This window comes from Streptomyces sp. NPDC096012, from assembly GCF_040426375.1.
Taxonomy (GTDB): domain Bacteria; phylum Actinomycetota; class Actinomycetes; order Streptomycetales; family Streptomycetaceae; genus Streptomyces.
The window spans coordinates 1-115343 of sequence record NZ_JBEOTD010000007.1 but is presented as its reverse complement, the minus strand read 5'-3'; the positions used below and the strand labels follow the sequence as shown (position 1 = coordinate 115343).

Here is a 115343-nt window from a genome sequence, read left to right as displayed (position 1 = left end):
CGGTCGGGTTCGGCGGTCGTCGGTTGCACGGACACAGACATGGCTGAGGCCCCCTCCAGCTCGGCCGGTTCGGATCTGCCACCCACCGTGCACCACGCCACTGACAATCGCTCCGACCTGCACAGACTCGGTCACCGGGCCGATTGTCAGTGGCGGCCCCTACCGTCGTTGGCATGACTGAGCAGGGGGTGCGCTGGACTGCGGACCAGGTGCTGGCACTGGCGCCTGACGCCGCGTCACGCAAAGCGGGGAGCAAACTCGCCACGGCCGGGCCGTGGTCCGGGGTGGCGAGCGGGGAGGGGACGGTGTGGGGGCTGTGCAGGGGCAGTGGCGGCAGGCCGTACCGGACAGTGGTGGACCTCACCGGCCCGGCGTACAGGTGCAGTTGCCCGAGCCGTAAGTTCCCCTGCAAGCACGCGCTCGGCCTGCTCCTGCTGTGGGCGGGCGACGAGGGCTCCGTACCGGCGTCCGCGCCGCCGCCGGACTGGGCGGCACAGTGGCTGTCGGACCGCCGGGCACGTGCCGAGACCCGGCGGACACCGGCCGAGGGGGGCTCGACCACTGCCGGGCCCGCCGATCCCGAGGCGGCTCGGCGCCGCGCCGAGCGCCGAGCCGAGCGGGTCACGGCGGGTGCCACGGAGCTGGAGCAGCGCCTGGCGGACCTGCTGCGCGGCGGCCTGGTCTCGGCCGAACAGGCGGGGTACGGCAGGTGGGAGGAGACGGCGGCCCGCATGGTCGACGCCCAGGCACCCGGACTGGCCGCTCGGGTGCGGGAGTTGGGGGCGATCCCGGCGTCGGGCCCGGGCTGGCCGGCCCGGCTGCTGGAGGAGTGCGCCCTGCTGCACCTGCTCGGCGAGGGATGGCTGCGCCGTGACCGGCTGCCGAAGGCCCTCGTGGACACGGTCCGCTCCCGGCTCGGCCTGCCCGGCACCGCGGACGGCCCTCCGGTGCGCGACCGCTGGCTGGTCCTCGCCCAGCACGACACGGCGGACGCGAAACTGACGACGCGCCGGATATGGCTGCACGGCGCCGAGTCGGGCCACACTCGGCTGCTCCTCTCCTACGGTGCGGCGGGCAGGGCGCCCGAGCTGGCCCTGCCGGTCGGCCTGGCCCTCGACGCGGAGCTGTCCCCCCACCCGGGCGGCGGCCGGTCCCGGGCGGCTCTGGGCGAGCGGTTCGCCCCGCCCGCTCCGGCCGCGTTCCGGCCGCCGGGCGTGACCACGGCCGAGGCGGCGGCGGGGTACGGCGATGCCCTGCGCGACGATCCGTGGCTGGACTCGGTCCCGGTGACCCTGGATCGGGTGGTGCCGGTCCCGGACGGCGAACGATGGCAGCTGGCCGACGCCGACACGGACTCGGCCCTAACGCTGTCCCGGGCCACCCGTGACCGCCCCGGCCTGTGGCGCCTGGTCGCCCTGTCCGGCGGCGCCCCCGTCAAGGTCTTCGGCGAATGCGGGCACCGCGGCTTCACCCCGCTGACGGCGTGGCCGGAGAAGACGGGCGAGGCGGTGCCCCTGTGCTGACCCGACCGCCCTCGCCGAACGCCTCCCGCACCCGGCCCCACGACAGGCCCACCGGGCGGCCGACGACCTCCGCCGCCGGCGACACGGACACCGCAGCCGGCACGGACATCGGTGCCAGCACCATCAGCACCGGCACCGACCTCTCCGAATCCGCCGGCCACACCGCGCATGCCGCGCCCCACACCGAGGCGTACACCGCCCGGCCCACGCCGACATCTGCGCGCCCGCCCGGCGTCCAGCCAGTCGCGCATCCTTCGGAAGGGACGGTCATGAACGCGACCCCGGCGCCGACGCCACCCACACGCCTCACACCTGCCCGCCCGCCCGGCATCCGGCCAGGGCGCCTCCTCCAGAAGGGGCGGTCATGAACGCGATCCCGTCCGCGACGCCTCCCGCGGGCCCCTCCCGGGCCCCCGCCACGCCTCCCGCAGCGCCCTGGGAGGACCTGGTCACCCATGCCCTGCTGGGCACCGACCGGCGCTCTCCGGAGCCCGGTACGTCCGGTCGGGCGGCGCCGGTCGCCCTGCTGGACGCGGCCGCCGTGGCGACCGTACGGCGGCGTGCCGGGCTGCGGCCGGCCGCGGCGGCGCGACGGCCGGAGCCGGCCCCCGAGGACCCGCGCCCTCCGCTGCCCGCCGCGGCGGCGCGACGGCTCGCGACGCTGCTGGCCGACCGTTCCGGCGGCACGGCCGGCGCCCGGCGAGGCAGCTCCCCGGACCTCACGGAGCTGCTCCCGCAGTGGCTCGCGGTGGCCGGGGCACACGGGTACGCGGCTCCCCCTGAGGCGCTTCCGGCGCTCCTCGACGCGGCCCGGGGCCGTACGGACCTGCGCCCGGCGGCGCTGGCGTTCGCGGGTCCGCGGGCGCTGTGGCTGGCCCGGCTGAACCCCGACTGGCGGTTCGCCCTGCGCGCCGCCCCCGGTGGAGGCGCGGCGCTGCCCGGGCCGGAGGACGCCGAGGCGGTGCACCGGCTGTGGCGGGAGGGGTTGTTCGCCGAGCGGGTGGCCCTGCTGGGGATGCTGCGCGCCCGTACGCCGGCGCTCGCGCGCGACCTGCTGGCCTCGACCTGGCCGACGGAGCGGGCGGAGGACCGGCTGATGTTCCTGGACTCGCTGCGCACGGGCCTGTCCGGGCAGGACGAGCCGTTCCTGGAGCAGTCGTTGGCCGACCGCAGCCGCAACGTCCGGGCCACGGCGGCCGAACTGCTCTCCACGCTCCCGGATTCCGCCCTCGCCGCGCGCATGGCCGTACGGGCCGCCGCCTGTGTGGCCCTGGACCCCATGGGGGGCTCGCCGTCGATCGTGGTGGAGGCGCCGCTCGAGTGCGACTCCGGCATGGAGCGGGACGGCGTGGTGGCCAGACCGCCCGCCGGTCGGGGGGAACGGTCGTGGTGGCTCGGTCAGTTGGTGGAGGCGGCGCCGCTGGGCGTCTGGCCGGGGCGGCTCGGTGGCCGCGGCGCGCGGGAGATCGTGGCGCTGCCGGTGGCGGACGGCTGGCAGGACGAGCTGCACGCGGCCTGGTGCCGGGCGGCGGTGCGGCAGGGGGACGCCACCTGGTCGAGGGCGCTGCTCGGTTCACCGTCGGCGCCGGAGGCGGGCGGCCCGGGAGCGGTGTCCCTGTCGGAGCGGGCCAAGCTGCTCGCCGCTCTGGCACCGGCCGAACGCGCCGAGTGGGTGGCCGGGTTCATCGCGGCCCACGGCCTGTCGGAGGCCTTCCAGCTGCTCGGCGTCTGCGCGGTGCCCTGGGCTCCGCCCTTGGGCCGGGCGGTGGTGGACGCCCTGAACATCGCCCGGGACGCTGGCAGTTATCCCTGGAGCTTCAGTGGGGTGATGGGACTGGCGGAACGCTGTCTGGACCCGGCGGAGACCGCCCGGCTGGAGGCACTGCTGGCGATACCCGACGAGCGGGAGGACGCGGCGCCCGGCGCCGGCGGTTACTGGGCGGAGGCCTTCCAGCGACTGGTCACCACGCTGCGGTTGCGGGCGGAGATGGCGGCGGAACTCGCCCCCGCCCCACCCGCCCCACCGGCACGGACGCCCGCTCGAGCGGTGCCGACGCCGGGATGACAGCCGTACCCGGCCACGCCCTCACCGCGAACGCCCCTCGCCCGCCCCGGACACCCCAGCCCGGCAAGCCCCCGGACAGCCCCGGAACACCCGCCTGGCCGCCACACGCGGCCACCCGACCCACGTGGCCCACGCAACCGCTCGGCCGCGCCACCGCTCTGCCGCACAGCCACGCGACCGCTGTGCCGTACAGCGCGCCGCCACGCAACCGCTCAGGGCCTCAGCCGCTGAGCCATACAGCGCGCCGCCACGCAACCGCTCAGGGCCTCAGCCGCCCAGGCCCCCGAGCACGCAGCCGCTCAGGGCCTCAGCCGCCGGAGGCCGCCGGCTGGCGGACGTTCGCACGGACCCATTCCACGATCGACGTGGTCGTCGCCCCGGGCGTGAAGATCTCCGCGACGCCCTTCTCCTTCAGCGCCGGGATGTCCTCGTCCGGGATGATGCCGCCGCCGAAGACGAGGATGTCCTCGGCCTCCCGCTCCTTGAGCAGCTCGATCACCGCGGCGAACAGCGTGTTGTGAGCGCCGGAGAGGATGGACAGGCCGATCGCGTCGGCGTCCTCCTGGATGGCGGTGTCGACGACCTGCTCCGGCGTCTGGTGGAGGCCGGTGTAGATGACCTCCATACCGGCGTCGCGCAGAGCGCGTGCGATGACCTTGGCCCCGCGATCGTGGCCGTCGAGCCCCGGCTTGGCCACCACCACGCGGATCGGACCGGCTGCCACACCCATCACTGCCTCCATCAAACGATCACGGAAGCGATCGCTTCCGTCCGTAACGACAAGTACCGCACTTTTGGCGCGTCCCGCCACCCGTCGCGAAGTGAACGAACGTTATCCCCAGCATCCCGCAACCGGCAGTTTTACGGTGCGCGGCGAGGGGGAAATCACACAGTGGGACATCAGGGCACACGGGGGCCGAGCCGTCCTCCGTGTGCCGACGGGAGGTCGGCCGATGAAGGTCAGCGGGATAGTGCCACTCTTCCTCCCGATCTGCCGCCGTCTGTGGCCCGGCAGACTGGCCGGACTGTCCGTGACGCTGCTCAAGGCGACGGCCCTGGAGGCCGCGATCCTGGCCGGTCACCTCCTGCTGTACCCGACCGGCCTGACCCCGGAACGGCGCCCCGCGAACCTGCCCGTGGGGCCCACGTCGTCCGCCACCGGCGACGGCGCCGTCCCCCTGCCGGTGCGGGCCGGTCCGCCGGTGGTGCTGCTGCACGGCTTCATCGACAACCGTTCGGTGTTCGTGCTGTTGCGCCGCAACCTCGCCCAGCACGGCAGGCAGCGGGTGGAATCGCTCAACTACTCTCCGTTGACCTGCGACATCCGCACCGCCGCCGAACTGCTCGGCCGGCATGTCGAGGAGATCTGCGAGCGCACCGACAGCGCACGGGTGGACATCGTGGGGCACAGCCTCGGTGGTCTGATCGCCCGGTACTACGTGCAGTGTCTCGGCGGTGACCGGCGGGTGCGCACCCTCGTCACCCTCGGCACCCCGCATTCCGGGACGCGGGTGGCGCCGCTGGCCGACGCACACCCGATCGTGCGGCAGATGCGGCCCGGCTCGGCGGTGATCGAGGAGCTGTCCCGGCCCGCGCCCGGCTGCCGTACGCGGTTCGTCAGCTTCTGGAGCGACCTGGACTCACTGATGGTCCCGCTGGAGACGGCCTGCCTGGAGCACCCCGATCTCGACGCGGAGAACGTCCGGGTGAGCGGCATCGGACATCTCGCGCTCCCCCTGCATCCCGCCGTCGCGACCGGGATACGCGAGGTTCTCGACGCCCCACAGCCCGGGGACCGGCGCGCCGGCGGCGTGACAGTCGCCTGACGGCGGCCCGGCCGTCCCGCGATGACGTGCCACCGGCGTTGCGGGCGGCCCGGCAGGGCCCGACAACGCGAGGCACAGCGGGCCCACAGGTGACTCAGCGTCACCCCACATCGAACATTCATCGAACACAAAGCCAAACTCGCGACCGCCGCCCCCGAAACACGGCCGAATGCCCCTTTCCGGCCCGCTCGAAACCGGCGGAAGATTGTCGCGCCCACGTACCGCCGGGTACAGTCGCCGCACTGCTCTGGCAGCCCCTGTTGTCGAGGCGAAAGAGAAGTTGGTGAACGACCGTCACCCGCCGGGGAACTCGACCCCTCCGGCCCCGGCTTCCGACGCCTCTGCTCAGCACTACACGCCGTACGGCGCCACGGAAGTCACCTACGACGACCTCACCACGTACGGCGGCTACGACGCCACCGGTTTTGCGGGCGGTTCGACCGGTACCACGGCCTTCGACCACGACCCCCTCTTCGGCAGTCTCCCGGGCAGCGGACAGCCCACCGGCGCGTACGACACCACGCAGTGGCAGACCGGCACCGGCCAGATCCTGAACCACGATCCGTACGCGGCCCAGCACCACGCCGCCTACGACTCCGGCGGGTACGACACCACCGCCTGGACGGTCCCCGCGCAGGCCACCGGACACGATGTGAGCGGCCAGTGGGACGCGAGCGCCTGGCTCGAGCCCGACCGGACCGCCGGCGCCGACGCCACCCAGCAGTGGGGGTGGGGCACCCAGACCCTCGACACGGGCGCGTACGACGCCACGCAGTGGAACCCGGCCGGCCAGGCCGCGCCGACGGAGTCCGAGCAGGTCGGCGAACCGTTCGGCCGGCAGGCCACCGCCACGTTCGAGCAGGTCGGCGACGCGCACGCGACCGCCGGGTTCGAGCAGGTCGGCGACGCGCAGGCGACCGCCGCGTTCGAGCAGGTGTCATACGAGGACGCCGTCTTCGAGGAACCGCACGGTGGCGAGGACGCGGCGACCACCACCGGTGAACTGCCCGACGGGCACGTCCTGCTGGACGATCAGGAAGAGGTCACACCGCCTCCCGCGCCCCGGGCCGGCTCGCGCGGCGCCGGGCGTTCCCGGCGCCGTACGCCCGCCAAACGGTCGGCTCTGCTGACGGTCGCCGTGCCCTCGGCCTGTGTCATGGGAGTCGCCGGGATCGCGGCGGCCTCGGTGAGCGCCCTGACCGAGGACTCGGGCGAGGCCACCGCCGCCTCCCCGGACGAGGCGCACGTGGTGCAGCCGGCGATCGCCAACAGCAAACTGGATACCCAGCTCAAGACCCTCTCCGCCGGGGCCGACGACTTCGCCCACCGGGCGAGCCGTACGCAGGAGCGCATCGACCTCAGGGCGCAGCAGGCGCTGGAGCAGAAGAAGGCCGCCGCGGAGGCCGCGCTGAAGGAACGGCTGCGCCCCAAGTTCGCCCTGCCGGTCACGCAGCGGGGGCTCAGCGCCTACTTCGGGCAGGCGGGCGTGAACTGGATGTCGGTGCACACCGGCATCGACTTCCCCGTCTCCTACGGCACCACGGTGATGGCCGCCACCGACGGCACCGTCACGACCAAGTGGAACAGCGCCTACGGCAACATGATGATCGTGACGGCCAAGGACGGCACGGAGACCTGGTACTGCCACCTGTCCAGCTATCGCGTGGCCTCCGGTACGACCGTCAAGGCGGGCCAGCCGATCGCCTACTCCGGCAACTCCGGCAACTCCACCGGGCCGCACCTGCACTTCGAGGTCCGGCCGGCGGGCGGGGCGGCCATGGACCCCCTGCCGTGGCTGCGCAGCCACGGACTGGACCCGACCTGAGCCCCTGAGGGGCCGAGCCCCGCCGAACCGGCGGGGCTCACTTCGTCCATGGTTCTACCGGTTCCGCCGGCCACCACAGGGTTTTGTCCCTGGGCGTCCCCCGGGAATTGCCCCGGGGGTTCCCCTGGAAGTTCCCCTAGAGCTTCTCCACCGGCGCGTACCGCAGCAGCAACCGCTTCGGCTTGGCGTCACCGAAGTCGATCGTCGCCTCCCCGTTCGCACCCGTGCCCTTCACCGCGACGACCGTGCCGAGCCCGAACTGGTCGTGGGTGACCCGGTCACCGACGGCCAGCGCGACGACCGGCTTCTCCGCGGCGCGCCGCGTGGCGAACCCGGACGCGCCCGACGCCGAGGACCGCGAGCGGCTCGACGACAGCGAGGCCGCGATCCCCGAGACGGGTCCGGAGGACACCGGCGCCGTCGCTCCCGTCCGCTTCCACTCCACGTGGGTGCCCGGGATCTCCTCCAGGAAGCGGGAGGGCGGGTTGTACGAGGGCTGGCCCCAGGCGCTGCGCATCGCCGACCGCGTCAGATACAGCCGCTCCCGCGCGCGCGTGATGCCCACGTACGCCAGGCGCCTCTCCTCCTCCAGCTCCTTGTTCTCGCCGAGGGCGCGCATGTGCGGGAAGACGCCGTCCTCCATGCCGGTCAGGAACACGACCGGGAACTCCAGGCCCTTGGCGGTGTGCAGGGTCATCAGCGTGATGACGCCGTCGCCGTCCTCCTCGTCGGGGATCTGGTCGGAGTCGGCGACCAGGGCGACCTGCTCGAGGAAGTCGGCGAGCGTGGCCTGCTCCCCGTCTTCCCGCCCCTGCTCGAACTCCAGCGCCACGGCCGCGAGTTCCTGCAGGTTCTCGATGCGGGTCTCGTCCTGGGGGTCGGTGGAGTTCTGCAGTTCGGCCAGATATCCGGTGCGTTCGAGTATGGCCTCCAGCACCGTCGCCGGACCGGCACCGGACTCGACGACGGTGCGCAGGTCCTCCATCAGCGTGTTGAACCGCTTGACCGCGTTGGTGGAGCGCGCGGCCATGCCGTAGGCCTCGTCGACGCGCTTCAGGGCCTGCGGGAAGCTGATCTTCTCGCGCTGGGAGAGGGCGTCGATCATCGCCTCCGCGCGGTCGCCGATGCCCCGCTTGGGCACGTTGAGGATGCGGCGCAGCGGCACCGAGTCCTCGGGGTTGGCGAGGACGCGCAGGTAGGCGAGGACGTCCCGGACCTCCTTGCGCTCGTAGAAGCGGACACCGCCGACGACCTTGTAGGGCAGGCCGACGCGGATGAAGACCTCTTCGAAGACGCGGGACTGGGCGTTGGTGCGGTAGAAGACGGCGACGTCCCCGGCCTTGGCCTCGCGCGCGTCCGTGAGGCGGTCTATCTCCTCGGCGACGAACTGGGCCTCGTCGTGCTCGGTGTCGGCAACGTAGCCGGTGATCCGCGCGCCCTGGCCGGCGTTGGTCCACAGGTTCTTCGGGCGGCGGGACTCGTTGCGCTCGATGACCGCGTTGGCCGCGGACAGGATGGTCTGCGTGGAGCGGTAGTTCTGCTCCAGCAGGATCGTCTTCGCGTTCGGGTAGTCCTCCTCGAACTGGAGGATGTTGCGGATCGTCGCGCCCCGGAAGGCGTAGATCGACTGGTCCGCGTCACCGACCACGCAGAGTTCGGCCGGCGGCAGGTCGGACTCGCCCGGCGGCAGGCCGGCGTCCCCGGGGGCGCGCTCGCCCGTGCCGACCAGCTCGCGCACCAGGGCGTACTGGGCGTGGTTGGTGTCCTGGTACTCGTCGACCAGGACGTGGCGGAAGCGGCGGCGGTAGTGCTCGGCGACGTCCGGGAAGGCACGCAGCAGGTTCACCGTCGTCATGATCAGGTCGTCGAAGTCCAGGGCGTTCGCCTCGCGCAGCCGCGACTGGTACATCGCGTAGGCCTGGGCGAGGGTCTTCTCGAAACCGTCGGTGGCCTGGGCGGCGAAGTCCTCCTCGTCGATCAGCTCGTTCTTCAGATTGCTGATCTTGGCGCTGAAGGACTTGGGCGGGAAGCGCTTGGGGTCGAGCTCCAGGTCGCGGCAGACCAGGGCCATCAGGCGCTTGCTGTCGGCGGCGTCGTAGATCGAGAAGGAGGAGGTGAAGCCGAGCTTCTTCGACTCGCGCCGCAGGATCCGCACACACGCGCTGTGGAAGGTCATCACCCACATCGCGTTCGCGCGCGGGCCGACGAGCTGCTCGACGCGCTCCTTCATCTCGCCCGCGGCCTTGTTCGTGAAGGTGATCGCGAGGATCTGGCCCGGGTGCACGCCCCGGTCGGCGAGCAGGTGGGCGATGCGGTGGGTGAGCACGCGCGTCTTGCCGGAGCCGGCGCCGGCGACGATGAGCAGCGGGGAGCCGGCGTGCACGACCGCGGCGCGCTGGTTGTCGTTCAGCCCCTCCAGCAGGGCCGCCGCGTCGACGACGGGGCGCGGGGCGCCGTCGCGGTAGTAGGCGTCCCGGTCCGGGGGCACGTCGAACTTCCCGCCGAACAGATCGTCCGGAACCGGCTCCGGAGCGTGCTCGTCCTCGGGGGGCGGGGGTTCCTCCTCGCGCCCGCGTGGGGCTTGGAGGTCCGCCAGGAAGCTGTCGTCAAAGAGGCTGCTCATCGCTCTCCGAGTCTAGGGCGCCCCACCGACAACCGGTCCCGCTCCCCCGAACTCGGCCCGCGGGCGCAGTCCGCTGTCGGACAGGGTCCCGGAGCGCCGGCCGTCCGCCCCGCAGAAGGCCGATCATCCCCTCACGCTGCGGAAGCGCCTGGTCACACGCGTGTGAAACCTTCCCCAGGTCACAGAAATGTATCGGACATACCGCACACCAACCTTCACAGGAGTCACACGAGTTGGCTAGGTTTCCGTCAGGCCGTACGAACCCTCTCCGGCGAACCTCGCCGGGCCGAACGGCCTCCGCCGAGTCCGGCGCGCCCTGCACGGTGCCCGGAGCCGGGGACCCACCGTTCCTGGGGTGAATCGGCCGACTCCCGCACGGGACGACGCCGTAGGGCAACCCTTCCGAAGCACCCGCCCGAACCCGACAGCTAACCCGGTAGGCGGCATGCTGGAAGGAGTCGCCTCCCTTGGCGTCGCACCGCAAGTCGCGCCCCGGCGGCAGTGGACCGGGCCTGCGCGGACCCGTTCTCGCCACTGCCGCCCTCACCTCCGTGGCCGTCCTGTCCCAGACGGCCGAGGCCGCGCCCGCCGACGACGGCAGGCCGAGCCCGGAGGAGATCGAGAAGAAGATCGACGAGTTGTACCGCCGGGCCGAACCGACCCCGCAGGAGGAATCTGCGGCCAGGCAGCGGCCTCGTGCCGGGGAACCGCGGCAGGAGGGCGCCCGGCGCGCGGTCCGGACCCCCGCGATCGCCCGGGAGGGCCGGGTCCCGTTCGCGGCCGCCCCGGACACGGCCGCCTCCCTCCTCGCGGAGTATCCGCAGGACCACTTCGCCCAGAGCAGGGTGCTGAACCGGCTGGCCTCGCGCGTGAAGGACGCGGCCGGGCGGGGCCGGGCCCCCCGGGGGCCGGAGGCCTCGGCGGCATCGGCGGCACCGGCGGCCGCGTGGTACGACGTGACCGCGGCGGGGGCCGCGGCACCGGCCCCCGAAGCCGGGGCCACCGCGCCGGCCACCGGCGCGGACCGTGAAGCCCCGGGTCGCGCCGCGCCGGCCACCACGGACCGCGGGACGAGGGCCGCCACCGCGGGCCGCGCCGCGAAGGCCACCCCCCTGGACCAGGACGCCAAGGCCGACACCCCGGGGTACGACGTCAAGGCCGCGAAGGCCGCCGTGCAGCGCAAGCTCGCCGTCACGCGCGCGTTGCTGTCCCGGCACGCGGCCTCGGAGGACGGCGCAAGGGCAGAGCTCGGCCCGCACCTCGCGGCACCCACCGCGCTGCCGTACACGCCCACGCCCCCGTCCCTGTCCCCGTCCCCAGCGTCGTACGCGCTCCCGCCGACACCGCCGTACCCGCCTCTGGAGACGTCGTCGCACTCGCCTCTGGAGACGCCGTCGTACGCGCCCTCGGCCACGCCGCCGTACGCGCCCCCGGCGACGCTGCCGGTCACCAAGGCCGAGAAGGCGATCGCCTTCGCCCGCGCCCAGATCGGCAAGCCGTACGTGAGCGGCGCGAGCGGACCCGGCTCCTACGACTCCTCCGGCCTCACCCAGGCCGCCTGGCGGGCCGCCGGCGTCACCCTTCCGCGTACCGCCCGGGAGCAGGCCGCCGCGGGCACCCCCGTCCCGCTCATCGACGCACGCCCCGGTGACCTGGTCTTCTTCCGGGACGACAGCAGCCATGTCGGCCTCTGCACGGGTGACGGGATGATGATCCACGCCCCGGAGCCGGGCGCGTACGTCCGCGAGGAGTCCGTCGACCGCGGCGGCACATCCGTCGTCGAGGGCGTCGTACGGCCCGCTTGACCGTCTCCGTCGCCGTCGCCCGGTTCCCGCGCTTTCGGACCCCAGGAAGCCGAGCGCGTCGGGAACGGGCCGCGCGTCGGCGGCCTGCTCGCGCGTTCCGGCGTTTGCCGCCACCAGCGCGCACCGGCATTCCCCGCTCCACGGGCGTGTGCGGTGTTTTCGCGCTCCACGCGCGCGTGGACGGCGTTCTGTGCTCCACGCGCGTGTGCCGGCGCTCTGCGCCACACCCGCGTAGTGCGGCGTTCTTCGCGGTCCACGCGCGCGTGGACCGCGTTTTTCCGCTTCACGCGCGCGTGCCCTGCCCGTCCGATGCGCCCGGCTGCCTAGCATCGGGCGCATGCCCGGTATGTCGAGTGTGCGCGCGTGGTGGGCGGGGCGGCCCCCCTCGGCCGGGTCCGCCGTGATGGCGACCGGCATCGTGTCGGTGGGCCTGCATCTGGCCGGCGCGGAGACGGTCTCCCGGATCGCGCTGGCGATGGCCTGCATCGCCTGGCTCGCGCTGGCCGCCGACTTCGTCGTGCGGCTGGTGGGCGAACGGCGGCGCTGGGTGACCGAGGCGGGGAACCCGGAAGCCCTGACCGCCGTCGCGGCGACGGCCGTGCTGGGCACCGGGATCTCGGCGCTGGGCCGGCAGACCCTGGCCGAGGCTCTGCTGGCGCTCGCCGCGCTGCTGTGGCCGGTGCTGCTCGTCCTCGTCATGCGGCACTGGAAGCGACGCATGCCGGGATCGGTGTTCCTGTGTTGCGTGGCCACACAAGGGCTCGCGGTGCTGGCGGCCGCGCTGGCCGCCGCGGAGGACACGGCCTGGCTCGCGCGCACCGCTCTGGTGCTGTTCTGGCTGGGCCTGCTGCTCTACGGGGTCGCCCTGGCCCGCTTCGAACCCCGGGAGGTCCTCAAGGGCGCCGGGGACCACTGGATCGCGGACGGGGCACTCGCGATCTCGGCGCTGGCCGGGGCGAACCTGCTCGCCGCCGACAGTGGCCGCCTCTACCTGTGGAACGACGACGACCGCGACGTACTGCGCACCACGACGATCACGCTGCTCGCCCTGGACCTGGCCGGGTACCTCTTGCTGCTGGCGGCCGAGGCGGCCCGGCCGCGCCCCGGCTACGACATGCGGCGGTGGTCGACGGTCTTCCCGATGGGGATGACGGCGGCGGCGGTGCTGTCCGTCGCATCCGCCGTGCACGTCGGGTGGCTCAGGCTGCCGGGTCAGGTGCTGGTGTGGGTGGCGGTGGCGGCGTGGCTCGCGGCCGCCACCGGTGCGGTGCTCACGGCCCGCGCCCGCGCCCGCGCCGGCGCCCGCTGACCGCCGACCGTCAGGTCCAGAGCACGGCGATGAAGATGTTCGCCACGGTCAGCAGGCCGACCAGCGCGAAGGGCCCCTTGTCGACCCGCTCCTCGTCGCGCTTCACGTAGACCAGTCCGAGGATCACGATCAGCAGGGCGAGCTTCACGCCGATCTTGAAACTGTTGACATGGTGGTCGTCGGCCTGGTTGAGGCCGACCAGGGCGACACCCGTGACCAGCATGGTCAGGGCACCGTGCAGCATGCCGGGCACGAACCGGGCCCTGCCCTCGCCCATCGCCTTCATCTGGGTGAGGAAACCACCGAGCAGCGCGGCGATGCCGATGATGTGCAAGCCGACGAAAAGATGGATGAGTACGTCCATGGGGCCGGAGCCTAACGAGGGGCGTTCCGGCCTCCATCCACCGGGCCCCGCCCGTCGCGGTGGCACCCTCTGTCACCCAGGCGCGGTGGACCTTGCATATATGCGTCCCGTACCACCCCACGGATCCCGCCCGTCACGCTTTCGGCGCTTCGGTCACCACCCTGTGTGAAGGCGACGACACAGCCTGGGAGACGCGGTCACCTTGCACCACCGATCGGTCCATCGAGGTCAGTTGCGAACATTGTGTTACCGATTGGTCACGGACGGGCCTACCGTCCTCCCCCAGGTGACCGGCTTCCCACCGCCGCCCGGGCCAGGGGCGGCGGCCGGCCATCACCGCCGAGAAAGGCCCGGCGGAGGCCCACTCCCCCTGTGCGGGCCTCCGCCGGACATCCCCACGGCTCGGGCCCACGAGCCCACGAGTCCCGCGACTCCTGCGAGTTCCACGACTCGCACGAGTCCGGCGAAAGGACGTGACGGTTCAGGTGGCAGCGCACCGCAAGCCCCGGCAGAGCCCGCTCAGCGGACATACGGTCCGGACGGCCGCCACGCTCGCCCTGGCGGGCGCGGCCACGGCGGCGGGCTTCGACGGGACGGGGCACGCCGAGCCACAGCTGACGCCGGCACAGGTGAAGGCCAAGGTCGACAGGTTGTACCAGGACGCGGAGTCCGCCACCGAGAAGTACAACGGGGCGAAGGAGAAGGCCGACACGGCCCAACGACGGCTGAACGCCCTGCGCGACCAGGCCGCCCGCGAACAGGAGAAGCTCAACTCCACCCGGGACGCCCTGGGTTCGATCGCGGCAGCGCAGTACCGCGACGGCACCATCGCTCCGGCCTGGCAGCTGGCCCTGTCCGGCGACCCCGACCGGTACCTGGAGGGCGCCGCGCTGGCGGAGCGGGCCGGCGACCGGCAGGCGGTGGCCGTGTCACAGGTGCGCGAACAGCTGCGGGAGATCGAGCGGCTACGCGGCGCCGCACGCGTGGAGCTGTCCTCCCTGCGCTCGCGGCAGGCCGAACTGAAGCGGCAGAAGAAGACCATCACCGGCAAGCTCGACGAGGCCCGGCGGCTGCTGGCGCGGCTCACCCCACGACAGCGGGCCGAGGCCACCGGTGACGGCGCGCCGGCCGGACACGCCTCGCGCTCGGCCTCCGGCACCCGTGAGGCACTGGAACGGACCGCGTCCACCACGGCCCCGAACGCGCGCGCCGCGGCCGCCGTGTCCTACGCCTACGCCAAGCTCGGCAGCCCCTACGTGTGGGGCGCGACCGGGCCGAACGCCTTCGACTGCTCGGGCCTCGTCCAGGCCGCCTACCGCTCCGCCGGCCTCTCCCTGCCCCGCACCACCTACGCCCAGATCAACGCGGGCCGACGCGTCTCCCGCTCCGAACTGCAGCCGGGCGACCTGGTGTTCTTCTACTCCGGCATCAGCCACGTAGGGCTCTACGTCGGACACGGACAGATGATCCACGCCCCGAACCCGTCGGCCCCGGTCCGGCTGGCGCCCGTCGACCAGATGCCGTTCGCCGGGGCGACGCGGGTGGCATGAGGCGTCCGGCGGCCCCGGCCGGGGTCAGACCAGCCGGCGCGCCGTCGCCCAGCGGGTCAGCTCGTGGCGGTTGGACAGCTGGAGCTTGCGCAGCACCGCCGAGACGTGGGACTCGACCGTCTTCACCGAGATGAACAACTGCTTGGCGATCTCCTTGTAGGCGTACCCCCGGGCGATCAGGCGCAGCACCTCGCGCTCGCGCTGGGTGAGGCGGTCCAGGTCCTCGTCCACCGGCGGGGCGTCGGTGGAGGCGAAGGCGTCCAGGACGAAGCCGGCCAGCCGCGGGGAGAAGACGGCGTCGCCCTCCTGCACCCGGAAGATCGAGTCGACCAGGTCGGTGCCGGTGATGGTCTTGGTGACATAGCCGCGGGCGCCGCCGCGGATCACGCCGATGACGTCCTCCGCCGCGTCCGACACGGACAGCGCGAGAAAGCGCACCGGCCGCTCGGCGTCCGCCATCAACGGCGCGCACCGGCGCAGCACTTCGACACCGCCGCCGCCCGGCAGATGGACGTCGAGGAGGACCACCTCGGGGCGGGTCGCGGTGATGACCGTGACCGCCTGGTCGACGTCCGCGGCCTCGCCGACCACCTCGACGCCGGTCTCGGCGGTCTGGCCGATCTCGGCCTGGACGCCGGTGCGGAACATCCGGTGGTCGTCCACGAGCACCACCCGGACATGCCTGCCGCCCTTGCCGCCGTCGGCCGGCCTGCCGGATCCGGCCGCCCCCGCCGCCGCTTCCTCGGTGCCGTTCGCCTCGGTCGCGTCGCTCATGCCGTCTTCTCCGCCCTCTCCATCTCCAGCTCGACCTCCGTGCCGCCGCCCGGCACCGCCCGCAGCCGGGCCGTGCCGCCGTTGCGCTCCATGCGGCCGATGATCGATTCTCTGACGCCCATCCGGTCGGCGGGTATCGAGTCGAGGTCGAAACCCGGGCCGCGGTCGCGCACCGACACGAAGACCGTCTTTCCCTCGACTTCGGCGTACACCTGTACGGCGCCGCCGTCGCCACCGTACTTGGCGGCGTTCACCATCGCCTCACGTGCGGCCTGCATCTGCGCACTCGTCCTGTCGTCCAGCGGGCAGTCGCCCACGACGACCACCTCTATGGGCACGCCGTGCTTGTCCTCCACCTCGGCGGCGCTGCGCCGCACCGCCTCGGCGACGGTGTCCGGCTCATCGGCCTCGTCCCTGCCGGTGCCCTCCGGCTTGTACAGCCAGGTGCGCAGGTCGCGCTCCTGGGCGCGGGCGAGGCGGCGCACCTCGCCGGCGTTGTCGGCGTTGCGCTGGATCAGCGTGAGGGTGTGCAGCACGGAGTCGTGGACGTGGGCGGCGACCTCTGCGCGCTCCTGGGCGCGGATGCGCATCAGGCGTTCCTCGGACAGGTCCTGCGTCATGCGGACCAGATAGGGGCCGGCGAGCAGCGTGATCCCGACGAGCACGGCGAGCGCGGCCTGCAGGACGGCACCGAGGTGGGCGGCCGAACCCTGCAGGACGAAGATGGCGGAGACGCCGGTCGTGACGAGCAGGACGCCACCGGCCGCGCGGAGCAGGGTGAGGGTGCGCCGTCGCCGGCCGACCTCGACCCAGCGGGCCCGCCGGGCGTTGTCTGCCTGCCGCCAGACCAGGGCGACGCCGGCCGCGACGAGCACGGCGGGCCACAGATACGCCTTGGCCGCGCTGCCCAGGTTGACGCTGCCCACGAAGACCACGGACACGATGACCATGAGGAGCAGCGCGACGATCTGTCCCCGGTCCGGCTTGCGGGCCACGAGTCTGCGCCGGCCGTCCGGCGCGGTCTCCGTGGCGACCAGCGTCGGCGGTTTCTGGCCGCCGACGCCGCCGACGCCGAGGGGGACGAAGAACCAGAACGCCGCATACAGCAGCGCCCCGAGTCCGTCGGCCATGAACAGGCCGGCGAAGACGAGCCGCACCCAGATGACGGGCAGCCCGAGATGCCCGGCGAGGCCCCGCGCCACTCCGCCGAGCCAGCGTCCGTCGCTGCTGCGGTAGAGCTTGCGCGGCGGCCGCGGGTCGTCGAGGGGCGGGCTTGCGGCTTCCGGCATGGCAACGATGGTCACATGCCAGGCAGGACAAGGCATCAGGGTCGGCCCCCGAGACGCCCCTGATCTTCGGGCGGGGTCGGTTCGTCGAGCGCCGGCCAGCGCTGGCCAGCACCGCCGAGCACCGCCGAGCACCGCCGAGCACCGCCGAGCACCGCCGAGCACCGCCGAGCACCGGGAAAACGCTGCCGGCACGCCGGGAAAGGCTGTCGGTCGCGCCGGGAATCGTGCCGGGACAGGGCGATCCGCCGCCGCTCGAACGCTTCCCCGCCCCCTCTCAGGGCCGATTTCAGGGTTGGCCCAGGGTCGTCCCGACTGCCGCCGCGGTCGCCGTGCCGCCACCATGGACGCATGACGGATCACGAGCACGCCGCGACGGGTCCGGGACCCGGCACCGGCCCGAGCCCCGACCCGGGCACCGGACCGACGGATGCCGCGCCCGCCGCGACGCAGAGGACGGGAGCGACCGGCACGGACACCGGCGCCGGCGACCGCGTCGGCGACCACACCGCCGCCGGCACCGGGACCGGCAGGCCGGAGCAAGGACAAGGGCAGGATCGAGGGCAAGGACAGGGGCAAGAACAAGGCCAAGGGCAGGCGGAGACACAGGCACAGGCACGGGCGCATCAAGCGGAGCGCGGCCCCGCCGAGGCCCCCGCCCCGTTCCGGCGCGATCGCCGGCACAAGATGATCGCGGGTGTGTGTGCGGGGCTCGGCCGGGAGACCGACCTGGACCCGGTGATCTTCCGCATCACCCTCGCCGTGCTGTCGGCGACCGGCGGCTTCGGCCTGATCTTCTACGGCTTCGCCTGGCTTCTGGTGCCGTACGACGACGAGGAGGAGAACGAGCTCCGCAAGCTGCTCACCGGCCGCGTCGACGGCCAGGCACTGGCCGCCGTGCTGTTCGCGCTCGTCGGCTGCGGCATCTTCCTGACCATGCTGAGAAACGGCGGGGTGCTGACCTTCTCCGTGGTGCTCTCGCTGCTGCTGGCGGGCGCCGGGTACTGGTCGCGGCGCCGTGGCGCCTCCGACCCCGACCCGCTCGCCGCCCAGGCCGCCGCGGACGCCCCGCCGGAGGCCCAGGCACCGCCGGTCGTCACCTTCCACCCGTCCTGGTGGCGCGATCCCATAGTCAAGGACGGCACCCATGTCGGCGGCACCGGCTATCTGTGGGGTCCCGGCGACGCCCGCGAGCCGGCCCCCGGCTCGGTCCTCGACGTCGGCATCGCCCTCCCGTGGACCCACCACGGCCCCACCAAGCCGCCACCGCGACCGGAGCCGGCGAGAGCCCGCGGCCCACGCTGGATCGGCGGCTGGGTGTTCCTGCTCGCTCTGCTGGCCGGCGGCCTCGGGACCGGGCTGACCTGGGACACGCGCCCGCTGGGCACCAGCCTGCAGACCGGCCTCGCCTGCGCGCTGGCCGTCTTCGGCCTGGGCATCGCGGTCAGCGCGTTCCTGGGCCGCACGGGGGCGGGGACGGTGTTCCTGGCGCTCGTCACGGCGGCACTGCTCGCCGGGGCGTCGGCCATGCCCGGGGACATCACCACGCACTGGCGGGAAACGTCGTGGAAGCCGGCGGCGACGGCGCAGCTGAGGCCGGCGTACGAACTCGGCACCGGGCGGGGCACGCTGGACCTGAGCCGGGTGCGTCCGGGCAAGGGCCGTGAAGTCGCCACGAGCGCCCATGTGGGCGCGGGGCAGCTGAAGGTGGTCGTGCCGGCGGACGCGACCGTGCGGATGAGCATCGACGTGGGAGTGGGCGACATCCGGTTGCCCGGGGACGACAGGAAGGATGTGGACGTGCGGCCCGGCAGGCACGAGGACGTGACCCTGGCGCCGGCGAAGGGCGCCACGGGATCCGGGACACTGGCTCTGACACTCGGGGTCGGAGCGGGACAGGTGGAGGTCAGCCGTGCTGCGTCATGAGTTCCAGCCCGGGAAGCTGGTCGCCGGGCTCTCCCTGATCGCCACCGGTGCGGTCTACGCCGGGGACGCGGGCGGTGCGTGGCGGACACCGTGGTTCGTGATCGTCCCGCTGGTCATAGGCGGCCTGTGCCTGGCCGGCGCCACGGCCGCTCTGACCCGCGGTATACGCGGACGGGGCGGCTCCTAGAGCGGCTGCCGGGCCCGGCCGGGCGAGGCGTGACCGACGGACTCGGCCAGGGGTGGCGGGGCCGGCGGACTCGGCCAGGGGTGGCCGGGCACCCGGATCCGGCCGGCGAGGGCGGGACTGCCGAACTCCGCCGGACGCGGCAGGGCAGCTGACTCGGCCGAACGCAGGGGCGGCTGGACTCGGCCGAACGCAACGCGGCGGCTGGACTCGGCCGGGGGCTGGACTCGGACCGAACGCAACGCGGCGGCTGGACTCAGCCGGGGGCTGGACTCGGACCGCACGCAACGCGACGGCTGGACTCAGCCGGGGGCTGGACTCGGACCGCACGCAACGCGGCGGCTGGACTCGGCCGGGGGCTGGACTCAGCCGAGCACAACGGGGCGGCTGGACTCGGCCGGGGGCGGCGGCTCGATGCCCTTCGGTTCAGTAGCCGCCGTAGCCGACGGACCGTTGCCGGCGTCGTGCGCGCCAGGCCGCGTCCACGGAGAGGTAGGGGGCGCCGGCGAGGATCAGGGGCAGCCAGGCCATCAGATAGGCGAGGTCGTTGCCGTAGTAGTACGGGTCCGTGGCCCAGCTGACGGTCAGCCACAGGCTGAGGGAGATCAGCGCGCCGCCGAGCGCGGCCAGCCGGGCGAACAGACCGAGCAGGGTGCCGATGCCGACGGCCAGTTCGCCGAGGGCGACGGCGTAGCCGAAGCCGACGGGGCTCTTGAGGGCCAGGTCGACCAGAGCGGGGATGGCGGCGGAGTCCCGGACCGCCCGCATGGTGTCGCCGATCGATCCGGCGCCGCCGGACCTCAGGAAGGCGCTGTCCGTGAGTTTGTTCAGCCCGGCGTAGATGAAGGTGACGCCGAGGAAGATGCGCAGGGGCAGCAGGGCGTAGCGGGCGGCGGAGTCCCGCAGGCTCCGGCGTCCGTCGAGCCGAGCGGTGTTTGTGTCCGTCCGCATGCCGTGAGTCATCGCTGCCAGCCGCCTTTCACCGCCGTCCCCCTCGCTCACGATACGTACGACGAGCGGGCCCCGTTCAATCCGTCCCGGGTGAATTTGCGGATTATGGGCCTTCGTGCGAATGGGGGGCGGGCCGGGTCCGGGCCGGGATCCGGATATCGGAAGGCTGGGGCCGGAGGGCGGGGAGGGGGCCGGAAAGTCCGGAGGCCGGAGAGCCGGGGGTGGAGGGCCGGGGCTCGGGCCCGGGGTTCGGGGGGCCGGTCCACGGAGGTCGGCTCCCCGGGGTGACGACAGGCGCCGCGGGTTTCGGGCGGCGGTCTCGAAGCCGGCGAAACCACACGGCCAGACGTAACCCGGGCGGTCCAAGAAGGTGACGCCGGCACGGCACGGGAGATGACAGTGGCCTGGCGTGGGAGGCGGCGACGGCGCAACGCGGGAGACGACAGCGACCCGGCGCGGAAGGTGACGGTGACCCGGCACAGGAGGCGGCCATGACACGGTGCCGGAAGTGACGGTGCCCCGGCGCAGAAGACGACAGTGACCCGGCGCCAGGAGGGGCAGCGATGCCCCGGCGCGGGAGGTGACGGTGCCCCGGTGCCGGAAGTGACGGTGCCCCGGCGCAGAAGACGACAGTGACCCGGCACCAGGAGGGGCAGCGATGCCCCGGCGCGGGAGGTGACGGTGCCCCGGTGCCGGAGGTGACGGTGCCCCGGCGCAGAAGACGACAGTGACCCGGCACCAGGAGGGGCAGCGATGCCCCGGCGCGGAGGTGACGGTGCCCCGGCGCAGGGGTCACCTCGTTGCCGGTGTCACTCCGTGATCTCGACGACGCACCGGTTGGTGGCCACCCCGGCCGCGGTCACCACCTGTACCGGCACCGAACCTGGTTCGACCTCGGCCGGGACCGGCACGGTCAGGACGGTGTCCGTGGGGTTGCGGAAGCCGCCCGGGACGGGGACGAGGGGCACGTGGACGTCGACCGTGCCGATGCGGACGACCATCCGCGAGAGCCGGTCGGCGCCGTGCGCGCCGGGCGGGACGAACCCGATGCCGCGGATCTCGATGTCGTCGCCGGTGCGGATCGGCCCGTCGAGGTCGCCGGGTTCGCGGGCGCGGACGACGGAGAGGATGGCCGGGCGGCCGCCTTCGGCGTACTTGCCGGCGAGGTAGGTGGCGGCCGAGATCAGTACGATCGCGCCCAGCCCCCAGGGCAGGTCGGGCAGTTGGTCGGGCCGGCGGGCGAGCCGGACGGCGGCGAACAGCAGGGCGACGGCGCTGACGGCGACGTACTGGATGTCGGCGAAGGTGCCCCGGCCGGAGTCGTCGGTGAGCAGGTCGGCGGCGCGCGGCCGGTGGGCCGGCACCTTCTGCAGCCGCTGGGCGAGGATGCGCAGGCCGACCACCCGGCGGACCAGGACGGCGATGCCGCACACGACGCACAGGACGGTCACCGTGCCGGCGCCGCGGGCGAGGTCGAGCCCCGAGAGCAGCGCGTCGCGTTGGGTGTGGTCGGAGGCGGCCGCGAGCCGGGCGGCCAGCAGCAGGATCGCGTAGGCGACGAAAAGCACCCAGCAGGCGGCCACGGTGCGGGAGGTGGAGATCCGGTTGTCCTCGCCGATCACCGGGGCGAGTGCCCCGCCGCGCGCCCGGTGGAGCCGGCAGGCGGTGGTCAGGGCGGCGGCGACGACCAGCGCGGCGAGCAGGGCGGCGGTGCGGGCATCGGTCCAGCCCGGGCCGATGGCGGTGAGTGCCTCGGTGAGCAGCAGGGCGACGACGGCGGCCCACACGACGTACAGCGTCCGCAGCCACAGCCGCCCGAGCCACGCCTCGCCCTCCGCGCGGCCGCGGTCGGCGACGGCCTCGGCTCGCTGTGTCAGCTCCTCGGAGACCCATTGGCGCGATGCCGAGGCCGAGTGCGCCACGGCCGCCGGCAGGCCCTGCCCGGCCGCGAATTCGTCGCGCCGGCGCAGGAACGCGGCGACGGCCCGCCGGTGCCCCTCCCGGGCGCCGTGCGGACAGTCTCCGCAGGTGCAGCCGCCCTCGTGGATCCCCTCGGGGGCCGTCCCCCCTCTCGCTTCCTGCACCGCCACGCCCTACGCCCGCCTTCCACACGACCTTCCGGCACGGCTGCCGGCACCCGCGACGGGCGCGCCAGGGCCGCACAACTGCCCAGTGTCGAGAGCGAATTGTGCCCTACCCCGGGCCTGTGGAGGGCGCTCGGCCGGGTTACCGCAGGTGAAGGCGGGACCGTCGTGTTGACCCGGGGGCCAGAATCTCCGTCCGGCGGGGTTCATCCAGCGGGACGGGACTCGGGCCCGCGACCCGTCCGGCCGGGTTCATCCAGCGGGACGGGACTCGGGCCCGCGACCCGTCCGGCCGGGTTCATCCAGCGGGACGGGACTCCGGCCCGCGACGGGAGCACGATCCGGATCACCCACGGTCCGCACCGGTCCGTGGCACCGTTCCGGCGGACGCACGGGGGGGGATCTCCATGCCGCTGGAGGCGGTCGCGGGCGTCGTCCACGAACCCGGTCGCCGACGTGCCCGGCTGCACCCGCCGCCGTACGACGACCGGCACCGCCGGCACCGAGTCGCCGGCGTGCCCGGCTGCACCCGCCGCCGTACGACGACCGGCGCCGCCGGCACCGAGCGGATGCCCTCGGCGGCCACCGGGACGTCGACCCCCGAACGGGGGTGCGGTGCACAGGTGAGCCGTGCCGAAGGAGCCGGCTGCGCGAAGGTGCCGACCCGCTGCGGATACGGCTGAGCGAGGGCACCGAGCCGCTGCGGAGACGGCTACGCAAGGACGCCGATCCACCGCGAATACGGCTACGCAAGGACGCCGACCCACCGCGAATACGGGTGGGCGAGGGCACCGACCAACTGCGGCAGGCCGCGGGCGGCCGGCTGCCGGACGCTGCCGGACGCGGCCGGTCCCTGCCGGCCTCAGCTGAGCAGGTCCGGTTCGCTGCGGCTGATGTCCTGCCAGAGGGGCTGGTAGTTGATCCAGGCCACCAGGTCGCCGCCGAGCTGTTCGCGGGTGGCGACGGCCTGTTTGTGGTCGATGAGGACCGGGCGGCCGGCCGCCTTCGCCATCAGCTGGACCTGGCAGGACCGCTCCAGGGACAGGAACCACCAGGCGGCCGCGTCGACCGAGTCGCCGACGGTGAGCAGCCCGTGGTTGCGCAGCACGAGGGCCTTGCGGGAGTCGAGCGCGGCCGCGATCCGGCGGCCCTCCTCGGCGTCGACGGTGACCCCGCTGTAGGCGTCGTAGAGCGCCACGTCCTCGTAGAAGGCGCAGCTCTCCTGGGTGATGGGGTCGATGAGGTCGCCGAGCGCGGCGACGGCGCGGCCGTGCACGGAGTGGCAGTGGGCGACGGCGACGACGTCCGGGCGGGCGGCGTGGACCTGTGCGTGCACGGTGAACGCGGCCTGGTTGATGTGGTAGCGGCCCTCGACGACCTGCCCGTCCTGGTTGGCGAGGACGAGATCGCCGACGGTGACGTGCCGGAACGGCATCCCGAACGGATTGACCCAGAAGCAGTCGGTGAATTCGGGGTCCCGGGCGGTGATGTGCCCGGACACTCCGTCCTCGAAGCCGTTGCGCCCGAAGATCCGCAGGGCGCCGGCGAGCCGCTCCTTGCGATGCCGTCGTTCGTCCTCGACCGAGTCGTGCATCGGTGGCATGGCGAACTGCAGCTGGTCGGTGGGCAGCGGCAGGGGCGGGGTGGGCCCGTGCATAGGTCCTCCAGCGTGGGAATTGCCGTACGGGCCGGAAGTTACCTCCGGCCGGCGAAAAAGGGCAGAGCCGGTTCGTGAAGAAGACGTACGCAGCGAATACCCGACAGAGGCTGTCGGTATTGGCCGGAAGACTGGCGTGTATGAACTGGGCAGCCTTCACCACCGCCGCACCCGCGCTGGCGGCGGTCGCCGAGGAGCGCTTCGGCGCCCACCGGCACCACGTCCTCGCGACTCTGCGCAAGGACGGGTCACCCCGCACCACCGGTCTGGAGGTCCGCTTTCTCGGCGGGGAGTTGTGGCTCGGCATGATGCCGGACTCGCTGAAGGTCCTCGACCTGCGCCGCGACCCGCGCTTCGCGCTCCAGGCGAATCCGGGCCCGGACGTGGGCGGCGGGGACGTCCGGATCGGCGGGCGGGCCGTCGAGGTCGAGGACGGCGCGGCCAAGGCCGGGTACGTGAAAGAGGTGGAACCGCCGCAGCCGTTCCACCTCTTCCGCACCGAACTGACGGAGGTCGTACGGACCTACGTCGAGGACGATCGGTTCCTGGTCGTCCAGGTCTGGAAACCCGGAGAGCCGGTGCGCACTCTCAGGAGGACCTAGGGAATTACTCCCACTCGATGGTGCCCGGCGGCTTCGAGGTCACGTCGAGGACGACGCGGTTGACGTCCCGGACCTCGTTGGTGATCCGGGTCGAGATCTTCGCGAGGACGTCGTACGGCAGCCGGGACCAGTCGGCGGTCATGGCGTCCTCGGAGGAGACCGGGCGCAGGACGATCGGGTGGCCGTAGGTGCGGCCGTCGCCCTGGACGCCGACCGAGCGGACGTCGGCGAGGAGGACCACCGGGCACTGCCAGATGTCGCGGTCCAGGCCGGCCGCGGTCAGCTCCTCGCGGGCGATGGCGTCGGCGTCGCGGAGCAGGTCCAGGCGCTCCCTGGTGACCTCGCCGACGATGCGGATGCCGAGGCCGGGGCCGGGGAAGGGCTGGCGATGGACGATCTCCTCGGGCAGGCCCAGTTCCTGGCCGACCATCCGGACCTCGTCCTTGAACAGCTTGCGCAGCGGCTCGATCAGCTGGAACTCGAGGTCCTCGGGCAGTCCGCCGACGTTGTGGTGCGACTTGATGTTGGCGGTGCCGGTGCCGCCGCCGGACTCGACCACGTCCGGGTACAGGGTGCCCTGGACCAGGAACTCCACGGCCGGGCCCTCGTCGGCGATGATCTCGGCCTGCGCCTGCTCGAAGACGCGGATGAACTCGCGGCCGATGATCTTCCGCTTCTCCTCCGGGTCGGAGACGCCCTTGAGCGCGGTGAGGAAGCGCTCCTCCGCGTCCACGACGACCAGCTTGACGCCGGTCGAGGCCACGAAGTCCTTCTCGACCTGCTCGGTCTCGCCCTTGCGCATCAGGCCGTGGTCGACGTACACGCAGGTCAGCTGGGAGCCGATGGCCTTCTGGACGAGGGCGGCGGCGACGGCGGAGTCCACACCGCCGGACAGGCCGCAGATGGCGCGCTTGTCGCCGACCTGCTCGCGGATCGCGGCGACCTGCTCCTCGATCACGCTGCCGGTGGTCCAGTTCGGCTTCAGGCCGGCACCGCGGTACAGGAAGTGCTCGAGCACCTGCTGGCCGTGCGTGGAGTGCATGACCTCGGGGTGGTACTGGACGCCGTAGAGCTTCTTCTCGTCGTTCTCGAAGGCGGCGACGGGCACGACGTCCGTGGACGCGGTGACCGAGAAGCCCTCGGGCGCGGCGGAGCAGGCGTCACCGTGCGACATCCACACGTGCTGCTCGCCCGGGGTGCCCTCGAAGAGGGTGGAGGAGTTCTTGGCGACGTGCAGGTCGGTACGGCCGTACTCGCGGGCGCCGGTGTTGTCGACGGTGCCGCCGAGGACCTGGGCCATCAGCTGGAAGCCGTAGCACATGCCGAAGACGGGGACGCCGGCCTCGAAGAGCTCGCGGTCGAGGCGGGGGGCGCCCTCCTCGTACACGGACGAGGGGCCTCCAGAGAGGATGATCGCCGCGGGGTTCCTGGCGAGCATCTCCTGGACCGGCATGGTGCTCGGCACGATCTCGCTGTAGACCCGCGCCTCGCGGACGCGACGGGCGATGAGCTGGGCGTACTGCGCGCCGAAGTCGACGACCAGGACGGTGTCGGGGGTGGCGGCAGACTGGGTCGCTGATGACACGGGGTGCCTTCCGGCGGTGGGGCGGGGGTCTGTACGTCGATTCTAACGGGGTGGGCATCGAGCCCGGACCAGCGTCGGGGACGGCCGTGGCATACTGACGGCATGCTCTCGCAGACGACCCGCTTCTTTACCTATGGCACCCGGCCCGCCGGCTGCCATGGTCGTGCTGCTTGAGCCGAACGCCAAGCGACTTCCCAGGCGCCCCGGGCCGACAAGGCCCGGGGCGCCTGTCGTTTTCCGGGTTCTGCCGTTCCAGGGCCTCCACCTCCCGCACCAGGAGCCCGACGTGACCACGACCACCACCCCGGAAGCGGCCTCCCTCACGGAGACGCCCTCCACCGCGCAAGCGCCCTCCGCCCCGCGAACGACCTCCACCCCCGATCCGGCCTCCGCCCCGAGGCCGGCCCCCGTCCCGGGAACGGCCTCCACCCCCGAAGCCGCCATCGCCGGTGCCCGGGAGCGCATCGACGCGCTCGACGACCGGATCATCGGCCTCGTCCAGGAGCGGATGGCCGTCTCCGCCGTCGTCCAGCAGACCCGGATCGCGTCCGGCGGGCGCCGGGTGCACCTCTCCCGCGAGATGGAGATCCTCGGCCGCTACCGCGACGCCCTCGGCAGGCCCGGCACCGCCCTCGCCATGACCCTGCTGGAGCTGAGCCGGGGTCGTATCTGAGTTCGGTCCCGCTCTCACCCGTACGGCGCGTGACCGCCCGGCGCACCGCCTCGTTGAGGGGGATGTCCGTGCCAGCCAGGGGCGGGCCCGACAGAACCACGCGTGGCTCGCTGGAGCGATGAGGCGTACGGGTCGTGCCGAACGCCGTGGGACCTCGCTCCAGGACGTGACCGGACGGCAGGGGACAGCAGCCCGGTCACCCAAGAGAACGGTCGGCTCCGGGGACGCCCGGGGCCGATCGGCGGAAAACTGCACACAGGCACCACTGCCAGGTCGGACGCGCGCGGATGCCGTGGCCGTCCGCCACGATGCGCCTCAGCCCCCAGTCCCGGCGCAGACCACGGCATCGGGTGCAGCAAGCCCCCGGGAGCTGGACCCGAGCCCACCCGGGAGCGGGACCCGGACCATCCGAGCGACCGGACCATCCGAGCGACCGGACCATCCGCCACACCGCACCGAACGAGCGGCGCGACCCCCCGGCGCCGCGTCCTGGCACCGGCGCTGCCCCGACGCCGGTGCTGACCGCAAGAAGGGCCCCGCGGCCTCTCCGTCCCGCGGGGCCCTTCATCGTGCCCACTGTGACCCATCCCACACGGCAAAGCCGCGCAACCGGAGCAACCCTTCGCGCTTTTCGCTGATCAAACCTGCCAGATCAACAAAACGGCCAGAGGGACCTGCCTTCGGAGGGGGAGGCAGGTCCCTCTTCGCCGTTCAGGACATCGCGTCCCCGGCCTGCTTCGGGGGCACCGCCGGCATCCCGAGGAACGGCAGCCGCAGCGCACCGAACGCGTCCGCCGGTACGGCCGGGGCCAGCGGTTCCACCGGCTTGAGCCGCTCGTACACCGCCCCCGGTGCCGGGCGCGGATCCTCCTCGCCCTTGTTCGGCCAGAAGGACATCGCGCGCTCGGCCTGTGCGGTGATCGTCAGGGAGGGGTTCACACCCAGGTTCGCCGAGACCGCCGCACCGTCCACGACCGAGATGCCGGGGTGGCCGTACAGCCGGTGGTACGGGTCGATCACGCCGGTCCGCGGGGAGTCCCCGATGGGGCAGCCGCCGAGGAAGTGCGCGGTGAGCGGGGTCCCCATCAGCTCGCCGACGTTGCTGCCGGCGAAGCCGTTGATCTCGGCGGCGAGCACGGAGGCGGCCTCCGTGGCGGCCCTGATCTGCTTGGGGTTGGGTGCGCCGTGCCCCTGCCGGGCGGTCAGCAGGCCTTTGCCGAGGCCGCCGGGCTTCAGGTACGTCGTCAAGGAGTTGTCCAGCGACTGCATCACCAGGCCGATGATGGTCCGCTCCGACCAGCGCCGGTTGGACAGGGAGCGGGCGACCAGCAGGGGGTGCCGGGCGGCGTTCGCCAGCCAGGCCAGCGCCCGGGAGGAGCCCTCGGCGTACGGCACCTGCAGGATCGACAGGCCGCCCATGGAGTTGGAGCCCTTGCCGTACCGGACGGGTTCGATGTGGGTGTTCTCGTCGGGGTGGATCGAGGACGTGATGGCGACACCCCGCGTGAAGTCGGCCCTCGGCTCGCCGGTCGCCTTGCGGTAGCGGCGGTTGTCGGTCTGCGCGCCGACCAGCGCCTCGGAGTTGGTGCGGGTCAGCTCGCCCAGCCGGTCCGACAGGTGCGGCAGCCGGCCGCTCGCCCTCATCCGGTGCAGCAGGGTCTGCGTGCCGTAGGTGCCGGCCGCGAGGACGACCTTGCGCGCGGTGAAGATCCGGCCCTCGCCCTTCTTCTTCCGGTCCGTCGGCAGGGTCGCCACCGCGTACCCGCCGCGCGAGTCGTCCGTGACGGACACGACCGTCGTCAGGGGATGGACCACCGCGCCCGCCTTCTCGGCGAGGTAGAGGTAGTTCTCGTTGAGGGTGTTCTTCGCGCCGTGCCGGCAGCCGGTCATGCACTCGCCGCACTCCGTGCACGCCCTGCGCTCGGGGCCGGCGCCGCCGAAGTAGGGATCGGCCACCCGCTCGCCCGGCTTCGCCTTCGCCGCCCCGTCGGCGTCCTCGCCGTCGCCGAAGAAGACGCCGACCGGCGCGAGGTGGAAGGTGTCGCCGACGCCCATCCGCTGTGCCGCCGCCTTCAGGTGCACGTCGGAGGGCGTCATCGTCGGGTTGAGCCGTACGCCGAGCATGCGCCGGGCCTGGTCGTAGTACGGCTTCAGCTCCTCGTGCCAGTCGGTGACGTCCTTCCACTGCGGGTCGTCGAAGAAGGCCTTCGGCGGTACGTAGAGGGTGTTGGCGTAGTTGAGCGAACCGCCGCCCACGCCCGCGCCGGCCAGCACCATCACATTGCCCAGCAGGTGGATGCGCTGGATGCCGAACATGCCGAGCTTCGGTGCCCAGAGGTAGTTCTTCAGGTCCCAGGAGTTCTTCGGCAGGGTCTCGCGGGTGAAGCGGCGGCCGGCTTCCAGGACGCCTACCTTGTATCCCTTCTCGGTGAGGCGCAGGGCGGAAACCGAACCGCCGAAGCCTGAGCCGACGATGAGGACGTCGTAGTCGTAAGCGTCCTGGGGCACGGGTGTCTCCTCGTCGAGTGTCGCGTGCGGGCCGTCGGGGGACGGGCGCCCGGGCGCGCGGCCGTGTGTCGGTACGGCCCCGCGCCCCTGGGGGGCTACTCCGCGCCCCTGGCGGGCTACTTGAAGCGGAACGCCTTCATCAGGCGCAGACTGCGGCTCATGAAGGCGGCGTACTTCTTGTCGTCCATGCCCAGCGAGGGCGCCATCGGCAGCAGGCGCTGCCGGGCCACCGTCTGGGCCTCGGTGTACTTGAGGATGCCCTCGGAGCCGTGGCGGCGGCCGAGGCCGGAGTCCTTCATGCCGCCCATCGGGGACTGGACGCTGCCGTAGGCGGGGGCGTAGCCCTCGTTGACGTTGACCGTGCCGGTGCGCAGCCGGGAGGCGACGTCCAGGCCGCGGCGGGCGTTCTTCGTCCACACGGACGCGTTCAGGCCGTACGGCGTGGCGTTGGCGCGTTCGACGGCCTCGTCCTCGTCACGGAAGCGGTAGACCGAGACGACCGGACCGAAGGTCTCCTCCTCGCACACGGCCATCGAGTCCTCGACGTCGTCGAGGATGGTGGGCTCGAAGAAGTAGGGGCCGATGTCGGGGCGGGCCACTCCGCCCGTGATCACCTTCGCGCCCTTGGCGACGGCCTCCTGGACGTGCCGTTCGACGGTCTTGAGCTGCCGCTCCCCCACCAGCGAGCCCATGTCGGCGCCGTAGGCGAGGGAGTTGCCGAGCCGCATGGCCCGGGTGCGGGCGGCGAAGCGCTCGAGGAAGGCCTCGGCGACCGCCTCGTGGACGTACAACCGCTCGATGGAGATGCACAGTTGGCCGGCCGAGGAGAAGCAGGCGCGGACGGCGCCGGCGGCGGCCTTCTCGATGTCGGCGTCCTCCAGCACCAGCATGGCGTTCTTGCCGCCGAGTTCGAGGGAGACGCCGACCAGGCGGGCGGCGGCCCCCTGGGCGACCTCGCGGCCGGTGCGGGTGGAGCCGGTGAAGGAGACGTAGTCGGCGTGCCTGACCAGTTCGGGACCGACGACCGGGCCGTCGCCGAGGACGACCTGGAAGACGCCCTCGGGCAGTCCCGCCTCGATGAGCAGGTCACGGGCCCACAGGGCGGTCAGGCAGGTCTCGGTGTCCGGCTTCATCACCACCGCGTTGCCGGCGGCGAAGGCGGGCAGCGCGTCGCCGACGGACAGCTCCAGCGGGTAGTTCCAGGGGGCGATCTGGCCCACGACCCCACGCGGGTGGCGTAGTTCGAGCACCTTGGTGAGGGCCGGTACGGCACCGGCGTGCCGCTTCGGGCGCAGGTAGGCGGCGGCCCGGCGGCCGTAGTGGCGGGCCGCGACGGCGACCGCCTGCACCTCCTCGTGCGCGTGCAGACGGGCCTTGCCGGTCTCCAGCTGTACGAGGTCGAGGACCTCGGCCTGCCGTTCGAGGAGCAGATCGTGGAAGCGGAGCAGGACGGCAGCCCGCTGCCGTACCGGGACCTTCTCCCACACGGTCTGCGCGGCACGGGCCGCCTCGAAGGCCCGCCGTACGTCCTCGGGGGTGGACTCGGGCAGGTCGGCCAGCTTCTCGCCGGTGAACGGGGTGTGGTTGGCGGTGCGGCCGGAGCCGACGACGCCCTTGGTCAACTGGGCCACCAGTTCCGGCGTGACCACGTCGGCGGCGGTGCGGGCCCCTTCGGGGGCGGGCGCGAGGGGGTTGGTACCGGCGATGTCCGGGGCCTGCGTGTCCGTCATGAGGCGCAGGGTATGCCGGTACGGAAACTTTGTGTACCCGTCGGTAACGGGGATTCACGGACCGCTCACACGCTGCCAGTGATCACTGGCACTGAATGCGCTGATCAGGCCGTTGGCGCACCGCCGAGCACGACGATCAGTCGGCTCCCGGTTTTCTCGCCAGCAGCAGACCGAGAGCGGCGAGCGGGGTACGGCGCCGGGGATCGGCGGGGCGGGCGGCGGATGCGTCGGCGGACGTGGGGGTGGGTGTGTCGGGGGATGAGGGGGTGGGTGTGTCGGGGGGAGCGGCGAGAGGTGCGTCGGCGGGGCGGGCGGTGGGCGCGGCGGGGGACGAGGGGGTGGGCGCGTCGGCGAGGGCGACAGCAGGTGCGTCGGCGGGGCGGGCGGTGGGCGCGGCGGGGGTGGGTCCCTGGGCGGGTCCGGCGGTCACGGACCGGGCCTTCGGCACCGGTCGACGCTCCGGATCCGGCTCCGGCTCCGGCTCCCGCTCGTGCGCGGTGCCCGGTGGGGTGTCCGGTACGGACGTCAGGCCCAGGACGTCGCGCAGTGCCGCGTCGGTCTCCTCCGCGTCGGGCCGCTTCTCGGGCGCGTCGGCGTGCAGCCGGTCCAGCAGGGGTCCGAGCGGGCCCGGTCCCCCGCTGCCGCAGGCGGCCCGGAGCAGCGCCCCGAGGGACCACAGGTCGGAGGCCGGGCCGGCGCCCGGCCCCGCCGCCCGCTCCGGGGCCACGAACCCGGCGGGGGCGTCGTCGACATGCCCGTCGCCGATCCCGAAGTCCGTGAGGACGACCCGCCCGGTGCCGGATTCCAGCAGGACGTTGGCCGGCTTGACGTCCCGGTGCACGATGCCGACGGCGTGGGCGGCACGCAGGGCGCCGAGCACCGCGAGACCGATGCGGGCGGCCTCGGTGTGCGGCAGGGGCCCCCGCCGCAGGACCTCGTGCAGGGACTCGCCCTCCACCAACTCCATGACGATCCACGGGACCTTGTCCTCGGTGACGACGTCGTACACCGTGACGGCGGAAGGGTGCCGTACCCGGGTGGCGGTGCGGGCCTCACGGTAGAGGCGGTGGGCGAGACGCCCACTCTCCTCGTCGTCGGCCGGATCGCCGGGCAGCAGCGGCTCCTTGACGGCGACGCGGGTCCGCGTCTGTTCGTCCCGGGCGCGCCACACCGTCCCGGCCGGCCCGGTTCCGAGGCGCCCGGTCAACCGGTAGCGGCCGCCGATCAGACGTCCGTCGGGCGGGCGTTCGCCGTCTGCAGTCATGCCCCATGACTATCGTGCGCACCACGCCGTTGTCGAAGCGGGCGGTCAGGCGGCCCATCGGTGCGGGCAGAAGCCGTGCCGCGGCTCGCGCACCTCCACGGCGCCGGCCCCGGCGAAGTGGGCGGGGACGACCAACTCCCCTTCCCTCGCCGCACGTTGCAGTACCCGCTTCCTGATCGCGGCCTCCTTCGCCGGTCGAGGCAGAACCTGCTGCCGCACTCCGGCCGCAGGATCCGGACCGGGCCGTGCAGGAGGTCACCGACGAACACCGCGCGCCCCTCCCCGGGACTCCACGCGCAGGACGGACGAGCACCGGCCGCAGGCCGTGCGGTCGCCGCCGTCGTCCCCGCCCCGGTGGCCGACCGCCGGCTCGCACCCGCCCCCGGCTTCCGGCTCGCACCCGCCCCCCGGCCTCGTGCGGTGGCCGAACGGCTCAGCCGCCCGGGACCGAGAAGGTGCTGAGCGCCACGTCGAAGTACTCCCGCGCGTCGCGCACGTCGTCCAGCGGCGCCGACACCCACACGTCGTACGTCCGCCCCGCCTCTTCCCAGCACAGGTCGTAGGTGTGCCGGGGGCCCTCCGCGGCGCTGAAGCCGTCCCAGGTGAACTCCCACAGCGCGGCCGGGTGTCCGCGGTGCGCGGTCGGGGTGACCCGGCCGTCGTGGTAACCGGGGTTGGTGGCCGGCCCTCTGGCGGCCGAGCGGTCCATCACCGCGTGCGGGCCGCCCGGTTGAGGTCCGGAGACCTTGATGCCGAGGCGGAAGGTCTCACCGGGCGACAGGTAGAAGACCCGCTCGCCCTGGGGGCTGCGGGTGAACCCCTCCGGTACGGCGAGGGCGAAGCCCTCCGGGTCCCGTGCGATGCGGTAACCCGAGGGTGCCGTGGGCGTGTCGGTGGTGGTCGCGCCGGTGCCCGCCCCCACCCCCCTGGGCCGCGGCGAGGTCCCCGGGGCGGTCGGGCGGGACGTGCCGGCGCTCGGGCGTGGCGTGCCGGCGGTCGGTCCCCGGCTCGCGCCCGTGCTCGCGCCGGTTCCGGGCGCCGGGGTCGTCGCCGTACCGCCCGGCGTGCCGCCGCCCCCGTCACCGCCGTGGTGCAGCAACAGCGCCGCGGCCGACACACCGGCCCCGGCCAGCGCGGCCACGAGCACCGCCGCGATCAGCACCGTGCGCGGGGACGGCCGGGCGGGGGACTGCGCCGACGGCCGGGGCACGCCGGACGGGGACGAGCCGCCGTACGGGAGGTCCGGCTGCGTCGGGGGGTGGGGCGCCGGGGCCTCCGGCGGCCGGCTGCCGAAGGGCCCGGCGGCCCCGGACCCGGTGGCGGGGCTTCCGGCGGCGCCGGATCTCGGTGTCCGGCCTCCGCCGAGCCTGGGGATGCGGACGGTGCCGTGCGCAGCCGACGGGCCGGTGCCGCCCGGCGCGGCCGGGGTGCGGCCCGTCTCCAGGAAGGCCCGCAGCATCCGCTCGGCGTCCGCCGCGGCCAGCCGCCGGTCCGGGTCGCGTTCCAGCAGGCCCCGTACGACGGGCAGCAGCGGTGCGGCCTCCGCGGGGGGCCGGATGTCGTCGGCGACGACGGCGTGCAGGATGCCGCCCAGCGAGTCGCGCCGGAACGGCGACTCGCCGCTGAGGACCGTGCACAGCAGCGCGCCCAGCGACCACAGGTCGGACTCCGGCCCGGTCCGCAGCCCGGACATCCGCTCCGGCGCGGTGTACTCGGGCGAGCCCACGAAGGAACCGGTCTCGGTCAGCGTGGTGGCGCCCTCGACCTGTGCGATGCCGAAGTCGGTGAGCACGACCCGGTCGGTGCCGGACTCGATCAGGACGTTCGCGGGCTTGATGTCCCGGTGCAGCACGCCGGCCTCGTGCGCGGTGTGCACCGCGCTCAGCAGCGCGATGCCGATCCGCGCGGCCTCGGCGGCGTCGACCGGGCCCTGCCGGGAGATCCGGTCGGCGAGCGAACCGCCGTCCACCAACTCCATGACCAGGTAGGGGCGTTCGTCCTGCTCCACCACGTCGTGCACCACGATGATGTGCGGGTGCCGCAGCTGGGCGACCGCCCGGGCCTCGCGGAAGGTGCGGTCACGGCGGCGGCGCGCGTCGCCCTCCGGGAGCGAGTCGTCCGGGAGGAGTTCCTTGACCGCCACCCGCCGGCCGAGCACCAGGTCGCTCGCCCGCCACACGACGCCCATGCCGCCGCGCCCGATGCGTGCCTCCAGGCGGTAACGGCCCGCGATCACCCGGAAGTCGGCGCCCTCGGTCCCCATGGGCCCATCATGCCGCACCGGACCCATGCGCTCCGGGGCACCGATCGGCCAAGGGGGCCACCCAGCCTGCCATTTTCAGCCGACTCACCGCCCGCGACCCGCCCGGCACCTTCAGCCGTCCCGGTGACGCCCACCGCCCCGAGGCCCCCTGCGCGCCCGGCGTCCCAGCGCCATCCGCCGCCCCGAACTCCCCGGCACACACGGGCCTTCGACCGTCCCGGTGACCCCCACCGCCCCTTGGCCCCCGGGATGCCCGGCATCTCCCGGCGTCCCAGCACCGTCCACCGCCCTGAAGTCCCCCGCCCACCCGGCACCTTCAGCCGACCCGGTGACGCCCACCGCCCCCAGGCCCCCCGCACGCCCGGCATCTCCCGGCGTCCCGGCCCCATCCACCGCCCCGAACTCCCCGGCACACACGGGCGTTCAGCCGCCCCGGTGACGTCGGCCGGTCAGCCCTCGCTCGGCTGCTGCCAGCTCTGCAGCACCCACTTGAACTGCCTGCTGGTCCTCTCCCAGTCCTCGGCGGGCGTCGACATGTAGATGGCGTACTCGGTGCCCTGGCGCGAGAAGTACGTCTCCTCGATGGCGTGCCGGGGACCGGCGACGTAGGGCGGGTCCTTCGCCAGCGCCGTCCAGGTGTACTCCCACAGCGAGCTCTTGCGGTCGCGGTAGATGTTCGCCTTCAGGGCCACGCGCTTGTAGTCGACCAACCGCTGCAACTGCTGCTCGAGGTCCTGCTGGTGCTGGGTGGCGTCGGCGAAGTCGGGTGAGCCGTCGATGGCGATGCGGACGAAGTGCCGGCCGTTGTCGGGCGTGTAGTCGATCTGCTTGAGGTCGCCCTGGATGCCGAAGACCCTGCGCTTCCAGCCCTTGGGCAGGGAGAGGCTGAAGCCCAGCGGGTCGTGGTGGGTCTCCCAGCCCGCGGGGCGCGCCTGACCGTGTGCGTCGCCGCCGTTCCCGGAGGTGTCCGGGGCCGGGCTCGCGCCGCCGTCCGCGCTGGTGTCCTGCCGGAAGCCGTCCCACTGCTGGAAGGCGACCGCCGCGCCACCGCCGAGCACGGCAGCGACGGCGACGACGAGCGCGAGGGTGCGCAGCCGCCGCCGGGGGCGTCCTCCGGCCGGGCGTCCGCGGCCCGTCGGTCCGGCGGGCGCGGGCGCCACCGCCGTCGGCCCGGTCGCCGAGCGCCCCACGCCCGCGGCCCCCGCGGCGCCCTGGCCGGACCCGTGTCCCGAGGTGCCGAAGCCGGACCCGTGTCCCGAGGTGCCGAAGCCGGACCCCTGTCCCGAGGAGGTGAAGCCGGGCCCCTGTCCCGAGGAGCCGAAGCCGGAGCCTTGTCCCGAAGCGCTGGTGTGGGTCCCGTACGCCGAAGTGCCGTGGTGGCCGCCGGCGCCGGGCGTTCCGGCGTAGCGTCCGGTGTGCACGCCCGAGCCCTGCGTCGGCACGAAGGCCTGCGCCGCGTCCGGCCGGCGGCCCTCCGCCGCCTCGGCGAGCATCTGCTCCGCCTCCTCCGCCCCGGGCCGCCGGTCCGGCTCCTTGGACAGCAGGGCGGCGATGACCGGTCCGAGCGGGCCGGCGTGGGCGGGCTCGTCCGCCTCCTCCTCGACGACCGCCTGCATGGTGCTCAGCGGTGAGGTGCGGCGGAACGGCGAGCGCCCCTCGACGGCCGTGTACAGCGTGGCCCCGAGCGCCCACAGGTCCGAGGACGGGCCGGGGTCGTGGCCGCGCACCCGTTCGGGCGCGAGGTAGTCGACCGAGCCGACGACCTCTCCGGTGCGGGTGATGGTGGTGTCGCCCTCGATCTGGGCGATGCCGAAGTCGGTGAGCAGCACCCGGCCGTCCCGGCCGAGCAGTACGTTGCCCGGCTTGATGTCCCGGTGCAGCACGCCGGCGGAGTGCGCGGCGCGCAGCGCCCGCAGCACCCACAGGCCTATCCGCGCTGCCTCGCGCGGCTCGATGCGCCCCTGCTCCTTGACCGCGTCGGCCAGCGAGTGGCCCTCGACCAGCTCCATCACGATCCACGGGCGGCCGTCGTGTTCGAGCACGTCGTGCACGGTGACGACGGCGGAGTGGTTGATGCGCGCGGCGGCCCGCGCCTCGGCCCGGGTGCGGGCCAGCAGAACCGCCCGGTCGCTGTCGGAGACGTAGAGCGCGGCGGTCAGCTCCTTGACGGCGACGGTACGGTGCAGCACCTCGTCGTGTGCGCGCCACACCCGGCCCATGCCGCCGCTGCCGATCGAGTCGGCGAGCCGGTAGCGGCCCGCTATGAGCAGGCCCTGCATCTGATTCACGTTGCCCCGCAATGCTCTTGACAGGGTCAGACTAAGGACCGGCCTCCGCTGTGGGAACAAGCGGGGTACCAAGGTGACAGTCCTGTGACGGTTGGCGCCCGCGCGCGCGGACGGCTCCCCGGTCCCGGCCCGCCCATGGGGTGTACGGGGCGCTCAACCTGTGTAGCGGTACGTCGCGGCGGCCTGCTCGTACAGCCGTGTGACCTCGTCCCGTTCGGCTTCCGGACCGCGGACCTGGACGATGTGGTAGCGGCCGTTCAGCAGGATCGCGGTGTTGCGCACGAACAGGTCGCGCCCCTGCCCGTCGGTCCAGGTGAACTGCCCCTCGGCCATGGTCCGTCCGCCCACCTCTATGGTCTTCAGACCGGTGGCCGTGGCCCAGCTCGAGTCCCGGTACGGCTGCAGTTCGCGTTCCTTGTCCCGCTGGTAGGCCATCGGATCGCCGCCGTACGCCGAGGAGCTGTCCCGCCCGGGTACGACGATCAGCTCGAAGTTCCCGTGGGCGTAGACCACCTGGCCGCTGTCGTTCCTGGGAGTGCGGTCCCAGCCCTCGGCGACGGCGACGCGGAAGCCGTCCGGGTCCTTGCGCAGGGTGAAGCCGTCGGCGACGGCGGGGTCACCGCCGGTCTGGGTCTCGGTGCCGGGCGCCGACGCGGAGGGGCTGTCGTCCGGCGCGCCCTGCCCGGACGGGGGCCGCGCCGACCGTGAGGGCGCGGGGCCGGCCTGTCCGGCGCTGCCGGTGCGGTCGCCGCCGGCCGCGCCGCTGTCCTTCTGTTTCGGCATGAACAGCATCGCGTACGCGATCGCGCCGGCCAGCAGGAGCAGGATCAGCAGGATCAGGGTCCGGCCCAGGCTCCGCGGTGAACGGCCCTCCTCCCGGGCCCGCTTGTGCCGGCCGTGCGGGTGGGGCTCGGGCAGCCTGGTGCGGCGGCGCCGCCGCACCAGCTCGCCGCGGCGCCGGACGATCGGCAGCCGGCTCGGGTCGGCGGGCGGGACGGGGATGACGTGGGCCCCGGCGTCCGGCTCGGGGGCGGACCGCACCAGGGACCGCAGCCAGCCGCTCAGCTCCTCGAAGTCGAGCCGGTCGGTGGGGTCCTGACGCAGCAGCGACTCCACGACCGGCCGCAGCGGTCCGCACTCCTCGGCGAACGCGGGCGGCTCGGCGCACACCAGTTGCACCAGCTCGGCCGTCGACTCCTCGGGGTAGGGCGCATGGCCCTGGACCGCCCGGAACAACAGCGCGCCCAGCGCCCACAGATCGGTGGCCGGCCCGATCGGCGCCGCCAGCTGCCAGTTCTCGTGCACGGGGCCGGCCTGTTCCGGCGACCACCGCTCGGTCACCGGTCCCACGACGGTCATCCGTACCTGCCGCGCCCGCTCGGCGGCCAGCGCGGTGGCCGGACCCCGGTGCCGGTCCCCTGCGCCACCGGGCGCGTCCCAACGGCCCACCGGCTGCGCGGGGACGGGGGGCTGTGCGTGGGCGGGGGGCTGCGGGAAGGGCGCGGTGCCCTGCCGGCCGGCGACCAGTCCGGCGCGGGGGGTGCCGGCGCCGTCCTCGGGGGCCGGCCTGGCCGCGGGCAGGGCGGCACGCCCGTTCTGCTGGGCCTCCTGCACCCGGGCGGCCGCTCGGGTGCCCGCGCGGTAGGCGGCGATGGCGCCGGCCCGGGCGGCGCGGATGTCGTCGCCGCTCTCCAGGGCCCGCTGTCCCGGCGGAAGAGGTCTCGCGGGGGCACCCGGCCCCCCGCCGGACACGCCGTTCTCGCCCGGCACCGGCAGCCCCCCGGCCATCCTGGCCTGGATCGCGGCCCGCCGCGCGGCCTCGGGATCGGCGTCCGCATCCGTCCCGCCGCCGGCCGCGGCCGCACCGCCGTCGCCGAAGACTTCACCGGTCACTCCGGTCCCGGCAGTCCCGCCGTCGCCGAAAGCGCCGGTCACGCCCGTACCCGGGGTCCCCCGGACCTCACCGGCCGAGTCCCGGCCCGCGCCCGCCGCACCGCCGGGAGCGGCGCCCGCCCCGCCGACCGCGCGGGGTGCGCCGCCCGTCCCGCCGAATGCGCCCGCCGTACGCCCGCCCGGACCGGAGAGGCCGTCCGGCCCTCGCCCACCCGCCGGCCCACGCCCGGCGGCCGGGACCACCCCGAGCGCCCCAAGCCCCCCGAGCGCCCCGGCGGGACCCGGACCGCGGCCTCCCGCGACACCCGGCCCGCCGCCACCGGTGGCTCCCGGCCCGCGGGCACCAGCGGCGGCACCCGCATCGAAGTCACCGGCAGTGCGCGGCCCCGGGCCCCCGGCGGAGGCCGTACCGCGTCCGGGCGCCGCGCCTGCGGGGCCGAGGGCCGCCGCCGCTTGGGTCCCCGGGTCGTCCTGGACGGGCACCGGGTCGTATCCGCACAGCGCCTCCTCCGCCGCACCGACCGCGAGACCGGTCAGCATCACGCGTCCGTCGTCGCAGACGAGGACCGTGCGGGCGGTGACGTTGCGGTGCACCCAGCCGTGCGCGTGCAGCACGCGCAGGGCCATGAGCACGTCGGAGGCGACCTCGGCCGCCCGGTACGGCGTCAGCGGCTGCTCGGCGAGCAAGGCGGAGAGCGGACGCGCGGCCACCAACTCGCTGACGACCCACAGCGAGCCGCCCTCGGCGAACACGTCGAAGACCTGGTCCAGGCGCGGATGGTCGGGAATGCGGGCCGCCGCCTGCACGGCCTCGACGGCGCGCCGCACCGCGGGATCGGCGGGCCGCCGGGTGGCGTCGCGCGGGCCGGGCGCCGGGCGGCTGCCGCGCGTGCGGGCGGTGAAGCCCTCGGGCAGGCCCTCCGCGTCGAGCACCTCGGCCTCGACGACCTCCGGCAACGGCACCTGCCGGACCAGCACTTCCTGACCGCTGTAGGTGTCGAAGGCGCGGGTCTCGGTCAGTTCGTACTCGTCCGAGGGGGGCAGCGGAAGGCGGTAGCGGTCGGCGAGCACCCGACCCGCGTAGTCGTCCACTTGGCCTCCCCCGGCCGCCCGGTTGGTCACACCCGCTCGCGTCACGACCCGTTTCGCACACCTATCCGGCTGCGTACGATCCGCAACCATTCACGATACGTGCCGGAGGCAACCCGCATTGAGTGGATGACGGATTCTCACGCGGCGAACCGGTGCCGTCCGCCTATGCCTTGGGCTTGAAGGACGACGTCAGCGTCTTCCAGGTGTCCTCGCGCAGCCCGCTGTCCCACTTCGCGGCCTTCGCGGTGTACATCAGCCCGTAACCTTGATGGCTGTTCACCACGAACCCCCGGTCGATGCTGCGGTACTGGGTGCCGCCGTCGACGTAGGTGAACTCCCAGTCGGCCGTGTTCCAGCCGCGGTAGTCCACCTTCTCTATACGGATCTTCCGGTACTGGGGGCGGACCATGGCGTGTTCCTGGTTCTTCCAGTCCGCCACCGGGTCGTCCTTGGGCGACCCGGTCCACCCGACGAGCAGCCGCTGCCCGTCGGGCCCCGTGTAGCGGTCACCGGCGCGACCGGAGGACGTGTACGACCATCCGGCGGGCAGCCCGATGGAGTAGCCCTGGCCGCTCCTGTGGGTCGAGGAGACCGGCGCGCTGCCGCCCTTCCCGGACGCGTCCGACGATCCGGATGCGCCGGCGGACGCGCTCGTGCTCGCACCGCTCGACTTGTCCGACCCCGAACCGCTGCTCGCGGTGGCCGAGCCGGGCCCGTCCGTCCGCGCGCCGCCGTCCTTGCCGCCCGTCCCGCCGGTGCCCTTGTCCTCCTTGGTGGACGCGTGGGCACTGGCCGCGGGGCCGGCCCCGTCGCCCTTGCCGGCCGTGCCGTCGTCGCCGCCGAGCGTGAGGGCCAGCACCGTGCCGACGATCGCGAGCGCGGCCGCCACGGCGATGATCACCAGTGTCCGCTTGGGCACCACGTCGGTCAGCGGCGCTCTCGGCGCCGGCCGCGGGCGCAGGTCGAGATCCGGCGGCGGCACCACGGGCCAGCCCGAATTCGAGGTGCCCGCACCGGCGTTGGGGCCGGCGTTCGGGCCGCTGTCCGAACCGGCTGCGGCGCCCGCGGCCGGACCCGCCGGTATTCCGGCGGATCCCGTCCCCGGCGTGCCGGAGGAGGTCGACCGCGTGCCGGAGGAGGTCGACCGCGTTCCGGAGGCGGCCGTGCCGCCCGTGGCCGCCGCGCCACCGGTGCCCGGCGCGGCCGTGTCGCTTCCGCTCTTCGCCCGTGCCGCGGCCGCGGCGCCGGCCACGCCCGCCGCCTTGCGCACCGAACGCAGCGCGCCGCGCAGCTTCTCCGCGGCCTCCTCGCCTCGCCTGCCCTCGGCCGGACCGGGCTGGGCCGGCAGCGGGACCACGCGCGTGGCGTCCATCGGCTCCGGATCCGGGGCGTGCAGCACCGCGTTGAGCATGGTGCGGGCCCCGGCGTCGTCGAGCCGCTTCGCCGCGTCCTTGGTGAGCAGCCCGTGGATGACGTCCCGCAGCGGGCCCGCGTTCTTGGGCTCCTCCAGGGGTTCGGTCATCACCGCGGTGAGCGTGGCGATCGCCGAGCCCTTGTCGTAGGGGGGCGCACCCTCGACCGCCGCGTACAGCAGGCCGCCGAGCGACCACAGGTCGGCCGCCGGACCCGGCTTGTGGCCGCGGGCGCGCTCGGGCGAGATGTAGGAAGGGGCGCCGACGAGCATGCCGGTGGAGGTGATGGACGGGTCGCCCTCGACCTGGGCGATGCCGAAGTCGGTGAGCACGACCCGGCCGTCCTCGGCGATGAGCACGTTGGACGGCTTGACGTCCCGGTGCAGGATGCCCTCACGGTGCGCCGAGCGCAGCACGTCGAGGACGGCGAGCCCGACCTCGGCGGCGCGCCTGGGCGTCAGCACCCCGTCCTCGCGGATGACCTCGGCGAGGGACTTGCCCTCCACCAACTCCATGACGATCCACGGCCGGTCGTCCTCGTCGACCACGTCGAAGACCGTCACCGCGCTGTTGTTGCGGATCCGGGCGATCGCCTTGGCCTCGCGCAGGGTGCGCGTGATCAGGCGCCGCTTCTCCTCCTCGTCGATGTTCGACGGGAACCGCAGCTCCTTGACGGCCACCGTCCGGCCCAGGGTCTCGTCCTCGGCCCGCCAGACCGTGCCCATGCCTCCGCGGCCCAGCACGTCCCCCAGCCGGTACCGCCCGGCGAGGAGGCGCCGCTCGTTCGTGCCCTGACGAGTCTCCTGACGGGATGTTCCCGCCCGCTCCGCCTCCGACATGCGTCCCCTCATACAACCCGCCCTGACAGAGCCTCCATTGTCTCTCACCCGACAAGTGCCCGACGCCCAGGGTGCCCGAGGCCGCAGCCCGGCCTCCGGGCACCGCGAGCCCCCCTCGAAACAGGCGTTCCACTCACCGGGATGACGGTCCGTGAGCCCCCTAACCCCGCGCTTCACCCGACCCGGGACGGGTACCCCCGCGACCGGATCCCAGTCGGTCAGGTGAGCGGCACGATGTCCGGCGCCCCCAGCCGTGCCGCGTCGGCCGTCTGGTCGTCCGGCTGGCGCTGGGACTCCCGCTCGGCCTCCACCCGCTTGTCGTAGTGCTCGATCTCGCGCTCTATCTGGTCCTTGTCCCAGCCGAGGACCGGCGCCATCAGCTCGGCCGCCTCGCGGGCGCTGCGCGTGCCCCGGTCGAAGGTCTCGATGGAGATGCGGGTACGGCGGGTGAGGACGTCGTCCAGATGCCGGGCACCCTCGTGGGAGGCGGCGTAGACCACCTCCGCCCGCAGGTAGTCGTCGGCGGCGTGCAGCGGCTCGCCCAGGGACGGGTCGGCGGCGATGAGGTCCAGGACCTCCTGGGCCATCGAGCCGTAGCGGTTCAGCAGGTGTTCCACGCGGACCACGTGCAGTCCGGTGTCGGCGGCGATCCGCGCTCGCGCGTTCCACAGCGCCAGGTAGCCCTCGGCGCCCAGCAGCGGGGTCTCCTCCGTCACGCAGTCGGCGACGCGCCGGTCGAGGCCGTGCACCGCCTCGTCGACGGCGTCCTTCGCCATCACCCGGTAGGTCGTGTACTTGCCGCCCGCCACTACCACCAGTCCCGGCGCGGGATGGGCGACCGTGTGCTCGCGCGACAGCTTGCTGGTGGCGTCGGACTCGCCGGCCAGCAGCGGCCGAAGGCCCGCGTAGACCCCCTGGACGTCGTCCCGGCCGAGCGGCACGGTGAGCACCGAGTTGACGTGCTCCAGCAGGTAGTCGATGTCGGCGCTGGAGGCGGCCGGGTGGGCCTTGTCCAGGTCCCACTCGGTGTCGGTGGTGCCCACGATCCAGTGCCGGCCCCAGGGGATGACGAAGAGGACGGACTTCTCGGTGCGCAGGATCAGGCCGGTGGCGGAGTGGATGCGGTCCTTGGGCACGACCAGGTGGACGCCCTTGGAGGCGCGGACGTGGAACTGGCCGCGCTCGCCCACCATGGCCTGCGTGTCGTCGGTCCACACACCGGTGGCGTTGACTATCTGCTGGGCCCGGATCTCGTACTCCCCGCCGCCCTCCACGTCCGCCACCCGGGCGCCGACGACCCGCTCGCCCTCGCGCAGGAACCCGGTCACGCGGGCGCGGTTGGCCACCTGCGCGCCGTAGGACGCGGCCGTGCGCACCAGGTTGGCGACGAAGCGGGCGTCGTCCACCTCGGCGTCGTAGTACTGCAGGGCGCCGACGAGGGCGTCCTTCTTCAGGCAGGGTGCCACGCGCAGGGCCTGACGGCGGGTCAGGTGCCGGTGCATGGGCAGGCCCCGGCCGTGGCCGGGGGCCATGGACATCGCGTCGTACAGCGCGACGCCCGCGCCGGCGTACAGCCGCTCCCAGCCCTTGTGCTGCAGCGGGTACAGGAACGGCACCGGCTTGACCAGGTGCGGGGCGAGCCGCTCCAGGAGCAGGCCGCGCTCCTTGAGGGCCTCGCGGACCAGCGCGAAGTCGAGCATCTCCAGATAGCGCAGGCCACCGTGGATCAGTTTGCTGGACCGGCTCGAGGTGCCGGACGCCCAGTCGCGGGCCTCGACCAGACCGGTGGACAGGCCGCGGGTGACCGCGTCCAGCGCGGTGCCGGCGCCGACCACTCCTCCGCCGACCACCAGCACGTCCAGCTCGTGCTCCGCCATCGCCGCCAGTGCCTCGGCGCGCTGCGCCGGGCCCAGAGTCGCTGTCCTCACCGCTGCCTCCCGCTGTCGCAGAACCCGCTCGCGTCGGCCGCACCCGGTGGGCGAAGCCCGGTTCATCTCCTCCTCATGCCCAAATTCTGACGGCGTTGCCCGGCTTCAGCCACCACGGCCCTCCCAGCCTGTGGACAACTTGCGCACAACCCTCGGAAGACACACGAACACAATCACACGTAACGGTCATATTTGTACCTAGTCTGACATCGCACTCGCTCGTCCTGTGCACAGCGGTTGCGCACCTGTCCCGCTTCGGCTATTGGGAAGGACGGCCCACGCATGCCCTCAGACCTCGCCGTCATCGGACTCGGCCCCTACGGCCTGCCGCTGGCCCAGGCCGCCGTCGCGGCAGGCATCCACACCGTCGGCTACGCCACCGGCCCGGAGGCGGGCTCGCTCAGCCCGGCCGAGTTGCGCCGGATGCACTCCGCGGGCTTCCGTCCCGCCACCGACCCGGCCCAGCTCGGCCGGGTGCGCACCGCCGTGATCTGCGCGCCGACCCCGCGCGGTGCCGACGGCGGCCTCGACCTGAGCCAGGTGGAGGCGGCCGCACGCACCCTGGCCGAGCGGCTCCGCCCGCACACCACGGTGATCCTGGAGTCCCCCGTGCTGCCCGGGACCACGGAGGACTTCCTGCGCCCCCTGCTGGAGAAGGGCTCGGGGCTGCGCGCCGGCCGCGACTTCCACCTCGCCTACTCCCCCAGCCGCGTCGACCCCGGCAACCGCGACCACACCCCGGCCAGCACGCCCAAGGTCATCGGCGGACTGACGCCCGCGTGCACCGAGTCGGCGGCCGCCTTCTACGGCCGGCTCACCGACAAGGTGGTACGCGCGCGCGGGCTGCGCGAGGCGGAGACCGTGCGGCTGCTGGAGACCAACTTCCGGCACGTGAACATCGCGCTCGTCAACGAGATGGCCGTGCTCTGCCACGAGCTGGGCGTCGACCTGTGGGACGTCATCCGCTGCGCGGAGACCAAGCCGTTCGGCTTCCAGGCGTTCCGGCCGGGCCCGGGCGTCGGCGGCCACGCCGTCCCGCAGGACCTGACCGGGCACGCCACCCGCACGCTGCGCATGGTGGAGCTGGCCCAGCAGGTCAACACCCGCATGCCCCGCTACGTCGTCCAGCGCGCCGCCACGCTCCTGAACGAGCACGGCAAGTCCGCCCGCGGCGCCCGCATCCTGCTGCTCGGCGTCACGTACAAGGCCGACCTCGCCGACCAGCAGGGCACGCCCGCGCAGGAGATCGCGGTCCGGCTGATGGAACTGGGCGCGTCCGTGAGCTACCACGACCCGTATGTGCCGGCCTGGAACGTCCTGGACCGCCCGGTCCCGCGCGCCGACTCCTTCTACGAGGCGGCGGCCGACGCCGACCTGACGATCCTGCTCCAGCAGCACCGCACCTACGACCTGCAGGGCCTGTCGGTGAAGGCCCAGCTGCTGCTGGACACCCGCGGCGCCACCCCGTCGGGGGCGGCGCACCGGCTCTGATCCGGCCAGGGGCGGGAATCGGTCACGAACAGGGAACGGTCGCATACGGAAAGCGCTCACGGGCGGAAAACAGCCGGAGCGCTGTCGTTCCCGGCTGTTAGTCTCCCCCGGACTTGCCGCACACGTGTGCGTGCCGGTCTTCCGTTCCCATCAGCCATGCTCCATCTCGGGGGGATTTCTGTCATGAGCCAGTCAGCTCCGCCACCGCAGCCGCAGTCCGGTCCGGTCGACGGCAACCCGTACGCCCAGCAGGCGCCGGCCGGGGTGCCGGACGCCCCGGCCGGCGCGTACCCGCCCCAGCCGGGCACCGCGTACCCGCCGCAGCCGGGCGCGTTCGCGCCGTCGGGGCCGCCGGCTCCGAGCCGTGACAACGTCGTCCTGGGTCTGGTCGCCGCCCTCGCCGCGGCCGTGGTCGTCGGCGGCCTGTACGGCCTCGTCATCGGCGCGACGAAGCACGAGATCGGCTGGGCGGCGGTCGGCGTCGGCTTCGTCATCGGTCTCGCCGCGGGCAAGGCGGGCGGCCGCAACCCGGTCCTGCCGGTCGTCGGCGCCATCCTCGCGCTCGGCTCGGTCTACCTCGGTCAGCTGATCGGCACGGCCATGATCGGCGCGGACCAGCTGCACATCGGCTTCGGGGAGCTGTTCTTCCAGCACTTCGACGTGGTCCAGAAGGTCTGGAAGGAAGACGCCGACCCGCTCACCTTCCTCTTCTTCGCCATCGCCGCCTTCGCCGCGTTCTCCGGCGCCAAGAAGGCCGCCCGGTAGCGACGGCCCGGCGCCGGCGACGGCGCCCGCGCACGGGAAAGGGCCCGGCCACCGCATCGGTGGCCGGGCCCTTCGCGTGCGTGCGGGTCAGCGCCGGTGCTGGCTGTCCGCGACCGTCACCTCGACCCGCTGGAACTCCTTCAGCTCGCTGTAGCCGGTCGTGGCCATGGCGCGGCGCAGGGCACCGAAGAAGTTCATGGAGCCGTCGGGGGTGTGGGAGGGGCCGGCGAGGACCTCCTCGATGGTGCCGACCGTGCCGAGGTCGACCTTCTTGCCGCGGGGCAGCTCCTCGTTGACCGCCTCCATGCCCCAGTGGTGGCCCTTGCCGGGCACGTCCGTGGCACGGGCCAGCGGGGAGCCGATCATCACCGCGTCGGCGCCGCAGGCGATCGCCTTCGGCAGGTCGCCGGACCAGCCGACACCGCCGTCGGCGATCACGTGCACGTACCGGCCGCCGGACTCGTCCATGTAGTCACGGCGGGCCGCGGCCACGTCGGCGACGGCCGTGGCCATCGGGACCTGGATGCCGAGCACGTTGCGCGTGGTGTGCGCGGCGCCACCGCCGAAGCCGACCAGGACGCCGGCCGCGCCGGTGCGCATCAGGTGCAGGGCCGCGGTGTAGGTGGCGCAGCCGCCGACGATCACCGGGACGTCCAGCTCGTAGATGAACTGCTTGAGGTTCAGCGGCTCGTGAGAGGAGGACACGTGCTCCGCCGAGACCGTCGTACCGCGGATGACGAAGATGTCCACGCCCGCGTCCACGACCGCCTTGGAGAACTGGGCGGTGCGCTGCGGGGAGAGCGCGGCCGCCGTGACCACACCGGAGTCGCGCACCTCCTTGATGCGGGCCCCGATCAGCTCTTCCTTGATGGGCGCCGCGTAGATCTCCTGCAGGCGGCGGGTGGCCCGCTCGGCGGGCAGTTCGGCGATCTCGTCCAGCAGCGGCTGCGGGTCCTCGTAGCGCGTCCACAGGCCCTCGAGGTTGAGCACCCCGAGACCGCCCAGTTCACCGATGCGGATGGCGGTGGCCGGGGAGACCACCGAGTCCATGGGAGCGGCCAGGAACGGCAGCTCGAAGCGGTAGGCGTCGATCTGCCAGGCGATCGAGACCTCCTTCGGGTCCCGCGTACGGCGGCTGGGGACGACGGCGATGTCGTCGAAGGCGTACGCCCGGCGGCCGCGCTTGCCGCGCCCGATCTCGATCTCAGTCACGTCTTGGCCTTTCCCTGATGCGTTTCAGCACCTTCCAGTATCCCCGACCCGCACGGCGACGGCGGCCCCGGAGGTCCGGAGCCGCCGTACGGGGCCGTCACGCGTGCGCGTGCGTCACTTCTTGCTGCTGTAGTTCGGCGCCTCGACCGTCATCTGGATGTCGTGCGGGTGGCTCTCCTTCAGGCCCGCCGAGGTGATCCGCACGAAGCGGCCGCCGGCCTGCAGGTCGGGCACCGTCCGGCCGCCGACGTAGAACATCGACTGACGCAGACCGCCGACCAGCTGGTGGACCACGGAGGACAGCGGGCCGCGGTAGGGCACCTGGCCCTCGATGCCCTCGGGGATCAGCTGCTCGTCGGAGGCGACGCCCTCCTGGAAGTAGCGGTCCTTGGAGAACGACCTGCGCTCGCCGCGGGTCTGCATGGCACCGAGGGAGCCCATGCCGCGGTACGACTTGAACTGCTTGCCGTTGATGAACAGCAGCTCGCCCGGGGACTCCTCGCAACCCGCGAGCAGCGAGCCGAGCATCACCGTGTCGGCGCCGGCGACCAGGGCCTTGGCGATGTCGCCGGAGTACTGCAGACCGCCGTCGCCGATCACCGGGACACCGGCTTCCTTGGCGGCCAGCGCGGCCTCGTAGATGGCGGTGACCTGCGGGACGCCGACGCCGGCGACCACGCGGGTGGTGCAGATGGAGCCGGGTCCGACGCCCACCTTGATGCCGTCCGCGCCCGCGTCGACCAGGGCCTGGGCGCCGTCGCGGGTGGCGATGTTGCCGCCGATGACGTCGGCGCCGGAGGAGTTCGACTTGATCTTGGCGATCATGTCGCCGACCAGGCGGGAGTGGCCGTGGGCGGTGTCCACGACGATGAAGTCGGCACCGGCCTCGATCAGGGCCTGGGCGCGCTCGAAGGCGTCACCGGCCACACCGACCGCCGCGCCGACCAGCAGACGGCCCTCGGCGTCCTTGGCCGCGTTCGGGTACTTCTCCGCCTTGACGAAGTCCTTGACGGTGATCAGGCCCTTGAGGGTGCCCTCGTCGTCGACCAGCGGAAGCTTCTCGATCTTGTGCTTGCGCAGCAGCTCCATGGCCTCCGGGCCGGAGATGCCGACCTTGCCGGTGACCAGCGGCATCGGGGTCATGACCTCGTGCACGCGGCGGCTGCGGTCGCTCTCGAACGCCATGTCGCGGTTGGTGACGATGCCCAGGAGCCGCTTGTCGCCGTCGGTCACCGGGACACCGCTGATGCGGAACTTCGCGCACAGCGCGTCCGCCTCGGCGAGCGTGGCCTCCGGGTGGATGGTGATCGGGTCGGCGACCATGCCGGACTCGGAGCGCTTCACCAGGTCGACCTGGTTGGCCTGGTCCTCGATGGAGAGGTTGCGGTGCAGGACGCCGACGCCGCCCTGGCGGGCCATCGCGATCGCCATGCGGGACTCGGTCACCTTGTCCATGGCGGCGGACAGCAGCGGGATGTTGACCCGCACGTTCTTGGAGACGTACGAGGCGGTGTCGATCTCGTCGGGAGCCATGTCCGACGGGCCCGGCAGCAGCAGCACGTCGTCGTAGGTCAGCCCGAGTGTCGCGAATTTTCCGGGCACTCCGTCGACGTTGGCAGTCATGACACCTTCCCCAAATGGCCTTGATCGGTGCGGATGTCCATGCTAACGGGAAGCGTCGTCAGCAAATTCCACGGTGGCGGTCGACTTCAGGCTTCGTACGTTCGTACGGAACCGGGGGCGCCCCCGTTCATCCGGGAGCGGCGCCGCGGGCGCCGGGGCGAGTCGGGACGGGTGTGCCGCCGCCGGTCTGCGCCGTCGCGGCCGAGCGCCGCCACGGCGGGACGCGGCTCGGCTACTGCTCGGCGAGGGCGCGCAGGCGGCTGAGCGCCCGATGCTGGGCGACCCGGACCGCCCCGGGTGACATTCCCAACATCTGCCCCGTCTCCTCCGCCGTCAAGCCCACGGCGATGCGCAGCAGGAGCAGCTCGCGCTGGTTCTCGGGAAGGTTGGCCAGCAGCTTCTTGGCCCACTCGGCGTCACTGCTGAGCAGGGCGCGTTCCTCGGGTCCGAGGGAGTCGTCCGGGCGCTCCGGCATCTCGTCCGAGGGGACGGCCGTGGAGCCCGGGTGGCGCATCGCCGCACGCTGCAGGTCGGCGACCTTGTGGGAGGCGATGGCGAAGACGAACGCCTCGAAGGGGCGGCCGGTGTCGCGATAGCGGGGCAGGGCGAGCAGGACCGCCACACAGACCTCCTGGGCGAGGTCCTCGACGAAGTGGCGCGCGTCGCCCGGGAGCCGGGACAGCCGGGTGCGGCAGTAGCGCAGCGCCAGCGGATGGACGCGGGCGAGCAGATCGTGCGTCGCCTGCTCGTCCCCGTCGACGGCGCGGTGCACGAGGGAACCGATCACCCCATGGGCCGTGCCCGCCTCGTCGTCGCGCATCGGTCCATGGTGCCTTGCGGCCGTCCGGTCCGTCGCATCGTGTTCGTGGTTGTGCACCGAAGCGTTATGAGCAGGTGCGCCGGCACTCATCCCCTGCGCCCTCCCCTTCCGCTCGACCGACTCGTCCCCGAGAGACTCCACACCTCCAAGGATGCGGCATCCGCGCCGAAACGAGCAGCGCGCGTCCGGCGGGTCGCCTTGCGTACCGCCCGCCGACGCCTCCGGCCAGGTCGTACGCCAGGCTCGCGAGCGGCCGGAGCGGACACGCCCCGGCCCCGCCGGGCGGCCCCGCCACCGGTGCTTCCACCGGTACCCCGTACGGAACTTGGCCGACGCGGTGACCGCGGCGGTGTCCGGGCGGACGGGGGCGCGCGCCGGGCCCGGGCGCCTGAGGCACCCGTCGCCCGAGTGACTCATGCCTCGCCGGGAGCCGGGCCGGACCCGGCCCGGTGGTGCGGGCGTACGCCGCGGTCCCACACACCGCGGCGCCCGTCCCGCACGGGTCCGGAAGACCTGCCGACCGCCCGCCCTTCACGTCCCCTTGGGCAGGCCGGGCGCACCACCGAAGGGCCACCGACACCGGGCGGCCCCGCGTCCGCGGGGCACGCGCCGCGAGCCGTCCGGGCCCTGGCGCGCCGCCCGGTCTTCGCCGAGGGGGGCGGGGCCGTCGCCGCTCACGGGGACGGGGCCCCGTGCGGTCCGGCCGCGCCTGCCCCGCAGGGCCGCACACGAGCTACCGGACCAGTCCCCAGCGGAAGCCGAGCGCCACCGCGTGGGCCCGGTCCGAGGCGCCGAGCTTCTTGAACAGGCGCCGGGCGTGGGTCTTCACGGTGTCCTCGGAGAGGAACAGCTCGCGGCCGATCTCGGCGTTGGAGCGGCCGTGACTCATGCCCTCCAGGACCTGGATCTCGCGCGCGGTGAGCGTGGGCGCGGCGCCCATCTCGGCCGAACGCAGCCGGCGCGGGGCCAGCCGCCACGTCGGGTCGGCGAGCGCCTGCGTCACCGTGGCGCGCAGCTCCGCGCGCGAGGCGTCCTTGTGCAGATAGCCACGGGCGCCGGCGGCGACCGCGAGTGCCACACCGTCGAGGTCCTCGGCGACGGTGAGCATGATGATGCGGGCGCCCGGATCCGCGGACAGCAGCCGGCGCACGGTCTCGACGCCGCCCAGGCCGGGCATGCGTACGTCCATCAGGATCAGGTCGGAGCGGTCGGCGCCCCAGCGGCGGAGGACTTCCTCGCCGTTGGCCGCCGTCGTCACGCGCTCGACGCCGGGCACGGTCGCGACCGCGCGGCGGAGCGCCTCTCGGGCAAGCGGGGAGTCGTCGCAGACGAGGACGGATGTCATGACCGCCCTCCGCAGCTGATGCGCGTCACCTTGAGCCTCCAGGCTGGTACGGAATCGTCACCTGTGCGGTCGACCGTCTCGGACGCCTGCCCGAGCCCTTGTGTTTTCAACCGCCTCCGCACTCTCAACGACGGTCACCCGAAAGAGTTACGGGCCTGCGTACCGTCTTCGGCACTCTACGTGAGGGCTTCGACACGGTGCAGACATGCCCGCCGGACTTTCAACTTTTCATCACAACCAATGCCCCATTTAGCCCTTTTTCTTCCCGTTTCGCGGTGTCCGGGGCTAGATTCGCAATGAGTCATATTTTCATCTCCTTAGACCGGAGATGTACGGTCGATGGCACCGTATCCGCCCAGAACGGCTACAAGGGGTCACGTAATGGCAGATTTCTCCCGCCTTCCCGGACCGAACGCGGACCTATGGGACTGGCAGCTGCTGGCTGCCTGCCGCGGTGTGGACAGCTCGCTCTTCTTCCACCCTGAGGGCGAGCGCGGGGCGGCTCGGAGCGCTCGCGAGAACTCGGCCAAGGAGGTCTGCATGAGGTGCCCGGTCCGTGCGGAGTGCGCGGCACACGCCCTGGCGGTGCGCGAACCCTACGGAGTATGGGGCGGCTTGACCGAGGATGAGCGTGAGGAGTTGATGGGACGGGCCCGCAACCGCCTGGTGTCGGCGTCGACCACCAGCGGCGGTACCTCCCCGGACCACTGAAGGAACGTTTTTGCACCCACAGCCCCCCGGGTGCACCCCGTCACCCACCCATGGGCACGCCCGCGCGTGCCCATGACTGTGCCGTTCCCCTACGAACGCCCGGCGGCCCGAGCCGCCCTGGCGAGGTGTTCCAGCGTCGCGCCCACGGTCGGCACCTGCGCCAGGTCGGGCAGGGTGAGGGCGACGATCTCCCGCCGTACCGCCGGTTCCAGCCGTACCGCCCGCACACCCCTCGGCCGTACCGACTCCACCGCGAGCTGCGGCAGTACGGCCACGCCGAGACCCGCGCCGACCAGGCCGACCACCGCGGGGTAGTCGTCGGTCGCGAAGTCGATGCGCGGGGCGAACCCGGCGCCCTCGCACACCTGCACGAGCTGGCCGCGGCAGCGCGGGCAGCCCGCGATCCAGGGCTCCTGGGCCAGCTCGCCGATGGCGACGCTCTCCGCGCGCGCGAGCCGGTGCCGCTCGGGCACGAGGGCGACGAGCCGGTCCGTCAGCAGCGGCCGCACCACCAGGTCGTCCCAGTCCTCGGCGACCGCCGCGCCCTCGTAGCGGAAGGCCAGAGCCAGGTCGCAGTCGCCCTCGCGCAACAGTTCCACGGACTTCGGGGGCTCGGCCTCCTCCAGGGAGACGCGGGTGCCCGGATGGGCGGCGCGCAGGGCGGCCAGGGCGGTGGGAACCAGGGCGGAACTGCCGCTGGGGAAGGAGACCAGCCGGACCCGGCCGGCCCTGAGGCCCGCGATGGCCGCGACCTCCTCCTCGGCGGCGGTGAGCCCGGCGAGGATGCCGGAGGCATGCCGGACCAGGGCCTCACCGGCCTGGGTGAGGCGCATCTCGCGACCCGTGCGGACCAGCAGCGGGGTGCCGACGGAGGCCTCCAGCGCCTTCATCTGCTGGCTGACGGCGGGCTGGGTGCAGCCCAGCTCGCGCCCCGCCGCCGAGAAGGAGCCGGTGGTGGCGACGGCGCGCAGGACGCGGAGATGACGGGCCTCGATCACCCTTCGAGCATAAGGCCCGCTTGGGGACGGCGTCGCATATGCGCTCGACGCTTTGAGGCGGCTCCCGTACGGTTCGGGCATGCAGCTTCTCTCCGTCAACCTGGGACGCCCGCGGGCGGTGCCGTACACGGACCAGCCGGACGGACTGACCGGCATCGACAAGCGGCCGGCCGGCGGACCGGTCCGGGTGGCGGCACCGGGGCCCAAGGGCCGCGCCGGCAGCGGGCTCGCCGGGGACACGGTCTGCGACCTGCGGCACCACGGCGGCGACGACCAGGCGGTGTACGCCTTCGCGCGCGAGGACCTCGACCAGTGGGAGCGCGAACTGGGCCGGTCGCTGGCCGACGGCTGCTTCGGGGAGAACCTGACGACGGGCGGCCTGGACGTCTCCGGCGCGCTGGTCGGCGAGCGCTGGCGGATCGGTCCCGAGGTGGTGCTGGAGGTGACCTCGGGGCGGATTCCGTGCCGCACGTTCCAGGGCCATCTGGGCGAGCGGGGATGGGTGAAGAGGTTCACCCGGACGGGCGCGACCGGTGCCTACCTGCGGGTGCTCGCACCGGGCGAGATCCGCGCGGGCGACGCGATCGAGATCGTGCACCGGCCGGCGCACGGGGTGACGGCGGCGCTGCAGTTCCGTGCCGTCACCACCGAGCGGGAGCTGCTGCCGCGACTGCTCGCCGCGGGCGAGGCGCTGCACCCGGAGACGCTCGCGGCGGCCCGCGAGTACGCGGCGCGGTACGGCGGCTGAGGGACGGCGGAAAAGCCGTGCCGGAGGCCGCCATGGCCGACGGGCGCTGTCCGTCCCGGTCACTACCCTTGGGCCATGACAACGGCTCTGATTACGGGATCGACCGCGGGGATCGGCGCCGCGTTCGCGCGGCGGCTCGCGGCTGACGGGCATGACCTCGTCCTGGTGGCGCGGGACACCAAGCGGATGCGCGAGCAGGCGACCGAACTGCACGACCGGCACGGCATCGAGGTGGAGGTGCTGACCGCCGACCTCTCCGAGGACACGGGCATCGAGGCGGTCGCCGACCGGCTCGGCGACCGGAAGAGGCCGGTCGACCTGCTGGTCAACAACGCCGGCTTCGGCCACAAGGGCCGCTATCCGGACGTCCCCATGGCGGACGAGCTGAAGATGCTCAAGGTGCACTGCGAGGCGGTGCTCCGGCTGACGACGGCGGCGGCCTCGGCGATGCGCGAGCGCGGCCGGGGCGGGGTCGTCAACGTCGCCTCGGTGGCCGCCTTCGTGCCCCGGGGCACCTACGGGGCGTCCAAGGCGTGGGTCGTGCAGTTCACCCAGGGCGCGGCGAAGGACCTGGCGGGCAGCGGGGTGCGGCTGATGGCGCTGTGCCCGGGTTTCGTGCGCACCGAGTTCCACGAGCGGGCCGGGATGGGCACGGACGGCATCCCGGGGTGGATGTGGCTGGACGCCGACAAGCTGGTCGCGGCCGCGCTATCGGACCTGGCCCGCGGCAAGTCGCTGTCCATCCCGGACCCCCGGTACAAGGCGCTGATGGGCCTGGTGAAGGTGACACCCCGGGGACTGGTGGGCGGGATCTCCTCCAGGACCGGCCGCAAGTACGGGCCGCAGTAGCCGGCGGGCGGGGCTCCGCCGCCGTTTCCGGTGGGAGGCTCTACCCCCGGCCCGGTCGAAGGGGTTCCGCCGCCGGCCCGGTGGAAGGGTTCCGCCGGCCAGGTGGAAGGGGTTCCGCCGCCGTTTCCAGTGGGAGGCTCCACCGCCGGCCCGGTGGAAGGGGTTCTACCGCCGGCCCGGTGGAAGGGCGTCGTCGGCGGGGTTCCGTCGCCGGCCCGGAGCGGTGGCGGCGGTGGACAGGGCGAAGGCCCGGCACCGTGACGGTGCCGGGCCTTCGCCGAAGAGCGTCCGGATCAGTGGGCGTGGCCGTGGCCGTGGCCCGCGTCCGCCGGCTCCTCTTCCTTCTTCTCGACGACCAGGGTCTCGGTCGTGAGCAGCAGGGAGGCGATGGAGGCGGCGTTCTCCAGGGCGGAACGGGTGACCTTGACCGGGTCGATGACGCCGGCCTTGATCAGGTCGCCGTACTCGCCGGTGGCGGCGTTGTAGCCCTGCCCCTTCTCCAGTTCCTTGACCTTGGAGACGATGACGTAGCCCTCCTGGCCGGCGTTCTCGCCGATCCAGCGCAGCGGCTCGACCACGGCGTTGCGGACGACCGAGACACCGGTGGCCTCGTCGCCGGTCTTGTCGAGGTTGCCCTCGAGGACCTTGGAGGAGTGGACCAGAGCGGAGCCACCACCGGAGACGATGCCCTCCTCGACCGCGGCGCGGGTCGCGGAGATGGCGTCCTCCAGACGGTGCTTCTTCTCCTTCAGCTCCACCTCGGTGGCGGCGCCGACCTTGATCACGCACACGCCGCCGGCCAGCTTCGCGAGGCGCTCCTGGAGCTTCTCGCGGTCCCAGTCGGAGTCGGTGTTCTCGATCTCGGCCTTGATCTGGGCGATGCGGCCCTGGACGGCCGCGGGGTCGCCGGCGCCGTCCACGATCGTGGTGTCGTCCTTGGTCACGGTGACGCGGCGGGCGGAGCCCAGCACGTCGAGCCCGGCCTGGTCGAGCTTGAGGCCGACCTCCTCGGAGATGACCGTGGCGCCGGTGAGGACCGCCATGTCCTCCAGCATCGCCTTGCGGCGGTCGCCGAAGCCGGGGGCCTTCACCGCGACGGCGTTGAAGGTGCCGCGGATCTTGTTGACGACCAGGGTCGACAGGGCCTCGCCCTCGACGTCCTCGGCGATGATCAGCAGCGGCTTCGAGGAGTTGGTCTGGATGATCTTCTCGAGCAGCGGGAGCAGGTCCTGGATCGAGGAGATCTTGCCCTGGTTGATCAGGATGTAGGGGTCGTCGAGGACGGCCTCCATGCGCTCCTGGTCCGTCACGAAGTACGGCGACAGGTAGCCCTTGTCGAAGGCCATGCCCTCGGTGAAGTCCAGCTCCAGACCGAAGGTGTTGGACTCCTCGACGGTGATGACACCGTCCTTGCCGACCTTGTCCATGGCCTCGGCGATCAGCCCGCCGACCTGCTGGTCCTGGGCGGACAGCGCGGCGACGGCGGCGATGTCGGACTTCTCGTCGATCGGGCGGGCCGAGGCGAGCAGGTCGTCGCACACGGCCTTGACCGCGGCGTCGATGCCCTTCTTCAGGGCGGCCGGGGAGGCGCCGGCGGCGACGTTGCGCAGACCCTCGCGGACCAGGGCCTGGGCCAGCACGGTGGCGGTGGTGGTGCCGTCACCAGCGATGTCGTTGGTCTTGGTGGCCACCTCCTTCACCAGCTGCGCGCCGAGGTTCTCGTACGGGTCCTCGATCTCGACCTCGCGGGCGATCGTGACACCGTCGTTGGTGATGGTGGGGGCGCCGAACTTCTTGTCGATGACGACGTTGCGGCCGCGCGGGCCGATCGTCACCTTCACCGTGTCGGCCAGCTTGTTGACGCCGCGCTCGAGGGCGCGACGGGCGTCCTCGTCGAACTTCAGGATCTTCGCCATGACAGCGGGAGCCCTCTCGGGAGTCTGTGGGTGTGAAAAGACGCTGCGCCCCGGGCGCCCGGCTTCTTATCGGTTGCGGGGGGCCAGGGGCGCAGCTTCAGAGCAAAAGTCTGCTCGAGGTGGTGGCTACTTCTCGATGATCGCGAGCACGTCGCGAGCCGAGAGGACGAGGTACTCCTCGCCGTTGTACTTCACCTCGGTGCCGCCGTACTTGCTGTAGAGGACGACGTCGCCGACCTTGACGTCGAGCGGCAGGCGCTCGCCGTTCTCGAAGCGGCCCGGGCCCACGGCGAGGACGGCGCCCTCCTGGGGCTTCTCCTTCGCGGTGTCCGGGATGACCAGGCCAGAGGCGGTGGTCTGCTCGGCGTCGAGCGGCTGGACCACGATGCGGTCCTCGAGCGGCTTGATGGCAACCTTGGAGCTGGTGGTCGTCACGATCCGACCTCCCCCTTCGGAGATCTCACGGGGTTAACTGTCTGAGGTGGCGACCAGGTCGATCCGTCGTCGCGGGTGCCGGACCTGCCCGTCGCGTATTGGCACTCTCCGGTGGGGAGTGCCAGAGCCGAGACTATGACCGCGATTAGCACTCGGTCAAGCGGAGTGCCAATGCCGTGCGTCGCGTCGCCGGGTTTCGGGTGCACGCGAGTGGTTTGCGCCGGGGGACGGCCCTGCTCGCTACAGGTAGTCCTCGAGCCGACCCACCGTCAGGCCCCGCTGCTGGACCCTCCGAAGGATCCGCGTCGTGCGTTCCCGCAGGGTCGGGCCCGTGGACTCGTCGGGGCCGACGAGGACGACGTCGCCGGGGCCGAGGCGGTCCTCACCCCGGCGGAAGACGAGGTCGCCCGGGGTCATCGCGGCGCGCCAGAGCACCACCGCGGTGATCCCGCAGTCGGCCGCCGCGCGCAGGGTCGTGGTGTCGTACCTGCCGTAGGGCGGCCGGAAGAGCCGGGGGCGGACGCCCAGGCGCGATCTGAGCCGGTCCTGCTGGCCGCAGATCTCGGCGCGCTGCGCGGCGTAGGGCTGCCCGGCGAGCGCGCGGCGGTCGAGGGTGTGGTTCTGGATGCCGGCGCCGAGCCCGCGCAGCCGCGCGAAGTGGGCGTAGCCGGGCCCGGCGACGCTGTCGGTGAGGAACATGCTGACCGGAAGCCGGAGTTCGCGGACCATGTCGACGAAGCGGGGGTCCTGCTCGGCGCCGTCGTCGTAGGTGAGGAAGACGACCCGGTCGCGGGTGGGGACGCGGTCCAGGACCCGGGGCGCGGTGCGGCCCGCCGGGTCCGGTGCGAGGCCGAGGGGCCGGGCGGCGGGCCGGGGCGGGCGGGCCAGGGGCTCGGTCAGGCCCCAGTGGCGGTAGGACAGGTCGGGAGCGGGGCCGTGCGGGTGCACCCCTTGGGCCGCCTTCTTGCCGAGGCGTTCGATGGGGTCCATGGACTGGGCGCAGCCCGCGAGGAGGACGGCCGCGGCGAGTGCCGCGGCCGGGCCCCGCGCCCGCCTCACAGGTAGTCCTCCAGGCGGGCCACGGCGTAGCCCTCGCGCGTGACCTTGTTCAGGAAGCGGCGCATGTCGTCGACCATCGTGCCGTCCCACTCGTCCCGGCCCCGGAAGTGGGTGAGGACGATGTCGCCGCGGCGCAGTCGCTGGTCGTCCTCGCGGTACTCCCAGTGGTCGACGAAGACCTCCTCGTTCCAGATCGGCGCGTACTTGATCCCGCAGGACTTGGCGGCGACCAGGGTGTCCTGGTTGTAGTTGCCGTAGGGCGGCCGGAAGACGGTGGGCGCCTTGCCGAACTGCCGCTTCATGATGTCCTGCATGCCGCAGATCTCGTCCTTCTGCTCCTCGTAGGACAGCCCCGGCAGGTAGGGGTGGTGCAGCGTGTGGTTGTTCAGCGTGTTGCCGTAGGACCGCATGGTGCGGAAGTAGGCGTAGTCGTCCTTCACCAGGTAGTTGCTGAGGAAGGCGGTGTACGGGATCTTCAGGTCCCGCATCATGGCGAGGAACCTCGGGTCCTTCTCCGCGCCGTCGTCGATCGTGAGGAAGACGACCTTCTGGTCGGTGGGCACCGTGGTGAAGACCGGCGGCAGGTCCCAGTCCTCCTGGTGGTCCACCTCGAACCCGTCGCGGGCGTGGATCCTCGGCTTGCTCGCGGGCGGCGCCGGAGGCGTCAGCGGGACCTGCTCCAGTCCCCAGCGCCGGGCCGCGGCGGCCATGCGGGTGCGTTCGGCGGCCTGGCGGGCCTGCGGGCCCAGGGCCTGGGCGGGTTCGCTCTTTCCGCGCACCGGACGCACGGGGTCGTTGCCGGCGCAGCCGGACAGCAGGGCGGCGGAGGCCAGCGCGGTGGCTCCGCAGACGAGGGCCAGCTTCCGGGTGCGTACACCGAAAGGTGCCCTAATTTTGTCATTTTGTACTACTGCTCGCATGGTGCCGGATCCTCCCAGGCCCGGGGCCCGATCCCGGCCCGACACCGCCGCCGGAGGCGGACCGTCCACCGACTGGCCGACAATGACCCGGTGAACGACCTCACCCTCCTCCTCACCCCCGAAGGCCGCGCCCTCCTCGACGAGGTGCGCGACACCGAGCCGGCGCGCGAGCTGGCCGTGGCCACCCGGCTGCGCCGCGACCACCCGGCCGACCTGGTGTCGGCCGCGCTCGGCCAGGCCCGGCTGCGGCAGCGGGCGGCGGCCAAGTTCGGCGCCGGGGACGCCGGGCGGATGTTCTTCACGCCGAACGGGGTCGAGCAGTCGACACGGGCCAGCGTGGCCGCCTACCGGGCGCGGCGGCTGACGGACCTGGGCGTGACCTCGGTGGCCGACCTGTGCTGCGGGATCGGCGGGGACGCGATCGCGCTGGCGCGGGCCGGGATCCGGGTGCTGGCCGTGGACCGGGACCCGCTGACGGCGGCCGTGGCGCGGGCGAACGCCGAGGCGCTGGGGCTGGCGGAGCTGATCGAGGTGCGCGAGGCCGACGTCACCGAGGTGGACACCGCCGGCTACGACGCCGTGTTCGTGGACCCGGCCCGGCGGGGCGGACGGGGCCGGATCTTCGACCCCGAGGCCTATTCGCCGCCCCTGTCCTGGGCGGTCGGCGCGGCCCGTACGGCGCCCCACGCGGCCCTGAAGATCGCCCCGGGCATCCCCCACGAGGCGGTGCCCGCGGAGGCCGAGGCCGAGTGGATCTCCGACGGCGGCGAGGTGAAGGAGGCGGTGCTGTGGTTCGGCACCGGGGCGCCGGGCGCCGTACGGGCCACGCTGCTGCCCGGCCCGCGCACGCTGCCCGGCCGCGGGCTGCCCGATCCCCCGGTGCGGCCGGTGGGCCGGTACCTGTACGAACCCGACGGGGCCGTGATCCGCGCGCACCTCGTCGCGGAGGTGGCCGAGGAGGTCGGCGGCGGTCTCCTCGACGCGACGATCGCCTACGTCACCGCCGACGAACTGCGGCCCACCCCCTTCGCCACGGCCTACGAGATCACCGACCGGCTGCCCTTCAACGTGAAGAAGCTGAAAGCCCTGCTGCGGGAGCGGGAGGTCGGCACGCTGACCGTGAAGAAGCGCGGCTCCGCGGTCGAGCCGGAGGAACTGCGCCGCAAGGTCAGGCCGCAGGGACCGAACGCGGCGACCGTGTTCCTCACCCGGGTCGCCGGGGCGCCGACGATGCTGATCGGCGCCCCCACCCGGTCACCGGAGCGGCACCCGGGAAGCCGACGCCCGTGAGCGTCTCGGCGGTCCCCGCCGCGCACACGGGCCGCTGAACGACGAGAACCCCGCCCCCGGCGAACCGGGGACGGGGTCTTCATGGAGCGCCGGGCAGGCCTTGCACCTGCATCTCCCCGCAGGAAGCGGGGCGTCTTTCCTTGGACCACCAACGCACTGTGTCCGGACCGGGTTTCCGGCCGTTCACGTGTGATGATCATAGCGCAGCCCGAGCGGTTCCTCCAACCTCAGCCGTCCGCCACCGCCTCGAACCGCCACCGGTGCACCGGACGCGTCACCAGCTGCGCGCCGGGCTCGGGCAGCTCGGGCAGCGAGGCGTCGTAGGGCGCGTCCCACCAGGTGATGACCAGTACCCGGTCGCCCGGCGCCCGGAAGGTCTCCCGGCGCACCGGCTGCCGGTCGAGGTCCTGCTCGCGCACCCAGCCCAGCAGGTCCTCGCCCCGGCCCTCGGCGGCCCGCGCCTCCCACATCAGCGCGACCGTCACGAGTAGAGGTTCTCCTTGCTGACCTCGTGCACGTGGTCGTGCCCGGGCACATGGGGATCGGTGACCGGCAGGGAGGAGTCGGCCGACAGGTCCCAGTCGGAGGCGGTCCGGTTGCGGGCGACCATCTCGGCGCCGAGCGCGGCCACCATCGCGCCGTTGTCCGTGCACAGCTTGGGGCGCGGGACGCGCAGCCGGATGCCGGCCGCCTCGCAGCGCTCCTGGGCGAGGGCGCGCAGCCGGGAGTTGGCGGCCACGCCGCCGCCGATCATCAGGTGGTCGACGCCCTCGTCCTTGCAGGCGCGGACGGCCTTGCGGGTCAGCACGTCGACCACGGCCTCCTGGAAGGAGGCGGCCACGTCGCGGACCGGGACGTCCTCGCCGGCCGCGCGCCTGGCCTCGATCCAGCGGGCCACGGCCGTCTTCAGGCCGGAGAAGGAGAAGTCGTAGGCGGGGTCGCGCGGACCGGTCAGGCCGCGCGGGAAGGCGATCGCCTGCGGGTCGCCCTCCCTGGCGTAGCGGTCGATGACCGGGCCGCCGGGGAAGCCCAGGTTCAGCACGCGGGCGATCTTGTCGAAGGCCTCGCCGGCCGCGTCGTCGATGGTCGAGCCCATCGGGCGGACGTCGGAGGTGATGTCCTCGGACAGCAGCAGGGAGGAGTGGCCGCCGGACACCAGCAGGGCCATCGTCGGCTCGGGCAGCGGCCCGTGCTCCAGCTGGTCCACGCAGATGTGGGAGGCGAGGTGGTTGACGCCGTACAGCGGCTTGCCGAGCGCGTAGGCGTACGCCTTGGCCGCCGAGACGCCGACGAGCAGGGCGCCCGCGAGGCCGGGCCCCGCGGTCACCGCGATGCCGTCGAGGTCCTTCGCCGCGACGCCCGCCTCCTTCAGGGCGCGGTCGATGGTCGGCACCATCGCCTCCAGGTGCGCCCGGGACGCCACCTCGGGCACGACACCGCCGAAGCGTGCGTGCTCGTCGACGCTGGAGGCGATGGCGTCCGCCAGCAGGGTGGTGCCGCGGACGATGCCGACGCCGGTCTCGTCGCAGGAGGTCTCGATGCCGAGGACGAGGGGTTCGTCAGTCATTGGTCTCGGTTCCTTGTACGGGGGAGGAGCTCGCGGCGGAGCCGCCGTCGGAGGCTGTGTCCAGGCGCATGACCAGGGCGTCCACGTTGCCCGGCTGGTAGTAGCCGCGCCGGAAGCCGATGGGCTCGAAGCCGAAGCGCTCGTAGAGCTTCTGGGCGCGGACGTTGTCGACCCGGCATTCGAGCAGCACCTCGTGGCACTCGAACGCGGTCGCGGCGCGCAGCAGGTCGGTGAGCAGGCGCCGGCCGAGGCCGGTGCCCTGCTGGTCACGGGAGACCGCGATGGTCTGGACGTCGCCCTGGTCGCCGGAGGCGACGAGGCCCGCGTAGCCGACGATGCGGCCCTCGGACTCGGCCACCAGGTAGCGCCGGCTGGCCCCGGGGCCCCGGGAGTGGGCCAGCTCGGACCAGAACATGCCCCGGGACCAGGCGTCCTCGGGGAACAGGTCCCTCTCCAGCTCGAGGACCGGATCGATGTCCCACCAGCGCATCTCGCGCAGTCGGGGGGTTGCCGGCTGAGTCACTTGGGGGTGACCACCTTGTAGTTCTTGGGGACCTGGGCGTCCGGGCGGCGCAGGTACAGCGGCCGGGGCGAGGGCAGTTCCTCCCCCGCGGCGAGGCGCTCGACGGCCAGCGAGGCGAGGGCGGCGGCGGACACGTGCTCGGGCTCGTGGGCGACCAGGAACGTGTCCGGGTAGAGCAGGGCGCCCGCGCCGACCGCGGGGAGCCCCGCGACCTGCTCGGCGATGTCGGCCGGCCGGTTCACGGCCGGGTCGGTCAGCCGGGTGCGCGAGTCGGCGTACGTGGCCCAGTAGACCTCCTTGCGCCGGGCGTCGGTCGCCACGACGAAGGGGCCCTCGGCGATGTCGGCGGCGTGGGCGAGGCCGTCCAGCGTGCACACGCCGTGCACCGGGATGCCCAGCGCGAGGCCGAAGGTGTCGGCGGTCGTCAGACCGACCCTGAGGCCCGTGTAGGGGCCGGGACCGATGCCGACGACGATGCCGGTGACGGCCTCCAGCTTGAGCCCCGCCGCGGCGAGGGTCCGGTCGACGGCCGGCAGCAGCAGCTCTCCGTGCCGGCGTGCGTCGACCTGGCTCGACGAGGCGATGACGTCCGTGCCGTCGTGCAGCGCGACGGTGACGGCGGATGTTGCGGTATCCAGAGCGAGCAAGAGCACGCGAACAGCCTACGGCGCCGACGCCGCCCGCATGGCCGTCCGGGTCGAACGGTCACTGACTGCTACGGTCTGTACGAAGTACGACATATCGCACGAGACAGAGGTGGGAGCACGTGGCAGGGACCAGCGCGGGGATCGTGGCCGGCCTGACCGCGGCGGCCGTGGCGACGGTCGGCTTCCTCGCCTTCCAGGCCCAGTCGGCCGCCCCGGCGAGCCCGGGCGGCCGGCCCGGGCCGGGCGCGTCGGCCGCGTCGGCCGCCGCCAAGGCGCCGCGGGACCGGCGGAACCCGACCGCCCTGCCGCGCGGCTCCGGTACGGGTGAGCGGGTCGTGTACTCGGTGGACGACGACCGGGTGTGGCTGGTCGACGAGCGCAACCGGGTGCGGCACACCTTCCGGGTGACCCCGGGCACGCTCGACCCGCTGCCGGGCACGTACTGGGTGTCGTCCCGCTCGAACGCGGTCACCGGCACCGACGGCCTCCCCATCGAGCACGTCGTGCGGTTCACCAGCGTGGACGACGTGGCGATCGGTTTCAGCGCGGCGGTGGGCGACGGCTCGCCCGCGATGGCCGACCCGGGCGTGAAGACGGGCGGCATCCGGGAGACGCGGGCGAACGGGAACCTGATGTGGCAGTTCGCGACGATCGGCGTGCCCGTGGTCGTGATCCGCTAGGCGGCTCCGGTGGCACTCGCGGCCGTGCCGCCGCGCCGCCTCCCGGGGTCGGCGGTGGTGATCCGCCAGGCCGCCTCGCGGCGCTCCCCGGTGGACTCGGGGGCGCCTCGCAGCGGCTGCGGGGGGCGCGGGGGCCGGGAGACCGCGTCCGCCGCCGCGCACGACGCCAGCAGATCACGCATGGACATTCCGGCGGGCAGGTCCGAAGGGGGCCGCTGCGCGGGGCGAGGAGCGGTCATGGACGCCTCCTGGGTGCGGGGGCGAGCGAAGTTAGGTATCCCTAACTACTGCCTGGCCACCATGTCACCACGCCCGGGTCGTCCCGCGCAATAGGGTGCCGACGCCTTGTCGGAAAGCCGGGCGTCTCAGGCCGTGAGGGGTTCCAGACCGGCGTCCGCCCAGCGCTCCCCGAGCCCGGTCAGCGTGACGTGCCGGACCTCGTCGGTGGTGTCGCCCACGGCCCGGTGGATGACCACCTGGAGCCGGTCCTCGGTCAGCTCCTCCACCTTGCCCTCGCCCCACTCCACGACGATCACCGAGTCGGTCAGGGAGACGTCGAGGTCCAGGTCCTCCATCTCGTCCAGGCCGCCGCCGAGCCGGTAGGCGTCCACATGGACCAGGGGCGGACCGTCGCCCAGGGAGGGATGCACCCGGGCGATCACGAAGGTCGGCGAGGTGACCGCGCCGCGCACGCCCAGCCCCTCGCCGAGGCCGCGGGTCAGCGTGGTCTTGCCCGCGCCGAGTTCCCCGGAGAGCATCACGAGGTCGCCCGCGCGGAGCAGCTCGGCCAGCCGCCGGCCCAGCTCCCGCATCTGCTCGGGCGAAGTGATCGTCAGCCGGGTCTCAGCGCGGTTGTGCGGTGCTGCTGGTGCTGCTGCCGGTTGTTCCATAGCCACTTACGGTAGCTCCTGCCGGCACGGCGCCGGCGCGGGTGAGCAGGTCGGCGAGGCGGTCGGTCACCACTTCGGGGTGTTCCAGGATCACCAGGTGCCCGGCGTCCGGCACGAGCACCAGCTCGGCCTCCGGGAGCAGGTCGGCGATGGCCTCGCTGTGCTCGCTGGGCGTGACCAGATCCTGCACGCCGGCCAGCACGAGCACGGGCATGTCCTGGAAACAGGCGAGGGCCTCGGTCTTGTCGTGGTCGGTGAAGGCCGGGTAGAACTCGGCGACCACGTCGATCGGCGTGGACTCGATCATCCGCTCCGCGAACCGCTCGACGGCCGGGTCGACGTCCCGTCCGGCGAACGAGTACCGCTTGATGATCCCGGCGAACAGGTCCGCGGTGGCCCGGCGCCCCTTCTCCACCAGCTCGGCCTGCTGCCCGAGCGCCTTCAGCACGCCGGGCAGGATGCGCCGCACCGCGTTGACGCCGGCCACCGGGAGGCCGAAGTTGACCTCGCCGAGCCGCCCGGACGACGTGCCCACGAGGGCGGTGGCGACCACCCGGTCCCGGATCAGCTCCGGGTACTGGGCGGCCAGGGCCATCATCGTCATCCCGCCCATGGAGTGGCCGACCAGCACGATCGGCCCGTCCGGTGCCGCGGCGTCCAGGACGGCCTTCAGGTCGCGGCCTAGCTGGTCGATGGTGAGCGGCACCCGGTTCCGGGTCTGGTCCACGCCCCGCCCGGAGCGCCCGTGGCTGCGCTGGTCCCAGTGCACGGTGCGGACGACCCCGCGCAGGGCGGCCCGCTGGAAGTGCCAGGAGTCCTGGCTGAGGCAGTAGCCGTGGCAGAAGACGACGGTGACCGGGGCGGGGGCCTTGCGGCCGAAGAGCCGGCGCCGGCGCGGCGAGACGTTCGGACCCGGGTCGGGTTCGACCTCGTCGACCTCGTAGTACAGCTCGGTGCCGTCGTCGGCGTACGCCTTCCCGGGGAGGCCGCGCAGGGTGCCGTAGGGGCCGGCCGAGTCCAGCGCCAGCCGCGCCCTGCGGCGCATCCCGCGCCCGACCGTCATCCGCTCGATGGCGACCCCCGCCGCCGCGCCCGCGGCCAGCACGCCTATCGCGGCACCGGCGATGCCGGTCGCCCTGCGCCAGCTCGCGGCCGCCTCCGCGGCGGAGGCGGCGGCCGCCGAGGCGACGACTTCCGCCACCGCCTCCGCGCTGCTCTCGCTCACGTACCGCTCCTCTTCGCCGTACTGCAGTTCGCCTGTGTGGGTGACACGGATGATGCCGGTCCGGTGCTCGAGTACGGCCTGAGTACGCCGTCACCGAGGCGCCCCGGCCGCCCCCTTGACGGGTTACCCGAGTTCTTCCCCGTTCACATAGACGCGAGGAACCCGGGTTCCGATGCGCGTGACGATCTCGTACGCGATCGTGCCGCAGGCCTGCGCCCAGTCCTCGGCGGTGGGCTCGCCGCGGTCGCCGGGCCCGAACAGCACGGCCTCGGCGCCCACCTCCGGCTCGTCCCCGCCCAGGTCGACGACGAACTGGTCCATGGCGACCCGGCCGGCGACCGTCCGCCACTTGCCGTCGACCAGCACGGGGCCGGTTCCGGAGGCGTGCCGCGGGATGCCGTCCGCGTAGCCGACCGGCACGAGGCCGAGGGTGGTGTCGCCGGCGGTGACGTAGTGGTGGCCGTAGCTGATGCCGTGCCCGCCCGGCGCGTGCTTGACCAGGGCCAGCGAGGCGCTCAGCGTCATCACCGGGCGCAGCCCGAGGTCGGCCGGGGTGCCCAGCTCCGGGCTGGGCGAGACGCCGTACATGGCGATGCCCGTGCGGACGAGGTCGAAGTGGGTCTCGGGCAGGGTGAGCGCGGCCGGCGAGTTGGCGATGTGCCGCACCTCGGGGCGCACGCCCTGGTCCTCGGCGTACGCCACCATCTCCCGGAACCGGTCGAGCTGGGCGGCGATGGACGGGTGCCCGGGTTCGTCGGCGCAGGCGAAGTGGGACCACAGTCCGGTGATCCGGACCAGCCCGTCGGCCTCGGCGCGCAGGGCCTCGGCGACCAGCTCGGGCCAGTCGGCGGGCTGGCAGCCGTTGCGCCCGAGTCCGGTGTCGGCCTTGAGCTGCACCCGCGCGGTCCGGCCGGCGGCGCGGGACGCCGCGACGGCCTCCCGCAGGGCCCACAGCCCGCTCAGGGACACGTCGATGTCGGCCTCGATCGCCTGCCGCCAGGGGCCGCCCGGCACCCACAGCCAGCACAGCATGCGGCCCGGCAGGCCGGCCGCGCGCAGCGCCAGGGCCTCCTCGGGCGTCGCCGTGCCGAGCCAGGCCGCGCCCGCCTCGCGGGCCGCGCGGGCGCAGCGCACCGCCCCGTGTCCGTAGCCGTCGGACTTCACGACGGCCATCAGGGACGCGCCCGGGGTACGGGAGCGCAGTGCCCGCACGTTGGCGCGCAGGGCACCCAGGTCGATCTCGGCGCGGGCGCGCAGGGGGGCGGTCGGCACAGCTGCAGTCTCACTCATGGCGCCCCCAGTGTCTCAGAGGGCCGAACGGGCCCCCGTGCCGTGTCAGGTACCCGGCCGCCGCCCCCACACGTAGACGTGGTCGCCCTTCTTCAGCACGCCCCACAGTTTCCGCGCGTCACCGAGCTTCAGGTTCACGCAGCCGTAGGAGCCGACGGTGGTGTAGATGCTGCCGTACACGGCGTGGAAGGCCTGTCCGCCGTCGAAGAACTGGGCGTACGGCATGGGCTGGTGGTACAGGGTGGAGACGTGGTTCTTGTGCCGCCAGTAGACGGTGTGCCAGCCCTTGCGGGTGACGAGCCCCTTGCGTCCGCTGCGCATCGGCACGGGCCCGAACACCACCTCGGCGCCCTTCTGCACCCAGGTGAGCTGCCGGTCCAGATCGACGCAGGCGACCCGGTACGACTTCACCGGGCACTTCTCGGCCGCGTTCGGGTTCTTCCGGGCCGAGATCAGCATCATCGTCGACCAGGTGACCGGGCCGGCGAAGCCGATGGCGGGCTTGATCCTGTGCTTGAGCTGGAAGGCGCGGACGGCCCTGCAGTCGGCGGCGGACTGCTTGCCGTCCACCGTCAGCTTCAGCCACCGCTCCACCTGCCGCTGGTACGGGCCGGCCTGCTTGCTGCAGGTCACCTTGGCGACGGCGTCCGCGAGCGGCACGTACTCGATCAGGTCGTACGTCCCCGGCGCCGCCGCCCTGGGCTCGACGGCGTCCTCCCGGACGCTGGGCCGGTAGGTCTTCGGCGGCAGTGCCTGGTCGGGCGTGTCGAACTGCCAGGGCTGCGCGGGTCCGGGCGCCACCCCGGGCACGAGGTCTGATCCGGGAGCGGACGGTGCGGGGGCGGCCAGGAGGACGGCCGCCCGGGACGCGTTCGCCCCGGCGGTGCCGGTCGCCGGTACGGCGGTGGCCGCGGCGTTTCCGGCGAGCGGGAGGACCGTGGCGGTGGCGAGCAGCACCGCGGCGCCTCGGTGCGCGATTCGTCTGCTGATCATGCGATCAGCCAAACGCGTGGCCCCGCCGGATCGGCGATGCCGCGCGGCGGGGTCACCCGAGGGGTGGAGCCGGCCGGCACCCCAGCTCCGGCCCGGGATCGGGCGTCGACGTCCGCCGCGGGTGCGTGGGGGCCGGGCGCGCCGGTCCGCGTGCCCCCGTTCCGGGCGTTCGGCCGGACGGGGCCTGTCGGCGAAGGGGGATGTGCGCGCTCGGCCGGTGCGGGTGCGTCGGGGCCGGATGCGCCGTTCCCCGCGCCCCCCGTTTCAGGGCGTTCGGCCGGAAGGGGCCCGTCGGCGAAGGGGGGTGTGCGCCCTCGGCCGGTGCGGGTGCCCCCGGAGCCGGGCACGCCGTTCCCCGCGCCCCTTTAGGCGGGTGTCCCGGGTTCTGGTGGGGGGTCAGGTGCGGATGTCGCGCCAGGCCTGGGGGATCTGGTCGGCGATGTCGTGTGCTCCTACCGGCGCTCCCTGGGCCGCGAAGCGGCCGGCGAGGCCGTGCAGGTACGCGGCCGTGCTGCCCGCGTCCAGCGCCGGCAGGCCCGCCGCCAGCAGTGACCCGGCGAGACCCGACAGCACGTCCCCGCTGCCCGCCGTGGCCAGCCAGGGCGTGCCCGTGGCGTTCACCCGCACGGGGCCGCTCCCGGGGCCGGCCACCAACGTGGTCGAGCCCTTCAGCAGCACGGTCGCCCGGTACGCCGCCGCCAGTTCACGCACCGCGGCCAGCCGTGCGCCCTCGACCTCCTCCCGGCGCACACCCAGCAGGGCGGCGGCCTCCCCCGCGTGCGGGGTCATCAGCGTGGGCGCCGTGCGCGCCCGTACCGCCTCCCGCTCGGCCAGCCGCAGGCCGTCGGCGTCGAGCAGCACCGGCACCTCCGCGTCCAGCACCTGCGCCACGGTCGCCGCGTCGTCCCCGGCCCCCGGGCCGACCACCCAGGCCTGCACCCGCCCGGCCCTGGCCGGCCCGGCGTCGGACACCAGCGTCTCCGGGAAGCGCGCGAGGACCGCCTCCCCCGCGGGCCCGACGTACCGCACCGCCCCCGCACCGCCGCGCAGCGCCCCGGAGACGGCGAGCACCGCGGCGCCCGGGTACCTCGCCGACCCGGCGGCGATCCCGACCACCCCCCGCCGGTACTTGTCGCTCTCGGCCGCCGGCACCGGCAGCAGCCGCGCCACGTCCGTGTGCTGCAAGGCCTCCAGCTCGGCCTCGGCGGGCAGGTCGAGCCCGATGCCGACGAGCCGCACCACCCCGGCGTACTCCCGCCCGGGGTCGACCAGCAGGCCGGGCTTGTACGCACCGAAGGTGACGGTGAGGTCCGCCCGGACGGCGGCCCCGCTCACCTGCCCGGTGTCCGCCTCGACCCCGCTGGGCAGGTCCACCGCCACCACCGCGGCGTCCGACCCCGCAGCGGCGTCCACGAGGCGCGCCGCTTCGGGGCGCAGACCGCCCTTGCCGCCGATGCCGACGATCCCGTCGACCACGAGGTCGGCGCGCCGGACCGCTTCCTCGGCGGCCCCCTCCGCGGCCACGGAGCCCCCGTCCCGGCGCAGGGCGGCGAGCCCGCCGGCGTGGACCCGCCCGGGCGAGAGCAGGACGGCCGTGACCCCCGCTCCCCGCCGCGCCAGCCGCGCTCCGGCGTAGAGCGCGTCGCCGCCGTTGTCCCCGCTGCCCACGAGCAGCACCACCCGGCTGCCGTACACCCGTCCGAGCAACTCGGCGCAGGCGGCGGCAAGCCCCGCGGCCGCCCGCTGCATCAGCGCGCCCTCCGGCAGCCGCGCCATCAGTGCCCGCTCGGCCGCCCTGACCGTCTCCACGCTGTACGCAGTACGCATGGCACCGAGTCTGCCCCGGATTCCCCGTCCGCCACACCGGCGCCGGTCAGCTCTCGGCGACGACCACGGCCGAGGCCACGCCCGCGTCATGGCTCAGGGACACGTGCCAGGCCCGCACGCCCAACTCGGCCGCCCGGGCGGCGACGGTCCCCCGCACCCGCAGCCGGGGCCGCCCGCTGTCCTCGACGTACACCTCGGCGTCGGTCCAGTGCAGCCCGGGCGGCGCGCCCAGCGCCTTCGCCAGTGCCTCCTTGGCGGCGAAGCGGGCCGCGAGCGAGGCGATGCCCCGCCGCTCCCCACTGGGCAGCAGCAGCTCCCGCTCCACGAACAACCGGTCCGCCAGCCCTGGCGTCCGCTCCAGCGACGCCCGGAACCGATCGATCTCGGCGACGTCGATCCCGACTCCGATGATGCTCATGCGCGGCAGCCTACGGTCGCGGCCGGGGGCCGGGCGGCGGGTCGGCGCGGCCCGTCTACGCTCCGGCCATGACTTCGCAGACCTATCTCTCCGACCTGTTCTCGCTGGAGGGCCGTGTCGCCCTGGTGACCGGGGGCAGTTCCGGCATCGGGCGGGCCATCGCCGGGGCGCTGGCGCGGGCCGGCGCGCGGGTGGTGATCGTGGCCAGGAAGAAGGGGCAACTGGCGGACACGGTGGACGAGTTGCTGGCCGACGGATGCCGGGCGGCCTGGGTGAGCGGGGACCTGAGCACCCGTGAGGGGGTGCGCGAGGCGGCCGAGGAGGCGGCCGGCGTGTTCGGGGAGCCCGACATCCTCGTCAACTGCGCCGGGGTCAACCTCAGGCCTCCGATGGACGAGCTGGGCGAGGACGTGTGGGACACCACCATGGCGGTGAACCTGGAGGCCCCGTTCCTGCTGGGGCAGCGGTTCGGACCGGGCATGGCCGGGCGCGGCTTCGGCCGGATCATCCACGTCACCTCCCAGCAGGCGCACCGCGCCTTCGTGCAGAGCGGCGTCTACGGCGTCTCGAAGGGGGCGCTGGAGTCGCTGGCCCGCTCCCAGGCCGAGGCGTGGTCACGGCACGGCGTCACGTGCAACACCCTCGTGCCGGGATTCGTGATGACGCCGCTGAACGCGCGTCTGTCGTCCGACCCCGAGCGGGTGGCGGCGCTCGCCGCGCGGACGATGACCGGGCGCAACGGGCTCGCCGAGGACTTCGCGGGGGCGGCGGTGTTCCTCGCCGGTCCGGCGTCCGCCTATGTCACCGGCCAGTCGGTCTTCGTGGACGGCGGTTTCTCGGTCCACTGAGCCGGCCGGCGGCCCCAGGCGGCCCGGCCTGCTCGGTCGGCTCGGTGGACGGCGTGCGCCCGGTCCGCCGAGCCGGCGGGAGGGCCGCGAGGCGGAGGGGCCCTGCGGGGAAGGGGGTTGCGCGGGGACCGCCGCACCCCCGTTTCCGGGGGGCGGGACGACGGCGGTCCCCGCGAGGGACGCGTGCCGGGTCAGGGCCGGGCTTGCGCGTCCATGGCGTCCATGGAGGTCCGGGAGCCGCTCCGGAGGTCCTTGGCGCCGTTCGCCGCCGGCCCGGCCGGGGAGCCTGCCCAGTGTCCAACGCCTGGGTGGTGCTCCCGCTGCCCTGCCGACACCCACCAATGTGCCGGACGCGTGTTAAGCGGGTGCTGCGCGCACGTGACGCCCTCGTAGCACTTCCGATTCGGCTCGATCGGTCGAGGTCACCGCGAGTTCGCCGGGGTCACGCGCGGTTCACCGGAGGTTCGCTACTTGTTGCCGCCCTTGGCCAGGAAGGCCAGCAGGTCCTGCCGGCTGACCACGCCGGTCGGCTTGCCCTCGACCAGGACGATCGCCGCGTCCGCCGAGCCCAGCACCGTCATCAGGTCGCCGACCGGCTCACCGGAGCCGACCTGGGGCAGCGGGCCGCACATGTGCTTCTCCAGCGGGTCCTCCAGGAAGGCCCGCTTGCTGAACAGGGCGTCCAGCAGCTCCCGCTCCACCACCGAGCCGACGACCTCGGCGGCCATGACGTCCGGGTGGCCGGCGCCCGGCTTGACGACGGGCATCTGCGAGACGCCGTACTCGCGCAGCACCTCGATGGCCTGGCCGACGGTCTCCTCGGGGTGCATGTGCACCAGGGAGGGGATGGAGCCGTGCGCCTTGTCGCTCAGGACGTCGCCGACGCGGGCGCTGGGGCCCTCGTCCTCCAGGAAGCCGTAGTCGGCCATCCACTCGTCGTTGAAGATCTTGCTGAGGTAGCCGCGGCCGCTGTCCGGGAGCAGCACGACCACCACGTCGTCCGGGCCGAGCCGCTCGGCGACGCGCAGTGCCGCGACGACGGCCATCCCGCAGGAGCCGCCGACCAGCAGGCCCTCCTCCTTGGCGAGGCGGCGGGTCATCTGGAAGGCGTCCTTGTCGGAGACCGCGACGATCTCGTCGGCGACGGTGCGGTCGTAGGCGGTCGGCCAGAAGTCCTCGCCGACGCCCTCGATCAGGTACGGCCGTCCGGACCCGCCGGAGTAGACGGACCCCTCGGGGTCGGCGCCGATCACCTTGACGCCGCCGTCGGAGGCGTCCTTCAGGTACCGGCCGGTGCCGGAGATGGTGCCGCCGGTGCCGACGCCCGCCACGAAGTGGGTGATCTTCCCCTCGGTCTGCTCCCACAGCTCGGGGCCGGTCGAGTGATAGTGCGAGAGCGGGTTGTTGGGGTTGGAGTACTGGTCGGGCTTCCAGGCGCCGGGGGTCTCCCGCACGAGGCGGTCGGAGACGTTGTAGTACGAGTCCGGGTGCTCGGGGTCCACGGCGGTCGGGCAGACGACGACCTCGGCGCCGTAGGCGCGCAGCACGTTGATCTTGTCGGTGCTCACCTTGTCGGGGCACACGAAGATGCACTTGTACCCCTTCTGCTGGGCGACGATGGCCAGCCCCACACCGGTGTTCCCACTGGTCGGCTCGACGATCGTGCCGCCCGGCTTCAGCTCCCCGCTCTGCTCGGCGGCCTCGATCATGCGCAGGGCGATGCGGTCCTTCACGGATCCGCCCGGGTTGAAGTACTCCACCTTGGCCAGGACGGTCGCCTGGATGCCCTTGGTCACGTTGTTGAGCCTCACCAGCGGGGTGTTGCCGACGAGGCTGATCATCGAGTCGTGGAATCGCACCGTTGTCTCCGGTCGCTTTCATAAAAAACAGTGGTCGTGGTGGTTCCGCCAGCCTACGGCCCCGGGGTGACGGGGAACGGTCGTTCACTCCGGGTGGAGATTGGCGCACCGTCTGTACGGGGCAAGGAGTGTGTACGGCTACGAGGAGGTGGCGGCGACGCATGACGAGCATGTCGAGGGCGAGGGTGGCCCGGCGGATCGCGGCCGGAGCGGCGTACGGCGGCGGTGGGGCCGGACTGGTCGGGGCGGCGGCCGTGGGGCTGGTGCTGGCGGAGCTGCGGCTGGCCCGGCGCCATGTGGGCAACGGCGGCGCGGACCGGGTACCGCTGGCCGAGGGCGTGTACGGGCACGCGTACGACATCCCCGGTGAGCCGCCTCTCCGGCTGGCGATGCTCGGGGACTCCACGGCCGCGGGGCAGGGCGTGCACCGGGCGGGCCAGACCCCGGGGGCGCTGCTGGCGTCGGGGCTGGCGGCCGTGGCGGAGAGACCGGTGGAGCTGCGCAACGTCGCCCTGCCGGGAGCCCGGTCCGACGACCTGGACCGTCAGGTGGCACTGGTGCTGGCGTCGTCGCCGCCCCCCGACATCTGCGTGATCATGATCGGGGCGAACGACGTGACGCACCGCATGCCGCCGACACGGTCGGTACGGCACCTGTCGGCGGCGGTACGGCGGCTGCGTACGGCCGGCGCGGAGGTGGTGGTCGGCACGTGCCCGGACCTGGGCACCATCGAGCCGGTGCAGCAGCCGCTGCGGTGGCTGGCGCGGCGGGCGTCGAGGCAGCTGGCGGCGGCCCAGACGATCGGGGCGGTGGAACAGGGCGGGCGCACGGTCTCGCTCGGGGATCTGCTGGGCCCGGAGTTCGAGGCGAATCCGCGGGAGCTGTTCGGGCCGGACAACTACCACCCCTCGGCGGAGGGGTACGCGACGGCGGCCATGGCCGTCCTGCCGACGGTGTGCGCGGCGCTCGGACTGTGGCCGGCGGCGGAGGACCGGCCGGACGTGTCGCGCCGCGAGGGGTTCCTGCCGGTCGCCCGCGCGGCGGCGGAGGCCGCGTCGGAGGCCGGCACGGAGGTCACGGCGGCGATGCCGACGGGACCCCGGGGGCCGTGGGCGCTGCTCAAGCGGAGGCGGCGGCGCCGGGTACAGGAGGCCGAGCCCGCCCGTCCGTCGGTGTGACGCGCCGCGAGGCTCGGCCGCGGACGGCCGCCCCGGACTCCGGCCCGGGGCGGAACGCGGGGCGTGGCGTCGGGGCCTGACGTCGGGGCCTGCTGCCCGGGCGGTACGCGGACGCCGAAGGCCGGGGCCGAGTGCCCGTGGGCCCTACGCGGACTCCGAAGGGCCGCCGGGGCCGTACGGGGACGCCGAAGGCCGGGGCCGAGCGCACGGGGGGGGCCGAACGCGGACGCCGAAGGCCGGGGCCGAGCGCACGGGGCCGAACGCGGGCGCCGAAGGGCCGCCGGGGCCCTGCGCGGACGCCGAAGGCCGAAGCCGAGCGCACGGGGCCCCGTACGCGGACGCCGAAGGCCGGGGCCGTGCGCTCGGGGTTCTGCCCCGACGTCGAAGGCCGGAGCGTGAGCGCCGCTCCGAACCTCAGGCAAGCAAGCGCTTAGTAAATTGCGGTCAGTGTCACATCACGAGACCAGTGACCCGGGCCATACGTACGGGTAACTTCCCAACCGGCCCTGCCCACTCCGTCCTCTGGAGCCGTGATGCCCGAAGCCGTCATCGTCTCGACCGCCCGTTCCCCCATCGGCCGCGCCGTCAAGGGATCCCTCAAGGACCTGCGCCCCGACGACCTGACGGCCACGATCATCCAGGCCGCCCTCGCCAAGGTTCCCGAGCTGGACCCGAAGGACATCGACGACCTGATGCTCGGCTGCGGCCTGCCCGGCGGCGAGCAGGGTCACAACCTCGGCCGGATCGTCGCCGTGCAGATGGGCATGGACCACCTGCCGGGCTGCACGATCACCCGCTACTGCTCCTCGTCCCTGCAGACCTCCCGCATGGCGCTGCACGCCATCAAGGCCGGCGAGGGCGACGTCTTCATCTCGGCCGGCGTCGAGACGGTCTCCCGTTTCGCCAAGGGCAGCTCCGACGGGCTCCCGGACACGCACAACCCGCTGTTCGCCGAGGCAGAGGCCCGGACCGTGGCCGTCGCCGAGTCCGAGGGCTCCACCTGGCACGACCCGCGCGAGGACGGCCTGCTGCCCGACCCGTACATCGCGATGGGCCAGACCGCCGAGAACCTGGCCCGCGCCAAGGGCATCACCCGCCAGGAGATGGACGAGTTCGGCGTCCGCTCGCAGAACCTCGCCGAGGAAGCCGTCAAGAACGGCTTCTGGGAGCGCGAGATCACCCCGGTGACCCTGCCCGACGGCACGGTGGTCAGCAAGGACGACGGCCCCCGCGCCGGCGTCACCCTGGAGGGCGTCCAGGGGCTCAAGCCGGTCTTCCGCCCGGACGGCCTGGTCACCGCCGCCAACTGCTGCCCGCTCAACGACGGTGCCGCGGCCGTCGTCATCATGTCCGACACCAAGGCCCGCGAGCTGGGCCTGACCCCGCTCGCCCGCATCGTCTCCACCGGTGTCTCCGGCCTCTCCCCCGAGATCATGGGCCTCGGCCCGGTCGAGGCGAGCAAGCAGGCGCTGCGGCGGGCCGGTCTGACCGTCGGCGACATCGACCTGGTCGAGATCAACGAGGCCTTCGCCGCCCAGGTCATCCCCTCCTACCGCGAGCTCGGCATCGACCTCGACAGGCTCAACGTCAACGGCGGCGCCATCGCCGTCGGCCACCCCTTCGGCATGACCGGCGCGCGGATCACCGGCACGCTCATCAATTCGCTGCAGTGGCACGACAAGCAGTTCGGCCTGGAGACGATGTGCGTCGGCGGCGGCCAGGGCATGGCCATGGTCATCGAGCGCCTCAGCTGATCCACCGTCCGTAGCGATTCGGCCACGTTGTGTCGGACCAGGGCCCAGGACCCGGGCACCCCCCGGGTCCTGGGCCTTTCCGTGATCCAATCTCCCCCATGATGTGACCTATCTCCCTCTCCGGAGGGAGTGCGCAGGTCAGAGCAGTTCCAGCGGAAACCGCACGACCAAAGACCTGTCCGTTTCGTGACGTTACGCACTGACAGCTGGTTAGTCCGCCCTTCAAGCTGATGTAGGAAGTCGGGGGTCGACTTTGAACCGGGAGTACGTCAGTGAGCGCCATGCCGATCGCTTTGCTGCTCACCACGGCCGCCACGGGCGCCGTGGGCGTCGCCGTCCTGCGCACCGTCCTGAAGCTGCGCCGCCAGATCGCCGAGCTGCACGCCCAGCTCGCCGAGAACCACGCCGCCGCCACGCGCGCCCTGCTGCCGAACGCCCGCAGTCACGCGGAGGCCGAGCAGATACGCGCCGCCGTGGCCGAGGCGCTGGCGGAGGAGCGGGAGCGGGAGCTGGCCGAGGCGCGTGCCTTCTGGGCCGCGCAGGAGGCCCGTGACGCCTCCGACGCGCCGTCGCTGCTCGGCCTGCCGGACACCGACCTGTTCCTGCCCCGGCAGTCCGACTTCGCCGGCCTGGAGCCGGTGTCCGAGCCGACCGCCGACGCCGACGAGTTCTCCGGGGAGTCCCCGGAGCTGGCCGCGGCCCGCCGCCGCCATCCTTCCCATCCGGACTTCGTCCCGGTGCAGTCGCCCGTAAACGATCACGAGCGCACGGTGTCCTCGCTGGAGCAGCTGGCCGCCGGACGCGTGGAGCTGTCCGACGTCCGCCCGGGCCCGCTCGGCACCCTCGACGTGTACGTCTTCGCCGACGGCACCACGCTGTGCATGACGCCGGGCCATCGCGAGACGGCGGAGCGGCTGGCCTCGGCCCTGAAGGCGGGCGACATGCCGTACCTGCTCGGCGGCTCGGGCATCTCCGGCGCCTACACCCTCACGTTCGCGTGCGGCGAGGACACGGTCTACATCCTGGCCGACCGGGTCATCGCGTCCCTCTGAGCCACATCCGGGCGCCCCTCACAGTCACACCCGGGCGCCCCCGCCGAGTCACACCCCGGCGCGCTGCCGCGCCTCCTCCACCCGGCGCACCGCCTCGGCCACCTCGCCCTCGTCGCGCAGTACCAGCGCCAAGTCGTGCGCGGCGACGAGGATTTGGTCGGCGGCCGCGAACATCCCCGCGTCGGGCATCTCCCGGGGGTCGCTCCCCGGCTCCTCCACGCGCTGCGCCCAGCGGGCGAACTCCCGGGCCAGCGCCAGCGCCTCGGCCGCCGCGCTGCGCTGCAGCCGGCTCTGCGGTGCCGCCCGCAGCCGGTCGGCGAAGTGATCCACTGCTTGGGTCAGGGGCGTCGTATCAACCACGCGCCGAGCGTAACGTGCCGCACTGTTGCCAATACGCGAACGCTCAGGCACGGTGACGTGAAGGACCGGCTTACATCCCCTTTGCGTTCGGAGGCGCCGATGTCCCAAGTCTTCTCCGAGGAGACCCATCGCAATCTGCTCGCCCGCATCCCGCACTGCACCGGTCGTGAAGTCTCCGACTGGTTGCGCACCGTCGAAGAAGGCCCCGCTCTCTTCCGCTTCGAGGAAAAGGTCAGCTGGCTCCGGCACGAGTACGACCTGGCGTACGGCCACGCCAAGGCGCTCGTCCACGAGTACGACCTGAGGAGGGCGGCGCGCAAGCTGCTCTGAACGCCGAAGGGCCCCGGGCGGATCGCCCGGGGCCCTGGGTACGACCGGCGAACGCGCTAGTCGTTGCTGCTGAAGATCGCCACCAGGCGCAGCATCTCCACGTAGATCCACACCAGGGTCAGCGTGAGGCCGAACGCGGCGAGCCAGGACTCGTTGCGCGGGGCGCCGTAGGCGATGCCGTCCTCGATCTGCTTGAAGTCGAGGGTCAGGAAGAACGCGCCGAGCAGGATCGCGAAGATGCCGACGAGCGCGCCGAGCGGGCCGAAGCTGCGCAGACCGCCGCCGTCGGCGACGCCGAACACGACCAGCAGCAGGTTGACCGCCATGACGACCACGAAGGCCATCGCGATGGCGAGACCGATGCGGGCGTAGCGGGCGGTGACGCGGATCCAGCCCGCCTTGTAGACCAGCAGGGTCGCGCCGGAGACCGCCATGGTGCCGAGCACCGCCTGGAACGGCGCGCCGCTCCACCGGCTGTTGTACATCTCGCTGATGACTCCGAGGAAGACGCCCTCGAAGGCGGCGTACCCGAGGATCAGCGCGGGCGACGGGGTGCGCTTGAAGCTCTGGACCATGGCCAGGACGAACGCGATCAGCGCGGAACCGACGGCGAGGCCGTAGCTGGTCGTCGAGACCGGCAGCAGCGCCCAGGCGAGGGCGGCGCCGACGGCGACCGTGCCGAGTGTGATGGCCGAGCGCATGACGACGTCGTCCATCGTCATCCGGTCGGTGGTGACGGGGGCCTGCGGCGGGGCACCCGCCTGCACGCCCTGCTGGGCGTACGGGTTCTGCGCGTACGGGTTCTGCGCGTAGGGGTTGCCCTGTGCGTACCCGGCCTGCGGTGCGGTGTTGAAACCGGCGTAGCCGTTGTCGCGGCTGAACCCCCGTCGCGAGAAGACCGGGTTACTGCTCCTCATTTCACTCCTCCATGGCCACCCTGCGTGGCCTTGGCTCAAGAGTAATGGATTGGCAAAGGATCGTCCGTACTACTTGAGGAGGATCTTTCCCTCGCCGTGCTCGGCAACACGCTACGCGGGCGGGTGATTCCCGGCCACGGTGATCCGCACTCCGTGACGAATCCGAAGCACTGCGCGGTACGGCTACCCCAGCGGGAAGCCCGTGTACGCCTCCGCCAGGTCGGTCGCGGCGGCCCGGGAGGAGGCGATGCGTTCCAGCCGCGCCCGCTGGAGCCGGGCGTCGAAGGCGGTGGCGTCCGGGGCGGCGTGCAGCAGGGTCGTCATGTCGTAGGAGAACCGCTCGGCCTGCCAGACCCGGCGCAGACAGGTGGCCGAGTAGCCGTCGAGCAGGTCCGGGGAGCCGGTGGCCCGCTCGTGGACCAGGGCCCGGGCGAAGGTGACGACGTCGCCGACGGCGAGGTTCAGCCCCTTGGCCCCGGTGGGCGGCACGATGTGGGCGGCGTCCCCGGCGAGGAAGAGCCGGCCGTGCCGCATCGGCTCGTGCACGAAGGAGCGCATGGGCGTGACCGACTTCTGGGTGAGGGGGCCGCGCCGCAGCCTCCAGCCGTCCCCGGTCTCGAAGCGTCGCTCCAGCTCGTCCCAGATCTCCTCGTCGCCCCACTCCCCGGCGTCCGCCCGGGCGGGCACCTGGAGGTAGAGGCGGGAGACGGACGGGGACCGCATGGAGAGCAGGGCGAAGCCGCGCTCGTGGCGGGCGTAGACGAGTTCGTCGTGGGAGGGGGCGACGTCGGCGAGGACGCCCAGCCAGGCGTAGGGGTAGGACCGCTCGAACACGCGGGACAGGGCGGCGGGGAAGGCCCTGCGCGCCACGCCCCAGAAGCCGTCGCAGCCGACGACGTAGTCGCACTCGAGCATGTCCTCGCGGCCCTGGTACCGGAACGGGACGCGGGGCCGGTCGCCGTCGGCACCCTCCACCGCCAGGGCCTCCGCCTCGAACAGGAGCGGTCCGCCCTCCCGCGTCTGCAGGGCGATGAGGTCCTTGCAGACCTCGGTCTGGGCGTAGACGGTCACGGACCGGCCGCCGGTGAGGGCGGGGAAGTCGACGCGGTGGCGGCGCCGGTCGAAGCGCAGCTCGATGCCGTCGTGCCGCAGCCCCTCCCGGTCCATCCGCTCCCCGGCCCCGGCGGAGCGCAGCACGTCGGCCGTGCCCTGCTCCAGGATCCCGGCACGCTGGCGCTGTTCGACGTAGGCGCGGTCGCGGCCCTCCAGGACGACCGAATCCACCCCGGCGCGGTGCAGCAGCCGTGCGAGCAGCAGCCCGGCGGGCCCCGCTCCGATGATCCCGACGGTGGTGCGCATCGGCCGTCCCCTCTCTCCGCACGTCCCGTTCGCCTGGTGAAATTTCCTTCACTGGGCTGCCGCCCTGAGTCTCCGGCCGTACCCGCACCGGTGTCAACGGCCGATCCCGTGCGGACGGGTGCCGTGCCGTGTGCCGTCCGGCCGAAGTCGCCGATCGGCTCGGCCGCCCACGTCCCGCACGGGGAACGCCACTGCCGTTCGCGCCGCCTGGCGTGAACAAGTCATCCGACGGCCCGCCGCCGTCGGGCCTTCCTGGGCCGGTCCACGCCGTCGCGCTGCGGTTGCCGCCGCCCCGCCCACCTCGTTAGCTGGAACGAGGGGCGAGGCCCATCGAGCGACAAGGCTCATGGAGCGGCGAGGAGCGGCGATGATCACGCAAGAGCAGATCGAGCGAATCCTGCGGCTGAGAGGCGACGGACTCCCACTGGTGTCCCTGTACGTACCGGTGAACCCCGGCAGGCCCGACCGCCGCGAATTCGACAGCCGCGTATCGAGCCTGCTGAACCGCATCCGGCCGCTCGCGGAGGACGGTTCGGCCGAGCACGCCGTGCGGCTCTCGCTCCGCGAGGACATCGCGAGGATCGAGAAGACACTGAGCGAGGAGCCCCTCCGGCCGGGAGCCGTCGCGGTCTTCTCCTGCGCCGGCCGCGACGTCTACGAACAGGTGTGGCTGCCCCGCAGGACGCGCGACAACATCGTGGTGGACGCCGATCCCTATGTCCGGCCCCTCCTGGGTGTGCTCGACGAGTACTACCGCACCTGCGCCGTCGTCGTCGACAAGAGCGTGGGCCAGGTCTGGGAGTACTACCTCGACGAGGTCCGCGAGATCGAGATGATCCGTGACCGCGTGCAGAACAAACACGCCTACTCCGACGCGTACGCCGAGCCCCGCGTCCGCAACAAGGCGGACGAGCTGAGCAAGAAGCACTACCGGCGGCTGGTCGGCGAGCTCAGGCGACTGTTCGCGAGCGGGGGCTACGACCTGCTCGTCGTCGGCGGTCAGGCGCACGAGGTGTCGGTCTTCGTCGACTTCCTGACGCGTGAGCTGACGGACCGCCTCGCCGGCACCTTCAGCGTCGACCGGGAGACCGCGACGTCCGAGGACATCCGGCAGAAGGTGCGGGAACTCGTCGCCGACCACGCCGGGAAGGAGCAGCGGCGGCTGGTCGGCGAGATCCTCGAGGCCAAGGCCGCCGGCCGACCCGCCGCCGTCGGGGTGGACGAGACGCTGTGGGCGGCGTCCGTGGCCGCGGTCCGGACCCTGGCGGTGGACGGGCAGGCCGTCGTACCGGGCTTCGTGTGCGACCGGGACGGGCTGCTGACGCGCTCGGGGAAGACCTGCCCGCTCTGCGGGGAGCCGCTGCGCGAGGTGCCCGAGGTGATCGACGAGCTGGCCGAGACGGTCATCGACGACGGGGGCGAGGTGCGGCACGTGGACACGGAGACGGAACTGCGCACGCACCAGGCCGGAGCCCTGCTGCGGTTCGAGCTCCCCCCGCAGCCGGACTCCGCGCAATAACCGGGCCGGCCCCCTTGACTAGGCCGCATACCGGAGCAATCGTTACAAACAGGACCGGTCAACCGCGACAGGGTTCCTCTGCGGAACACCATGTCGGGCACCGGCCAGGTCCCCGGCGATTTCTGAGAGATGCGAAAGTGTTGATCGGGACTTTCCGGGGACCGCCCGTGCCCACGGGCGCCTCCACGGCGATTCCGCGGGGATGCGCGCCGTGGGGGTGGACCGGCGACGGCGTCCCCGCCGTGTTCCCACTCCCGGCCGAGCCGCACGCGGGCACACGGCGTGCGCGCTGATCACTGGCTGTGGGCGACGTGGTGCCCGGAGCCGGACTCGAACCGGCACGCCCGCGAAGGGGCAGCGAGGTTTAAGCTCGCCGTGTCTGCATTCCACCATCCGGGCAGGCCATGGGCTCCGCATCGAGGTCCCGAGCCTATCGGGAGGCACCCTCCGAACAGCCGAACGGCGGATCCATGTTGTCTTATTCTATTGACGTCTGAGGGTGCATCAGCCCGCGGTACAGGCCATCCGCACATGCCAACAGCGTGACGTGAGCCGGCCGCGGCCGCACGCGAAATGACGGAATTTCACCTGCCGAACGAGGGCGCACCACCTGTTCTGCGCACTCGCCGGCGTCAGGGTCACCCCTCCTCCCCAGGTATGACACGGGCCCGCTCCGTCCGACCGGAGTCGCCCCCCGGAACCGGAACAGCGACTGACTCCACGGGCGCTCGCGGCCGGGACGATGGATCGGTCCCCACGAACCGACGTCGTCCCGACAGGAGCACTCCCCCGTGACCACCACCCCCACCGCCGGCCGGGCCACCCCCGTGGCCGCACGCGCCACGGAACTGTCGAAGATCTACGGGCAGGGTGAGACCCGGGTGGTCGCCCTGGACCGGGTCTCCGTCGACTTCCGGCAGGCCGAGTTCACCGCGATCATGGGCCCGTCCGGCTCCGGCAAGTCCACCCTGATGCACTGCGTGGCCGGCCTGGACACCTTCTCCGAGGGGTCGGTGCGCATCGGCGACACCGAGCTGGGCAAGCTGAAGGACAAGCAGCTCACCAGGTTGCGCCGGGACAAGATCGGCTTCATCTTCCAGGCCTTCAACCTGCTGCCCACGCTGACCGCGCTGGAGAACATCACCCTGCCGATGGACATCGCCGGCCGGAAACCGGACAAGGCGTGGCTGGACCGGGTCATCCAGATGGTGGGGCTGTCCGGGCGGCTGAGCCACCGGCCCTCCCAGCTCTCCGGCGGCCAGCAGCAGCGCGTGGCCGTCGCCCGCGCCCTCGCCTCCAGGCCCCAGATCGTCTTCGGTGACGAGCCGACCGGAAACCTCGACTCGCGCTCCGGCGCCGAGGTGCTCGGCTTCCTGCGCAACTCGGTGCGGGAGATGGGCCAGACGGTGGTCATGGTGACCCACGACCCGGTCGCCGCCGCCTACGCGGACCGCGTGGTCTTCCTCGCGGACGGACGGATCGTCGACGAGATGTACGCGCCCACGGCCGACTCCGTCCTCGACCTCATGCGGAGCTTCCCGGGGAGCACCCCCCAGAACTCCGAGTTCGACGTGAAGGGCCGTGCCAGCTGATGTTCCGCACCGCCCTGCGCAACGTCCTCGCGCACAAGGCCAGGCTCCTGATGACCGTCCTCGCCGTCATGCTCGGCGTGGCCTTCGTCTCCGGGACGCTCGTCTTCACCAACACCATCTCCGACGCCTACCAGAAGAGTTCCGCCAAGGGCTTCGACCACGTCGACGTCGCCGTACGGGCCGAGTACCAGGACTCCCGCGGCGACAAGGTCGGCAAGACCCCCGAACTGACCCGCGCACTGCTGGACAAGGCCGGGAAGGTCCCGGGCGCCGCCTCCGCGACCGGGGTCGTCGGCGGCTTCACCGCCGTCGCCGACCGGGACGGCAAGCTGGTCGGCGGCGACTGGCAGTCCGCGGGCGGCAACTACTGGGGCACCCGGGACGCCCGCTACCCGCTGGTCAGCGGGCACGCCCCGCACGGCGAGGACGAGGTGCTGCTCGACTCCAGGACCGCCGAGCGCGCCGGCTACAAGGTCGGCGACACCGTGCGGCTCTCGGTCGACGGTCCCGTCCTCACCCCGACCGTCGCCGGCATCTTCACCACCGACGACGGGAACGTGGCGGCGGGCGGCAGCCTGGCCCTGTTCGACACCCCGACCGCGCAGAAGCTGTTCGGCAAGAAGGGCGCGTACGACGAGATCGACGTGCGGGCCGCCGCCGGTACCGGCCAGTCGGCGCTCAAGGCCGAGCTGGACAAGGCCCTGCCCGCGCACCTGGTGGAGACCACCACGGGCCGGCAACTCGCCGACGACCAGGCGCGGTCCATCTCCGCGTCGATGAGCGGCCTGAAGCAGACCCTGCTGGTGTTCGCCGGTATCGCGCTGTTCGTCGGCACGTTCATCATCGCCAACACCTTCACCATGCTGGTCGCCCAGCGCACCAGGGAACTCGCCCTGATGCGAGCGGTCGGCGCCTCCCGCCGCCAGGTCACCCGCTCGGTGCTCATCGAGGCGTTCGCGGTCGGCGCGGTCGCCGGTGTGACCGGTCTGGCCGCCGGTGTCGGCATCGGCGCCGGTCTGCGCGCGCTGCTGGGCTCCTTCGGCGCGAGCATGCCCGACGGGCCCCTGGTGATCAGCCCGGGCACCGTGGCGACGGCCCTCGCGGTGGGCGTCTGCATCACCGTGCTGGCCGCCTGGCTGCCCGGCCGCCGGGCCGCGAAGATCCCCCCGGTCGCGGCCATGAGCAGCGTGCACGCCAAGGCCACCACCAAGTCGCTGGTGCTGCGCAACACGCTGGGCGCGCTGTTCGCCGCGGCCGGTGTCGCGGTGGTCCTCACGGCCACCACCATGGACGCCGACACCGGCCAGGGCACGATGGCCCTCGGCGCCGTCCTGCTGATCGTCGGTGTCTTCGTGCTGACCCCGCTGCTGTCCCGCCCGCTGATCGCGGCCGGCGCGCCGGTGCTCCGCCTGTTCGGCGTCTCGGGCAAGCTGGCCCGCCAGAACTCGGTGCGCAACCCGCGCCGTACGGCGGCCACCGCCTCCGCGCTGATGATCGGCCTCACCCTGATCACCGGCATGACGGTGATGGCGGGCAGCCTGCAGACGGCGATCGACAAGATGGCCAGTTCGGCGGTCCGCGCGGACTACGTCGTCTCGATGGCCAACGGCAGCTCGCTCTCGCCGGACGTGGCGGCCAGGATCGCGGCCGCCGACGGCGTCACCGAGAGCAGCCCGCTGCGCAACGCCGAGTCCCGGATCGACGGCAAGACCGAGTTCCTGACCGGCGTCGACGGCGCCTCGATCGGCAAGCTGACGGACCTGAAGGTGGACGACGGCTCCTTCACCGTGGGCGGCACCCGCGCCGTCGTGGACGAGGACCGGGCGAAGGAGTACGGCTGGAAGGCCGGTTCCCGGTTCACCGTCCACTTCGAGGACGGCAGGGCGCGCGAGCTGACGGTCGCCGGGGTCTACGAGGGCAACGACATGATCAACGGGATCATGCTCGACAACAAGGTCCTCACCCCGCACCTGAGCGACCCGTCCGACATGCGGGTCATGGTCAAGACGGCGGACGGCGCCACGGCCGCGGCCAAGGACAAGCTGGTGAAGGCCCTCGGCGTCAACCCGGCCATCAAGATCCAGGACAAGCGGGACATCTCCAACGAGATCGCCAAGATGTTCACGCTGATGCTGAACATGGTCTACGGCCTGCTCGGCATGGCGGTGATCGTCGCGGTCCTCGGTGTCATCAACACGCTGGCGATGTCGGTCTTCGAGCGCTCCCAGGAGATCGGCATGCTCCGCGCGGTCGGCCTGGACCGCAAGGCGGTCAAGCGGATGGTGCGCCTGGAGTCCCTGGTGATCTCCCTGTTCGGCGGCGTGCTCGGGATCGGTCTGGGCGTGTTCTTCGGCTGGGCGGCCGGTCAGCTGCTGGGCACGAAGCTGCCGACCTACGAACTGGTCCTGCCCTGGGGCCGGATGGCCGTCTTCCTGCTGCTGGCGGGTGCGGTCGGCGTGCTGGCCGCCCTGTGGCCGGCCCGGCGGGCGGCCCGGCTGAACATGCTGGCGGCCATCAAGGCCGAGTAGCCGGGCAGCGCTGCGGCGCCGGGCCCCGCTCCGATCCCACGGAGCGGGGCCCGTGCCGTGTCAGCCGTGCCAGACGCGGGGACGCGGCGGCAGACCCGACCCGCCGGACTCCGGGGTGCGGATCGCCAGGACCTGGTTGACGCCGATGCGGTTGCGTTCGAAGGCGAGCGCGCAGGCGGCCATGTACAGCTGCCAGACGCGGGTGCGGCCGGGACCGGCGAGCCGGACCGCGCGGTGCCGGCCGGCCTCCAGGTTGAGCACCCACCGGCGCAGGGTGCGGGCGTAGTGCTCGCGGAGCGACTCCACGTCCCGCACCTCGAAGCCGGCGCGCTCCAGCTGGGTGACGGTGGTGCCGAGCGGGGCGAGTTCGCCGTCGGGGAAGACGTAGGCGTCGATGAACGGATCCACCTCGTACGCCGACTCGTCCCGCTGCGGGCGGCGGGCGATCTGGTGGTTGAGCAGCCGCCCGCCGGGCGCCAGCAGCGCGTACAGCTGGCGCGCGTACTCCAGATAGCGCTCGGCGCCGACGTGTTCGGCCATGCCGATGGAGGAGATCGCGTCGAAGGGCCCGTCCACGACGTCCCGGTAGTCCTGGACGCGGATCTCCACCCGGTCGGTGAGGCCCTCGTCGGCGACGCGCTTACGGGCGTAGGCGGCCTGTTCCTGGGAGAGGGTGACCCCGACGACGTGCACGCCGTGCTCGCGGGCCGCGTGGATGGCCATGGAGCCCCAGCCGCAGCCGACGTCGAGCAGCCGCATACCCGCCGTCAGGCCGAGCTTGGCGCAGACGAGTTCGAGCTTGTCGCGCTGGGCGGTCTCCAGGGTGCCGCCGTCCTCCCAGTAGGCGCACGAGTACACCATGGAGGGGCCGAGGACGATCTCGTAGAAGTCGTTCCCGACGTCGTAGTGGTGGCTGATGGCCCGCTTGTCGGTGCGCCGGGTGTGCAGCCGCCGGCGGGATCTGCGGATCTCCTCCCGGGGCGGCGCGGGCGGGACGGGGGGTCCGGCGAGCTTCAGCAGCTCGCGGGCGGCGGCGCGTACCTCCGGGTCGCGCACCGCCTGCATCAGGGTGCGGGCGTCCTCTCCGCGCTCCCACACCAGCCCGGCCATCATCTCCAGCGCGGTGTAGAGGTCGCCCTCGATGTCGAGGTCCCCGGCCACCCAGGCACGGGCCAGGCCCAGCTCCCCGGGTTTGAACAACATGCGGCGCAGTGCCCGGCGGTTGCGGATGACGAGTGCCGGCGCGTCCGGCGGTCCGTCCAGGGACCCGTCCCACGCGCGCACCCGCATGGGCAACGGCGTTCCCAGCACCTGCTCGGCAAGACTCCTCAGCCGCGACGCGGCGTCGGCCATGGCGCACACCTCCAAGACGACGATCCCGGATGTCCGTTCACCACGTAAACACCGCGCGGCGCTCCGCGCAGTCCCGCAAAGGAGTTACGACTGGGCAAAATAGCTGTATGGGGCACGTACATTGGCGCCCGCAGTGACGCCGAAGGACCTCCCGCACCACGGATGGCGGGAGGTCCTTCGGGTGACTCACCGGCCGGTCAACGGCCGGTGGTCGGATGCTGCCGTCGGGGCGTCAGGAGGCCTTGGCCTTCTCCTCGGTCTTCGCGGCGGCGACCGGGGCGGGCTTGGCGGCCTCGTAGAACTCCTCGCGCGGGTTCTCCATGGCGCCCAGGGAGACGACCTCGCGCTTGAGGAACATGCCGAGGGTCCAGTCGGCGAAGACACGGATCTTGCGGTTGAAGGTCGGCATCGCCATGCCGTGGTAGCCACGGTGCATGTACCAGGCGAGGCGGCCCTTGAGCTTGATCTTGACCTTGCCCATGACGATCATCGCCACGCCCTTGTGCAGGCCGAGACCGGCGACCGCACCCTTGTTGGCGTGCTCGTACTCCTTCTGCGGGAAGCCCCGCATGCCGGAGATCACGTTGTCGCCGAGGGTGCGAGCCTGGCGCAGCGCGTGCTGGGCGTTGGGCGGGCACCAGGCGTTCTCGTTGCCCGCCTTGCGGCCGACGAGGTCCGGGACCTGTGCGTTGTCACCGGCGGCCCAGATGTAGTCCGTGCCCTTGACCTGGAGCGTGGGCTCGCAGTCGACGTGGCCGCGCAGACCGAGGGGCAGGCCGAAGCGGCTCAGCGCCGGGTTCGGCTTGACGCCGGCCGTCCACACGATCGTGCTGGAGTCGACCTCGAGCCCGTTCTTCAGCACGACGTGGCCGTCGACGCAGGAGTCCATGGAGGTGGAGAGGTAGATCTCCACGCCGCGGCTCTCCAGGTGCTCCTTGCCGTACTGGCCGAGCTTGGGACCGACCTCGGGGAGGATCTTGTCGGCGGCGTCGACCAGGATGAAGCGCATGTCCTCGCGGGACACGTTCTTGTAGTACTTGGCCGCGTCCCGGGCCATGTCCTCGACCTCGCCGATGGTCTCCGCGCCCGCGAAGCCACCGCCGATGAAGACGAAGGTGAGCGCCTTGCGGCGGATCTCCTCGTCGGTCGTGGAGTCGGCCTTGTCCAGCTGCTCCAGCACGTGGTTGCGCAGGCCGATGGACTCCTCGATGCCCTTCATGCCGATGCCCTGCTCGGCGAGGCCGGGGATCGGGAAGGTGCGGGAGACCGCGCCCATCGCGATGACCAGGTAGTCGAAGGGCAGCTCGTACGCCTCGCCCACGAGCGGGGCGATCGTGGCCACCTTGCGGTCCTGGTCGATGGTGGTGACCCGGCCGGTGAGGACCTCCGCCTTCGGCAGCACGCGTCGCAGCGGGACGACGACGTGCCGGGGGGAGATGTTGCCGGCGGCGGCTTCGGGGAGGAAGGGCTGGTAGGTCATGTACGACCGGGGGTCGACGACCGTGACGGTCGCCTCGCCGTAGCGCATCTTCTTGAGGATGCGCCGAGCTGCGTACAGGCCTACGTACCCACCGCCTACTACGAGGATCCTGGGACGCTCCGTGGTGCTCATGCCATCGAGTATCCACCCGCCTCGGGGGGGGTGCTCGTGCGCCCCTTCACAAGGTTCGAGGGGGCCTGTGCTAAACTCCGCGGCCCGCGTGACGCAGGTCATGAACGGGAGCGGGTGCCGCGGGGCGGTTCGACCCGTTGTCAAGGCCGTGTGAGCTGCCCATCCGAGCCGTCGAGGCCCTCTCGGGACCCCTCGGCGAGGAGCCTCGGACACCCTCCGGAAACACGCGCGCAATGCTCTTGTGAGGTGGCCCAGAAGGCCGTTCGCGCCCCGGAAGGGCCATCGGAGGCCCCGGGGACCCCCACGGGGACCCAATTCCTTGTGAAGAACTTCACGAAGTTTTCCGACGGCGTGTCATCGTGGCGCCCGGATGCCACCCGGAGGGCCGCTCACACGTTATCCAACCTGCTCACCAGAGGCTACTCGCCAGTAGCAAAGGGGCCGGAAAACACCCCTGAAGAGGCCGCCGGGGGCAGGCGCTCACCCGCCCCCGGCGGTTCCGTCACGGCGGTCCGCCGCTACGGGCGCGGCCCCGCGTCGCCGAGGCCGCCGCCGCGCGAGGCGCACAACGGGCCACCGGCTCCGCGAGGCGCGTTCCTGTCGCCCCGAGCCGTGGTCACGCCATCGACCACGCGATGCCGTCGAGGATGTCGTGCTCGCTCACCACGACCTCCGGGGCACCGATCCGCTCCATGATCGCGAGCAGTACGAGGGCGCCCGCGCCGATCACGTCGACCCGGCCCGGGTGCAGGGACGGGATCGCCGCGCGTTCGGCGTGCGTGGAACGCAGCAGCCGCTCGGTGATCTCGCGGACGTGGTCGTACGGGACACGGGAGTGGTGGATGCGCGCGGAGTCGTACTCCGGCAGCCCCTGGTCGATCGCGGACAGGGTGGTGACCGAGCCGGCGAGACCGACCAGCGTCCGCGCCTCGCGCAGCGGGACCGTCTGCTCGGCGAGGTCCAGGGCGGCCTCGATGTCGGCCCGCATGGCGGCGATCTGCTCCTCGGTGGGCGGGTCGCCGACCGCGCCCTCGTGCACCAGATGCCGTTCGGTCATCCGCACGCAGCCGACGTCCACGGACCGCGCGGCCCGCACGTGGTCGTCGCCGACGACGAATTCGGTGGAGCCGCCGCCGATGTCCACCACCAGGTAGGGCCGGGCGAGGTCCTGGCGGCCCGCCAGCTCCTTGGTGGCACCGGTGAAGGAGAACTCGGCCTCCTGGTCGCCGGTGATGACCTCCGGTTCCACCCCGAGGATGTCGAGCACGCCCCGCACGAAGTCGTCGCGGTTCTCGGCGTCACGGGAGGCGGAGGTGGCGACGAAGCGCACCTTCTCGGCGCCGTGCCGCTTGATGACCTCGGCGTACTCGCGGCAGGCGGCGAAGGTGCGCTGCAGCGCCTCGGGGGCGAGCCGGCCGGTGCGGTCGACGTCCTGGCCGAGCCGCACGATCGTCATCCGCCGGTCCAGGTCGACGAGTTCGCCCGTCGCCGGGTCGGCGTCGGCGACCAGCAGCCGGATGGAGTTCGTACCGCAGTCGACGGCGGCGACACGGGTCACTTCGCGTCCTCCCCGGTGGCGTCGGGCGTCACGCACGGCCCCTTGCTCCACCACTCCGGCAGCATCGCGATCGCCTCGTCACCGAGCGGGTTCACGCCCGGGCCCGCGGCCAGCGAGTGGGCCACCAGGACGTGCAGGCACTTGACCCGGTCCGGCATGCCGCCCGCGCTCGGGAAGCCCTGGAGGACCTCGATCTCGTCCCGGCGGCGGATGTAGTCCTCGTGCGCCGCCCGGTAGGCGGCGGCCAGGTCCGGGTCGGACTCCAGCCGCTCCGTCATCTCCTTCATGACGCCGTTCGCCTCCAGCGTGCCGATCGCCGAGGCGGCGCGCGGGCACGTCAGGTAGTACGTCGTCGGGAAGGGCGTGCCGTCGGGCAGCCGGGGCGCCGTCTCCACGACGTCCGGCCGGCCGCAGGGGCAGCGGTGCGCGATGGCCCTCAGACCCCGCGGCGGGCGGCCCAGCTGCTGCTTGAAGGCCGCGACGTCCGCGTCGGTGGGCTCGGTGCGCGGGGTGGGCGGCGGAGGCTTGTGCATGACTGCTCTTCGAAGACTTTCTGTGGGTTCACTGGTCGGAGGCGTCGGACTTGTCGACCCCGTCCCAGACGTTCGCGTACCAGGGCCGGTGGGCGGCCCCGACGTCGGCGCGGGACTGCTTGGCCGCGTCCGGGTCGACGACCACGTACCCCGTCTCGCCGGGCATCACGTAATGCAGCCGGTGCCGGATCTGCTGCTCGGCGTAGGAGTCGTCCTGCCAGCGTGCCTTGAGGTCCCGCAACTGCTCGACCCGCCGGCGCGCCTGCTCCTGCTGCCGCTGGACGTCGGCGATCTGCGACCGTTGCGACACGTACTGCCGCATCGGGTAGGCGAGCGCGACGACCAGCGAGCACAGCACGAGCGCGAGCAGCGCCGCGCGGCCGGTGAGCCGCGACCGGCGGGCCTGCCGCCTGGTCTGGGAGCGGTAGACCCGGGCCGCCGTCTGCTCACCGAGCACCCGCAGCCTGGTCGCGGTGGAGAACCGGTCACGGTCCTTCACGGCCATCTTCCCGCCTCCCGTTCACACACGCGCGTACGTCCCCGGACACGGTACGGGACCGGGTACGGGGACGTACGTACGACTGGCTAGGACGCGGCCGGTGAAGGCTCGGCCCTTGCCCTGCCCGATGGTCCGCGAGGCGGACGTGCGGGGTGGGCTCAGCCCTTGAAGCGGGGGAAGGCGCTGCGGCCGGCGTACACCGCGGCGTCGTCGAGGATCTCCTCGATGCGCAGCAGCTGGTTGTACTTGGCGACGCGGTCCGAGCGGGCCGGGGCGCCGGTCTTGATCTGGCCGCAGTTCACCGCGACGGCGAGGTCGGCGATGGTGACGTCCTCGGTCTCGCCGGAGCGGTGGGACATCATGCACTTGAAGCCGTTGCGCTGGGCCAGCTCGACGGCGTCCAGGGTCTCGGTCAGCGAACCGATCTGGTTGACCTTGACGAGCAGGGCGTTCGCGGCGCCCTCCTCGATGCCGCGGGCCAGGCGCTCCGGGTTGGTGACGAAGAGGTCGTCGCCGACGATCTGGACCTTGTCGCCCAGCTTGTCGGTGATGACCTTCCAGCCGGCCCAGTCGTCCTCGAACAGCGGGTCCTCGATGGAGACGAGCGGGTAGGCCGCCACGAGCTCCTCGTAGTACTCGGTCATCTCGGCGGCCGAGCGGGACTTGCCCTCGAACTCGTACTTGCCGTCCTTGTAGAACTCGGACGCGGCGACGTCGAGCGCGAGCGCGATCTGCTCACCGGGGACGTAACCGGCCTGCTTGATGGCCTCGACGATGAGGTCGAGGGCGGCGCGGTTGGACTCCAGGTTCGGGGCGAAGCCGCCCTCGTCGCCCAGGCCGGTGGACAGGCCCTTGGTCTTCAGCACCTTCTTGAGGGTGTGGTAGACCTCGGCGCCCCAGCGCAGGGCCTCGGAGAAGGACTCCGCGCCGATCGGGGCGATCATGAACTCCTGGATGTCCACGTTGGAGTCGGCGTGCGAGCCGCCGTTCAGGATGTTCATCATCGGAACGGGCAGCAGGTGCGCGTTCGGGCCGCCCAGGTAGCGGAACAGCGGCAGGTCGGACGCCTCGGAGGCGGCGTGGGCGACGGCCAGGGAGACGCCGAGGATGGCGTTGGCGCCGAGGGAGCCCTTGTTGTCGGTGGCGTCCAGGTCGAACATCGCCTGGTCGATCAGGCGCTGCTCGGTGGCGTCGTAGCCGACGAGCTCCGGGCCGATCTGCTCGATGACGGCGAGGACGGCCTTCTCGACACCCTTGCCGTGGTAGCGGTTGGGGTCACCGTCGCGGAGCTCGACGGCCTCGAAGGCGCCGGTGGAGGCGCCGGACGGGACGGCGGCACGACCCGTGCTGCCGTCGTCGAGGCCGACCTCGACCTCGACCGTGGGATTGCCTCGGGAGTCCAGGATTTCCCGGGCTACGACGACGTCGATGGACGGCACGAGCATCTCCTTCTTGGATGTGACGCTGGAAGCGCGGGGCCGGCTGCCTCGCGGCTTGGCCTCTGCGACTAGAGCCTAACCGCCCCCGGGGCGTCGGCCACCGACCGACCGTCCCGTGGACAGGGAGGGACACGCAGACGGTACCCATTGTTCACCGCCGGAACAAAGGGGTCCGGGTGAAGAACGGGGAAAGCGCGGGGGTCGGCGACGGGGAGACGAAAAAACCCCGCCCCGGCGCGTACGGGGGAACGCGCGCCGGGGCGGGGGGTCCGTGGGGACGGGGGTGACCCTCACCAGGCCTTCGGGATGCGAGCCGGGGAGGTGAGGGCGCCGTGCGGTGAGCGGCGGCCCGCTGTCACTTCAGGTGCAGCTGCTGGCCCGGGTAGATCAGGTCGGCGTCCTGGACGATGTCCTTGTTCAGCTCGAACAGCTTCTGCCAGCCGCCCTTGACGCCGTGCTTCTCGGCGATGGTGCCGAGGGTGTCGCCCTTGACGACCTTGTACTCGCCGTCGCCCTTCTTGACCTTCTTGCCGGTCGGGGTGGTGACGGTCTTCTTCGCGGCGGGGCGCTCGGCGGACCGGGAGGCGGCCTGGCCGTCGGTGGAGCGGGCGGTGGTGCCGGCCGACGAGGTGGTCTTCTGCGACGACGCGGTGCCGCCGGACGGGGCGGCCGGGGCCGAGCCGTTGTTGGGGGTGCTCGACAGGCCCGTGCCGCAGACCGGCCAGGCGCCCTTGCCCTGCGCGGCCAGGACCTTCTCGGCCACGGCGATCTGCTGCGCCTTGCCGGCCTTGTCGGCGGTGGCGGCGTACTGCGTGCCGCCGTAGGCCGCCCAGGTGGAGGCGGAGAACTGCAGGCCGCCGTAGTAGCCGTTGCCGGTGTTGATGGACCAGTTGCCGCCGGACTCGCACTGGGCGACCGAGTCCCACTCGGAGGTGGTGGCGGCGGAGGCGTTGCCGGCCGCCATCAGCGGGGCGGCGACGGCGGCGCCGGTGACACCGGCCAGCGCGACGGCGCGGACGGCCTTGGACGGACGACGGTGCTTGCCCTTGCCGGAAAACAGCATGGATCGATCCCCTCACCGACGCCTGCGAGGTGAGCTGTCGGGTTCGGGCCGGTTGAGTTGCCCGGCCGCACTCCCGCTTGCGCGGTGTGCGGCTTCACCCCCAGCCGGTGCCAGCTCAACTGCTGGTCCCGGCACTTACCTTGGGTCCCCCGCTCCTGCCTTCGGCGCTTGACGCGACGACTGTTCCCGGACGATCGCTGGCAGGATTCGGCGTTGCGACTGCCGGGGCTCGTGGTGACGAGCGGCCTCGACCGTAGACACGTGATCGAGGGAATTTCAAAGACGATCAGGGCTTCTGAGACTCATCCCACACTTTCACCAAACCGGACATCAGCGGCGAACCGGGACGTCAACTACGGCTGGTTTGCGTCCGTTTCGGGGTCGACTTCCAGGGTCTGACCGGCAGTGATGTTGTTCGGGTCGGCGCCGATGGCCTTCTTGTTCTCGGCGTAGAGCGCCCGCCATCCGCCGTCGACCGCAAGGGAGTCGGCGATGGAGGCGAGGGAGTCGCCCTCGCGGACGGTGTAGGTGCCCGGTTCGTGGGAGGCGTGCCGGCCCGACAAAGCGGTTTCCTGACCGTTTGTCACGCTTTCGTCCGCACTTCCGCCACGGTGACGCCCACCAGACGTGAGGGCGCCGGTGTCGACGAGGCTCCAGGAACCGGCGCTCTGCTGGTAATTGCCCGAGTTGTCGGTACCGGGAGTGGTCGCGGCCGAGCCGTCGCGCTGCTGCGGGTCTCCCGTGCCGGGCGAGGTGGACTTGTCGGACTTGGGTGCCTTGGTGCCGGTCGAGCCGGCGTCGGCCCCGGGGGTGGCACCGGTGTCCTTGCCCGGACCGGAGGCCGGCGCGCCGGGCGAGCCGGTGGAGGAGTCCGAGCCGGAGCCGGCTCCCGTGCCCGCGCCGGAGTCATTGCCCGGGTCCGAGGGCTGCGCATCCGGCAGACCGGACGATTCGGAACCGCCGGCCGATCCGGAGGAGCCGTGCGACCCACCGGAGCCACCGACCCCCGTGTCGACGTCCAGGGAGCCCGAGTTCGACGTCAGCCCGGACAGCAGGGCACAGGTGGCCCAGGGAGTGGTGCCCTTGCCGGCGAGGATCTTCTCGGCGACGGCGATCTGCTGCGAACGGCTGGCCTGGTCGGCGCTGTCCGCGTACTGGAGGCCGCCGTACTTGTCCCAGTCGTCCTGCGAGATCGCCAGGCCGCCGTAGTACCCGTTGCCGGTGTTCGCGCTCCAGGAGCCGCCGCTCTCGCACTCGGCCACCTTGTCCCACGTGGTGCCGTCGGCGGCGTTCGCGCTCGCGGCGCCGAGCAGCGGGATGGCGATGGCCGTGCCGGTCACTCCGGCCGCGACGAGGAGTGCCGGAGCCTGGCGGGGGCGACGGTGACGACCGTTCCCGGAGAGCATGCGGAAGCCTTTCGTGCGACAGCGGGGCCGGCGCGGCGGATGAAGCTCGTCGCCGCGCTGATGGGTGAACGTATAGGCAGACGATCACTTGTCACAAGTTCATGCCGCGCAGATCACGTGAAGATCACATTGTTGAAGAGCCGTCATATTCGCCGCCGCGGGGGTCGTCGCGGGCCGGGGTGAACTCCACGGGCAGGGTGCGCAGGCCCCGCATGATGAGGCCGCCGCGCCAGCGCAGCTCGGCCGGGTCCGCGCCGAGCCGCAGGTCCGGCAGGCGGGTGAGGAGGGTGGCCAGCGCGGTCTGGCCCTCCAGGCGCGCGAGCGGCGCACCGAGGCAGTAGTGGATGCCGTGGCCGTACCCGAGGTGCTGGTTGTCCCGGCGGGTGAGGTCCAGCACGTCCGGGTCGGCGAACCGCTCCGGATCCCGGTCGGCGGCGGCGAGCACGACGAGCACCGGGTCGCCCGGCGCGATGTGCTGCCCGCCGATGGTGAGCGGCTCGGTGGCGAACCGCCAGGTGGCCAGCTCCACCGGCCCGTCGAAGCGCAGCAGTTCCTCCACACCGCTGGCCAGCAGGTCCGTCTCTCCCCGGGCCAGGGACTCCTGCAGCCGGTGGCGCTGCTCGGGGTGGGTGAGCAGGGCGTAGGTGCCGTTGCCGATGAGGTTGACCGTCGTCTCGAAGCCGGCGAACAGCAGGATGAAGGCCATGGCGGCGGCCTCGTTCTCGGTGAGGTGCTCACCGTGGTCCGAGGCGCGGATGAGGGCGGAGATGAGGTCCTCGCCGGGCGCGGGCTCGGCGGGCAGCGCCTCGCGCTTCTTGTGGATCAGCTCGGCCAGATAACCGCGCATCTTCTTCACCGACCGGGCGACCCCGCCCCGGGGCCCGCCACCGTGCCGGATCATCATGCCCGCCCAGTCCCGGAAGTCGTCCTGGTCCTCGCGCGGGACGCCGAGCAGGTCGCAGATGGCGTAGATGGGCAGCGGAAAGGCGAACTCGTGGATGAGGTCGGCGGAACCGGTGCGCGCGAACCGGTCGATGAGGTGGTCGGCCAGCTCCTGCACACGGGGCGCGAACTCGGCGACCCGGCGGGGGGTGAACGCCTTGCTGACGAGCCTGCGCAGCCGGGTGTGGTCCGGCGGGTCGATGTTCAGCAGGTGCGTCATCAGCTCGGCCTTGCGCTCGCCGGGGATGCCGGTCTTGCCCTTGGCGTGCGCGGGCTCGTCGTGATGCGCCGGGTTCTTGCTCAGCCGCTGGTCGGCCAGGGCCTGCTTGGCATCGGCGTACCGGGTGACCAGCCAGGCCTCCACCCCGCTGGGCAACCGGGTCCGGTGCACGGGCGCGTGCTCGCGCAGCCAGGCGTAGGCGGGGTAGGGGTCGGTGGCGAACTCCCAGGTGAAGAGGTCGGGCGCGCGGTCCGGGTCGGACGGGAGGCGGGGCTGGTCGGTCACCCCTCGACGGTATCCGGCCGGCCGGACCACACCGCCGGCGCGTCCGGGGACGGTCGGTGCGGGGGTGCCTCCCGGGAGACCGGTGCTTCGGCTCGGGTGCCTCCCGGCGTACGCGCCGCCGGGATGCGGCGCCGACGCGTCCCGGCGCATTCGCCGTACCCCTCTTCCTCGCGGAGTGCGCCGGTGTTCGCCCCGTGTCTCCTGCGGGGCGTTCCCTCCGAGGCCGCGTCCGCGCTAGGCCTCCCCCGGGGCCGTCCCCTCCGTCGCCCGTATCGCGTCCCGGTAGGTGCGGGCCGCCGCTCTCAGTGCCGCCTCCGGGTCGACGCCGGCCGCTTCGGCGCGGACCGCGAGCGCCAGGAGTTCGTACCCCACGCCCTCCCCCTGCGGGAGGGGCACGTCCAGGTGTGCCGTGCGGGCGCGGGACGCGAGCTTGGCGGCCAGGGCCAGGCCGGGCTGGCCGAGGGGGACGCCCTCCGTGACCGAGGTGCGCCGCTTCTCCTCCGCCTTGGTGCGCAGCCAGTGCTCCTTGACGTCCTCGGGAGTCTCGGCCGTCTCGTCGCCGAACACGTGCGGGTGGCGGTGGATGAGCTTGGCGACGATGCCCCCGGCCACGTCGTCGACGGAGAAGGGCGCGTCCGGGTCCTCCTCGGCGATACGGGAGTGGAAGACGACCTGGAGCAGGACGTCGCCCAGTTCCTCGCGCAGTTCCTCGCGGTCGCCGGCCTCGATCGCCTCGACCAGTTCGTACGCCTCCTCGATGCCGTACTTGGCCAGGCCCTGGTGGGTCTGCCGGGAGGACCACGGGCATTCGGCGCGGATGCGGTCCATCACCTGGACCAGGTCCAGGAGGCGGGCACCGGGCAGGTCGTAGGAGGCGGGGAGCAGCTCCAGCTCCGGCATGGAGATCCGCCCGGAACCGGCCAGCCGGGCCAATCCGTCGGTGAGCGCGGGCTCGCCCTCCCCCGTCGCCACGACCACCACCGTGCGCCCGCCGGCGCAGGCGTCGACCAGCTCCTGCGCGGTGGGAGAGGTCTCCTGGAGGGCTATCCCCGCCTCGCGCAGATACGGCAGCTGCGGATGCGCGCCGTCCGCGCACAGCACCGCGTCGGCCTCGCGCAGGGCCTGCCAGGCGGGCCAGGACAGCAGGCCGGGAGCCACCCGGTGGCTGGTGGTGAGCAGGACGATGCGGCCGGGGTCGGGACCGGTGGGACCGCCGACGGCGGCTTCGGGGCTGCTGGATGCGTTCACGATCCGAACGTAACCCACCGCGGGACGGAGCGGATTTGGTTGTCCACAGGGACGAGTGACTCTTGTGATCGTATGACCGACAGGCCTCCGGTCCCAGCCCGACCGCCGGCCGTGCCCCGTCCCGGCCCCACCGCCGGCCGTGCCTCCAGCCGCGGCTTCCGCGCCGGGGGCCAGGGATGGCGCCATGTCGTCCAGGGCCCCTCTGCCCGGCCCGGCGCCACGGCCTCCCGCGCGCCGGGGCCGGAGTGGGCGTTATGCCGTCAGTGGCTGGTCGGCGGCCCTCGTGACCTCACGCACCCAGGGCGTCTTGGCGTCCACCCGGCTGCTCTTCTGCACGTCCCAGGAGCCGTAGCGCGGGTTGAGGTTCACGTGGAGTGCCGCGGAGGCCTTGGAAAGGGCCTTCCAGAAGGGTGGCTGGCTGGTGTCGGTGCCGAGCTTCGCCGCGAGCTTCTGCGCCTCCAGCTGCAGGCGCAGGTTGTCGTCGAGGCGCGCGGGTGCGATGCCGTACTTCTGCAGCCAGGCCGTCTCCAGCCCCTTGGCGCCGCCGACCTGCTGCTCCAGGCCCGCGCGCATCTGCTGGATCTCCTTGCGGGTGACCGAGACGCCCTCGTCCCGCGCGGCCCGGTGCAGCACCTGGTCGAGAACCATGTTGTGCAGGGTGTCGCGGGTGAGGCTGCCGGTGGAGGAGACGACCTGGTCGTACTGGGTGTCGTCCGACACCGCCGCCCGCTGGGCCTTGCGGACCTCGTTGACCCGGTTCTCCAGCTGGGAGACGGTGATGCGCTGTCCCCCGACCACCGCGGCCGCGCCCGGGTGCGCATCGTTTCCGCAGGCGGTGAGGACGGGTGCCGCGGCGGCGATCGCGGCGGTGAGGACGAGCGCGGTGCGACGGCGGCGGTGCAAGGAGACCTCCAAGGGAGCTTGTGCGGCGGTGCACAAAGTCTTGCGGTGATCGATGGTAGGCAGTGGGCAGGCTGCGGCCAACCCATTCGACCAACGATTCGCGCGCGCTTCGGGCACCGCCGTGTCCCCGGGAGGGGGGCCGCCCGTGTGTTCCGGTCAGCCGGTGATCGCCACCGGCCCGTCCCACGCGTCACGGTCGACGGTGATCGTGACGCCGTTGCGCGTCTCCTTGCTGTTGACCATGTACTGGTGGGCGCGGCTGTGGCCGGTGAACTGGGTGGCGCCCCACGGCCAGTCCGCGGTGGTGGTGTTCTGCTTGTCCCACAGCGCGTACCAGAGGTTGCCCGGCAGGTCCGTCTTGTCGGTGGCGGTGGCCACGGCCTTGGCGCTGGAGCTGCTGAAACCGTAGTAGCCGGCGCGGTACGTCTTGGCGTGCAGGCCCTTGTCGAACGCGCGCACATAGGCCAGCACGGCGTCGTTGCACGCCTTGTTCGTGGTGTCGTACGCCTCCATGTCCAGGTAGATCGCGCTGCCGGCCTTCATGCCGAGCGCGGAGGACTTGGCGACGGCGTCGGCGGAGTCGGAGGCACCGAGGGAGGCGGCGGTGGCGGCGGTCAGCTTCTCCGGGTTGGAGCCGGACTGGCAGGGCGGCTGGGCGCCGACGTAGATCGGGACGAGCTTCCAGCCCAGGGCGGTGACGCCCTTGACCCAGGTGGAGGTCAGGTTGGGCTGGGCGCAGCCGCGGTTCTTGCCGCCCACGTAGACGGCGGCCGCGCCGTAGAAGCCGGTGTGCCAGGCCTTCATCGCGGACTGGGAGGGCGCCGTGCAGGTGTCGAAGGCGCGGCCGGTGAACGTCTTCTGCGCGGGCCAGGCGGTGGCGGCCATGGACTGCTGCGCGGCGATCCCGCCCCCGGCGACGACGGCCGCTCCGGCCACCGCCCACGTGATGTATCTGCGCTTCTTGGACTGCCGATGGCCGGCCATGAACCCCACCCCTGATGTCTGTGCGATGTCGTCCGGTGTGCGCCGGGCCGCGTTTCCACGCCGCCTTCACGGTCTCGTCGAGCCGCGCCGTCCGGTGAAAACGAAGCGCACCGTATCCGGCCCCGCCTGTGCTTTCGGGAAAACCGGGCCCACGGAGTTCACAAGATCCTTCCAAGGGCCGGCCAAGTCTAGCCCCGGACCTGCCCCAGCCATTGCAGGGTGCGCCGGATCTCCACGGCCATCGGGTGGCCGGGACCGTGGACCCGCTCCACGTCCATCACCAGCCGTGCGAGCGCGTCGTGCGCGGCCGGCCGGTCGCCGAGGGCAAGCAGCAGATGGCCGATGCGCCGGCGGACCTCGTGGGCGAGTTGCGGGTCGCCGGAGACGTACTGGTTCTCGTAGTACGGCAGCAGCGCACGGTACTCGGCGAGTGCCGCCGCCGGTTCACCGAGCTGTTCCAGGCACTGCGCGGCCTCGTAGCGGAAGCGCAGGGACTGCGGGTCGGCCTGGCCGGCCTCGGCGGCGCGTTCGTCGGCGAGACGGCGCAGTTCGGGCAGCGCGCGCCGGTACTGGCCGTCGTCCATGAGCGTGGCCGCGTACTGCTTGCGCAGGGTGCGCACCACCGGGGAGTGCTCACCGTGCTGCTCGGCGGCCGCGGGCAGGATCGTGCCGAGGATGTCGACGGCCTGGGTGATACGGCCCTCGCCCAGCAGGCGCTTGACCTCGTCCACGGCAGCGGCCACATCGGGCTTGTCGGCCACCGGCGGCGCGGGCGCGACGGGAGCGGGCTGGGGTGCGGGGGTCCGCGCGCGGTCCGGCCAGGGGGCGTGAGGGCGCAGGAAGGGGCGCGTGGGGTCCAAAGGCGCCCCTGTGGGCATCCCGCGCGCCGGCAGAAGCAGCGCCAGGTCCTCGTACACCTCCTGCGCGGACGCCGGACGGTGCTGCGGGTCCTTGGCGAGCAGCCGCAGGACGAGGGTCTCGAGCGTCTCGGGGACCTCGGGGCGGATGCGGCGCACGGGCAGCGGGGGCTCGTACAGGTGCCGGTGCAGCACACCGAGCGCCGTGGAGCCCACGAACGGCACGTCCCCGCTCAGCAGTTCGTGCAACAGCACGCCCAGCGCGTACAGATCGGTGTACGGGCCGACCGCGCCGCCCATCGCCTGTTCCGGGGCCATGTAGGCGGGCGAGCCGATCGGCGAGCCGGTGTGGGTGAGGCGGGTGGTGTCGGTGTCCATGACGGAGGCCACGCCCAGGTCGAGGACGGTGACGGTGCCGTCCTGCTTCACCATGACGTTCCGCGGCTTGAGGTCGCGGTGCACGATCGGCACGGCGTGCACGGCGCTCAGCACGGCGCACAGTTGCGCGGCCACCGCGACCGCCCACTGCCACGGGTACGGAGTGTGTTCGGCGAGATGGTCGGAGAGGTCGGCGCCGTCCACGTACTGCATGACGAGGAAAAGCTCCTCGCCCTCCCTGCCCGCGTCGTGCACCGTGACCAGGCCCGGGTGGTCCACCTGCGCGGTCACCCGGCACTCGCGCACGAACCGGCGGCGCAGCTCGTCGGCCTCCTGGCCCGCCACCTTGTCCGGACGCAGGAGCTTCACCGCCACACGCCGGTCGAGCCGCTGGTCGTAGGCCGTCCAGACCTGGCCCATGCCGCCCTGTCCGATCAGCGTGGACAGTTCGTAGCGGCCGGCGACGACACGTCCCGTCGCCACGGTCACCTTCCGCCCTCGTGGCCGGCGTCCTGCCTGCCGTCGGGGCCGCCACCCGGCTCACCGTCGCGCCGGACGTCGTGCCGGCGCAGATAGTCGCTCAGCTCGTCCAGTTCGGCGCGCACCTGGTCGATCCGGGCGGGCGCCGGGCGCTGGGACGGCGGGGTGGGCAGCGGGGAGTGCGTGGGCGGCATGGGAGGCGGTGTGTGCGGGGCGGTGTGAGCCGTCGGGGCGGTGGACTGGTGGGGCACGCTCGGCGCGACGGGCGGGGTGGGGCCGGAGGGTGCGGTGTACGGGGTCGCGGGGCCGGGGTAGCCGTACGCCGGGGCCGACTGCTGTGCCGAGTAGGCCTGCTGCCGCATCATGAAGTGGCGTATGTCCGCGGCCAGGTAGTACGCCGTCGCGCACACGAGAGAGCCCAACAGCAGCAGCATGCCGACGTCGCCACCGGTGGTGTTGACCTCGTCGCCGGGCTCGTTCGCCAGCAGAATGACGCTGAGGACGTCTGCCGCCAGCACCGCCACGAACAGGCCCCAGTCCAGCGAGCGGCGCGTGACGGCCGCCAGCCGCAGCAGCATCACCCAGCTCAGGAAGCCGATGCTGAGGAACCCGAGCACCACGAACAGCACGCGCAGGAAGACCAGCCACCCGGTGTGCGGCGGCTGCTTCACCGGCTGTCCGTAGCCGTGGCCGTGCATGGCTGCTCCTGTTGCCTGAAGTGGGCGTACGCGTCCGGCCGGCGCGCTCCGCGGGGCGGGCGACGCCGGTCGGGTGATTATCGCTTCGAGCATATGGCCCGACACGGACATGCGGGTCGGCCTGTACCGAACCGTTGTCCGGCACCGCGGTCGCCCGGCGACGGAGCGGCGGTCGATCCCGGTGGAGGGTGGCCGAGCGGGCGGGACGGCGGCCGGGCAACGGCGACACCGGCCGGGCGGCCGGCCGCCGGCGGAGCAACGGAGACGGTGGCCGAGCGGGGCCGGGGTGCGGGGCGGGCAGCGGCGGTGTGCCGTTCGACCGGGTCGGCCGGGGTCGGCGGGAAGTGCGCCCGGTCAGCCGGGTATCCGGGTCTGTCCGGTGAGCCGGGTCAGTCGAGTCAGTCGGGGGGTCGGGTCGGTCGGGGGCGGCGGGTCGGTCGGGGGCGGCGGGTCGGTCGGGGGCGGCGGGTCGGTCGGGGGCGGATCAGTCGAGTCAGTCGGGCATGACCGTGCCGTCGGTGAGGCCGTCGTACATTCCACGCACGAGATGCTCCCCGAGCCGGCTCGCGTGGCGCAGCGCCCGCTCGAACTCGTCGAGTGCGCGGAAGCGTGCGCCGTAGCGCCGTTGTTCCTCCAGCGGGAGCCGGGGCAACTGCAGACGGCGCACGTCCAGCCGGGTCGCGGTGGAGGCATAGCTGCTGGCCTGCCTGTTGTTGGCGGTGCCGCGCAGGAACCCGGCGAGGAACCAGGGGTCGAGCGCCGTGCGGTCGGGGCGCAGGAGCACCAGGTTGCGCCCCAGGACGGCGCCGCCGGACGCCTCGTCGATCACCCGCGCCACAGAGCCCCCGCCGACCACCGGTACGACGACGTCGCCCGGTTCGGTCAGTACGGCCTCCTCCTCGCTCTCGGGAAGCGTGCCCGACGGCGCGGTTCCGGCGAGGACGTCGTGGTCGGTGAGAACGGGCACGCGCGCGTGGCCCCCGTTTCCGCCGGCGCACATCACCAGCGCGCTCCCGCGCGCGAGTTCACCCACGGTCGTGAGCGGCCAGCGGGCGGCCGGCGCGGGCTCCGCGGGGGGCGGGGTGAGATCGGCGGTCAGGCGCAGGGTCGCGCCCAGGCGCTCGCGCACGGCCGCGAGCTGCTCCGCGCCGTCGGCCGTCGCCGGCGGCAGATGCCGGGCGGGCGCCAGGTCCACGTCGTCGTCGAGGAGTTCGATGACCGCCACGGAACGGGCGAGCCCCGGCCGCTCGTCCAGCCGTCCCACGCGCGCGAAGACGCGCCAGGCGTCCAGGACCGCGTCGCGCACGGCCCCCCAGTCCGGGCCGCCCCGCCCCTCCCCGGCGAACCTTCCGGTGTCCACCAGCAGGACCTCGGGCGTCACCGGCGACCGGTCGGGCCGGCGCAACACCCACAGATGCAACGGGATGTTGTACGGCGGCGCCGCCCCGACCGGCAGCGCGACCACGGCCCTGAGCGCACCCCGCCGCAGCAGGTCGGCACGGATCCGGCGCCCCGAACGGCGGGATGCGACCGCCGGCGGCATGAGCAGGACGGCGGTGCCGCCGTCGGTCAGCCGGGCCAGCGCGTGCTGCACCCAGGCCAGCTCGGACTCGGTGCGCGCCGGGAAGCCGTACTCCCAGCGGGGGTCGTAGGCGAGTTCGTCGTGGCCCCAGTTGCGCTCGTTGAACGGCGGGTGGCACAGGACCGCGTCCGCGCGCAGCTCCGGGTAGGCGTCGGCGCGCAGGGTGTCGCCGGCGGTACCGCGCACGGTGGCCCGCGAGTGCAACGCCAGCCGCAGCGCCGTGAGCGCGGCGAGGTCCGGGGCGCTGTCCTGGGCGTACAGCTCCTGGCCGGGGCGGACGTCGACGGCACGCAGCAGGGCGCCGGTGCCGCAGGCCGGGTCCAGGACGCTGCGGGCGGGGCCGGCGAGGTCGGCCATGAGACCGGCGAGTACGGCCGGGGTGAGCGTGTACTGGCGCGGGTTGGCGTCCAGGTGCCGCCCCAGCAGGAATTCGAAGGTCTGCCGCGCCCCCACCTCGGCGGCCAGCTCGGCGGCTCCGCGCAGGAGCGGGACGGAGGGGAGAAGTTGGGGGCCGGTGGGAGTGCGGAGGGCAGGGGTGCCGGGGGTGGCGGTGCCTGGTGGGGCGGAAGCGGCGTGTGTGGCGGGTGCGCCGCCTGTGGCCTGTGGGCCCGGTGTGACCGGAGCGCTGTGATCGGTGGTGGGCGGGGTGTGAACGGCCGGAGCGCTGTGACCCACGACGGGGTTGCTGTGCACGGCTGGGGGGGCGCTGTGAGCGTCGGGCGGAGTGTGAACTGTCGGCGGGACGTTCACAGGGCGCGAGGGCTGTTCGGCGTTCACAGCCGGCGGGGTGGGTGCGGGGTTCACGCTCGTTGTCGCGGGTGCCGCGTTCACAGCGGGGGTGGTCGGCACGTGGTTCACACCCTGTGCACGGCCGGCAGAGTTCACACCTGTCGCCGGGTCCGCGGACCGGCCGCCGTGAACCGCTGGACCGGGCGCGAGCCCGAACCGCGGTGTCAGCACCTGCTCCAGCGCTCCGGGCAGCATCGCGGCCAACCTCGCGTCCGAGCCGGCGCTCGCGTCGAGCCAGACGGTCGGGCGCTCGCTGATCAGCAGCAGCGCGCAGCCGGTGTGCACCAGGGCCGTCAGCGGACCCTCGGGATGACCGGCGAGCTGCTGCCAGACACGTTCGCGCAGCGGAACCTCGGCGAGCTTGCCATGCTTGCGCAGCCAGGCCTCGACCTCGGCGAGAGCGAAGGACGGACTGGTCTCGCTGCCGCCGACCGGCCCGGGGAAGTCGGCATGCCGACGGCGCCAGTTGCTCACGGCGGCACGGCCCACTCCGGCCAGCCGCGCGATACCGGCCGCGGTCACTTCTGTCGCGTTGTCCTGCACCGGCCCCCGCTCCCCTCGTCCCGTGTGTGCGCCGAGCATACCGGCGTACACGAGACCGAACTTCACGCTCGTGTACTCAACTTGACCTGTGAATCGTGTTGACTCGGTTCACGGGCTCTGGTCTTATTGACCCAGCGAAACGAGCGGTCACCGGAGGGGGCGGCCGCCGCTTCGGGGAGGGATTCGCTATGGGCATGAAGGCCAGGAGCGCGCTCGGCGCCGTCGTCGGGATCGCCGTCATCGCACCAAGGACGCCGAGCACGGGTTGAACTCGGTCCTCGCCACCAACGTGACCGGCAGCGCCGTCGTGACCATCAGCCCGACCGACGCCTACTTCAAGGCGGCCGGCTGCGGCGAGTGGAAGAAGGCCTGACCCGGCCCCACCGGCCAGCCGGCCGGCGTCTCCCTGCCATCGCGGTGTCCGTGTCCCACTCCTGGGCGCACCATCGCTCACCGCGCTTCTCTCCGTAAGAAATCGCCATGCGCCCCACCGCGCGTCCACCCTGTGTCCCGGCTTCGCGTCGGCCTCGGTGGCTTCCGTGACCCGCCTTTGACGCTTCGTCTCCGTCATCGGTCCGTGGCCCGGCCGCCTCGGGCCTCCTGGCTCGTCCGGCCGCGCCTCATCGGTCACGGCCGCCGGCCCCGCACCCGGCGGGCATCCGGTCCCGGACGCCGTACGGCACGCCGTACACACACTCCCCCGTTTCACCTTTCTCCTTGAAGGACTGTCATGCGTCTCCCGTCCCGTGTCGCCACCGCTCTTGCCGTCGCGGCTCTCCCCCTTGCTCTCTCCGCCTGCTCCCCGGGTTCCTCCTCCGACACCGGCACCGGTGCGAGCGCCAAGCCGGCCAAGGCGAAGGACCTCAACGCGGGCCTGCTCACCGGCACGCAGCTCAAGCGGGTGCTGGCGCCCGCGTCGGCGTTCCCGGCCGGGTTCACCCGTGAGGCCGACGGTGCATCGGACAGCGGTGGCCAGTTCCTCGCGCCGTCCGGGAAGAGCGCCGCGAAGCCGGACTGCACCAGGCTGGAGGCGACGTCCTGGATCCAGCTCACCGGTTTCAAGACGGGCGTGTCCTTCGCACAGGACGACTACGTGAACCAGGACAAGACCGAGGAACTCGCCCAGGAGGTCGACGCCTTCCAGGGCGCCACGGCGAAGGCCGTGATGAAGGGCCTGCGTTCCGTCGCCACCGGGTGCGCCACCTTCACGGACACGGACACCCACGCCACGGTGAAGGTCACGGGCCGCTCCACGGCCGGCCTCGGGGACGAGGCGTACACGATGACGCTGACGAGCGGCACCTGGGAGAACGGCACCACGCTCGTCGCCGCGCGTTCCGGCGGCACCGTGGTGACCGTGCTGTCCACGGCGGGCAGTGACAACGGTGCCGCCACCGCCACGAAGCTGACGACCCGGCTCCTGGGGTCCCTGAAGGCCAAGTCGGCGGCGTAATACGCACTGCGGGCGGTTCGGCCAGGCGGGCTGGTCCACGGGCCCGGCCCGCGGACGCCCCGCCCAGCCGAACCACAGGCCCGGCTCCCCGGCCGGGCCGAGGGGCGGGGCCGTCCGGAGGAGCCCCGCCGGACAGGCCCGTCTCCTGGTCACAGCAGGTGCCGCATCCAGACGTCGGGCTCGACGTAGACGAGTGCCGCGGCGAGTTCGGCGGGGACACGGCCGTAGTGAGCGTGGCCCACGGGGTCGTCGGTCACGAACCGAGCCGCAAAGGGCCCCGTCAGCGACCGCAGTCCCCGCTCACCGAGCCCGGAAACGCTCCGGTGCCGTGGTCGGGTTGCCGCCCGAGGGGAGTTTCTGGTTCGGGCAGGTGGCGAGGACCTTTTTCATGGCGGTCTTCTCGGCGGCGGTGACCCAGAGGCCGTACTTCTTCTTGACGGCCACCTGCGCGGCGACGTACGTGCAGCGGTACCCCTTGTCGGGTGGCAGCCAGGTCGCCGCGTCGCCGTCCCCCTTGCCGCGGTTGGTGCTCGCGTCGACGGCGATGAGGTTGAGGGGGTCGTTGGCCAGCGCTATGCGCTTGCCGGGGGCCCAGTACTTGGCACCCTTCTGCCAGGCGTCCGAGAGGGCCACGACGTGATCGATGTCGACCTGGCTGCGGCCGCGCCGGTAGGTGATGTCCTTGCCGGAGTACGGGTCCGGCTGGAGCAGGCCGTAGGAGACCTTGCAGGTGCCGCCGGTGAACTTCACGCTCCGCAGATCGCGTTTGAGTATGTCGTCGCGGGTGTCGCAGGAGTTGGAGTCGGTGTCCGCCCAGGCGGTTCCGAACCGGGCGCGCGAGTAACCGGTCTTGGGCGCACGCCCCTTGACGGTCAGTGAGCCGGCGGCGGTCAGGGCCGCGCCGCCGCTCCCGTTGTCCTCGGGCCCGGCGGCCCCGTCGGCCTGCTCGGACTTGCAGCCGGTCACGGCGACCAGCACGGCCACGGCGGTGACCGCCCCGCCCCTCAGACGCGTCACGTCGCGTTCCCCCTGCTCGCCCCTGGCCGCCCCCGGGTGCGGGCGGATCGTCCCACCCCCACGGTAACCGCCTTTGCCCTCCCGGCGGATAGGCCCCCCGAAGCTTCACTTCCGCGGGACCGGAACGGCGCTCGCATCGCGGACGGCGAGCAGGACGGGGACGACGGTCAGGCTGTCCGAGGCGGAGTGGCGCAGGACTGCCCCCGACTCCGGGCAGTCGGAGCCGTGCGGAGAGAGCGCGGTACGGCAGGAAAGCGCCGTGCAGAGAGCGCGCGGTACAGCGGGAGAGCGGGAGAGCCGCAGTACAGAAGGAGCGCCGTACGGAACGGTGCACAGCCCCCTGCACACCGCCCCCTACGCCTCCTGGCCCCGCCCTCCCCGCAACGCCTACGACCCCAGGATCGACAACGCCTACGACCCCAGGATCGACGCCAGGAACTCCCCGACCCAGCCCAGCAGTTCCCGGCCGATCAGCGGCTTGCCGCCGACCTTCGCGGTCTTCGGGCGCGGGACGAGGACCTGGTGCAGGGACGGCTTGATGACCGTGCCCGGGTACAGCCGCTTGAGCCGCAGCTCCTGCGACTCGCGCAGCTCCACGGGGGCGAAACGGATGTTGGCGCCCTGCAGCACCACCTCGCCGACACCGCACGCGCGCGCGAGCATCCGCAGGGCGGCCACCAGCAGCAGGTTCTCCACCGGTTCGGGCAGCTTGCCGTAGCGGTCGGTGAGTTCCTCGCGGACGGCCTTGATGTCCTCCTCGGAGTTGGCCGAGGCGATGGCCCGGTAGGCCTGCAGGCGCAGCCGCTCGCCGGGCGCGTAGTCGTGCGGGACGTGCGCGTCCACCGGCAGCTCGATCTTGACCTCGAGCGGCGGCTCCTCCTCGATCTCGCCGGTCTCCAGCTGCCGCCGGTAGTCGGCGACGGCCTCGCCGACCATGCGGACGTACAGGTCGAAGCCGACACCGGCGATGTGGCCGGACTGCTCGCCGCCGAGCAGGTTTCCGGCGCCGCGGATCTCCAGGTCCTTCATCGCCACGTACATGCCCGCGCCCATCTCCGTGTGCTGGGCGATGGTCGCCAGGCGCTCGTGCGCGGTCTCGGTGAGCGGCTTCTCCGGGGGGTAGAGGAAGTAGGCGTAGCCGCGCTCCCGGCCCCGTCCCACGCGGCCGCGCAGCTGGTGCAGCTGGGACAGGCCGAAGGTGTCGCCGCGCTCCACGATGAGTGTGTTGGCGTTGGAGATGTCGATGCCGGACTCGACGATCGTGGTCGACACCAGCACGTCGAACTTCTTCTCCCAGAAGTCGACGACGACCTGCTCCAGGGCCGTCTCCGACATCTGGCCGTGGGCGGTGGCGATGCGGGCCTCGGGGACGATCTCGCGTAGCCTGGCCGCGGCGCGGTCGATGGACTCGACCCGGTTGTGGATGTAGAAGACCTGGCCCTCGCGCAGCAGTTCGCGGCGGACGGCGGCGCCGATCTGCCGCTCCTCGTACGGCCCGACGAAGGTCAGCACCGGGTGCCGCTCCTCGGGCGGCGTGGTGATCGTGGACATCTCGCGGATGCCGGTGACCGCCATCTCCAGGGTGCGCGGGATCGGGGTGGCCGACATCGTCAGCACGTCCACGTTGGCACGGAGCTTCTTCAGCTGCTCCTTGTGCTCGACGCCGAACCGCTGCTCCTCGTCGACGATGACCAGGCCCAGGTCCTTGAACTTGGTCTCCGAGGAGAACAGGCGGTGGGTGCCGATGACGACGTCCACCGCGCCGTCCTTCAGGCCCTCCAGGACGGCCTTGGCCTCGGTGTCGGTCTGGAAGCGGGACAGCGCCCGGACGTTGACCGGGAACTGGGCGTACCGCTCGGAGAAGGTGCCGAAGTGCTGCTGGACCAGCAGGGTCGTGGGCACGAGTACGGCGACCTGCTTGCCGTCCTGTACGGCCTTGAAGGCGGCCCGCACGGCGATCTCGGTCTTGCCGTAACCGACGTCGCCGCAGACCAGGCGGTCCATGGGGATCGACTTCTCCATGTCCTCCTTGACCTCGGCGATGGTGGTGAGCTGGTCGGGGGTCTCCGCGTAGGGGAAGGCGTCCTCCAGCTCGCGCTGCCAGGGGCTGTCGGTGCCGAAGGCGTGGCCGGGGGCGGCCATGCGCGCGCTGTACAGCTTGATCAGGTCGGCCGCGATCTCCTTGACGGCCTTCTTCGCGCGGGCCTTGGTCTTCGTCCAGTCCGCGCCGCCCAGGCGGTGCAGCGTGGGCGCCTCGCCGCCGACGTACTTGGTGATCTGCTCCAGCTGGTCGGTCGGGATGTACAGCCGGTCGCCGGGCTGGCCGCGCTTGGCGGGCGCGTACTCGACGACCAGGTACTCGCGCGTGGCGCCCTGCACGGTGCGCTGCACCATCTCGATGTAGCGACCGACGCCGTGCTGCTCGTGGACGATGTAGTCGCCGGGCTCCAGGGTGAGCGGGTCGATGGTCTTGCGCCGGCGGGCCGGCATGCGGGCGCCGTCCCGGCTCGCGGTGCGCTGGCCGGACAGGTCGGTCTCGGTGAGCACGGCCAGCTTGAGCGCCGGGTCCACGAAGCCGTACTCGATCGAGCCGCAGGAGACGTGCACCACGGAGGGGCTCAGTTCGCCGAGGTCGGCGTCCATGCGGGCCGCGATGCCCTCGCCGCCGAGCACCTCGACCGTGCGGGAGGCCGGGCCGTGACCCTCGGTGACGAACACCGTGCGCCAGCCGTCGGCCAGCCAGCCCTTGGTGTCGGCGAGGGCCCGCGCGGTGTCGCCGCGGTAGGTCTCGGGCGCGTGCATGCCGAGCTTGAGGGTGCTGTCGTCCAGTTCCAGGTCGGCGGCGAACGGCGAGACCGACCACCACATCATGTCCAGCTCGCGCGCGCGGTCGCGGACGTCGGCGAGGGGCCACAGGGAGGCCGCGTCGAGGTCGATGGGGGCCTCGCCGCCGCTGGCGGTGGCCGCCCAGGAGGCCTGGAGGAACTCCTGGCTGGTCGCCACGAGGTCGGCGGCGCGCGTGCGGACCCGCTCGGGGTCGCAGACGACGGCCATGGCGCCCTTGGGCAGCACGTCGAGCAGCAGCTCCATGTCGTCCACGAGGACCGGGGCCAGGGACTCCATGCCCTCGACGGCGATGCCCTCGGCGATCTTGCCGAGCAGTTCGCCCAGCTCGGGGTGCTCCTCGGCGAGGGCACGCGCGCGGGCGCGTACGTCGTCGGTGAGCAGCAGCTCGCGGCAGGGCGGCGCCCACAGTCCGTGCTCGGCGACCTCCAGGGAGCGCTGGTCGGCGACCTTGAAGTAACGGATCTCCTCGATCTCGTCGCCCCAGAACTCGATGCGCAGGGGGTGTTCCTCGGTGGGCGGGAACACGTCCAGGATGCCGCCGCGCACGGCGAACTCGCCGCGCTTCTCGACGAGCTCCACGCGCGCGTAGGCGGCGGCCGCGAGGGCTTCCACGACCTCGTTCAGGTCGGCGGTCCGGCCGGTCCGCAGGGCCACGGGTTCCAGGTCGCCGAGGCCCTTGACCTGCGGCTGGAGCACGGAGCGCACGGGCGCGACGACGACGGAGACGGGGCCGGTCTCGGGGTCGTCCGGGCGGGGGTGGGCGAGGCGCCGCAGGACGGCGAGGCGGCGGCCCACGGTGTCGCTGCGGGGGCTGAGCCGCTCGTGCGGGAGGGTCTCCCAGGAGGGGTACTCCACGACGCTCTCGGGGGGCAGCAGGGAGCGCAGGGCAGCCGTCAGGTCCTCGGCCTCACGGCCCGTCGCCGTCACGGCCAGCACCGGGCGGCCGGCCTCGCGGGCCAGGGCGGCGAGCGCGAAGGGGCGGCTCGCCGGGGGGCCGACGAGGTCGACGTGCATGCGGTTGCCGTCCGCTGCCGCCTTGATCGCTTCCGCGAGGGCGGCGTCCTTGACGACGGCGTCGAGCAGACCGTGCAGGCTCATGGAGGAGGTTTTCCGTCCTGGTGTGGGCAACGCGAAGAGCCCGACTCTTGTGACGGGCCGGGGGTCTCCAGCGTACGACGGTGCCGGCGCCGGTGTCGGAGCCTGTGGACAACCTCCGCGTCCGGGCCCGTGGGCCACCTTCGCGCCGGAGCCTGTGGACGCCCTCGTCCCAGGTCGGTGCCGGCGCCGGTGCCGATGCCCGCGGACGGCCTCGGCCCGGCCCGGGACCCGCAGAAGGACCCGGTGCCGGGAAGCCCGAAGACTTCCCGGCACCGGGTCCCTCCCCCCGCAACCCCCGTATGCGGTGGTCGTCCCGCACGGCCCGGATGCGGTGGCCGCACGGTGATCGTCCCGCACGGCCCGCATACGGTGGCCGCACGGTGGTCGTCCCGCGCGGCCCCGCATGCGGTGGCCGTCGGACCGGCCCGTCGGCTAGTCCGTCGCGATCGCGTTCAGTACGTTCATCCGGCCCGCCCGGAACGCCGGGATCAGCGCGGCGAACAGGCCCACGAAGGCCGAGCCGACGAAGACCGCGGTGATCGTCGGCCAGGGGATCTCCAGGATCTTCAGGCCCTCCAGGGCGAGGAGCTTCTGGGCGGTCGCGCCCCAGCCCATGCCGAGGCCGAGGCCGAGCAGGGCGCCGAAGACGGCGATCACCACGGACTCCAGGCGGATCATGCGGCGCAGCTGGCGGCGGGAGAGGCCGACGGCCCGCATGAGGCCGATCTCCCGGGTCCGCTCGACCACGGACAGCGCCAGGGTGTTCACCACGCCGAGGACCGCGACGATGATCGCGAGCGCCAGGAGGCCGTAGATCATGTTCAGCAGCTGGCCGATCTGGTCCTTCAGCTCCTGCTTGTAGTCGGTCTGGTCGCGCACGGTGTACTGCGGGAAGTCGTCGTGCAGCGCGGCCTTGAGCGCCTTGTAGGCGGCGCTCTCCCGACCGTCCTCGGCGGTGGCGAAGACCAGGACGTCGAGCGGCATGCGGTCGGCCGGCACGTACCTGGCCGCGGTGGCGATGGAGGCGTACATCGCGCCCTTTTCGATGACGGCGTCGTCGCTGGTGATCGCGCGGACCGTCAGCCTGGCCGTCCTGCCGTCCTTGAAGTCGACCGCGACGGTGGAGCCGAGTTTCAGGCCGTGCTTCCTGGCGAAGCCCTCGAAGACGGACATCGAGTCGGGCCTGTAGGCGTCGGCCAGGTTGCCGGCGACCGTCTTGGTGCGCAGGTCCCGCGCGTAGGACGGGTCGGCCGCGTTGATGGACGCGTCCTTGGAGACGCGGCCGTCCGGGGTGGTCAGGGTCGCGTCCAGGACCCTGTACTCGGTGACCCGCTTCAGGCCCGGCGTCTTCTTGATCGCCTCGACCGCCTGCGGGACGATCTCCTTGCCGTTGTCGTCCTGGATGATGAAGTCCGTGCCCACCGTCTTGTCCAGCTGGTCGGTGGCGGAGGCCACCATGGACGAGCCGACCACCGACAGGCAGGCCACCAGGGCCAGGCCGATCATCAGGGCGGCGCCGGTGGCACCGGTGCGGCGCGGGTTGCGCAGGGCGTTGCGCTCGGCCATCCGGCCCACGGGTCCGAAGATCCGCAGGATGAGCGCACCGAGGACGCGGACCAGGCCGCCGGCGAGCAGCGGGCCGATGACGACGAAGCCGATCAGGGTGAGCACCACGCCCAGGCCCAGCCAGCCCGAGCCGGTCTTCGCCTGGTCGGCGGTGGCCGCGATGCGCAGGCTCAGGCCGCCGCCGGCGGTGAGGAGCAGGCCGATGACGGCCCGGACGGCACCGGCCCTGGCGTCGGCCGGGGCACCGGCGTCGCGCAGTGCGGCCATCGGGGAGATCTTGCCGGCACGCCGGGCCGGCAGGTAGGCGGCGAGGACGGTGACGACCACGCCGAGGAGCAGGCCGAGCGCCGGCGTGGTCCAGGCGACGGTCAGGTCGTCGGTGGACAGGTGCATGCCCATCCGGCCCATGAGCTTCATCAGGCCGACCGCGATGCCGATCCCGGCGCCGACTCCGAGGACGGAGCCGAGCACGCCGAGCAGCAGCGCCTCGATCAGCACCGACCGGTTGATCTGCTTGCGGGAGGAGCCGATGGCGCGCATCAGGCCGATCTCGCGGGTGCGCTGGGCGACCAGCATGGAGAAGGTGTTGACGATCAGGAAGATGCCGACCAGGAAGGCGATCCCGGCGAAGCCGAGCATCGCGTACTTCATGACGTTCAGGATGCCCTGGAGGTCCTTCCGGTTGGCGTCGGCGACCTCCTTGGCGGTCTGCACCCGGTAGCCGTGTCCGAGGGCGGCGGTGACGTCGGCCTTCAGCCGCTCGTCGGTCACGCCCCGGGCCGCGGTGACGTTGATGTCGGTGTAGACGCCGGTCCGTCCGACCAGGGCCCGCTGGGCGGTCTTGGTGTCCAGGTAGAAGATGGCCGCGCCGGGGTTGGTGACCTTGAAGGCTGCGATGCCGGACACGCGCGCGTGGTGCGTGCCGACGGCCGTGATCACGCCGATCTCGTCGCCGAGCCTCAGGCCGTGCTTGTCGGCCGTGTCGGCGTCGACCATCACCTGGTCCGGGCCCTTGGGCGCCGTTCCGGAGGTGATCTCCATGGTGCGGGCGTCGTTGCCGTTCCAACTGCCGACGATGGTGGGCGCGCCGCTGCTGGGCGACAGCTTGTCCTTGCCGGCGTCGACGACGGTCACCGAGGTGGAGAACACCGTGCCCTCGGCCGAGCGCACGCCGTGGGCCTTGCGGACCTCACCGAGGACGGAGGCCGGCATGACGGGCGGCCTGCCGGTGCGGGAGGTGGTCTCGCCGGTGTCGGAGGAGCCCTTGGCGCTGACCTGCACGTCCGAGGAGGTCGCCTGGAAGAGCTTGTCGAAGGTGGTGGTCATGGTGTCGGTGAACACGAGCGTGCCGCACACGAACGCCACCGACAGCAGCACCGCGACCGCCGACAGGGCCATGCGGCCCTTGTGCGCGAGGAAGTTGCGCATCGAGGTCTTCAGGACGGTCATGACGTACGCCCCCGGGCGTCGAAGTCCTTCATGCGGTCCAGGACCTGATCGGCCGTCGGCTGGAACATCTCGTCGACGATCCGGCCGTCGGCGAGGTACAGGACGCGGTCCGCGTAGGAGGCGGCCACGGGGTCGTGCGTGACCATCACGATGGTCTGGCCGAGTTCGTCCACCGAGCGGCGCAGGAAGCCCAGGACCTCCGCTCCCGCGCGCGAGTCGAGGTTTCCGGTCGGCTCGTCGCCGAAGATGATCTCCGGGCGGGCGGCGAGGGCGCGGGCCACGGCGACGCGCTGCTGCTGGCCGCCGGAGAGCTGCGTCGGCCGGTGCTTGAGGCGGCCGGCGAGCCCGACGGTCTCCACGACCCGGTCCAGCCAGGCCCGGTCGGGCTTGCGGCCGGCGATGTCCATGGGCAGCGTGATGTTCTCGATGGCGTTCAGTGTCGGCAGCAGGTTGAACGCCTGGAAGATGAAGCCGATGCGGTCGCGGCGAAGCCGGGTGAGCTTCTTGTCCTTCAGGCCGGTGATCTCGGTGTCGTCCAGGTGGATCTGGCCGCTCGTCACGGTGTCGAGCCCGGCGAGGCAGTGCATCAGCGTGGACTTGCCGGACCCCGAGGGGCCCATGATCGCGGTGAACTGGCCGCGGGTGATGTCCACGTCGACGTGGTCGAGGGCGACGACCCGGGTCTCGCCGGACCCGTACGCCTTCACGACCTGCCGCGCCCGCGCGGCAACGGCCGTACGTTCTCCAGTGCCCCCGTGCCTGGGAATGGTTACAGCCGATGTCACGGTATGTCTCCTATATCGGTCGGCAAGTCTGTGGCTGGTGCTCCGGTGTGCCGAAGCGTCGTCCTGGGTACGTCCATGAGTCTCGCGGCCGGCGCGGTGCCGCGCGCTGGTGCGAAGCCCCCTCTTTCCAGGGGGAAAACCCCACCCCCGCCGGTGAGGCCGACCACCCCGGGCGGCGAGCCGCCGGGCCGTCGGCCGCTCCCCTGCGGCGTAAAGCCAGGTTAAGGACCGCACCCGGCCCGGCTCCTCGTCCGCCGGGACGAACCTCCCCCGAGCCGCAGTACGGAGGTACCCCTAGTGATCTGGTCTTGAGTTCACGTCTCGCCACGTGAGTCGCGGTTCGTTTCAGATTGCGGTCTGGGCGGTGACAGCGGCTGGCGGCTGCGGTC

90 protein-coding genes, 1 tRNA gene and 2 riboswitches (1 of these 93 running past the window's edge) are annotated in these 115343 nt (G+C 72.9%); of the genes, 29 read left to right on the top strand and 62 right to left on the bottom strand.

Annotated features, from left to right (window positions below; translation table 11 throughout):
* A protein-coding gene (locus tag ABVB68_RS10225) for an ATP-binding protein (protein ID WP_353600578.1) crosses the window boundary here: on the bottom strand, positions 1-41 show its 5' end (the start). It extends 1090 nt beyond the left edge of the window; the window shows 41 of its 1131 coding nt (coding positions 1-41); the start codon lies at positions 39-41; the stop codon falls past the left edge of the window.
* A gap of 132 nt (positions 42-173) precedes the next feature.
* Here ABVB68_RS10225 and ABVB68_RS10220 point away from each other — a divergent pair, with 132 nt between their 5' ends.
* Together ABVB68_RS10220 and ABVB68_RS10215 are read left to right on the top strand one after the other, a co-directional pair.
* Entirely contained in the window at positions 174-1523 is a 1350-nt protein-coding gene (locus ABVB68_RS10220) for an SWIM zinc finger family protein (protein WP_353600577.1), read from the top strand.
* Positions 1524-1887: 364 nt separating this feature from the next.
* Positions 1888-3588: a DUF5691 domain-containing protein gene (locus ABVB68_RS10215; RefSeq protein ID WP_353600576.1), complete on the top strand. Its 1701-nt coding sequence runs from the start codon at positions 1888-1890 to the stop codon at positions 3586-3588.
* A gap of 307 nt (positions 3589-3895) precedes the next feature.
* Here ABVB68_RS10215 and icmB read toward each other — a convergent pair whose 3' ends face one another.
* On the bottom strand, positions 3896-4318 hold the full coding sequence (icmB, locus tag ABVB68_RS10210; protein WP_353600575.1) for a coenzyme B12-dependent isobutyryl CoA mutase small subunit: 423 nt from the start codon (positions 4316-4318) through the stop codon (positions 3896-3898).
* Between the two features lie 223 nt (positions 4319-4541).
* On the opposite strand from icmB, the gene ABVB68_RS10205 reads away from it, so the two are divergent.
* Together ABVB68_RS10205 and ABVB68_RS10200 are read left to right on the top strand one after the other, a co-directional pair.
* On the top strand, positions 4542-5414 hold the full coding sequence (locus ABVB68_RS10205) for an esterase/lipase family protein (RefSeq protein ID WP_353600574.1): 873 nt from the start codon (positions 4542-4544) through the stop codon (positions 5412-5414).
* A 283-nt stretch (positions 5415-5697) separates the two neighbouring features.
* A complete protein-coding gene (locus tag ABVB68_RS10200) occupies positions 5698-7239 on the top strand; it encodes a M23 family metallopeptidase (RefSeq protein WP_353600573.1) in 1542 nt (513 codons plus the stop codon).
* A gap of 136 nt (positions 7240-7375) precedes the next feature.
* Here the strand turns inward: ABVB68_RS10200 and pcrA are convergent, their stop codons facing one another.
* Complete coding sequence (pcrA, locus tag ABVB68_RS10195) at positions 7376-9862, bottom strand: DNA helicase PcrA (RefSeq protein ID WP_353600572.1); 2487 nt, start codon at positions 9860-9862, stop codon at positions 7376-7378.
* Between the two features lie 288 nt (positions 9863-10150).
* Positions 10151-10321, top strand: a riboswitch (cyclic di-AMP (ydaO/yuaA leader).
* Positions 10322-10329: 8 nt separating this feature from the next.
* On the opposite strand from pcrA, the gene ABVB68_RS10190 reads away from it, so the two are divergent.
* Together ABVB68_RS10190 and ABVB68_RS10185 are read left to right on the top strand one after the other, a co-directional pair.
* Positions 10330-11667: a C40 family peptidase gene (locus tag ABVB68_RS10190; RefSeq protein ID WP_353600571.1), complete on the top strand. Its 1338-nt coding sequence runs from the start codon at positions 10330-10332 to the stop codon at positions 11665-11667.
* 337 nt (positions 11668-12004) lie between these two features.
* Positions 12005-12976 carry an SLAC1 family transporter gene (locus tag ABVB68_RS10185; RefSeq protein WP_353600570.1) on the top strand — a complete coding sequence of 324 codons (972 nt, stop codon included), beginning with the start codon at positions 12005-12007 and terminating at the stop codon, positions 12974-12976.
* A 10-nt stretch (positions 12977-12986) separates the two neighbouring features.
* Here the strand turns inward: ABVB68_RS10185 and ABVB68_RS10180 are convergent, their stop codons facing one another.
* Positions 12987-13340 (bottom strand): hypothetical protein, encoded by a 354-nt coding sequence (locus ABVB68_RS10180; RefSeq protein ID WP_353600569.1) that lies wholly within the window; start codon positions 13338-13340, stop codon positions 12987-12989.
* Positions 13341-13825: 485 nt separating this feature from the next.
* Here ABVB68_RS10180 and ABVB68_RS10175 point away from each other — a divergent pair, with 485 nt between their 5' ends.
* Entirely contained in the window at positions 13826-14890 is a 1065-nt protein-coding gene (locus tag ABVB68_RS10175) for a C40 family peptidase (protein ID WP_353600568.1), read from the top strand.
* Positions 14891-14914: 24 nt separating this feature from the next.
* On the opposite strand, the gene ABVB68_RS10170 is transcribed toward ABVB68_RS10175, so the two are convergent.
* Positions 14915-15664: a LuxR C-terminal-related transcriptional regulator gene (locus ABVB68_RS10170; RefSeq protein ID WP_353600567.1), complete on the bottom strand. Its 750-nt coding sequence runs from the start codon at positions 15662-15664 to the stop codon at positions 14915-14917.
* Positions 15661-16953, bottom strand: coding sequence for an ATP-binding protein (locus tag ABVB68_RS10165; RefSeq protein WP_353600566.1), 1293 nt, complete (start codon positions 16951-16953; stop codon positions 15661-15663). The genes ABVB68_RS10170 and ABVB68_RS10165 overlap by 4 nt, the downstream gene beginning before the upstream one ends.
* A 348-nt stretch (positions 16954-17301) precedes the next feature.
* Between ABVB68_RS10165 and ABVB68_RS10160 the strand changes: the two genes are divergently transcribed.
* Both ABVB68_RS10160 and ABVB68_RS10155 read left to right on the top strand, forming a co-directional pair.
* Positions 17302-18876: a PspC domain-containing protein gene (locus ABVB68_RS10160; protein WP_353600565.1), complete on the top strand. Its 1575-nt coding sequence runs from the start codon at positions 17302-17304 to the stop codon at positions 18874-18876.
* Positions 18863-19063, top strand: a complete 201-nt coding sequence (locus tag ABVB68_RS10155; RefSeq protein WP_353600564.1) for a hypothetical protein — start codon at positions 18863-18865, stop codon at positions 19061-19063. Before ABVB68_RS10160 ends, ABVB68_RS10155 begins: the two co-directional genes overlap by 14 nt.
* Before the next feature lie 423 nt (positions 19064-19486).
* Here ABVB68_RS10155 and ABVB68_RS10150 read toward each other — a convergent pair whose 3' ends face one another.
* The gene (locus ABVB68_RS10150) at positions 19487-20023 is read right to left on the bottom strand and encodes a DoxX family protein (RefSeq protein WP_353600563.1); all 537 of its coding nucleotides are present in this window, start codon (positions 20021-20023) and stop codon (positions 19487-19489) included.
* Positions 20024-20820: 797 nt separating this feature from the next.
* The gene (locus ABVB68_RS10145; protein WP_353600562.1) at positions 20821-22101 is read right to left on the bottom strand and encodes a hypothetical protein; all 1281 of its coding nucleotides are present in this window, start codon (positions 22099-22101) and stop codon (positions 20821-20823) included.
* A 401-nt stretch (positions 22102-22502) separates the two neighbouring features.
* Between ABVB68_RS10145 and ABVB68_RS10140 the strand changes: the two genes are divergently transcribed.
* Positions 22503-22778 (top strand): hypothetical protein, encoded by a 276-nt coding sequence (locus tag ABVB68_RS10140; RefSeq protein WP_353600561.1) that lies wholly within the window; start codon positions 22503-22505, stop codon positions 22776-22778.
* Between the two features lie 179 nt (positions 22779-22957).
* Here the strand turns inward: ABVB68_RS10140 and ABVB68_RS10135 are convergent, their stop codons facing one another.
* Complete coding sequence (locus ABVB68_RS10135) at positions 22958-23752, bottom strand: class II aldolase/adducin family protein (RefSeq protein WP_353600560.1); 795 nt, start codon at positions 23750-23752, stop codon at positions 22958-22960.
* Positions 23753-23892: 140 nt separating this feature from the next.
* On the opposite strand from ABVB68_RS10135, the gene ABVB68_RS10130 reads away from it, so the two are divergent.
* Positions 23893-24354, top strand: a complete 462-nt coding sequence (locus ABVB68_RS10130; RefSeq protein ID WP_353600559.1) for a pyridoxamine 5'-phosphate oxidase family protein — start codon at positions 23893-23895, stop codon at positions 24352-24354.
* A gap of 4 nt (positions 24355-24358) precedes the next feature.
* Here ABVB68_RS10130 and guaA read toward each other — a convergent pair whose 3' ends face one another.
* Positions 24359-25939 carry a glutamine-hydrolyzing GMP synthase gene (gene guaA, locus ABVB68_RS10125; protein WP_353600558.1) on the bottom strand — a complete coding sequence of 527 codons (1581 nt, stop codon included), beginning with the start codon at positions 25937-25939 and terminating at the stop codon, positions 24359-24361.
* 286 nt (positions 25940-26225) lie between these two features.
* On the opposite strand from guaA, the gene ABVB68_RS10120 reads away from it, so the two are divergent.
* A complete protein-coding gene (locus tag ABVB68_RS10120) occupies positions 26226-26612 on the top strand; it encodes a chorismate mutase (RefSeq protein WP_353600557.1) in 387 nt (128 codons plus the stop codon).
* 711 nt (positions 26613-27323) lie between these two features.
* On the opposite strand, the gene ABVB68_RS10115 is transcribed toward ABVB68_RS10120, so the two are convergent.
* From ABVB68_RS10115 to ABVB68_RS10075, 8 genes are all read right to left on the bottom strand, one after another.
* Positions 27324-29120 carry a GMC family oxidoreductase N-terminal domain-containing protein gene (locus tag ABVB68_RS10115; RefSeq protein ID WP_353600556.1) on the bottom strand — a complete coding sequence of 599 codons (1797 nt, stop codon included), beginning with the start codon at positions 29118-29120 and terminating at the stop codon, positions 27324-27326.
* Between the two features lie 116 nt (positions 29121-29236).
* Positions 29237-30850, bottom strand: coding sequence for a succinic semialdehyde dehydrogenase (locus ABVB68_RS10110; protein ID WP_353600555.1), 1614 nt, complete (start codon positions 30848-30850; stop codon positions 29237-29239).
* Between the two features lie 136 nt (positions 30851-30986).
* Positions 30987-32114: a serine/threonine-protein kinase gene (locus ABVB68_RS10105; protein WP_353600554.1), complete on the bottom strand. Its 1128-nt coding sequence runs from the start codon at positions 32112-32114 to the stop codon at positions 30987-30989.
* A gap of 433 nt (positions 32115-32547) precedes the next feature.
* Complete coding sequence (locus tag ABVB68_RS10095) at positions 32548-34377, bottom strand: serine/threonine-protein kinase (protein WP_353600553.1); 1830 nt, start codon at positions 34375-34377, stop codon at positions 32548-32550.
* A 449-nt stretch (positions 34378-34826) separates the two neighbouring features.
* Entirely contained in the window at positions 34827-36656 is a 1830-nt protein-coding gene (locus ABVB68_RS10090) for a serine/threonine-protein kinase (RefSeq protein ID WP_353600552.1), read from the bottom strand.
* A 162-nt stretch (positions 36657-36818) separates the two neighbouring features.
* Positions 36819-39650 (bottom strand): serine/threonine kinase C-terminal domain-containing protein, encoded by a 2832-nt coding sequence (locus ABVB68_RS10085; protein ID WP_353600551.1) that lies wholly within the window; start codon positions 39648-39650, stop codon positions 36819-36821.
* A 163-nt stretch (positions 39651-39813) separates the two neighbouring features.
* Positions 39814-41901 (bottom strand): serine/threonine-protein kinase, encoded by a 2088-nt coding sequence (locus ABVB68_RS10080; protein ID WP_353600550.1) that lies wholly within the window; start codon positions 41899-41901, stop codon positions 39814-39816.
* Between the two features lie 218 nt (positions 41902-42119).
* Positions 42120-43829: a glycerol-3-phosphate dehydrogenase/oxidase gene (locus ABVB68_RS10075; RefSeq protein ID WP_353600549.1), complete on the bottom strand. Its 1710-nt coding sequence runs from the start codon at positions 43827-43829 to the stop codon at positions 42120-42122.
* A 282-nt stretch (positions 43830-44111) separates the two neighbouring features.
* Between ABVB68_RS10075 and ABVB68_RS10070 the strand changes: the two genes are divergently transcribed.
* Positions 44112-45320, top strand: coding sequence for a nucleotide sugar dehydrogenase (locus ABVB68_RS10070; RefSeq protein WP_353600548.1), 1209 nt, complete (start codon positions 44112-44114; stop codon positions 45318-45320).
* Positions 45321-45503: 183 nt separating this feature from the next.
* On the top strand, positions 45504-46085 hold the full coding sequence (locus tag ABVB68_RS10065) for a hypothetical protein (RefSeq protein ID WP_353600547.1): 582 nt from the start codon (positions 45504-45506) through the stop codon (positions 46083-46085).
* Between the two features lie 87 nt (positions 46086-46172).
* Here ABVB68_RS10065 and ABVB68_RS10060 read toward each other — a convergent pair whose 3' ends face one another.
* The 4 genes from ABVB68_RS10060 to ABVB68_RS10045 form a co-directional block, all read right to left on the bottom strand.
* On the bottom strand, positions 46173-47297 hold the full coding sequence (locus ABVB68_RS10060) for a GuaB3 family IMP dehydrogenase-related protein (RefSeq protein ID WP_353600546.1): 1125 nt from the start codon (positions 47295-47297) through the stop codon (positions 46173-46175).
* A 114-nt stretch (positions 47298-47411) separates the two neighbouring features.
* On the bottom strand, positions 47412-48920 hold the full coding sequence (guaB, locus tag ABVB68_RS10055; protein ID WP_353600545.1) for an IMP dehydrogenase: 1509 nt from the start codon (positions 48918-48920) through the stop codon (positions 47412-47414).
* A gap of 232 nt (positions 48921-49152) precedes the next feature.
* Positions 49153-49740 (bottom strand): sigma-70 family RNA polymerase sigma factor, encoded by a 588-nt coding sequence (locus ABVB68_RS10050; RefSeq protein WP_353600544.1) that lies wholly within the window; start codon positions 49738-49740, stop codon positions 49153-49155.
* A gap of 733 nt (positions 49741-50473) precedes the next feature.
* Positions 50474-51085, bottom strand: a complete 612-nt coding sequence (locus ABVB68_RS10045) for a response regulator transcription factor (protein WP_003948568.1) — start codon at positions 51083-51085, stop codon at positions 50474-50476.
* A gap of 381 nt (positions 51086-51466) precedes the next feature.
* Between ABVB68_RS10045 and ABVB68_RS10040 the strand changes: the two genes are divergently transcribed.
* A complete protein-coding gene (locus ABVB68_RS10040) occupies positions 51467-51796 on the top strand; it encodes a WhiB family transcriptional regulator (protein WP_353600543.1) in 330 nt (109 codons plus the stop codon).
* 89 nt (positions 51797-51885) lie between these two features.
* Here the strand turns inward: ABVB68_RS10040 and ABVB68_RS10035 are convergent, their stop codons facing one another.
* Complete coding sequence (locus tag ABVB68_RS10035; RefSeq protein WP_353600542.1) at positions 51886-52794, bottom strand: LysR family transcriptional regulator; 909 nt, start codon at positions 52792-52794, stop codon at positions 51886-51888.
* A 79-nt stretch (positions 52795-52873) separates the two neighbouring features.
* Between ABVB68_RS10035 and ABVB68_RS10030 the strand changes: the two genes are divergently transcribed.
* Together ABVB68_RS10030 and ABVB68_RS10025 are read left to right on the top strand one after the other, a co-directional pair.
* Entirely contained in the window at positions 52874-53542 is a 669-nt protein-coding gene (locus tag ABVB68_RS10030) for an MOSC domain-containing protein (protein WP_353600541.1), read from the top strand.
* Between the two features lie 75 nt (positions 53543-53617).
* The gene (locus ABVB68_RS10025) at positions 53618-54391 is read left to right on the top strand and encodes an SDR family NAD(P)-dependent oxidoreductase (RefSeq protein WP_353600540.1); all 774 of its coding nucleotides are present in this window, start codon (positions 53618-53620) and stop codon (positions 54389-54391) included.
* Positions 54392-54684: 293 nt separating this feature from the next.
* On the opposite strand, the gene groL is transcribed toward ABVB68_RS10025, so the two are convergent.
* The 4 genes from groL to ABVB68_RS10005 form a co-directional block, all read right to left on the bottom strand.
* Positions 54685-56307, bottom strand: coding sequence for a chaperonin GroEL (groL, locus tag ABVB68_RS10020; protein WP_353600539.1), 1623 nt, complete (start codon positions 56305-56307; stop codon positions 54685-54687).
* A 126-nt stretch (positions 56308-56433) separates the two neighbouring features.
* On the bottom strand, positions 56434-56742 hold the full coding sequence (gene groES, locus ABVB68_RS10015; RefSeq protein ID WP_020132158.1) for a co-chaperone GroES: 309 nt from the start codon (positions 56740-56742) through the stop codon (positions 56434-56436).
* A gap of 240 nt (positions 56743-56982) precedes the next feature.
* On the bottom strand, positions 56983-57801 hold the full coding sequence (locus ABVB68_RS10010) for a polysaccharide deacetylase family protein (protein ID WP_353600538.1): 819 nt from the start codon (positions 57799-57801) through the stop codon (positions 56983-56985).
* Positions 57798-58721 (bottom strand): polysaccharide deacetylase family protein, encoded by a 924-nt coding sequence (locus ABVB68_RS10005; RefSeq protein WP_353600537.1) that lies wholly within the window; start codon positions 58719-58721, stop codon positions 57798-57800. Before ABVB68_RS10005 ends, ABVB68_RS10010 begins: the two co-directional genes overlap by 4 nt.
* A 90-nt stretch (positions 58722-58811) precedes the next feature.
* On the opposite strand from ABVB68_RS10005, the gene ABVB68_RS10000 reads away from it, so the two are divergent.
* Entirely contained in the window at positions 58812-60011 is a 1200-nt protein-coding gene (locus ABVB68_RS10000) for a class I SAM-dependent methyltransferase (protein ID WP_353600536.1), read from the top strand.
* Positions 60012-60238: 227 nt separating this feature from the next.
* Here ABVB68_RS10000 and ABVB68_RS09995 read toward each other — a convergent pair whose 3' ends face one another.
* From ABVB68_RS09995 to tsaB, 4 genes are read right to left on the bottom strand one after another with little or no spacing between them, the layout of a single operon-like run.
* Entirely contained in the window at positions 60239-60496 is a 258-nt protein-coding gene (locus ABVB68_RS09995; protein WP_353600535.1) for a hypothetical protein, read from the bottom strand.
* Positions 60493-61578, bottom strand: a complete 1086-nt coding sequence (tsaD, locus tag ABVB68_RS09990; RefSeq protein ID WP_353600534.1) for a tRNA (adenosine(37)-N6)-threonylcarbamoyltransferase complex transferase subunit TsaD — start codon at positions 61576-61578, stop codon at positions 60493-60495. The genes ABVB68_RS09995 and tsaD overlap by 4 nt, the downstream gene beginning before the upstream one ends.
* Entirely contained in the window at positions 61571-62068 is a 498-nt protein-coding gene (gene rimI, locus ABVB68_RS09985) for a ribosomal protein S18-alanine N-acetyltransferase (RefSeq protein ID WP_353600680.1), read from the bottom strand. Before rimI ends, tsaD begins: the two co-directional genes overlap by 8 nt.
* Before the next feature lie 29 nt (positions 62069-62097).
* Positions 62098-62754 carry a tRNA (adenosine(37)-N6)-threonylcarbamoyltransferase complex dimerization subunit type 1 TsaB gene (gene tsaB / locus ABVB68_RS09980; RefSeq protein ID WP_353600533.1) on the bottom strand — a complete coding sequence of 219 codons (657 nt, stop codon included), beginning with the start codon at positions 62752-62754 and terminating at the stop codon, positions 62098-62100.
* Positions 62755-62867: 113 nt separating this feature from the next.
* Between tsaB and ABVB68_RS09975 the strand changes: the two genes are divergently transcribed.
* A complete protein-coding gene (locus ABVB68_RS09975; protein WP_353600532.1) occupies positions 62868-63428 on the top strand; it encodes a hypothetical protein in 561 nt (186 codons plus the stop codon).
* On the opposite strand, the gene ABVB68_RS09970 is transcribed toward ABVB68_RS09975, so the two are convergent.
* The 7 genes from ABVB68_RS09970 to ABVB68_RS09940 all read right to left on the bottom strand — a co-directional run bounded on the left by ABVB68_RS09970 (position 63425) and on the right by ABVB68_RS09940 (position 70071).
* Entirely contained in the window at positions 63425-63667 is a 243-nt protein-coding gene (locus tag ABVB68_RS09970) for a hypothetical protein (protein WP_353600531.1), read from the bottom strand. The two genes, ABVB68_RS09975 and ABVB68_RS09970, sit on opposite strands and share 4 nt — an antisense overlap.
* Before the next feature lie 126 nt (positions 63668-63793).
* A complete protein-coding gene (gene tsaE / locus ABVB68_RS09965) occupies positions 63794-64318 on the bottom strand; it encodes a tRNA (adenosine(37)-N6)-threonylcarbamoyltransferase complex ATPase subunit type 1 TsaE (protein WP_353600530.1) in 525 nt (174 codons plus the stop codon).
* On the bottom strand, positions 64272-65543 hold the full coding sequence (locus tag ABVB68_RS09960) for an alpha/beta fold hydrolase (RefSeq protein ID WP_353600529.1): 1272 nt from the start codon (positions 65541-65543) through the stop codon (positions 64272-64274). The genes tsaE and ABVB68_RS09960 overlap by 47 nt, the downstream gene beginning before the upstream one ends.
* 123 nt (positions 65544-65666) lie before the next feature.
* Positions 65667-66833 carry an alanine racemase gene (gene alr, locus ABVB68_RS09955; protein ID WP_353600528.1) on the bottom strand — a complete coding sequence of 389 codons (1167 nt, stop codon included), beginning with the start codon at positions 66831-66833 and terminating at the stop codon, positions 65667-65669.
* A 45-nt stretch (positions 66834-66878) separates the two neighbouring features.
* Complete coding sequence (locus tag ABVB68_RS09950) at positions 66879-67826, bottom strand: L,D-transpeptidase family protein (RefSeq protein WP_353600527.1); 948 nt, start codon at positions 67824-67826, stop codon at positions 66879-66881.
* A 396-nt stretch (positions 67827-68222) separates the two neighbouring features.
* Positions 68223-69653 (bottom strand): NAD(P)H-hydrate dehydratase, encoded by a 1431-nt coding sequence (locus tag ABVB68_RS09945; protein ID WP_353600526.1) that lies wholly within the window; start codon positions 69651-69653, stop codon positions 68223-68225.
* 46 nt (positions 69654-69699) lie between these two features.
* On the bottom strand, positions 69700-70071 hold the full coding sequence (locus tag ABVB68_RS09940; protein WP_353600525.1) for a holo-ACP synthase: 372 nt from the start codon (positions 70069-70071) through the stop codon (positions 69700-69702).
* Between the two features lie 68 nt (positions 70072-70139).
* Between ABVB68_RS09940 and ABVB68_RS09935 the strand changes: the two genes are divergently transcribed.
* Complete coding sequence (locus ABVB68_RS09935; RefSeq protein ID WP_353600524.1) at positions 70140-70919, top strand: SDR family NAD(P)-dependent oxidoreductase; 780 nt, start codon at positions 70140-70142, stop codon at positions 70917-70919.
* A gap of 467 nt (positions 70920-71386) precedes the next feature.
* On the opposite strand, the gene ABVB68_RS09930 is transcribed toward ABVB68_RS09935, so the two are convergent.
* Positions 71387-72778 carry a cystathionine beta-synthase gene (locus tag ABVB68_RS09930; RefSeq protein WP_353600523.1) on the bottom strand — a complete coding sequence of 464 codons (1392 nt, stop codon included), beginning with the start codon at positions 72776-72778 and terminating at the stop codon, positions 71387-71389.
* A 161-nt stretch (positions 72779-72939) separates the two neighbouring features.
* Here ABVB68_RS09930 and ABVB68_RS09925 point away from each other — a divergent pair, with 161 nt between their 5' ends.
* The 3 genes from ABVB68_RS09925 (at position 72940) to ABVB68_RS09915 (ending at position 76762) form a co-directional block, all read left to right on the top strand.
* Positions 72940-73956: an SGNH/GDSL hydrolase family protein gene (locus ABVB68_RS09925; protein WP_353600522.1), complete on the top strand. Its 1017-nt coding sequence runs from the start codon at positions 72940-72942 to the stop codon at positions 73954-73956.
* 533 nt (positions 73957-74489) lie between these two features.
* Complete coding sequence (locus ABVB68_RS09920) at positions 74490-75710, top strand: acetyl-CoA C-acetyltransferase (protein WP_353600521.1); 1221 nt, start codon at positions 74490-74492, stop codon at positions 75708-75710.
* Between the two features lie 272 nt (positions 75711-75982).
* A complete protein-coding gene (locus tag ABVB68_RS09915) occupies positions 75983-76762 on the top strand; it encodes a hypothetical protein (RefSeq protein WP_353600520.1) in 780 nt (259 codons plus the stop codon).
* A gap of 48 nt (positions 76763-76810) precedes the next feature.
* Here the strand turns inward: ABVB68_RS09915 and ABVB68_RS09910 are convergent, their stop codons facing one another.
* Positions 76811-77122 (bottom strand): hypothetical protein, encoded by a 312-nt coding sequence (locus tag ABVB68_RS09910; protein ID WP_353600519.1) that lies wholly within the window; start codon positions 77120-77122, stop codon positions 76811-76813.
* A 99-nt stretch (positions 77123-77221) separates the two neighbouring features.
* Here ABVB68_RS09910 and ABVB68_RS09905 point away from each other — a divergent pair, with 99 nt between their 5' ends.
* Entirely contained in the window at positions 77222-77452 is a 231-nt protein-coding gene (locus tag ABVB68_RS09905; protein ID WP_353600518.1) for a DUF4287 domain-containing protein, read from the top strand.
* A gap of 56 nt (positions 77453-77508) precedes the next feature.
* Here the strand turns inward: ABVB68_RS09905 and ABVB68_RS09900 are convergent, their stop codons facing one another.
* Both ABVB68_RS09900 and ABVB68_RS09895 read right to left on the bottom strand, forming a co-directional pair.
* Positions 77509-78369 (bottom strand): Bax inhibitor-1/YccA family protein, encoded by an 861-nt coding sequence (locus ABVB68_RS09900; RefSeq protein ID WP_353600517.1) that lies wholly within the window; start codon positions 78367-78369, stop codon positions 77509-77511.
* A gap of 183 nt (positions 78370-78552) precedes the next feature.
* Positions 78553-79728, bottom strand: a complete 1176-nt coding sequence (locus tag ABVB68_RS09895; protein ID WP_353600516.1) for a 4-hydroxybenzoate 3-monooxygenase — start codon at positions 79726-79728, stop codon at positions 78553-78555.
* A gap of 367 nt (positions 79729-80095) precedes the next feature.
* On the opposite strand from ABVB68_RS09895, the gene ABVB68_RS09890 reads away from it, so the two are divergent.
* Positions 80096-81247, top strand: coding sequence for a baeRF10 domain-containing protein (locus ABVB68_RS09890; RefSeq protein WP_353600515.1), 1152 nt, complete (start codon positions 80096-80098; stop codon positions 81245-81247).
* Positions 81248-81559: 312 nt separating this feature from the next.
* Here ABVB68_RS09890 and ABVB68_RS09885 read toward each other — a convergent pair.
* Positions 81560-81646 (bottom strand) — tRNA-Leu (locus ABVB68_RS09885).
* 392 nt (positions 81647-82038) lie between these two features.
* Between ABVB68_RS09885 and ABVB68_RS09880 the strand changes: the two genes are divergently transcribed.
* Both ABVB68_RS09880 and ABVB68_RS09875 read left to right on the top strand, forming a co-directional pair.
* Complete coding sequence (locus tag ABVB68_RS09880; RefSeq protein WP_353600514.1) at positions 82039-82839, top strand: ABC transporter ATP-binding protein; 801 nt, start codon at positions 82039-82041, stop codon at positions 82837-82839.
* Complete coding sequence (locus ABVB68_RS09875) at positions 82839-85367, top strand: ABC transporter permease (RefSeq protein WP_353600513.1); 2529 nt, start codon at positions 82839-82841, stop codon at positions 85365-85367. Before ABVB68_RS09880 ends, ABVB68_RS09875 begins: the two co-directional genes overlap by 1 nt.
* 60 nt (positions 85368-85427) lie before the next feature.
* On the opposite strand, the gene ABVB68_RS09870 is transcribed toward ABVB68_RS09875, so the two are convergent.
* The 15 genes from ABVB68_RS09870 to ABVB68_RS09800 all read right to left on the bottom strand — a co-directional run bounded on the left by ABVB68_RS09870 (position 85428) and on the right by ABVB68_RS09800 (position 104739).
* Entirely contained in the window at positions 85428-86720 is a 1293-nt protein-coding gene (locus tag ABVB68_RS09870) for a class I SAM-dependent methyltransferase (protein ID WP_353600512.1), read from the bottom strand.
* A 232-nt stretch (positions 86721-86952) separates the two neighbouring features.
* Positions 86953-88332, bottom strand: coding sequence for an NAD(P)/FAD-dependent oxidoreductase (locus ABVB68_RS09865; RefSeq protein WP_353600511.1), 1380 nt, complete (start codon positions 88330-88332; stop codon positions 86953-86955).
* A 616-nt stretch (positions 88333-88948) separates the two neighbouring features.
* Positions 88949-89890 carry a Ppx/GppA phosphatase family protein gene (locus tag ABVB68_RS09860; protein ID WP_353600510.1) on the bottom strand — a complete coding sequence of 314 codons (942 nt, stop codon included), beginning with the start codon at positions 89888-89890 and terminating at the stop codon, positions 88949-88951.
* Positions 89887-90423, bottom strand: a complete 537-nt coding sequence (locus ABVB68_RS09855; protein WP_353600509.1) for a DUF501 domain-containing protein — start codon at positions 90421-90423, stop codon at positions 89887-89889. Before ABVB68_RS09855 ends, ABVB68_RS09860 begins: the two co-directional genes overlap by 4 nt.
* 28 nt (positions 90424-90451) lie before the next feature.
* Positions 90452-90928, bottom strand: coding sequence for an FtsB family cell division protein (locus ABVB68_RS09850; RefSeq protein WP_353600508.1), 477 nt, complete (start codon positions 90926-90928; stop codon positions 90452-90454).
* 152 nt (positions 90929-91080) lie between these two features.
* Complete coding sequence (gene eno, locus ABVB68_RS09845; protein ID WP_353600507.1) at positions 91081-92367, bottom strand: phosphopyruvate hydratase; 1287 nt, start codon at positions 92365-92367, stop codon at positions 91081-91083.
* 349 nt (positions 92368-92716) lie between these two features.
* On the bottom strand, positions 92717-93424 hold the full coding sequence (locus ABVB68_RS09840) for a transglycosylase family protein (protein WP_353600506.1): 708 nt from the start codon (positions 93422-93424) through the stop codon (positions 92717-92719).
* Positions 93425-93428: 4 nt separating this feature from the next.
* Positions 93429-93601, bottom strand: a riboswitch (cyclic di-AMP (ydaO/yuaA leader).
* 176 nt (positions 93602-93777) lie between these two features.
* Entirely contained in the window at positions 93778-94830 is a 1053-nt protein-coding gene (locus ABVB68_RS09835; protein WP_353600505.1) for a transglycosylase family protein, read from the bottom strand.
* Between the two features lie 124 nt (positions 94831-94954).
* Positions 94955-96277, bottom strand: coding sequence for a cytochrome P450 family protein (locus ABVB68_RS09830; protein WP_353600504.1), 1323 nt, complete (start codon positions 96275-96277; stop codon positions 94955-94957).
* Positions 96278-96511: 234 nt separating this feature from the next.
* Positions 96512-97525, bottom strand: a complete 1014-nt coding sequence (locus tag ABVB68_RS09825) for a nucleoside triphosphate pyrophosphohydrolase (RefSeq protein WP_353600503.1) — start codon at positions 97523-97525, stop codon at positions 96512-96514.
* Between the two features lie 252 nt (positions 97526-97777).
* Positions 97778-98428: a SurA N-terminal domain-containing protein gene (locus tag ABVB68_RS09820; protein WP_353600502.1), complete on the bottom strand. Its 651-nt coding sequence runs from the start codon at positions 98426-98428 to the stop codon at positions 97778-97780.
* A gap of 156 nt (positions 98429-98584) precedes the next feature.
* Positions 98585-99412 carry a glycoside hydrolase domain-containing protein gene (locus ABVB68_RS09815; RefSeq protein WP_353600501.1) on the bottom strand — a complete coding sequence of 276 codons (828 nt, stop codon included), beginning with the start codon at positions 99410-99412 and terminating at the stop codon, positions 98585-98587.
* Between the two features lie 188 nt (positions 99413-99600).
* On the bottom strand, positions 99601-101094 hold the full coding sequence (locus ABVB68_RS09810; protein ID WP_353600679.1) for a protein kinase domain-containing protein: 1494 nt from the start codon (positions 101092-101094) through the stop codon (positions 99601-99603).
* 38 nt (positions 101095-101132) lie between these two features.
* Positions 101133-101825, bottom strand: coding sequence for a hypothetical protein (locus ABVB68_RS09805; protein WP_353600500.1), 693 nt, complete (start codon positions 101823-101825; stop codon positions 101133-101135).
* A 493-nt stretch (positions 101826-102318) separates the two neighbouring features.
* Complete coding sequence (locus ABVB68_RS09800; protein WP_353600499.1) at positions 102319-104739, bottom strand: N-6 DNA methylase; 2421 nt, start codon at positions 104737-104739, stop codon at positions 102319-102321.
* A 181-nt stretch (positions 104740-104920) separates the two neighbouring features.
* Between ABVB68_RS09800 and ABVB68_RS36880 the strand changes: the two genes are divergently transcribed.
* Together ABVB68_RS36880 and ABVB68_RS09795 are read left to right on the top strand one after the other, a co-directional pair.
* A complete protein-coding gene (locus ABVB68_RS36880; RefSeq protein WP_503006065.1) occupies positions 104921-105112 on the top strand; it encodes an Rv1352/Rv1906c domain-containing protein in 192 nt (63 codons plus the stop codon).
* Between the two features lie 357 nt (positions 105113-105469).
* Positions 105470-106192, top strand: coding sequence for a hypothetical protein (locus ABVB68_RS09795; RefSeq protein ID WP_353600498.1), 723 nt, complete (start codon positions 105470-105472; stop codon positions 106190-106192).
* 300 nt (positions 106193-106492) lie between these two features.
* On the opposite strand, the gene ABVB68_RS09790 is transcribed toward ABVB68_RS09795, so the two are convergent.
* The 4 genes from ABVB68_RS09790 to ABVB68_RS09775 all read right to left on the bottom strand — a co-directional run bounded on the left by ABVB68_RS09790 (position 106493) and on the right by ABVB68_RS09775 (position 114954).
* The gene (locus ABVB68_RS09790) at positions 106493-107209 is read right to left on the bottom strand and encodes an HNH endonuclease family protein (RefSeq protein WP_353600497.1); all 717 of its coding nucleotides are present in this window, start codon (positions 107207-107209) and stop codon (positions 106493-106495) included.
* Positions 107210-107620: 411 nt separating this feature from the next.
* Positions 107621-111154 (bottom strand): transcription-repair coupling factor, encoded by a 3534-nt coding sequence (gene mfd, locus ABVB68_RS09785; protein WP_353600496.1) that lies wholly within the window; start codon positions 111152-111154, stop codon positions 107621-107623.
* A gap of 432 nt (positions 111155-111586) precedes the next feature.
* Positions 111587-114169, bottom strand: coding sequence for an ABC transporter permease (locus ABVB68_RS09780; protein ID WP_353600495.1), 2583 nt, complete (start codon positions 114167-114169; stop codon positions 111587-111589).
* A complete protein-coding gene (locus ABVB68_RS09775; protein WP_353600494.1) occupies positions 114166-114954 on the bottom strand; it encodes an ABC transporter ATP-binding protein in 789 nt (262 codons plus the stop codon). The genes ABVB68_RS09780 and ABVB68_RS09775 overlap by 4 nt, the downstream gene beginning before the upstream one ends.
* Positions 114955-115343: the final 389 nt, after the last annotated feature.

Coding starts and splice junctions, on each gene's coding strand:
- ABVB68_RS10220 (WP_353600577.1), top strand. CDS start 174: ATGACTGAGCAGGGGGTGCGCTGGACTGCGGACCAGGTGCTGGCACTG.
- ABVB68_RS10215 (WP_353600576.1), top strand. CDS start 1,888: ATGAACGCGATCCCGTCCGCGACGCCTCCCGCGGGCCCCTCCCGGGCC.
- icmB (WP_353600575.1), bottom strand. CDS start 4,318: ATGGGTGTGGCAGCCGGTCCGATCCGCGTGGTGGTGGCCAAGCCGGGG.
- ABVB68_RS10205 (WP_353600574.1), top strand. CDS start 4,542: ATGAAGGTCAGCGGGATAGTGCCACTCTTCCTCCCGATCTGCCGCCGT.
- pcrA (WP_353600572.1), bottom strand. CDS start 9,862: ATGAGCAGCCTCTTTGACGACAGCTTCCTGGCGGACCTCCAAGCCCCA.
- ABVB68_RS10185 (WP_353600570.1), top strand. CDS start 12,005: ATGCCCGGTATGTCGAGTGTGCGCGCGTGGTGGGCGGGGCGGCCCCCC.
- ABVB68_RS10180 (WP_353600569.1), bottom strand. CDS start 13,340: ATGGACGTACTCATCCATCTTTTCGTCGGCTTGCACATCATCGGCATC.
- ABVB68_RS10170 (WP_353600567.1), bottom strand. CDS start 15,664: ATGAGCGACGCGACCGAGGCGAACGGCACCGAGGAAGCGGCGGCGGGG.
- ABVB68_RS10165 (WP_353600566.1), bottom strand. CDS start 16,953: ATGCCGGAAGCCGCAAGCCCGCCCCTCGACGACCCGCGGCCGCCGCGC.
- ABVB68_RS10160 (WP_353600565.1), top strand. CDS start 17,302: ATGACGGATCACGAGCACGCCGCGACGGGTCCGGGACCCGGCACCGGC.
- ABVB68_RS10150 (WP_353600563.1), bottom strand. CDS start 20,023: ATGACTCACGGCATGCGGACGGACACAAACACCGCTCGGCTCGACGGA.
- ABVB68_RS10140 (WP_353600561.1), top strand. CDS start 22,503: ATGCCGCTGGAGGCGGTCGCGGGCGTCGTCCACGAACCCGGTCGCCGA.
- ABVB68_RS10135 (WP_353600560.1), bottom strand. CDS start 23,752: ATGCACGGGCCCACCCCGCCCCTGCCGCTGCCCACCGACCAGCTGCAG.
- ABVB68_RS10130 (WP_353600559.1), top strand. CDS start 23,893: ATGAACTGGGCAGCCTTCACCACCGCCGCACCCGCGCTGGCGGCGGTC.
- ABVB68_RS10110 (WP_353600555.1), bottom strand. CDS start 30,850: ATGACGGACACGCAGGCCCCGGACATCGCCGGTACCAACCCCCTCGCG.
- ABVB68_RS10105 (WP_353600554.1), bottom strand. CDS start 32,114: ATGACTGCAGACGGCGAACGCCCGCCCGACGGACGTCTGATCGGCGGC.
- ABVB68_RS10095 (WP_353600553.1), bottom strand. CDS start 34,377: ATGGGGACCGAGGGCGCCGACTTCCGGGTGATCGCGGGCCGTTACCGC.
- ABVB68_RS10090 (WP_353600552.1), bottom strand. CDS start 36,656: ATGCAGGGCCTGCTCATAGCGGGCCGCTACCGGCTCGCCGACTCGATC.
- ABVB68_RS10080 (WP_353600550.1), bottom strand. CDS start 41,901: ATGTCGGAGGCGGAGCGGGCGGGAACATCCCGTCAGGAGACTCGTCAG.
- ABVB68_RS10070 (WP_353600548.1), top strand. CDS start 44,112: ATGCCCTCAGACCTCGCCGTCATCGGACTCGGCCCCTACGGCCTGCCG.
- ABVB68_RS10065 (WP_353600547.1), top strand. CDS start 45,504: ATGAGCCAGTCAGCTCCGCCACCGCAGCCGCAGTCCGGTCCGGTCGAC.
- guaB (WP_353600545.1), bottom strand. CDS start 48,920: ATGACTGCCAACGTCGACGGAGTGCCCGGAAAATTCGCGACACTCGGG.
- ABVB68_RS10050 (WP_353600544.1), bottom strand. CDS start 49,740: ATGCGCGACGACGAGGCGGGCACGGCCCATGGGGTGATCGGTTCCCTC.
- ABVB68_RS10045 (WP_003948568.1), bottom strand. CDS start 51,085: ATGACATCCGTCCTCGTCTGCGACGACTCCCCGCTTGCCCGAGAGGCG.
- ABVB68_RS10040 (WP_353600543.1), top strand. CDS start 51,467: ATGGCAGATTTCTCCCGCCTTCCCGGACCGAACGCGGACCTATGGGAC.
- ABVB68_RS10030 (WP_353600541.1), top strand. CDS start 52,874: ATGCAGCTTCTCTCCGTCAACCTGGGACGCCCGCGGGCGGTGCCGTAC.
- ABVB68_RS10025 (WP_353600540.1), top strand. CDS start 53,618: ATGACAACGGCTCTGATTACGGGATCGACCGCGGGGATCGGCGCCGCG.
- groL (WP_353600539.1), bottom strand. CDS start 56,307: ATGGCGAAGATCCTGAAGTTCGACGAGGACGCCCGTCGCGCCCTCGAG.
- ABVB68_RS10005 (WP_353600537.1), bottom strand. CDS start 58,721: ATGCGAGCAGTAGTACAAAATGACAAAATTAGGGCACCTTTCGGTGTA.
- tsaD (WP_353600534.1), bottom strand. CDS start 61,578: ATGACTGACGAACCCCTCGTCCTCGGCATCGAGACCTCCTGCGACGAG.
- rimI (WP_353600680.1), bottom strand. CDS start 62,068: ATGCGCTGGTGGGACATCGATCCGGTCCTCGAGCTGGAGAGGGACCTG.
- ABVB68_RS09970 (WP_353600531.1), bottom strand. CDS start 63,667: ATGACCGCTCCTCGCCCCGCGCAGCGGCCCCCTTCGGACCTGCCCGCC.
- tsaE (WP_353600530.1), bottom strand. CDS start 64,318: ATGGAACAACCGGCAGCAGCACCAGCAGCACCGCACAACCGCGCTGAG.
- alr (WP_353600528.1), bottom strand. CDS start 66,833: ATGAGTGAGACTGCAGCTGTGCCGACCGCCCCCCTGCGCGCCCGCGCC.
- ABVB68_RS09950 (WP_353600527.1), bottom strand. CDS start 67,826: ATGATCAGCAGACGAATCGCGCACCGAGGCGCCGCGGTGCTGCTCGCC.
- ABVB68_RS09945 (WP_353600526.1), bottom strand. CDS start 69,653: ATGCGTACTGCGTACAGCGTGGAGACGGTCAGGGCGGCCGAGCGGGCA.
- ABVB68_RS09940 (WP_353600525.1), bottom strand. CDS start 70,071: ATGAGCATCATCGGAGTCGGGATCGACGTCGCCGAGATCGATCGGTTC.
- ABVB68_RS09935 (WP_353600524.1), top strand. CDS start 70,140: ATGACTTCGCAGACCTATCTCTCCGACCTGTTCTCGCTGGAGGGCCGT.
- ABVB68_RS09925 (WP_353600522.1), top strand. CDS start 72,940: ATGACGAGCATGTCGAGGGCGAGGGTGGCCCGGCGGATCGCGGCCGGA.
- ABVB68_RS09920 (WP_353600521.1), top strand. CDS start 74,490: ATGCCCGAAGCCGTCATCGTCTCGACCGCCCGTTCCCCCATCGGCCGC.
- ABVB68_RS09905 (WP_353600518.1), top strand. CDS start 77,222: ATGTCCCAAGTCTTCTCCGAGGAGACCCATCGCAATCTGCTCGCCCGC.
- ABVB68_RS09900 (WP_353600517.1), bottom strand. CDS start 78,369: ATGAGGAGCAGTAACCCGGTCTTCTCGCGACGGGGGTTCAGCCGCGAC.
- ABVB68_RS09895 (WP_353600516.1), bottom strand. CDS start 79,728: ATGCGCACCACCGTCGGGATCATCGGAGCGGGGCCCGCCGGGCTGCTG.
- ABVB68_RS09890 (WP_353600515.1), top strand. CDS start 80,096: ATGATCACGCAAGAGCAGATCGAGCGAATCCTGCGGCTGAGAGGCGAC.
- ABVB68_RS09875 (WP_353600513.1), top strand. CDS start 82,839: ATGTTCCGCACCGCCCTGCGCAACGTCCTCGCGCACAAGGCCAGGCTC.
- ABVB68_RS09870 (WP_353600512.1), bottom strand. CDS start 86,720: ATGGCCGACGCCGCGTCGCGGCTGAGGAGTCTTGCCGAGCAGGTGCTG.
- ABVB68_RS09865 (WP_353600511.1), bottom strand. CDS start 88,332: ATGAGCACCACGGAGCGTCCCAGGATCCTCGTAGTAGGCGGTGGGTAC.
- ABVB68_RS09855 (WP_353600509.1), bottom strand. CDS start 90,423: ATGCACAAGCCTCCGCCGCCCACCCCGCGCACCGAGCCCACCGACGCG.
- ABVB68_RS09850 (WP_353600508.1), bottom strand. CDS start 90,928: ATGGCCGTGAAGGACCGTGACCGGTTCTCCACCGCGACCAGGCTGCGG.
- eno (WP_353600507.1), bottom strand. CDS start 92,367: ATGCTCGTGCCGTCCATCGACGTCGTCGTAGCCCGGGAAATCCTGGAC.
- ABVB68_RS09840 (WP_353600506.1), bottom strand. CDS start 93,424: ATGCTGTTTTCCGGCAAGGGCAAGCACCGTCGTCCGTCCAAGGCCGTC.
- ABVB68_RS09835 (WP_353600505.1), bottom strand. CDS start 94,830: ATGCTCTCCGGGAACGGTCGTCACCGTCGCCCCCGCCAGGCTCCGGCA.
- ABVB68_RS09815 (WP_353600501.1), bottom strand. CDS start 99,412: ATGGCCGGCCATCGGCAGTCCAAGAAGCGCAGATACATCACGTGGGCG.
- ABVB68_RS09805 (WP_353600500.1), bottom strand. CDS start 101,825: ATGCACGGCCACGGCTACGGACAGCCGGTGAAGCAGCCGCCGCACACC.
- ABVB68_RS09795 (WP_353600498.1), top strand. CDS start 105,470: ATGCGTCTCCCGTCCCGTGTCGCCACCGCTCTTGCCGTCGCGGCTCTC.
- mfd (WP_353600496.1), bottom strand. CDS start 111,154: ATGAGCCTGCACGGTCTGCTCGACGCCGTCGTCAAGGACGCCGCCCTC.
- ABVB68_RS09780 (WP_353600495.1), bottom strand. CDS start 114,169: ATGACCGTCCTGAAGACCTCGATGCGCAACTTCCTCGCGCACAAGGGC.